Source organism: Sulfurimonas sp. NWX367 (assembly GCF_039667065.1).
Classification (GTDB): Bacteria; Campylobacterota; Campylobacteria; order Campylobacterales; family Sulfurimonadaceae; genus Sulfurimonas; species Sulfurimonas hydrogeniphila.
The window spans coordinates 1-115,343 of the sequence record NZ_JALCZM010000002.1 but is presented as its reverse complement, the minus strand read 5'-3'; the positions used below and the strand labels follow the sequence as shown (position 1 = coordinate 115,343).

At 38.7% G+C, this 115,343-nt stretch carries 107 protein-coding genes, 1 tRNA gene and 1 pseudogene (1 of these 109 running past the window's edge); 36 read left to right on the top strand and 73 right to left on the bottom strand.

Annotated elements, in window-relative coordinates:
* On the top strand, positions 1 to 8 hold the end of the coding sequence (locus MNY28_RS05110; protein ID WP_151901394.1) for a hypothetical protein. Its footprint begins 202 nt before the window's first position; 8 of the gene's 210 nt are visible here — the last part of the coding sequence; the start codon falls outside the window, past its left edge; it ends in the stop codon at positions 6 to 8.
* 54 nt (positions 9 to 62) lie between these two features.
* Here MNY28_RS05110 and MNY28_RS05105 read toward each other — a convergent pair whose 3' ends face one another.
* Positions 63 to 809 (bottom strand): complement resistance protein TraT, encoded by a 747-nt coding sequence (locus tag MNY28_RS05105; protein ID WP_346389110.1) that lies wholly within the window; start codon positions 807 to 809, stop codon positions 63 to 65.
* A gap of 125 nt (positions 810 to 934) precedes the next feature.
* On the opposite strand from MNY28_RS05105, the gene MNY28_RS05100 reads away from it, so the two are divergent.
* Together MNY28_RS05100 and MNY28_RS05095 are read left to right on the top strand one after the other, a co-directional pair.
* Positions 935 to 1,990 carry a nicotinate-nucleotide--dimethylbenzimidazole phosphoribosyltransferase gene (locus tag MNY28_RS05100; protein ID WP_346389109.1) on the top strand — a complete coding sequence of 352 codons (1,056 nt, stop codon included), beginning with the start codon at positions 935 to 937 and terminating at the stop codon, positions 1,988 to 1,990.
* A 58-nt stretch (positions 1,991 to 2,048) separates the two neighbouring features.
* A complete protein-coding gene (locus tag MNY28_RS05095; protein ID WP_346389108.1) occupies positions 2,049 to 3,638 on the top strand; it encodes a methyl-accepting chemotaxis protein in 1,590 nt (529 codons plus the stop codon).
* A 12-nt stretch (positions 3,639 to 3,650) separates the two neighbouring features.
* On the opposite strand, the gene MNY28_RS05090 is transcribed toward MNY28_RS05095, so the two are convergent.
* Positions 3,651 to 6,446, bottom strand: a complete 2,796-nt coding sequence (locus MNY28_RS05090) for an SUV3 C-terminal domain-containing protein (RefSeq protein WP_346389107.1) — start codon at positions 6,444 to 6,446, stop codon at positions 3,651 to 3,653.
* A gap of 335 nt (positions 6,447 to 6,781) precedes the next feature.
* On the opposite strand from MNY28_RS05090, the gene MNY28_RS05085 reads away from it, so the two are divergent.
* Entirely contained in the window at positions 6,782 to 7,102 is a 321-nt protein-coding gene (locus MNY28_RS05085) for a hypothetical protein (protein WP_151901398.1), read from the top strand.
* Positions 7,086 to 7,409, top strand: coding sequence for a DUF309 domain-containing protein (locus MNY28_RS05080; protein ID WP_346389106.1), 324 nt, complete (start codon positions 7,086 to 7,088; stop codon positions 7,407 to 7,409). Before MNY28_RS05085 ends, MNY28_RS05080 begins: the two co-directional genes overlap by 17 nt.
* A 208-nt stretch (positions 7,410 to 7,617) precedes the next feature.
* Here the strand turns inward: MNY28_RS05080 and MNY28_RS05075 are convergent, their stop codons facing one another.
* Positions 7,618 to 8,748, bottom strand: a complete 1,131-nt coding sequence (locus MNY28_RS05075; protein ID WP_346389105.1) for an MFS transporter — start codon at positions 8,746 to 8,748, stop codon at positions 7,618 to 7,620.
* 81 nt (positions 8,749 to 8,829) lie between these two features.
* On the opposite strand from MNY28_RS05075, the gene MNY28_RS05070 reads away from it, so the two are divergent.
* The 6 genes and pseudogenes from MNY28_RS05070 to MNY28_RS05045 all read left to right on the top strand — a co-directional run bounded on the left by MNY28_RS05070 (position 8,830) and on the right by MNY28_RS05045 (position 13,111).
* Positions 8,830 to 9,315: a PAS domain-containing protein gene (locus tag MNY28_RS05070; RefSeq protein WP_346389104.1), complete on the top strand. Its 486-nt coding sequence runs from the start codon at positions 8,830 to 8,832 to the stop codon at positions 9,313 to 9,315.
* A pseudogene (locus tag MNY28_RS05065) lies at positions 9,284 to 10,312 on the top strand (methyl-accepting chemotaxis protein); the annotation flags it as partial. The gene MNY28_RS05070 and the pseudogene MNY28_RS05065, both read left to right, overlap by 32 nt.
* Positions 10,313 to 10,339: 27 nt before the next feature.
* The gene (locus MNY28_RS05060) at positions 10,340 to 10,720 is read left to right on the top strand and encodes a CZB domain-containing protein (RefSeq protein WP_346389565.1); all 381 of its coding nucleotides are present in this window, start codon (positions 10,340 to 10,342) and stop codon (positions 10,718 to 10,720) included.
* Between the two features lie 176 nt (positions 10,721 to 10,896).
* Entirely contained in the window at positions 10,897 to 11,220 is a 324-nt protein-coding gene (locus MNY28_RS05055; protein ID WP_230973278.1) for a nucleotidyltransferase domain-containing protein, read from the top strand.
* Positions 11,210 to 11,596, top strand: a complete 387-nt coding sequence (locus tag MNY28_RS05050) for a HEPN domain-containing protein (protein WP_346389103.1) — start codon at positions 11,210 to 11,212, stop codon at positions 11,594 to 11,596. Before MNY28_RS05055 ends, MNY28_RS05050 begins: the two co-directional genes overlap by 11 nt.
* Before the next feature lie 3 nt (positions 11,597 to 11,599).
* Positions 11,600 to 13,111 (top strand): DUF4080 domain-containing protein, encoded by a 1,512-nt coding sequence (locus MNY28_RS05045; protein ID WP_346389102.1) that lies wholly within the window; start codon positions 11,600 to 11,602, stop codon positions 13,109 to 13,111.
* A 322-nt stretch (positions 13,112 to 13,433) separates the two neighbouring features.
* On the opposite strand, the gene MNY28_RS05040 is transcribed toward MNY28_RS05045, so the two are convergent.
* Complete coding sequence (locus MNY28_RS05040; RefSeq protein ID WP_346389101.1) at positions 13,434 to 14,930, bottom strand: HD domain-containing phosphohydrolase; 1,497 nt, start codon at positions 14,928 to 14,930, stop codon at positions 13,434 to 13,436.
* Between the two features lie 72 nt (positions 14,931 to 15,002).
* On the opposite strand from MNY28_RS05040, the gene MNY28_RS05035 reads away from it, so the two are divergent.
* Together MNY28_RS05035 and MNY28_RS05030 are read left to right on the top strand one after the other, a co-directional pair.
* Positions 15,003 to 19,328 (top strand): PAS domain S-box protein, encoded by a 4,326-nt coding sequence (locus MNY28_RS05035; RefSeq protein WP_346389100.1) that lies wholly within the window; start codon positions 15,003 to 15,005, stop codon positions 19,326 to 19,328.
* A gap of 74 nt (positions 19,329 to 19,402) precedes the next feature.
* Positions 19,403 to 20,482, top strand: coding sequence for a methyl-accepting chemotaxis protein (locus tag MNY28_RS05030; RefSeq protein ID WP_346389099.1), 1,080 nt, complete (start codon positions 19,403 to 19,405; stop codon positions 20,480 to 20,482).
* 3 nt (positions 20,483 to 20,485) lie between these two features.
* On the opposite strand, the gene MNY28_RS05025 is transcribed toward MNY28_RS05030, so the two are convergent.
* From MNY28_RS05025 to MNY28_RS04995, 7 genes are all read right to left on the bottom strand, one after another.
* The gene (locus tag MNY28_RS05025) at positions 20,486 to 20,929 is read right to left on the bottom strand and encodes a hypothetical protein (protein WP_346389098.1); all 444 of its coding nucleotides are present in this window, start codon (positions 20,927 to 20,929) and stop codon (positions 20,486 to 20,488) included.
* 14 nt (positions 20,930 to 20,943) lie between these two features.
* Positions 20,944 to 21,375, bottom strand: a complete 432-nt coding sequence (locus tag MNY28_RS05020) for a methyltransferase (protein ID WP_346389097.1) — start codon at positions 21,373 to 21,375, stop codon at positions 20,944 to 20,946.
* On the bottom strand, positions 21,365 to 22,135 hold the full coding sequence (locus MNY28_RS05015; protein WP_151901408.1) for a metal ABC transporter permease: 771 nt from the start codon (positions 22,133 to 22,135) through the stop codon (positions 21,365 to 21,367). The genes MNY28_RS05020 and MNY28_RS05015 overlap by 11 nt, the downstream gene beginning before the upstream one ends.
* Positions 22,126 to 23,010, bottom strand: a complete 885-nt coding sequence (locus MNY28_RS05010; RefSeq protein ID WP_346389096.1) for a zinc ABC transporter substrate-binding protein — start codon at positions 23,008 to 23,010, stop codon at positions 22,126 to 22,128. The genes MNY28_RS05015 and MNY28_RS05010 overlap by 10 nt, the downstream gene beginning before the upstream one ends.
* Before the next feature lie 9 nt (positions 23,011 to 23,019).
* Positions 23,020 to 24,264: a hypothetical protein gene (locus MNY28_RS05005; RefSeq protein WP_346389095.1), complete on the bottom strand. Its 1,245-nt coding sequence runs from the start codon at positions 24,262 to 24,264 to the stop codon at positions 23,020 to 23,022.
* Between the two features lie 86 nt (positions 24,265 to 24,350).
* The gene (locus MNY28_RS05000) at positions 24,351 to 24,542 is read right to left on the bottom strand and encodes a hypothetical protein (protein WP_346389094.1); all 192 of its coding nucleotides are present in this window, start codon (positions 24,540 to 24,542) and stop codon (positions 24,351 to 24,353) included.
* Positions 24,543 to 24,608: 66 nt separating this feature from the next.
* A complete protein-coding gene (locus tag MNY28_RS04995; RefSeq protein WP_151901411.1) occupies positions 24,609 to 24,884 on the bottom strand; it encodes a hypothetical protein in 276 nt (91 codons plus the stop codon).
* Between the two features lie 105 nt (positions 24,885 to 24,989).
* On the opposite strand from MNY28_RS04995, the gene MNY28_RS04990 reads away from it, so the two are divergent.
* A complete protein-coding gene (locus MNY28_RS04990) occupies positions 24,990 to 25,403 on the top strand; it encodes a winged helix-turn-helix domain-containing protein (protein WP_230973279.1) in 414 nt (137 codons plus the stop codon).
* Positions 25,404 to 25,422: 19 nt separating this feature from the next.
* On the opposite strand, the gene MNY28_RS04985 is transcribed toward MNY28_RS04990, so the two are convergent.
* The 4 genes from MNY28_RS04985 to cobU form a co-directional block, all read right to left on the bottom strand.
* Positions 25,423 to 25,510 (bottom strand) — tRNA-Ser (locus MNY28_RS04985).
* Positions 25,511 to 25,539: 29 nt separating this feature from the next.
* On the bottom strand, positions 25,540 to 26,103 hold the full coding sequence (locus MNY28_RS04980) for a histidine phosphatase family protein (RefSeq protein WP_151901413.1): 564 nt from the start codon (positions 26,101 to 26,103) through the stop codon (positions 25,540 to 25,542).
* The gene (gene cobS, locus MNY28_RS04975) at positions 26,100 to 26,825 is read right to left on the bottom strand and encodes an adenosylcobinamide-GDP ribazoletransferase (protein ID WP_151901414.1); all 726 of its coding nucleotides are present in this window, start codon (positions 26,823 to 26,825) and stop codon (positions 26,100 to 26,102) included. Before cobS ends, MNY28_RS04980 begins: the two co-directional genes overlap by 4 nt.
* Positions 26,822 to 27,316 (bottom strand): bifunctional adenosylcobinamide kinase/adenosylcobinamide-phosphate guanylyltransferase, encoded by a 495-nt coding sequence (gene cobU, locus MNY28_RS04970; protein ID WP_346389093.1) that lies wholly within the window; start codon positions 27,314 to 27,316, stop codon positions 26,822 to 26,824. The genes cobS and cobU overlap by 4 nt, the downstream gene beginning before the upstream one ends.
* 150 nt (positions 27,317 to 27,466) lie before the next feature.
* Here cobU and MNY28_RS04965 point away from each other — a divergent pair, with 150 nt between their 5' ends.
* On the top strand, positions 27,467 to 29,392 hold the full coding sequence (locus MNY28_RS04965; RefSeq protein WP_346389092.1) for a DUF1538 domain-containing protein: 1,926 nt from the start codon (positions 27,467 to 27,469) through the stop codon (positions 29,390 to 29,392).
* A 135-nt stretch (positions 29,393 to 29,527) separates the two neighbouring features.
* Here the strand turns inward: MNY28_RS04965 and MNY28_RS04960 are convergent, their stop codons facing one another.
* From MNY28_RS04960 to MNY28_RS04940, 5 genes are read right to left on the bottom strand one after another with little or no spacing between them, the layout of a single operon-like run.
* On the bottom strand, positions 29,528 to 30,901 hold the full coding sequence (locus MNY28_RS04960) for a chloride channel protein (RefSeq protein WP_188109999.1): 1,374 nt from the start codon (positions 30,899 to 30,901) through the stop codon (positions 29,528 to 29,530).
* 57 nt (positions 30,902 to 30,958) lie between these two features.
* Positions 30,959 to 32,401: a TrkH family potassium uptake protein gene (locus MNY28_RS04955; protein WP_346389091.1), complete on the bottom strand. Its 1,443-nt coding sequence runs from the start codon at positions 32,399 to 32,401 to the stop codon at positions 30,959 to 30,961.
* Positions 32,391 to 33,704 carry an NAD-binding protein gene (locus MNY28_RS04950; RefSeq protein ID WP_151901418.1) on the bottom strand — a complete coding sequence of 438 codons (1,314 nt, stop codon included), beginning with the start codon at positions 33,702 to 33,704 and terminating at the stop codon, positions 32,391 to 32,393. The genes MNY28_RS04955 and MNY28_RS04950 overlap by 11 nt, the downstream gene beginning before the upstream one ends.
* A gap of 19 nt (positions 33,705 to 33,723) precedes the next feature.
* A complete protein-coding gene (locus MNY28_RS04945) occupies positions 33,724 to 34,362 on the bottom strand; it encodes a DNA-binding protein (protein WP_151901419.1) in 639 nt (212 codons plus the stop codon).
* 13 nt (positions 34,363 to 34,375) lie between these two features.
* Complete coding sequence (locus MNY28_RS04940; protein WP_151901420.1) at positions 34,376 to 34,873, bottom strand: YajQ family cyclic di-GMP-binding protein; 498 nt, start codon at positions 34,871 to 34,873, stop codon at positions 34,376 to 34,378.
* 305 nt (positions 34,874 to 35,178) lie between these two features.
* Between MNY28_RS04940 and MNY28_RS04935 the strand changes: the two genes are divergently transcribed.
* Genes MNY28_RS04935 through MNY28_RS04925 form a run of 3 tightly spaced genes read left to right on the top strand, consistent with a single transcriptional unit; the run spans position 35,179 to position 41,815 of the window.
* Positions 35,179 to 36,891 carry a nitrite/sulfite reductase gene (locus MNY28_RS04935; RefSeq protein WP_346389090.1) on the top strand — a complete coding sequence of 571 codons (1,713 nt, stop codon included), beginning with the start codon at positions 35,179 to 35,181 and terminating at the stop codon, positions 36,889 to 36,891.
* Between the two features lie 48 nt (positions 36,892 to 36,939).
* Positions 36,940 to 40,785, top strand: a complete 3,846-nt coding sequence (locus tag MNY28_RS04930; RefSeq protein WP_346389089.1) for an FIST N-terminal domain-containing protein — start codon at positions 36,940 to 36,942, stop codon at positions 40,783 to 40,785.
* The gene (locus tag MNY28_RS04925; RefSeq protein WP_346389088.1) at positions 40,775 to 41,815 is read left to right on the top strand and encodes an HD domain-containing phosphohydrolase; all 1,041 of its coding nucleotides are present in this window, start codon (positions 40,775 to 40,777) and stop codon (positions 41,813 to 41,815) included. Before MNY28_RS04930 ends, MNY28_RS04925 begins: the two co-directional genes overlap by 11 nt.
* Here the strand turns inward: MNY28_RS04925 and MNY28_RS04920 are convergent.
* The 12 genes from MNY28_RS04920 to MNY28_RS04865 all read right to left on the bottom strand — a co-directional run bounded on the left by MNY28_RS04920 (position 41,812) and on the right by MNY28_RS04865 (position 56,613).
* The gene (locus MNY28_RS04920) at positions 41,812 to 42,930 is read right to left on the bottom strand and encodes a response regulator (RefSeq protein ID WP_346389087.1); all 1,119 of its coding nucleotides are present in this window, start codon (positions 42,928 to 42,930) and stop codon (positions 41,812 to 41,814) included. The genes MNY28_RS04925 and MNY28_RS04920 overlap by 4 nt on opposite strands.
* A gap of 78 nt (positions 42,931 to 43,008) precedes the next feature.
* On the bottom strand, positions 43,009 to 43,698 hold the full coding sequence (locus tag MNY28_RS04915; protein WP_346389086.1) for a 2Fe-2S iron-sulfur cluster-binding protein: 690 nt from the start codon (positions 43,696 to 43,698) through the stop codon (positions 43,009 to 43,011).
* A complete protein-coding gene (locus MNY28_RS04910; RefSeq protein ID WP_346389085.1) occupies positions 43,699 to 45,225 on the bottom strand; it encodes an FAD-binding protein in 1,527 nt (508 codons plus the stop codon).
* Positions 45,222 to 46,145 carry a D-2-hydroxyacid dehydrogenase gene (locus MNY28_RS04905; RefSeq protein WP_346389084.1) on the bottom strand — a complete coding sequence of 308 codons (924 nt, stop codon included), beginning with the start codon at positions 46,143 to 46,145 and terminating at the stop codon, positions 45,222 to 45,224. The genes MNY28_RS04910 and MNY28_RS04905 overlap by 4 nt, the downstream gene beginning before the upstream one ends.
* A complete protein-coding gene (gene purT / locus MNY28_RS04900) occupies positions 46,146 to 47,309 on the bottom strand; it encodes a formate-dependent phosphoribosylglycinamide formyltransferase (RefSeq protein ID WP_346389083.1) in 1,164 nt (387 codons plus the stop codon).
* A 52-nt stretch (positions 47,310 to 47,361) separates the two neighbouring features.
* Complete coding sequence (locus tag MNY28_RS04895) at positions 47,362 to 47,892, bottom strand: hypothetical protein (RefSeq protein ID WP_346389082.1); 531 nt, start codon at positions 47,890 to 47,892, stop codon at positions 47,362 to 47,364.
* Positions 47,889 to 49,859, bottom strand: coding sequence for a TonB-dependent receptor (locus MNY28_RS04890; protein WP_346389081.1), 1,971 nt, complete (start codon positions 49,857 to 49,859; stop codon positions 47,889 to 47,891). The genes MNY28_RS04895 and MNY28_RS04890 overlap by 4 nt, the downstream gene beginning before the upstream one ends.
* Positions 49,853 to 51,301, bottom strand: coding sequence for a HAMP domain-containing sensor histidine kinase (locus tag MNY28_RS04885; protein WP_346389080.1), 1,449 nt, complete (start codon positions 51,299 to 51,301; stop codon positions 49,853 to 49,855). Before MNY28_RS04885 ends, MNY28_RS04890 begins: the two co-directional genes overlap by 7 nt.
* A 62-nt stretch (positions 51,302 to 51,363) precedes the next feature.
* Complete coding sequence (locus MNY28_RS04880; protein ID WP_346389079.1) at positions 51,364 to 53,103, bottom strand: flagellar hook-basal body complex protein; 1,740 nt, start codon at positions 53,101 to 53,103, stop codon at positions 51,364 to 51,366.
* A gap of 78 nt (positions 53,104 to 53,181) precedes the next feature.
* Positions 53,182 to 54,453: a flagellar hook-basal body complex protein gene (locus MNY28_RS04875; RefSeq protein WP_346389078.1), complete on the bottom strand. Its 1,272-nt coding sequence runs from the start codon at positions 54,451 to 54,453 to the stop codon at positions 53,182 to 53,184.
* A gap of 14 nt (positions 54,454 to 54,467) precedes the next feature.
* Positions 54,468 to 55,124, bottom strand: a complete 657-nt coding sequence (locus tag MNY28_RS04870; RefSeq protein WP_346389077.1) for a FlgD immunoglobulin-like domain containing protein — start codon at positions 55,122 to 55,124, stop codon at positions 54,468 to 54,470.
* Positions 55,125 to 55,134: 10 nt separating this feature from the next.
* Entirely contained in the window at positions 55,135 to 56,613 is a 1,479-nt protein-coding gene (locus MNY28_RS04865) for a flagellar hook-length control protein FliK (protein WP_346389076.1), read from the bottom strand.
* A gap of 235 nt (positions 56,614 to 56,848) precedes the next feature.
* On the opposite strand from MNY28_RS04865, the gene MNY28_RS04860 reads away from it, so the two are divergent.
* Positions 56,849 to 57,067 carry a hypothetical protein gene (locus MNY28_RS04860; RefSeq protein ID WP_346389075.1) on the top strand — a complete coding sequence of 73 codons (219 nt, stop codon included), beginning with the start codon at positions 56,849 to 56,851 and terminating at the stop codon, positions 57,065 to 57,067.
* On the opposite strand, the gene MNY28_RS04855 is transcribed toward MNY28_RS04860, so the two are convergent.
* The 12 genes from MNY28_RS04855 to MNY28_RS04800 all read right to left on the bottom strand — a co-directional run bounded on the left by MNY28_RS04855 (position 57,064) and on the right by MNY28_RS04800 (position 69,736).
* Positions 57,064 to 57,483 (bottom strand): hypothetical protein, encoded by a 420-nt coding sequence (locus tag MNY28_RS04855; protein WP_151901434.1) that lies wholly within the window; start codon positions 57,481 to 57,483, stop codon positions 57,064 to 57,066. The genes MNY28_RS04860 and MNY28_RS04855 overlap by 4 nt on opposite strands.
* Positions 57,484 to 57,533: 50 nt before the next feature.
* The gene (dnaG, locus tag MNY28_RS04850) at positions 57,534 to 59,204 is read right to left on the bottom strand and encodes a DNA primase (RefSeq protein ID WP_346389074.1); all 1,671 of its coding nucleotides are present in this window, start codon (positions 59,202 to 59,204) and stop codon (positions 57,534 to 57,536) included.
* Between the two features lie 7 nt (positions 59,205 to 59,211).
* Positions 59,212 to 60,258 carry a HAMP domain-containing sensor histidine kinase gene (locus tag MNY28_RS04845; protein ID WP_346389073.1) on the bottom strand — a complete coding sequence of 349 codons (1,047 nt, stop codon included), beginning with the start codon at positions 60,256 to 60,258 and terminating at the stop codon, positions 59,212 to 59,214.
* Complete coding sequence (locus tag MNY28_RS04840) at positions 60,245 to 60,883, bottom strand: response regulator transcription factor (protein WP_151901437.1); 639 nt, start codon at positions 60,881 to 60,883, stop codon at positions 60,245 to 60,247. Before MNY28_RS04840 ends, MNY28_RS04845 begins: the two co-directional genes overlap by 14 nt.
* 9 nt (positions 60,884 to 60,892) lie before the next feature.
* A complete protein-coding gene (locus tag MNY28_RS04835) occupies positions 60,893 to 61,708 on the bottom strand; it encodes a DUF3187 domain-containing protein (RefSeq protein WP_346389072.1) in 816 nt (271 codons plus the stop codon).
* A 64-nt stretch (positions 61,709 to 61,772) separates the two neighbouring features.
* Positions 61,773 to 62,282, bottom strand: coding sequence for a hypothetical protein (locus MNY28_RS04830; RefSeq protein ID WP_346389071.1), 510 nt, complete (start codon positions 62,280 to 62,282; stop codon positions 61,773 to 61,775).
* Between the two features lie 104 nt (positions 62,283 to 62,386).
* Positions 62,387 to 65,443, bottom strand: a complete 3,057-nt coding sequence (locus MNY28_RS04825) for a CusA/CzcA family heavy metal efflux RND transporter (protein WP_346389070.1) — start codon at positions 65,441 to 65,443, stop codon at positions 62,387 to 62,389.
* 8 nt (positions 65,444 to 65,451) lie between these two features.
* The gene (locus MNY28_RS04820; RefSeq protein WP_346389069.1) at positions 65,452 to 66,501 is read right to left on the bottom strand and encodes an efflux RND transporter periplasmic adaptor subunit; all 1,050 of its coding nucleotides are present in this window, start codon (positions 66,499 to 66,501) and stop codon (positions 65,452 to 65,454) included.
* Entirely contained in the window at positions 66,494 to 67,678 is a 1,185-nt protein-coding gene (locus MNY28_RS04815; protein WP_346389068.1) for a TolC family protein, read from the bottom strand. Before MNY28_RS04815 ends, MNY28_RS04820 begins: the two co-directional genes overlap by 8 nt.
* 45 nt (positions 67,679 to 67,723) lie before the next feature.
* Positions 67,724 to 68,035: a hypothetical protein gene (locus MNY28_RS04810; protein ID WP_151901443.1), complete on the bottom strand. Its 312-nt coding sequence runs from the start codon at positions 68,033 to 68,035 to the stop codon at positions 67,724 to 67,726.
* A 14-nt stretch (positions 68,036 to 68,049) separates the two neighbouring features.
* The gene (locus MNY28_RS04805; protein WP_346389067.1) at positions 68,050 to 69,180 is read right to left on the bottom strand and encodes an SO_0444 family Cu/Zn efflux transporter; all 1,131 of its coding nucleotides are present in this window, start codon (positions 69,178 to 69,180) and stop codon (positions 68,050 to 68,052) included.
* Positions 69,181 to 69,184: 4 nt separating this feature from the next.
* Positions 69,185 to 69,736, bottom strand: coding sequence for a c-type cytochrome (locus MNY28_RS04800; protein WP_346389066.1), 552 nt, complete (start codon positions 69,734 to 69,736; stop codon positions 69,185 to 69,187).
* Between the two features lie 72 nt (positions 69,737 to 69,808).
* On the opposite strand from MNY28_RS04800, the gene MNY28_RS04795 reads away from it, so the two are divergent.
* On the top strand, positions 69,809 to 70,111 hold the full coding sequence (locus MNY28_RS04795) for a metalloregulator ArsR/SmtB family transcription factor (protein WP_346389065.1): 303 nt from the start codon (positions 69,809 to 69,811) through the stop codon (positions 70,109 to 70,111).
* Positions 70,112 to 70,192: 81 nt separating this feature from the next.
* On the top strand, positions 70,193 to 70,405 hold the full coding sequence (rpsU, locus tag MNY28_RS04790) for a 30S ribosomal protein S21 (RefSeq protein WP_151901446.1): 213 nt from the start codon (positions 70,193 to 70,195) through the stop codon (positions 70,403 to 70,405).
* Between the two features lie 42 nt (positions 70,406 to 70,447).
* Here rpsU and dgt read toward each other — a convergent pair whose 3' ends face one another.
* Genes dgt through MNY28_RS04755 form a run of 7 tightly spaced genes read right to left on the bottom strand, consistent with a single transcriptional unit; the run spans position 70,448 to position 75,599 of the window.
* Positions 70,448 to 71,518 (bottom strand): dGTP triphosphohydrolase, encoded by a 1,071-nt coding sequence (dgt, locus tag MNY28_RS04785; RefSeq protein ID WP_151901447.1) that lies wholly within the window; start codon positions 71,516 to 71,518, stop codon positions 70,448 to 70,450.
* An 11-nt stretch (positions 71,519 to 71,529) separates the two neighbouring features.
* Positions 71,530 to 72,060, bottom strand: a complete 531-nt coding sequence (locus MNY28_RS04780) for a PhnA domain-containing protein (protein ID WP_346389064.1) — start codon at positions 72,058 to 72,060, stop codon at positions 71,530 to 71,532.
* A gap of 35 nt (positions 72,061 to 72,095) precedes the next feature.
* Positions 72,096 to 72,314: a hypothetical protein gene (locus MNY28_RS04775; protein WP_151901449.1), complete on the bottom strand. Its 219-nt coding sequence runs from the start codon at positions 72,312 to 72,314 to the stop codon at positions 72,096 to 72,098.
* A gap of 8 nt (positions 72,315 to 72,322) precedes the next feature.
* Positions 72,323 to 73,156 (bottom strand): FAD-dependent thymidylate synthase, encoded by an 834-nt coding sequence (locus MNY28_RS04770; RefSeq protein ID WP_346389063.1) that lies wholly within the window; start codon positions 73,154 to 73,156, stop codon positions 72,323 to 72,325.
* Between the two features lie 53 nt (positions 73,157 to 73,209).
* Positions 73,210 to 73,848, bottom strand: coding sequence for a protein-L-isoaspartate(D-aspartate) O-methyltransferase (locus MNY28_RS04765; protein ID WP_151901451.1), 639 nt, complete (start codon positions 73,846 to 73,848; stop codon positions 73,210 to 73,212).
* Position 73,849: 1 nt separating this feature from the next.
* Complete coding sequence (locus MNY28_RS04760) at positions 73,850 to 74,590, bottom strand: carbon-nitrogen hydrolase family protein (protein ID WP_346389062.1); 741 nt, start codon at positions 74,588 to 74,590, stop codon at positions 73,850 to 73,852.
* Entirely contained in the window at positions 74,577 to 75,599 is a 1,023-nt protein-coding gene (locus MNY28_RS04755) for a ribonucleotide-diphosphate reductase subunit beta (RefSeq protein WP_151901453.1), read from the bottom strand. The genes MNY28_RS04760 and MNY28_RS04755 overlap by 14 nt, the downstream gene beginning before the upstream one ends.
* A 75-nt stretch (positions 75,600 to 75,674) precedes the next feature.
* On the opposite strand from MNY28_RS04755, the gene MNY28_RS04750 reads away from it, so the two are divergent.
* Entirely contained in the window at positions 75,675 to 76,667 is a 993-nt protein-coding gene (locus MNY28_RS04750) for a hydrolase (protein WP_346389061.1), read from the top strand.
* A gap of 12 nt (positions 76,668 to 76,679) precedes the next feature.
* On the opposite strand, the gene typA is transcribed toward MNY28_RS04750, so the two are convergent.
* Positions 76,680 to 78,482, bottom strand: coding sequence for a translational GTPase TypA (gene typA / locus MNY28_RS04745; protein ID WP_151901455.1), 1,803 nt, complete (start codon positions 78,480 to 78,482; stop codon positions 76,680 to 76,682).
* A 128-nt stretch (positions 78,483 to 78,610) separates the two neighbouring features.
* Here typA and MNY28_RS04740 point away from each other — a divergent pair, with 128 nt between their 5' ends.
* Positions 78,611 to 79,849 (top strand): CCA tRNA nucleotidyltransferase, encoded by a 1,239-nt coding sequence (locus tag MNY28_RS04740; RefSeq protein WP_346389060.1) that lies wholly within the window; start codon positions 78,611 to 78,613, stop codon positions 79,847 to 79,849.
* On the opposite strand, the gene MNY28_RS04735 is transcribed toward MNY28_RS04740, so the two are convergent.
* From MNY28_RS04735 to dnaA, 5 genes are all read right to left on the bottom strand, one after another.
* Positions 79,838 to 80,287, bottom strand: a complete 450-nt coding sequence (locus MNY28_RS04735; protein ID WP_346389059.1) for a hypothetical protein — start codon at positions 80,285 to 80,287, stop codon at positions 79,838 to 79,840. The two genes, MNY28_RS04740 and MNY28_RS04735, sit on opposite strands and share 12 nt — an antisense overlap.
* Positions 80,288 to 80,304: 17 nt before the next feature.
* Positions 80,305 to 81,645 carry a GGDEF domain-containing protein gene (locus MNY28_RS04730; protein WP_346389058.1) on the bottom strand — a complete coding sequence of 447 codons (1,341 nt, stop codon included), beginning with the start codon at positions 81,643 to 81,645 and terminating at the stop codon, positions 80,305 to 80,307.
* 54 nt (positions 81,646 to 81,699) lie between these two features.
* Positions 81,700 to 84,018 (bottom strand): DNA topoisomerase (ATP-hydrolyzing) subunit B, encoded by a 2,319-nt coding sequence (gyrB, locus tag MNY28_RS04725; RefSeq protein WP_151901459.1) that lies wholly within the window; start codon positions 84,016 to 84,018, stop codon positions 81,700 to 81,702.
* 101 nt (positions 84,019 to 84,119) lie between these two features.
* Positions 84,120 to 85,187, bottom strand: a complete 1,068-nt coding sequence (gene dnaN / locus MNY28_RS04720; protein WP_346389057.1) for a DNA polymerase III subunit beta — start codon at positions 85,185 to 85,187, stop codon at positions 84,120 to 84,122.
* Between the two features lie 182 nt (positions 85,188 to 85,369).
* The gene (gene dnaA, locus MNY28_RS04715) at positions 85,370 to 86,677 is read right to left on the bottom strand and encodes a chromosomal replication initiator protein DnaA (RefSeq protein ID WP_346389056.1); all 1,308 of its coding nucleotides are present in this window, start codon (positions 86,675 to 86,677) and stop codon (positions 85,370 to 85,372) included.
* Positions 86,678 to 86,824: 147 nt separating this feature from the next.
* Here dnaA and ruvC point away from each other — a divergent pair, with 147 nt between their 5' ends.
* Positions 86,825 to 87,304, top strand: a complete 480-nt coding sequence (gene ruvC, locus MNY28_RS04710) for a crossover junction endodeoxyribonuclease RuvC (protein ID WP_151899245.1) — start codon at positions 86,825 to 86,827, stop codon at positions 87,302 to 87,304.
* Between the two features lie 3 nt (positions 87,305 to 87,307).
* Positions 87,308 to 87,619, top strand: a complete 312-nt coding sequence (locus tag MNY28_RS04705; protein ID WP_151899246.1) for a pyrimidine/purine nucleoside phosphorylase — start codon at positions 87,308 to 87,310, stop codon at positions 87,617 to 87,619.
* 3 nt (positions 87,620 to 87,622) lie between these two features.
* Here the strand turns inward: MNY28_RS04705 and trxC are convergent, their stop codons facing one another.
* The 5 genes from trxC to purB form a co-directional block, all read right to left on the bottom strand.
* Positions 87,623 to 88,048 (bottom strand): thioredoxin TrxC, encoded by a 426-nt coding sequence (gene trxC / locus MNY28_RS04700; RefSeq protein WP_151899247.1) that lies wholly within the window; start codon positions 88,046 to 88,048, stop codon positions 87,623 to 87,625.
* A 92-nt stretch (positions 88,049 to 88,140) separates the two neighbouring features.
* On the bottom strand, positions 88,141 to 88,536 hold the full coding sequence (gene fliW / locus MNY28_RS04695) for a flagellar assembly protein FliW (RefSeq protein ID WP_346389055.1): 396 nt from the start codon (positions 88,534 to 88,536) through the stop codon (positions 88,141 to 88,143).
* A 9-nt stretch (positions 88,537 to 88,545) separates the two neighbouring features.
* Positions 88,546 to 88,896: a hypothetical protein gene (locus MNY28_RS04690; protein WP_346389054.1), complete on the bottom strand. Its 351-nt coding sequence runs from the start codon at positions 88,894 to 88,896 to the stop codon at positions 88,546 to 88,548.
* Positions 88,878 to 91,244 (bottom strand): ribonucleoside-diphosphate reductase subunit alpha, encoded by a 2,367-nt coding sequence (locus MNY28_RS04685; protein ID WP_151899250.1) that lies wholly within the window; start codon positions 91,242 to 91,244, stop codon positions 88,878 to 88,880. The genes MNY28_RS04690 and MNY28_RS04685 overlap by 19 nt, the downstream gene beginning before the upstream one ends.
* Positions 91,245 to 91,468: 224 nt before the next feature.
* A complete protein-coding gene (gene purB, locus MNY28_RS04680; protein WP_346389053.1) occupies positions 91,469 to 92,797 on the bottom strand; it encodes an adenylosuccinate lyase in 1,329 nt (442 codons plus the stop codon).
* A 92-nt stretch (positions 92,798 to 92,889) separates the two neighbouring features.
* On the opposite strand from purB, the gene MNY28_RS04675 reads away from it, so the two are divergent.
* Entirely contained in the window at positions 92,890 to 93,798 is a 909-nt protein-coding gene (locus MNY28_RS04675; RefSeq protein ID WP_346389052.1) for an RluA family pseudouridine synthase, read from the top strand.
* A gap of 526 nt (positions 93,799 to 94,324) precedes the next feature.
* Here MNY28_RS04675 and rlmN read toward each other — a convergent pair.
* From rlmN to hisF, 3 genes are read right to left on the bottom strand one after another with little or no spacing between them, the layout of a single operon-like run.
* A complete protein-coding gene (gene rlmN, locus MNY28_RS04670) occupies positions 94,325 to 95,398 on the bottom strand; it encodes a 23S rRNA (adenine(2503)-C(2))-methyltransferase RlmN (RefSeq protein ID WP_151899253.1) in 1,074 nt (357 codons plus the stop codon).
* Positions 95,395 to 95,937 (bottom strand): purine-nucleoside phosphorylase, encoded by a 543-nt coding sequence (locus tag MNY28_RS04665; RefSeq protein ID WP_346389051.1) that lies wholly within the window; start codon positions 95,935 to 95,937, stop codon positions 95,395 to 95,397. Before MNY28_RS04665 ends, rlmN begins: the two co-directional genes overlap by 4 nt.
* Before the next feature lie 2 nt (positions 95,938 to 95,939).
* On the bottom strand, positions 95,940 to 96,698 hold the full coding sequence (gene hisF, locus MNY28_RS04660; protein ID WP_346389050.1) for an imidazole glycerol phosphate synthase subunit HisF: 759 nt from the start codon (positions 96,696 to 96,698) through the stop codon (positions 95,940 to 95,942).
* 119 nt (positions 96,699 to 96,817) lie between these two features.
* Between hisF and MNY28_RS04655 the strand changes: the two genes are divergently transcribed.
* The 5 genes from MNY28_RS04655 (at position 96,818) to fliI (ending at position 102,081) form a co-directional block, all read left to right on the top strand.
* Complete coding sequence (locus tag MNY28_RS04655) at positions 96,818 to 97,288, top strand: CZB domain-containing protein (RefSeq protein ID WP_346389049.1); 471 nt, start codon at positions 96,818 to 96,820, stop codon at positions 97,286 to 97,288.
* Positions 97,289 to 97,358: 70 nt separating this feature from the next.
* On the top strand, positions 97,359 to 98,201 hold the full coding sequence (gene rsmA, locus MNY28_RS04650) for a 16S rRNA (adenine(1518)-N(6)/adenine(1519)-N(6))-dimethyltransferase RsmA (RefSeq protein ID WP_151899257.1): 843 nt from the start codon (positions 97,359 to 97,361) through the stop codon (positions 98,199 to 98,201).
* Entirely contained in the window at positions 98,140 to 100,086 is a 1,947-nt protein-coding gene (locus MNY28_RS04645) for a ribonuclease J (RefSeq protein ID WP_151899258.1), read from the top strand. The genes rsmA and MNY28_RS04645 overlap by 62 nt, the downstream gene beginning before the upstream one ends.
* Positions 100,087 to 100,185: 99 nt before the next feature.
* On the top strand, positions 100,186 to 100,770 hold the full coding sequence (folE, locus tag MNY28_RS04640; RefSeq protein WP_346389048.1) for a GTP cyclohydrolase I FolE: 585 nt from the start codon (positions 100,186 to 100,188) through the stop codon (positions 100,768 to 100,770).
* Positions 100,771 to 100,773: 3 nt separating this feature from the next.
* Positions 100,774 to 102,081: a flagellar protein export ATPase FliI gene (gene fliI, locus MNY28_RS04635; protein ID WP_346389047.1), complete on the top strand. Its 1,308-nt coding sequence runs from the start codon at positions 100,774 to 100,776 to the stop codon at positions 102,079 to 102,081.
* On the opposite strand, the gene MNY28_RS04630 is transcribed toward fliI, so the two are convergent.
* The 3 genes from MNY28_RS04630 to MNY28_RS04620 are packed head-to-tail and all read right to left on the bottom strand — an operon-like array spanning position 102,076 to position 107,374.
* The gene (locus MNY28_RS04630) at positions 102,076 to 104,166 is read right to left on the bottom strand and encodes a hypothetical protein (protein ID WP_346389046.1); all 2,091 of its coding nucleotides are present in this window, start codon (positions 104,164 to 104,166) and stop codon (positions 102,076 to 102,078) included. The genes fliI and MNY28_RS04630 overlap by 6 nt on opposite strands.
* Before the next feature lie 9 nt (positions 104,167 to 104,175).
* Positions 104,176 to 105,765: a single-stranded-DNA-specific exonuclease RecJ gene (recJ, locus tag MNY28_RS04625; protein ID WP_346389045.1), complete on the bottom strand. Its 1,590-nt coding sequence runs from the start codon at positions 105,763 to 105,765 to the stop codon at positions 104,176 to 104,178.
* Positions 105,755 to 107,374, bottom strand: a complete 1,620-nt coding sequence (locus MNY28_RS04620; RefSeq protein WP_151899263.1) for a CTP synthase — start codon at positions 107,372 to 107,374, stop codon at positions 105,755 to 105,757. Before MNY28_RS04620 ends, recJ begins: the two co-directional genes overlap by 11 nt.
* A gap of 76 nt (positions 107,375 to 107,450) precedes the next feature.
* Between MNY28_RS04620 and MNY28_RS04615 the strand changes: the two genes are divergently transcribed.
* Entirely contained in the window at positions 107,451 to 109,073 is a 1,623-nt protein-coding gene (locus MNY28_RS04615; RefSeq protein WP_151899264.1) for a cation:proton antiporter, read from the top strand.
* A 10-nt stretch (positions 109,074 to 109,083) separates the two neighbouring features.
* Here the strand turns inward: MNY28_RS04615 and pyrE are convergent, their stop codons facing one another.
* The 3 genes from pyrE to secG are packed head-to-tail and all read right to left on the bottom strand — an operon-like array spanning position 109,084 to position 110,605.
* Positions 109,084 to 109,692, bottom strand: coding sequence for an orotate phosphoribosyltransferase (pyrE, locus tag MNY28_RS04610; protein ID WP_188110002.1), 609 nt, complete (start codon positions 109,690 to 109,692; stop codon positions 109,084 to 109,086).
* A gap of 3 nt (positions 109,693 to 109,695) precedes the next feature.
* Positions 109,696 to 110,253 (bottom strand): ribosome recycling factor, encoded by a 558-nt coding sequence (gene frr / locus MNY28_RS04605; RefSeq protein WP_188110003.1) that lies wholly within the window; start codon positions 110,251 to 110,253, stop codon positions 109,696 to 109,698.
* Positions 110,254 to 110,275: 22 nt separating this feature from the next.
* A complete protein-coding gene (gene secG / locus MNY28_RS04600; protein ID WP_151899265.1) occupies positions 110,276 to 110,605 on the bottom strand; it encodes a preprotein translocase subunit SecG in 330 nt (109 codons plus the stop codon).
* 116 nt (positions 110,606 to 110,721) lie between these two features.
* Here secG and MNY28_RS04595 point away from each other — a divergent pair, with 116 nt between their 5' ends.
* From MNY28_RS04595 to MNY28_RS04580, 4 genes are read left to right on the top strand one after another with little or no spacing between them, the layout of a single operon-like run.
* Positions 110,722 to 111,657 carry a metal ABC transporter substrate-binding protein gene (locus MNY28_RS04595; protein ID WP_346389044.1) on the top strand — a complete coding sequence of 312 codons (936 nt, stop codon included), beginning with the start codon at positions 110,722 to 110,724 and terminating at the stop codon, positions 111,655 to 111,657.
* Positions 111,654 to 112,418: a metal ABC transporter ATP-binding protein gene (locus MNY28_RS04590; protein ID WP_346389043.1), complete on the top strand. Its 765-nt coding sequence runs from the start codon at positions 111,654 to 111,656 to the stop codon at positions 112,416 to 112,418. The genes MNY28_RS04595 and MNY28_RS04590 overlap by 4 nt, the downstream gene beginning before the upstream one ends.
* 8 nt (positions 112,419 to 112,426) lie before the next feature.
* Entirely contained in the window at positions 112,427 to 113,224 is a 798-nt protein-coding gene (locus MNY28_RS04585) for a metal ABC transporter permease (protein WP_151899268.1), read from the top strand.
* A 10-nt stretch (positions 113,225 to 113,234) separates the two neighbouring features.
* The gene (locus MNY28_RS04580) at positions 113,235 to 113,915 is read left to right on the top strand and encodes a methyltransferase domain-containing protein (protein ID WP_346389042.1); all 681 of its coding nucleotides are present in this window, start codon (positions 113,235 to 113,237) and stop codon (positions 113,913 to 113,915) included.
* Here MNY28_RS04580 and MNY28_RS04575 read toward each other — a convergent pair.
* On the bottom strand, positions 113,905 to 114,312 hold the full coding sequence (locus MNY28_RS04575) for a thiamine-phosphate pyrophosphorylase (RefSeq protein ID WP_188110004.1): 408 nt from the start codon (positions 114,310 to 114,312) through the stop codon (positions 113,905 to 113,907). The two genes, MNY28_RS04580 and MNY28_RS04575, sit on opposite strands and share 11 nt — an antisense overlap.
* Positions 114,302 to 115,000, bottom strand: coding sequence for a Bax inhibitor-1/YccA family protein (locus tag MNY28_RS04570; protein WP_346389041.1), 699 nt, complete (start codon positions 114,998 to 115,000; stop codon positions 114,302 to 114,304). Before MNY28_RS04570 ends, MNY28_RS04575 begins: the two co-directional genes overlap by 11 nt.
* Positions 115,001 to 115,343: the final 343 nt, after the last annotated feature.

Genomic DNA, 115,343 nt, shown 5'->3' with positions numbered 1-115,343 from the left:
TTGACTAGAGAGTTTATAAACGAGCAGAAAGAACAGTTTTTAAACTGCCCTTTCTCATTTTGTTAAAATACACCTGCGATTGAACGAGCAAGCGCTTTTTCAAGAACCGGACGTGCTTCGTCAAATTTTAAATTCATTTTGTTTGCAGTAGAGATGATACGTGTACGGTAAGTTTTCCATTTTACTTTTCCGCCTTTGATATCCTGTTGTACTTTTGTAGAACTTCCCTGTGCCAAAGATGCCTGTTGTGTCTGTGTGACAACTTCTCCGTCAAGCGGTCTCTCACGAATTTGTAAATCAGTGACCATAACATACACAGTATCTTCAACTAGAGCATCCCCAAGAAAACCAAGAGCAGCACCTGCCAAACCTACAGCAGCACTTGTACGTCCGCCGCCACCTAATGAGTATGATGTTGCAGCACCTAAAGCACCGCCGGTCAATGCAGCACCAAAACTAGAACCCATCATAGCTTTTGCTTCTCTCAAGTCACTTTTACCGACTTTTAAAATGTTTCCCTGAAGCATATATGTTGCTTTTTTAGGATCATTTGTTATTTTATAGCCTTTGGCTCTAAACTCGTTAGCGATTACATTCTTAACATCGACCTGTTTGTCAGAAGTATTTCTCATATCAAAATAAATAACCTTTTCTTCCGGGCTCACAGGCTCCAAAAACACAGTTTCAGACATTTTTGTTTGTACATCAAGATTTCTCTTCTTCACGGCAGTTTTCATCGCACTACAACCACTAAACCCAACTAAAACCAACGCCATCAACGACGCTATGATAACACTTTTTTTCAACATATAACTATGCTCCTGTCATTAAAATAAGTTTTATTCTAACACTAAAAACTTAAACTATCCAAAATATATTGAAACAAAAGAAAATATTTGTAATTTTTGTTACAATTAGAAAAAAGATTCTTATAATGCAAACATACAACATACTGACAAACACCATTGATACATTTCCTGAAGGAAAAGCCGATTTTTTACTTGCCGCAAGTGTCACAAAGACATGTGAGATAGACAACATTACCCAGGCCGGGATTCCGGGGATGATTCCGCTTACCCCTACACTTGACGCCGAATATATAAGTCATGAAAAAGTTTTCTCTTTGGGCGAACTTGCCGAAACACCGACAGGTGTCCCTACCCCTGCACTTATTACCCGTGCAGTTCACAATCTGACACCTTTTAGCACTATAGAGATTTTGGATTTGGGTCTTGTTTCCCAGCCTAAAAACTGTATCACACACCATTTTGGCATCCACCCCTCCGAGGCAATAGACAAAGGTGCCGGTATCAATGCAAAAGAGCTATTTGTAAAAGGGATGCAGTTTGGAAAGTCCTATGAGCTTAAAGGAAATTATCTTATTTTAGGAGAGAGTACACCCGCGGGAACAACCACAGCGACTGCTTCGGCTTTGGCACTCGGCTTTGACTGCGCCGATGATTTTTCCTCAAGTTTCCTACATGTACCCGATGATATTAAAACACAAACGATAAACAACGCCCTCTCTTTGCTTGACAATGATATGAGCAATTTTGAAAAGCTTGGCATCGTAAGTGACAATATGCTGCTTTTTTGTGCCGGATTTTTGCTTGAAGCCTCAAAAAGATTTCAAATCGTCTTAGCCGGCGGAACACAGATGGCAGCCTGTCTGTTAATCGCCGACAAACTCAGGGAAGATGTTTTGATGCGGGTAAAGCATGACAATATTACCCTTGCAACCACGCAGTGGGTCGCACAAGACAAAAATTCCGATATTGCCCATATTTTAGAGCAGTTAAGCTATGCACCACATGCCGTTTACACTACATTCAGTTTTGCAAATACCCAGATACCCATACTCAAAAAGTATGACGAGGGCGAAGCGAAAGAGGGCGTAGGTGCCGGGGCTTCTCTTGCGTACGCCGTGCAAAGCAACATACAAAATCAGGAACTTTTGGAGCAGATTGAGTATTTAATCTATAGTATGTAATTCTGCAAAGGTTTTATTACGTTATAATACTTAAATTTTTTACTCTTAGGATTTTTTCATGTTTGCATCAGTAAGGTCAAAAGTCATTGTCTCCATTGTTGCCTTAAGTGTTCTCGGGCTTATCGGAATGTCTTATTATCTCTCCTTTACACTGCACAGCCTTTCAGATACTACCGCAAAAAAATCTTTGAAAATGCTCAGTCAGTCCATCTTTCAGACGATGACAACAAGCATGATGATGGGAGACCCGGAAGTGGTTCAGACTGCTTTTGAGAGTGCAAAAGGCATTGACGGCATAGAGGACTTGAAAATTGCAAAGTCAAAAGCTGTTATGGAAGTTTATGCACCAGATGAAACATATACGGCCGACCCTCTTGTGCAAGATGTATTGCAAAACAAAGAGACAAAAATTATCGAAAAGAATGAAAACGGGCACCATATTATCCGCATGATTAAACCTATGATAGCCGAAAAAAGATGCCTGCAGTGCCACTATAATGCAGAAGTCGGTTATGCACTCGGTGCCATGGATTTGACGATATCACTGGATAAAAATGATGAAGATATTGCACAGACGAACACAACACTTGTCATCTCTTTGATTCTGGGCAGTATTGCATTTAGTATGGTTGCCCTGCTCTTTTTCAGCCGTGAAATTTTTACACCGCTGAACAACCTCAAAGAGAGAATTGCAGATCTTGTGCGCGGGAACAAAGATTTAACAAAACGTCTTGCCTACAAAAAAGGCAATGAATTCGGAGAGACAGCCAATGAAGTAAATCATTTTATAGAAATGATTCAATCTACAGTAAATGAGGTGAAATCACTCGGCGAACAAAACAATGAAATAGCCTCTGAAATTGAGATCTCCTCCCACGTCATACGAAAAGGCGTACAGCAGGAGAGAGAGATTGTTTCCAAAACAAGCAAAAAAACAGAAGATATCCAAACTATTTTAGATGAGACCATAGAGGCAGCCACTGTTACCCAGGAAACCATCCTCAATGCCGAAAAAGAACTCGAAGAGGCACACAGCTCTTTGGCAAAACTCAACAGTGAAGTAGAACATTTTGTAGAGAGTGAAAACGAACTCTCAAGCGAACTTTTAGTCCTTAAAAATGATGCCGACCAGGTCAAGGACGTCCTCAATGTCATCAAAGAGATAGCCGAGCAGACAAACCTTTTAGCTCTCAACGCTGCCATAGAAGCGGCACGCGCAGGAGAACACGGGCGAGGATTTGCCGTCGTTGCCGATGAAGTCAGAAAGCTTGCAGAACGGACACAAAAAAGTCTGGCGGAGATAGACATCAGCGTCAGTACCATTGTACAGGCTATCAATGACGTCAGTGACAAGATGACAATCAATGCACAAAACATTGAAGCCCTTGTCAATATATCTGATGATGTGGAACAAAAAATCACGACAACATCGCAAGCGATGCAAATCTCCACACAGATGGCAAACAAATCAAAAGAAGACAGTGAAAAAATGTCGCAGAATATTCAGGAGATCATCACCTACATAGAAAAAATCGAAACACTCTCAACAGCCAACGGCACCAGTGTTGTAAGCATTGAAAATGATTTGCAAAAACTTGTACAGGTTGCCTCTTCTTTACAAAAAACTATCGACGAATTTAAAAGCTAAGGACAGAACTCTCTAACGCGGCAAACGCCGGTGCCCTCTTTTGTGCACATAGTTCTTTTTAAAACACGACTGGCAGATACTGTACTTGGAATTTACCGGCAAAACCGTGCCACAGAGCTTGCAGCTTTGACTCAGCTGTGTCTGCCTGAGTGTCTCTTCTATATATTTGTTCAAAACACCCCTGTAGGCTCTTGCCTTGTTTTCATCTACAAAGTAGTCATTAAAACGGTAACTCAGCCACAGATACAGCGAAATCTCTTTGACCATATCTTCAGCGCGCAACAGCTCTTCGGAGGTTTGTGCATACGAACCTGTCAGTTTTGGCGCATGATAATAAACCGGCTCTTTTTTCTCCAAAGCATTGATGTAGCGCTCATAGGCACTGATGATATAGGCTGATTTTAGCGTCAGCGGCGCGCAGGCAAGATGGTACTTGGTGGCAATATCCAGATCATAACTGTCAACAATGCGGGAAGCCTCCAGCATATCATCAAGCGAAGCCGCATAAAAAGGTCCGTCAAAGACCATATTTTTGATAAAAAAGCGCAAAATTTCTTCCAAAGAGTTTTCTTCCAAAATCGTACTGACAAGTTTTATATGTTCCAAATTTGCCATTACTTTAAAGGGCACTTTTATCTCTTTTGCCGGCTTGGTGAAATTTTTCTTGACTACATGTAAAGCATCCCCGTGCAGAGCCCCGACATAGCCCTTTTCATGCAAACCGTAACGCCCTGCCCTTCCTGCAATCTGCTGTACCTCCGAAGGAAAGAGACTGCGTTGGATTATCCCGTCAAATTTTTCGGCTTTTGAAAAAAGCACCGTTTTTATGGGCAGATTCATCCCCATCGCTATGGCATCGGTGGCAACAAGTACCTGCGTTTCGCCTTCTCGAAAACGCCTTGCCTCTTCCCGTCTGACCTCAGGCGAAAGATTGCCGTAGACAACACTCACTTCAAAATCTTTGGAAAAATTCTGCTTCAGCCGCAGAACATCTTTACGACTAAAAGCGATAATCGCCGTGCCTGCCTCCACATCTTTTGGATGTGTCGGTTTTTCCAAAAGCTCCAAAGGATTTTTCCTCTCAAACTCCCGTATTTCCAGCTCTTCACCCAGATACTCTGCCAAAGCGACAATCGCTTCTTTGACATTTGGCGAACCTGTCATAATGACCTCTTTTGCAGGCGCACCTATAATGGCATTTGCCCATGCCCAGCCGCGGTCACGGTCATCTATCATCTGCACTTCATCTATGACACAGACATCCACATCCACATCATAATTCATCATCTCAATTGTAGAACTGATATGCGTCGCTTCATCATCCAGGATCTGCTCCTCACCGGTAATGAGGGAGCTTTCAATGCCCTGTACTTTGAGCGTTTCATAACCTTCGAGTGCCAGAAGCCGCAAAGGCGCCAGATAGTAGCCTGTATCTGCCTCTTTGAGATGCTCCATCGCCTCATAGGTTTTGCCGCTGTTTGTAGGACCGATGTGCAGTACAAGTTTTCTCTGCATACTGCGCGCAATGGGAAAGAGATTTTTAAAATCACGAATAGTCCGTGCAAGCAGTGCTTCACGCTGTTTTTTAATCAGTTCGTCATGGATAGAATGCAAAAAACGCCGTGTTATTTTTCTGTGAATTTTAGGCGTTATGTTCAAGGTCTGAGGAAGCAGTTCAAAAAGATACTCATAGACTCTCGCATGCAGCTCTTCTTGGCTAAAATGCAAAAGCTGGGCATACTCTTCACACTCTTTTACCAAAGCATCGAGGGTGAGTAAAAATTCATCTTCGTGCTCTTTTTTGACCTCTGCCAAAATAGCATCAAAATTAAACCTTTTCGCGTTCCATATCTCTTCTAAAAGTCCTTCAAGCTCTACATGTAACTCCAGTTTATAAGAGATTTTCTGCTCACTGTAGGGGAGGCAAAGCTGCTCATTGACACGAATCAGCACCTCTTCTTCATGAAGTTCCACTCCCTCTGCCTCTATTTTAGACTTGACAATTTTTTTTAAAAGTTTCTGTGATATCAGAGGATAGCTCACTTTTGATTTTGGAGGCGAAGCCCGCAGTGCATCTAAAATTTCCTTGGTACTCAAATAGGCATGCGGATATTTCAAATTGCTTAAAAAATTATTAATATTCTCCTGCTTTTGTTCCACAACCGCAACTTTGTCCTGCCCTATCTTTTGCACAATCGCATCAAAATCCGTTGTTTCAAGGTATTCATACGCATAGGGTTTTGTTTTGAGTGTCAAAATCTTGTGAAAATGCTGTTCGTAGAGTTCGTACTTCAGCGAGGCATTAAATTCAAAGCAGTCATCCAGATCAAAAAGTCCCTCAAGTTCACGTTCTAATCTCTCTTTTTTCATCTCAAAACGGATATGGCGCAGAGACGATTCCATTTTTTCTATGGTTATTTTTTTGCTTCTTACATGTAAATAGGCTTCTCGCAGACGCACGGCCTCTTCCTGGCTTACATCAAGTTCTTCCAAAAGTACGTTAATTTTGTCTTCTCTGTCAAAAACAACTTCTTTTTTTGGCTTCTCAGACTTGTACACCCGTCCGTCACTCTCAAAAAAGTTCAATATATCATGGCGCATACCGCTGTCTGCCTCGCTCCAAATCATTCGGAGTGTTTTTACCATCAGCGTTTTGTTATGCTCTATATCATATATGCCCAGTGTTGCAAAAAGCTCACTGAGGGTTTTACCCTCCACCCGTTCAATCCCCACATCAAAGGGGTCATCATCAAAATATTTTCTAATTCTCTGGTTAATTTTACTGTTTTTTTTATTTTTTCTTGCCATAAAAGAGATTATAACACAAGTTTAGCAGCTTTATGGCTCAAAAGCCTGACAGCCCGCACTGCTTCCTGAATTTTCGGAACCCGTACTTCAGTGCGGGCTGAGAGTGGCAGTGGTGTTGCAACAGTCGGCACTGAAGTACCGATTCCGAGAAAGCATTAATTTTTTTAATAGGTTTTAACGCTAAAGTGTACCTTAGGAAAACACAAAGCCCGCACTGCAGAAAAAAATTTAGTTTTTCTCACAAGTCATGCTTTAGCATAGAAAGTACGGGTTCCGAAAAAAGCCTAATCTTACTGCTTCAATAAAATATAAAAAATTTGTTATATAATGACCGCATGAATTATCCTGACGAATGGACGCAAAAAGAGTTTTTGCAAAATAAGAAAAAACTGGAACAAGAAGGTGTGGATGTCGTGCTTGTTGACACTGTTTTAGCACCCATAGAAAAAGCAGACACAGTAACCTACAATCCTTATGAACTTAAACAATACCCCAAAGGGAGTGTCTTTGTTTTTTACTGCGATTCCGGCAAGGCGACACTTGATCGGCTCAAAGAGTACAAAGAAAAATTTCCGAATCACCACTGTATTTCCCTTAAAGGCGGTCGAGGATACTGGAGAAAAAATATGATGCTACTGGATGAAAACGATGCATAAACATATCAACGAATTTATAAAATGCCTCGAAGAAGAGCGTTATTATGATGCTCATGAAGCATTGGAAGCAGCCTGGTTTCCCCGACGTTTCGAAAAAGACAAAGAGGTCAAACTGCTCAAAGGCTTCATCAATGCCGCTGTCAGTTTTGAGCTGGTAAAGCGAGGCAGGGAAAAACAGAGCAAAAAGGTCTGGGCAAATTACCTCAAATACAGACCTTTTCTTTTTGAAATAAACTCACAATATCAAAACAGTTATTATCAGCTTTCACGGCTTGTGGAAACTATAAAGCCTAAGAGTCGGCACTGAAGTACCGATTCCGGTATCTTCACAGATGAGCCTGTACAGCTTTTCGGAACCCGTACTTTCTATGCGAAAGCATGACTTGTGAGAAAAACTAAATTTTTTTCTGCGGTGCGGGCTGAGGGCGGCAGGAAAGTTGCAACAGTCGGCACTGAAGTACCGATTCCGGTATCTTCCAAAGATGAGCCTGTGCAGCTTTTTCGGAACCCGTACTTCAGTGCGGGCGAGCGTGGCGGGACAGCTGCTCCCCTTTGTGCTGCCTTACAGCCATAAACAGCAAAAATGCTCCAAATGCCATCAGACTTGAGGTTAAAAAGAGATATTTCGGATAATACTCATACACATATCCGGCAATAAGCGCTCCGCTGAGTCCTCCAAAACCGTAAGTTATTCCGGAAAAAAACTGCTGAGAGAGACTTTTGTGTCTGTAGCGCTGAAACAGATAGCTGATCGCGGCTGTATGAAAGAGTGCGAAACTCAGAGCATGCAGGGCCTGGGAGAAAAACAGTATCGCCAAATTTTCAGGAAATGCAAAAACTAAAAACCAACGCAGTACCGTTGCCAGTGCCGTAAAGCGTAACAGGTTGAGTAAATTTCCCTGCAACAGTCCCCCTTGAAAGAAAAACATCCCTACTTCAATAAGTACGCCAAAACTCCACAAATAGATTGTCATATCCAAACTGATACCGTGATCCGTTTCATAAATGGTAAAAAAGTTATAAAAGGAGCCAAAGCTCATCTGCACCAGAACAAGTCCGCCCCAGAGTTGCCAGTCTTTGAAGATATCTATATCATTAGAGATACTTTTCTCTTTTACATAACTGGTGTCAGGCGCGCGGCAAAGCACCAAATAGGCTACAAAAGCAGTCAAAAGGCTCAAAACAAACAAAAAATCCAAGGCAACATAGGCCGAACTTAAAAACCTGACCAGCACAAGCGCAACAACGATAAAGCCCACAGAACCAAAAAGCCGTACTTTTCCGTAACGCTCTTTGCCGATGGTATGCAAAGAGATAACCTCCACAAAAGGCAGCATCAGGCTCATACCCAATCCAAGAAATATGTTTGAAAGCAGCAAGGCATAAAAGTGTTCCAAGGAGAGATAAAAAGAGAGCGTACTTGCAATAACGGTCAATAATGAAAATTTAAAAACAGCAGCATTGAGCGTCAGTCCACGCAAAAACAAAAAAGGCAGAATAAAACGCACCAAAGGAGATGCCGCAAAAATAATCCCTATCTCACTTGCATCATAGCCGACACCGCTGAGAATTTTTGGCAAAAATATAATATATATTCCCACTATGGAAAAATAAAAATAGTAAAAAAGAGATAACAGAGCAAACATAAACTTCCTTATCACAAATTATAGCAATAATCCAATAAAGATATGCTACAATATTTTCAACAAATAAAGGAGAGAGCTAAAATGGAACGAACATTAGGCGAAAACGATTTTATTGTCTCTAAAACAGATACAAAAGGTCGACTGACCTATGTCAATAAGATCTTTATTGACTTAGCGGAATATAGAGAGGAAGAACTTCTCGGAAAACCTCATAACATTGTCCGTCATCCGGATATGCCAAAGGCAATATTTAAACTGCTTTGGGACAGAGTCCAGGCAAAAGAGGAAATTTTTGCCTATGTCATCAACAGTACAAAAAACAATAACTCCTACTGGGTCTACGCCAATGTCACACCCTCTTTGGATGAACGCGGCAATACCGTAGGATACTACTCTGTAAGAAGAAAGCCAAACCCTGAAGCACTTGAGATTATCAAACCGCTCTATGCACAGATGCTTCAGGCAGAAAGAAGCGGCGGTATGGACGCAAGTATGAAAATTTTAACAGATTTATTAAACCAGGAAGGAGTCAGCTATGATGAGTATATCATCTCTCTTCAAAAATAACCAGGCTTTATTGCTTTTTGTAACACTTTTAGGCGTTGGTATCTACAGCCTGCTGAGTGCAAGTTACATTGTAGGCGGGCTTGTTTTGCTTATAGCAATTGTGGCGCTCTTTATTCCGGGAGAAACAGCTTCAAAAAGTTCTACCGTTATGGACAAACTCGAAGAGATTTTAGTACAGGCTGCGCAGGGAAAACTCGAAGGACGCATTACACACATTCCAAATGACAACTCTCATGATGCTAAAATTGCCTGGGCGCTCAACGATATGCTTGACCAGGTAGAAGCATTTATGCGTGATATCGCAACAACGATAGAGTGCGCATCAGCCGGAAAAACCTACAGACACACCTATCCGCAAGGACTGCAGGGGCTGTTTCATACTACCGCCGCTCAAGTCAATACAGCCATAGAGGCAATCGCAAGCGGATACAGAAGAAAACTGCAGGCCGAACTCTCTTCTAAGTTTTCAACACTTGGCGGAGGTATCGGACAGGGGCTTTCTATCATCCAGACAGATTTGACTGTTTCATCCGGTGAAGCAGAAGACATTGTTCATGTTTCTGAACAAACGGCAGAAAAAGCTTCGGGAAGTCTTAACAGTGTTCTTGAAATAGGACAAAGACTGGGCTCTCTTGTGGAGCTTATATCTTCTTCGCATGAAGGTATTGTAAACCTTGAAGGGCGCTCACGGGATATTTCAGAGGTTGTAGGTCTCATCAAAGATATTGCAGACCAGACTAACCTGCTTGCACTCAATGCAGCCATAGAAGCAGCCCGTGCGGGTGAGCACGGACGCGGTTTTGCCGTAGTTGCCGATGAGGTCAGAAAACTTGCCGAACGCACCCAAAAAGCAACCACAGAGATAGAAATCAACATTTCCACTCTTCAGCAAGAGGCAAACGATATGCGAACAAATTCTGATGAGATTACAAACATAGCACAGGAGTCAAGCGACGTTATTCATGAATTTGAAAATACCTTTAGTGAACTCAACGAGCTTGCCAATGCAGCGCACACGACAGCTATCGGTATTCAAAACCGTCTCTTTACCACACTTGTCAAGGTTGACCATATTTTATTTAAATCAAATGCGTACTCAGCTGTACTCAACGAAGATGCAAGCAAAGAGTTTCCGGATCACAAACACTGTAGAATGGGGCAATGGTATTTCAGTACAGGCAAAGAGCGCTTTGGCAACACTTCTGCCTTTAAGAAAATGGATGCACCGCATGCGACTGTGCATGATGCAGTGGCCAAAAACATGGTTTTTGTCAAAGAACACAGTGTTCTCAAAGCAGATCATCCTAAGATAATAGTGGAAAATTTCAAAAAAATGGAAGACGCTTCACTGGAGCTTTTCAAAGACTTGGATCGCATGATAAAAGAATACGATGAAACAAGGTAATTTATCGCTATTTACCTAACATTTACTTATAATAAATATAATTCTATATCTCAATTATGTTTTTCCCCTTTCATAAGAGAGATATTTACTCCTATAAATTTTTAAAACAGCCGAGTTTTCCCCCTTTTTTACTCTCGGCTGTTTTTCCTCCCTTTAAGCCCATTCAAAAAAGAAATATGATATTATTCCTCATTATGTATTTAACGAAAAATAAAAAAGTAACTTTTATTCACACTATTACAAAGAAACTCTCCCAATTTTCAGAGATAAACAGTGTTGTGCTCTTTGGCTCTTTTTTATCTTCCCAAAATCCAAATGATATTGATATTGCGGTCATACAAAACTCAGATGACAACTTTTTAACGCTTTCTCTAAAATACAGAAAGGTATTGCGTGAAATTTCCAAAATCATTCCTATAGATATAATTCCCATTAAAGAGGATGCAAAAGGTGTCTTCTTGGATGAAATTTATAAAGGAAAAGTTGTTTATGAAAGATGAGACAAAGAAATGGCTTGTTTTTGCAGAAGAAAATTTTCAATCAGCTAAGATTTTATTAAAAAGTCATCTCTATAATCCATCCCTGCAAAACACACAGCAAGCAATAGAAAAATATATAAAAGCATATTTAATTGAATATGGAATAAAGTTACAAAAAACACATAGTATATTATCTCTCAATGAAAAACCTAAAAAAGAGAATGTATTATTAACTATTACAGAAGATGAGATTGACCTGATAGACACTATTTATCTTTCATCCAAATATCCTTTTGGTTCAGTACTGCCTGATTTTGAACCAAATGAAAAAATTACCCTACAGTGTATCCAAATAGCGCAACAGGTTCAAGTTGATATTAAGAAATATCTCTCTTAGCAAATGAAAATTATACTGACAACTTTAAATTCACGCTTTACACACAGTGCCATAGGGCTTCGCTATTTGTATGCAAATATGCAGGAACTCCAACAGGACACGACTATACTCGAATTCAGCATCAATGATGCCATCCAGACGATTGCAGAGAAACTCCTTTTCTCGCAGCCTGACATTATAGGCATAGGCGTGTATATCTGGAATGCCAAAGAGGTGCATGAACTTATTCACATCCTGAAAAAAGTTTCACCCCAGACACTTGTAATTCTCGGAGGTCCCGAAGTGAGCTACCTGCCTTTTCGTGTCAACTTTGATGATGCCGATTACATCATACAGGGCGAAGGTGATCTGGCTTTTTACCGGCTGTGCAAAAATATTCAGGAAGAGCGTCCTGCCGAGAAAATCATAAAAATGACCTTGCCCGATCTCAAAGCTATTCAGCTTCCTTACATGTACTACACAGACGAGGACATAAAGAACCGTTATATTTATGTGGAAATATCAAGAGGCTGTCCTTTTGAATGTGAATTTTGCCTCTCTTCCATGGATGAAAAAGTACGTGCCTTTGATCTTGATGCAGTCTTGACAGAATTTGAGAAGCTCTGGGAACGGGGAGCGAGAAATTTTAAATTTGTTGACAGAACCTTTAATCTCAACATGAAAGCGGCAAACAAAATCTTGGACTTTTTTTTAGAAAAAGAGCCGCCCTATTTTGCCCATTTTGAAGTTATTCCCGACCATTTTCCCCTCTCTTTGCGGGAAAAAATAAAACGTTTTCCTCACGGTGCGCTGCAGCTTGAAATCGGCATACAGACACTCAATCCAAAAATTGCAAACAATATCTCCAGACAACTCAAACTCGACAAAATAAAAGACAACATCCGCTTTTTGCAAAATGAGACAACGGCACATATTCATCTTGATCTGATAGTCGGATTACCGGGGGAGAGTTTGCAGAGCTTTGGACGCAACCTTGATGAGCTGATGCGCATCAGCAGCTGTGAAATCCAGATAGGCATCCTGAAAAAACTCTCCGGCACGCACATCAGCCGTCACGACAGGGAAGAGGGCATGGTTTACAGCGACATTCCGCCCTATGATATTTTAAAAAACAACAAACTCAGCTTCAACGATATACAGATTATGAAACGCTTTGCACGCTTTTGGGATTTGTATTACAACAGCGGAAATTTCAAAACAACGCTCCCGCTGTTATGGCAGGAAGAAAGTGTGTATGAAAACTTTTATGCTTTTGGACTCTGGATTTACGAACAGACAGATTCGACATGGAAAATCTCTCTGCAAAGACAGGGCGAACTGCTTTTTTCCTATTTACATGTAAAGAAAAAGATAACCGAAGAGGAAATCGCAGAGTATATGCTTCAGGATATGATGAAGTTAAAAGGCAGAGCAATCCCCGCATACCTCAAGCCCTATGCAAAAGAGTTTCACCCAGAGGCAAAAATGGGAACTTCCGGATTTAACAAAAGGCAGGTTCAGGCTTTTGCACCCTGACAGTCGGCACTAAAGTACCGATTCCAAAGAGCTAAGCAGAGTTTTAGAACCCATCCTTTAGGGTGGGCTGAGAGTGGCATGAAAGAAACAACAGTCGGCACTGCAGAAAAAAATTTAGTTTTTTTCACAAGTCACGCTTTAGCGTTAGAAAGTACCGATTCCCAGATTTTCGGAACCTAGGTTTTAACCTAGGCCTTAGTTTTGAAAGACACAAAGCCCGTACTGAAGTACGGGTTCCGAAAAAGCCGCTTAACTTAATGGCATTGGTACTTCAGTACCGGTTCCGAGAAAGCATTAATTTTCTTCACTTACCTGGAAGATATCAAAGTTTTTCCAAATCATCAACACTTATACTCTTTTGGGTGTCAAGAGTGAGATTCAGTATGTCTGATTCTATAATAGTGTTGTCTAAAATGGCATTGATTTTCTGCTCTATTTTTTTCATATTGCACTCTCCGTTATCAAGGAGGGCAAAATCATCGCCAAAAATTCTAAAAACCATAGAGAGGTCAAAACAGTTTTGTAAAGATTTGGCAATTTTCACCAAAACAGTGTCTCCCTCTTTCCATCCGGATTCTTTGTTGTAACGCGAAAAATTTTTCAATCGCAACAGATGCAGCTGTGTGTATTTTTTTTCATAAGAGTTTTGCAACAACATTACATCGAGATAGCTCTGATTGTACAGATCGGTCAGATTGTCCTTGTAAAAATAGGCAAATCGTTCCTTTTCTATATCTGTATGAGGCAACTGATTTATATTTTTGTCTACAACTACATCTTTAAGCGCCTCGAGTGTTGCTTTGACTGCATCCCTGTCGTACTGCACACCGCTGAGACGTTCTATCTCATCGAGTGCTTCTTTGGGTGTTTTTCTGCCTTTGTATATTCTGTTGGTTGTCATGGCATCAAAACAGTCGGCAATCATCATCACTTTTGCAAGAGTGTCAATTTCATTGGCGGCAATGCCTCTTGGGTATCCGCTGCCGTCACATCGCTCATGATGATCACGGACTATATCTGCCAGCTCCTCATACATAGGAATATTTGCCAAAAGTCTGTAGCCGACCTGAGGATGCTCTTGAATCAGTTTATACTCCAGATCATTGAGTTTTTTTGGCTTTAAGAGGACAACATCCGGTGTGACAATCTTGCCGATATCATGCAAAATCCCCGCCTGATAGACTTTTTCGCACTCTTCTTGGGAGAGTCCCATCTTTTGGGCTATCATTTTAGAGTATTTGGCAACTCTTTGGGAATGCCCCGCCGTATAGGTATCTCTCTCTTCTATAAGTTTGACCATTGCCAAAAGAGTTTTTTCATAATTGTCATGCTGAAACTGCATCATAGCACTCAGTTCGGCTGTTTTTTGCTCCACCATACGCTGCAGGGACTTTTTGTACGCTTCATTCTCCTGCATGACTTCGAGTTTTTCACTGACCTTGTAGAGTTCGTAATTCAGTTGTTCATAATCAAAAGGTTTGATTATATAGCCGTCAACCCCTATTTTAATAGCCTGAGACATATAGTCCGAACCGCTGTGTGCGGTTGTTATCAGTATAGCCTGATTCGGATTTATCTCTCTTATTTTTTTAAGCATCTCTATACCGTCCATTTTAGGCATGGACAGATCTGTAATCACGATGTCAAACTGCCCCTTCTTATAGAGCTGTAAACCCTCCAGCCCGTCTTTTGCAGTCGTCACATGTGTAAAAAAATTCTTCAAATACCCCGTGAGTGCAGTTTGCACAGCCATATCATCTTCTACATATAAAACTTTAAATTTTCTTGCCAATGATTGTAATGCTTTTAAATTTATCATACGCTAATCTTATCAAAATTATGCTAATATTAAGAAATAAAAGCTTTCGTTTCAGCTACAAGGCAGAGAAATATGAAAAATTCTGTATTTATCGGGATAGGTGCGAGTGCCGGAGGGTTGCAGGCTTTAAAAGAGCTGTTTCCTCTGCTGCCCACAGACCAGGAGTATGTCTATATAATTGCCCAGCATCTTGACCCGCATAAAAAAAGCGCCCTGGCCGAAATATTAACCGCATATACGGTTATGCCTGTCTCTCTCATCACAAAAGACCAGCAGTTTTTGCCAAACAATGTCTATGTTGTTCCTCCGGGATACAACCTCATCTACACACGCCACCGACTGCTCCTTGAAAAAGCACCCGATACTCCCCATATTCCGACGCCTTCTATCGATGTATTTTTCAAAGCGCTCAGCAGTTACAAAAAAGAAAACTGCCTCGGCATCGTCATCAGCGGGACAGGACATGACGGAACTGCGGGTGTGAGAACCATCAAAGAAAACGGCGGGATCACCGTCGCCCAGTCTCCAAAAGAAGCCCAGTACCAGGAGATGCCGCAATATGCGATTGCAAGCGGTTTCATTGACTATATATTTGAGGTAGAAGAGATCGCCCAAAATCTTGTAAACATCGTGCATACCGCACCCGGACCTTTCATGAAAATTGTAAAGCTTCTCAAAGAAAAAGAGTCCCTTGACATACAAAAGTATAAAAAAGAGACTATTATGAGACGGCTGAACAAACGCATGCTTCTGAATAAATGCGCAACGCTTGAAGAGTATATTGACTATATCAATGCCTATCCGGATGAGTTGCATCTGCTGTATCAAAACATCCTTATCGGGGTTACAGAGTTTTTCAGAGACGAAAAATCATTTGAGGCACTCAAGCAGCATCTTGAAGAGTACCTCTCTGACAAACCCGACAGCTATGATCTGAGAGTCTGGTCTGTTGCCTGCTCTACAGGAGAAGAGGCCTACTCTCTGGCTGTCACCATTGACCAAATCAAAAAAAAGCTCAAAAAAAATTTCGATGTTCATATTTTTGCCACAGACATTGACGAAAAAGCACTTGACATTGCAAAAAAGGGGATCTACTCCAAAAAAGCACTCCAAAAGACTCCAAAGAAAATACGCAAAGAGTATTTTGTTCCCTTGGACGGAGCCTACAAAGTCAAAGAGTCTATTCGTTCTCAGATTATTTTTACAAAACACAATGTTTTATGCGATCCGCCTTTTATCAATCAGGATATTATCAGCTGCAGAAATTTTCTTATCTATATTTTGCCTGAGGTCCAGGAGGATCTTTTTGTCCTCTTTCATTATGCGCTCAAAGAAAAAGGTCTCTTGTTTTTAGGCTCCTCGGAATCAACACTTATGAGCGTTGCCTATTTTAAAACGCTCAACCAGGAGCATAAGATTTACATCAAAGAGCAGCTTGAGAATCCTCCAAGAATCTCTTCGCACTACTTTTCAACACATACACATGCCAAACAGAACCTCTCGGAAGTAAAAACATTTACCCTCAAAGATATCAACATACAAGAAGAGATAACAAATACCATATTTGAACTTTTCTCTTCGGAGTGCATTATCGTCGATACAAATTTCACCATTGTCTACAAACAGGGAAACAACCCTTTTTTAGAGCTTAATGACGGTTTTGTGACTTTGAATATTGTCGAAAACCTGAAAAAAGAGCTGCAGTACAGCGTCAAAAAGATTCTTGATCAGACTGCAAAAAGCGCAAAAGTGCAGAGTACAAAATTTATCGAAGTCAAACTCGGCGAGGACAGGCAGAACTTTGTCAAAGTGATTGCCACTCCTTTTGCGAACAAACATGACGCTGTTTTTATTTTACTCTACTTTCAGGAACTCAATGCCAACAATCTGGAGTTCAACACCAGAGAAATAGTCCTGCCAAACGAATCGTATGTGATAGAAAACCTTACAAACCGGGTGCAGGAACTCCAGGAGGACAATCACGCTCTTTTGGATGAGCTGATGCTTTCCAAAGAGAATATGCAACTGCTCAATGAAGAGCTCCAAAGTGCCAACGAAGAGTTGCAAAGTGCCAACGAAGAGCTCGAAACTTCCAACGAAGAGCTGCAAAGCTCCAATGAAGAGCTGCAGGTATCCATCACAAATGAACAAAAAATGCAAAGGCAGCTCTCTTTGATTTTGAATTCCACGCATGACGGTATCATCGGGCTTGATCTGCAGGGGTGCCATACTTTTGTCAATGAAGCTGCCCTTACAATGCTGGGCTACACAGAGGACGAGCTGCTTGGAAAAAACGCCCACAGAATCTGGCACCATACAAAACCCGACGGCAGCCACTACCCTCTTGATGAGTGTACCCTGCATCTGCATCTCATCAAAGGTATTTCTATCCGTAAAGAGGAACTTTTTTTCAAAAAAGACGGCACTCCTTTTGATGTTGAAGTGCTGCAGAATCCTATTATAGAAGAGGGAAAAGTCAACGGGGCTGTGCTCTCTTTTCATGACATCACACAAAAGAAAAAACTGCTCCAAGAGGCTGAGTATGAGCACAAAATGAACGATTTGTATCTCAACTCAACAGAAACAATAGTGCTGATTTTGGATCTTCACGGAAGCGTGCAGATGATAAACAACAGTGGTGCAAAACTGCTCAGGCTGCCAAAAAAGAAGATACTCGGCAAAAACTTCATTCAGCATTTTGTACCAAAATCAATACAGCCGAAGATGCAGAATATTTTTGATGCCATTGTCTCTCAAAAAGCAAAAGCTGCCAAAGAGTACAAAAGCCAACTGGTAGATGCAGAGGGCAACGAGCACACTGTATCATGGCGAAATACCTGCATCAAAGACAAAGACGGCAATATCATCAACATAATAAGTTCCGGTGTAGACATAACCGACCAGGAAACGCTCACAGAAAAGCTTTACGAACAGGAGCATCTTTACAAACTGACTTTTGAAGAGGCAGACATAGGCATAGCGCATGTCTCCCTTGAGGGAAAATGGATAGATACCAATGAATACCTCACAAAACTCCTGGGATACACAAAGCAGGAGTTCAAAAACATGCATGTCTCCGACATCACTTTTGCCCAGGACAGAGATACAGACAGATACATGCTTGAACAACTGCAAAACAATGAAAAAAAATCATACCATATTGAGAAGCGTTATATCCATAAAAACGGCACTGTCATCTGGGTAAGTCTGGCAGTGGTGCTTTTAGTCGACGAACAGAAAAAACCGCTTTATCTGCTCAAAATAATTCGGGACATATCACAACTCAAGCTTTTAATGTACCAGCTGGAAGTCGAAAAGAACAGATTTGAAAAAATGATAGAGTTTACACCCATTCCTTTGATGCTCTACAATGCAAACGGGGAAATTTTAATGCTCAACAGAATTTTTCAAGAAACCACAGGCTATACCCTCAGCGAAATTCCGACAATCGAAAAAATGCTGAAAAAACTCTTTGTTCACGAAGAGGAAAAGAGTATGAAAAGCATTAGGCAATACTACAAAAACCCTCTAAAAGAGCCCAAACAACAACAGAGTATTACCACAAAATCAAAAGAGCAGAGAGTCGGAGTTTTGCATGCCGTCAAATTTGACGACCAGTACAACGGCAATGAAACCCTGTACCTCATAGCCATTGTTGATATCACCGATATACAGAGAAAAGACGAACTGATGATTTCACAGTCCCGTCAGGCAGCCATGGGCGACATGCTCTCCATGATAGCCCATCAGTGGAGACAGCCTTTGAGTGTGATTTCCATGGTCGCAAACAATATTCAGGTACAGCTTGATCTGCAGGGAAATGTTGATGCAAAATCTCTGCAGGAACTCATTCATACACTCAACGGACAGACGCAATACCTTTCGCACACCATTGATGACTTTAGAAACTTTTTCCAGCCTGACAAAAAGAAAGAGCTTGTCACGGCAGATACTGTTTTGAAAAAACTCACACATCTTGTTGAAAAATCTTTAGAGAACAATGCCATCACACTCTCCCTTCCGCAAAACAGCGATATTGAATTCTGTACCTATCAAAATCAGCTGCTGCAGGTCCTGATCAATATACTCAACAATGCCAAAGATGCCATTAAAGAGAACAGAAGGGAGGGAGGCCGCATCAGTATAAATGTGACAACATCAGAGCAGGAGATTCTCTTTGATATCTGTGACAACGGCGGAGGCATAAAACCGGAAATACTCAAAAAACTCGGAGAGCCCTATGTCACATCAAAATCCAAAAACGGCACAGGACTTGGCATATATATGTCCAAAATTATTGTAGAAAAACATCTTGGGGGAAAACTTTCATGGAAAAGTGATACCGAGGGGAGCTGTTTTTCAATTTTGCTGCCACTGGATACAGTGTGTGAGTCTTAATTTAGAGGTGCCCTTAAGTCATCATAAGTTATTTTTCTGCTAAAATAACAAAATATAAACAAAAGGAATCGAAAATGTTTGGATGCAGTGCAAAACTTGAAAAACTTGAAAATGAATATAAAGCAAAGATAGCAGAGATGGAGGCTGAAAACAACAGGCTTTATGATGAGATTCAACAACTGAAAAATCAGCAAAACACCCAAGAGAGTACTTCCGGGATGAAAGATGATGCTTTTGTCAAACTCATTATAGAGAGCTACAGCAGCGGCACACACTTTTTGCAGGGAACCATCGAAGACAATCTCGTTCAACTTGAAGAGATTAACGAGCTCAATGATAAAACAAACAACAGAATGCACAATATTGAAGAACAGACTGCTGAAATCATCTCTACAACAGAAACAATTCAAGAACATGCCAATACTTTGGGAGAAGACTCAAATGCACTCAATGACAGTGTTATGTCTATCTCAGAAATCATCAATCTCATTAAAGATATTTCGGATCAGACCAACCTGCTCGCACTCAACGCAGCCATAGAAGCTGCCCGTGCCGGTGAGCACGGACGCGGTTTTGCCGTTGTTGCCGATGAGGTAAGAAAACTGGCAGAACGTACACAAAAAGCAACCCAGGAAGTAGAAATCAACATCAACGGACTCAAACAAAATTCCAACTCTATTATAGAAATCGGCAACACTTTTATGAATGAAACATCCAAAGTGATGGAAATAGTCGATGTTTTTCATGAAAATATCCAAAAAGTTGTCGAAAACTCCAATGAGATTAAAAACAGAACACAACGCCTGACAAATGAATTCAATGTCAGTAACGGAAAAATTGACCATATTGCACTCAAAATCAAGGGATACAAAGCAATCCTTGATAAAACAACAACTGATATTCCGGATGAAAACAGCTGTCGGTTTGGCAAGTGGTTTTCAGAAGTGAGCCACACTCTGCTTAAAGGAAACACTCATCTTTCAAGTATTACACAACATCACAAAACAGTGCACCAGGGACTTAAACAAGCGATACAGGAAAATATGCAGGGGAATTTTGATACAGCACTTCAGGTATTGCAAGAGGTCGAGCATGCAAGTGAAGTCGGCTTTGAAGAGCTTCTCTCTGCCGTAAAAGAGTCAACAGGCAGATAAAGTCTAAAAGCCTCTTGTATCCAAACCCTTTGTCAAAGAGTCATCCAGTTCAAGGGCATATTCAGGGTTGCGTCTGTGCAGCTCTTTGTCAAGTTTTATGATGATGTCTTTGTTCACATTGGGATGATGACAGATTCTTAAAATCAGTTCCGAATATATTTCAAATTTCGGATGAGCACGCATACCCAGTTTCTGAGGAATTTTTCCGTAATACTTCAGTATCAGTTCAACTGCTTCTTTGAGCTCCTCTGTTGTTGATTTTTTATCTTTTATCACGTTCAAAAGCATCTCGAAGTCAGGCTTGACCTCCCTTATATGCATTGGCTTTTTGGCAGTGTTTCTCTTGTGCGGTTTTTTTGCATGTAAAAAATAAAAATACAAAAGGACCAAGATGCCAAGCGCTCCGCTCAAGGCAGCCAGAGATTTTATAAGAAGTGTTATATCCATTGCAGCAGCCTTTTTTAAAAGACAAAAGGTATTAAGCGTTTTGTCTTTTTCATATATGCAATATATGCCGGATTATGGCATTGCCACAAACTCTCTTCATAAAACAGTTTTGCCAAAAGCGTCAGCAGCAAAAAAAGGAAAAGCACAAACTCGTAATAGGTAAAATAGATCACGGCGACACCAAACATACTCACCAAGACCGAAAGATACATAGGATGCCTCACGTATGCATATATACCGCCTGTGACCAGTTCACAATTTTCTTTTATATCGGGGCGAATATTAAAGTTTCCTCTTTTATGTTCTCTTATCGCCAAAAGTCCGATGCCTATTCCAAGACCAAGAATCACCAAACCGCTATATAAATGCTGGGTTTTTGAGCCCAAAGGCAAAATCATCAAAAATATAATAAAAAACTGCAAACCGACCAATATCTTACTTTTCATTTACTCTCTTTTTAGAACTCATTATACTGGAAATAACAACAAAAACAAGTGAAAACAAAACTGTTACAAATATAATAGCATATCCCGTCGGCAAATCTAAATAGTATGAACCAAAAAGTGCTAACACAATACTCACAGAACCAAACAGACAGGCAAACACAAAGGGCTTTGTTTTTCTTTGGCTCAACCCTGCAAATGAAGGAGCGATAAGCAGAGCAAACACAACCAGCACACCGGCAGACTGCACAGAAGATGTCACGGTTAACGCAAGCATTGCAAAAAATAAAAACTCTTTTTTTGCACCGCTCATTCTTGGATAAAGCACAAACATAACAAAGGCAATGCCGCTGTATAACAGCAGACTTTTATACAGATCTTCACTTGAAGTAAAAAGAATATCTGCCGCACTGAGTTTGGAAAAAAGTTCGGTCCCCTCTGCACTTTGCGCAAGTATGAGCATTATAGAAGATATACCCAAAGCATATAACAATCCTATAAACGCTTCAATCTTTTGTACTTTTTTTGTAGCCCAGGTAATAATTACGGCAGCCAAAAGTGCAAAAAGCAGGGTCATGGCACTTTGATACTGCGAATCCATAAATGCAACACTCAGCGCCATGCCGACAGCGGCAATCTGCCCTATCGCCAGGTCGGTAAAAACAACACCTCTTTTAATAATCTCCAAACCAAATACAGAGTGGATAAACACTAAGGCAACAGCCAGCACAAAAGCCGGCCACAGTAACTCGACTACTGACATATTCTCTTAGCGATTCTGTTATAAAACTCTTGCAGTGTTTTACTGCCGTCAGCCCCTAAGTCATGGGGAATAATCAGAACTTTTGCTCCTGTCTTTCCTGCAATGAATTTTGCTGTTTTTTTCTCATGGTAAACATCCTGCAAAATCTTTTGCACACCCTTGTCTCTCATTATATTGATCAATTCCAAAGTGTGTTTTGAGCTCGGAGCAATCCCCGGAAGCGGTTCAATCGTTCCATATATTTTATAGTTGTATCGCTGTAAAAAATAGTTAAAAAGCGGATGATACTGTACGACCTTTTTATCTTTACATGTAAGCATTTTTGCATCAAACTTTTGTAAATAGTTTTGCCAATCATTTGTGAACTTTTTCAAATTTTTTTCATACTCCCCTGCATGCTGCGGGTCAATTTGCGAAAGTTTTTGTGCTATGGCTTTTGCCATCGGCAGGACAGCATAAGGATCTGTTGTATAGTGAGGATTGCCCTGTGCATGCACATCACCAAAAGCACGTGAAACGGTTGTCGGTACATTTATCAAGTGCACATAGTGAGACAGATCCAAAAAGCCTTTGGCTCCGTTTTGAATCTTGGCATTGTTTGCAGCACGTAAAAGCGGAGGCAGCCAGCCAAGCTCCAAACCTGCTCCGTTAATGATGAGCAAATCTGCACGACGGAGTTTTGCGATAAGCGAAGGCTTGGGTACAATAAAATGCGGGTCATACTTCGAACTTCCAAGAACCGTTACATGTACTAAATCTCCTCCTATTTTTTGCGCAATGGCACCGGCTGTTGTATATGTTGTATCTATTTTGACTGTAGCAAACAAAAAGTTTGTGAGTAAAACTGTTAGTAGTATAGTTTTAATGTTTATCATATGTTTCTCCTAATACGAGTGCGCGCCATGTGCACCTGCTGCAATGTTGAGTGAGAGCATTACTTCACTGATGTTTTTTCTCTCACCGGCTATGATTTTTGTTCTGTCGTAAGTATAAGAGAGACGCAGACGTGACATCGGAAATGGTTTATACTCCAGTTCGGCTGTGTACCTGTCCAAATTACCCGTGTCAATGCCCGCATAAGAAGACAGGTCTGTCTCATTTTTTGTAATTGCCCCATAACGCAAACCTGCTGAGTAGTTGTTGTTATACTGATAAATCAGTTCACTGTAAAGTCCTGCCTGTTTATCTGTTCCTGTGCCGACATCTTTGTTTCTGTAAAGATATTCGCTCTGCCAGACAACTGCGCTGTAGCTTCCTAACTGCTCACGCAGTGTCAAATCAAGGCCATAAACATTGGTAGTATTTGCTGTTGTATTTTTCCCGTGGGCAATACTTACACCGCCAAGAACTGACAAATCATCGCCAACATCGACACTTGATTTTATATAGCCGACATAGAGATTATTTGACTCGGTATCGCCAAAACTTTTGTCATTTGTTCCCTGCATCGCTTCTGCACCCGCCATAATGTATGTATCTGTCGGGACAACCCATTGGAATTGCACACCAGGATCACTGATGCCATCGGGACCAAAAAGTGTTTCATAAATAACAGGCTGTGCATCAAAATGCCAGGAGTGCTGGTGTTTTGCATTGATGCGTCCAAAATCACTTTTGAATTTTCCGGCTTTGACTCTTAGCCCATAAGGCAGAGATGTAGTCAGAATATATGCCTCACCTATTTCAAACTCATTTGGCTGCAGATGAAAATATGCATAGGCCTGAAAATAGGGATCAACTACAGAGTGCATGGCTATTTCTGCATAATTAAGATTAAATCCTCTGTTTTTGTTAAAGGGCAAAGGCGCCGGTGATATACCATCATCATTTATAAGACCCGGTATCTGAAAATTTTCATAATCACTGTTTTTCACATTCCGACTTACTGCCGACATATTTAAAATCAAAGCGATATCCGGCAAATAGGCATTTTGCGAAAAAGAGGCAGAGGTATTGACACTTTGTGTCACCTGCATCTGCGATTGTTTTGTACTCAAAGCCTCAAATTTCGCTTCTAGTTTTTGCATACTGATTTTTTGTTGTTCCAACTGCTGTTTGAGTGCATCCATATCTGCATCCGCAAATAAAGAGGAGCATACAAGCACAGAGAGACAGAGTCTTTTTTTCATTGTTTATTCTCCAATATTTTAGTAGTAATTTTTATGTTTTTTTTTGAAATCCAAGTTGCACTATTTTGAATCGGTACTTTCTCACGCTAAAGTGTGACTTGTGAAAAAAACCAAATTTTTTTCTGCAGTGCCGACTGTTGAAACGTTCCTGCCATTCTCGCCCGCACTGAAGTACGGGTTCCGAAAAAGCTGTCGGAATCGGTACTTTCTAACGCTAAAGCGTGACTTGTGAAAAAAACTAAATTTTTTTCCGTAGTGCCGACTGCTGTTTCTTTCATGCCACTCTCAACCCGCACTGTGAAGTACGGGTTCCGAAAAAGTTGCTTGGATTAAACGGTATTGAATTAGGAGATTTTTGGAGGGGCCCGTGCGTAAAGAGTGTTGTGAACCTGCTTTACATGTAACGAGACTAGAGGCGCAACAACAGATTCTTTCAGTATTTCCAGTGCTGTCAGATAATTTATGGCAACAGGGGTATCGGCATGTGACAGGCTTGACTGCACTGTACAGATTTTACAGTCGTTATGCTGTTTCAAATCATTATGATGATGAAAAACACCCATAAAAGTTGCAATAATAAAGATAATACTGAGATATTTTTTGAAAAACTGAGTTATCATAATGAAATTTTATCATAATTATCAGTTGATTAAAAGAAATATTTTACACAGCTTTTACACTTCATTGTTATACTATTGCTATTTTTAATATTAACGGAGGAGCTTGTGAGTAAAAATGTTGTACTGGTATTCGAAGCAAATGATACAGATATAGTAGATATAGAAAACTATATAGCTTCCCGTGGCTATGAAATAAAAAAAATAGATAAAAAAACAAAAAAAGCAGATAAAAATATTATTGAATTTGCAACAGGCTACCATTTCAATCTCAAAACAAAAGAAACTTTTTATCAAAACCAAAAGCTCAAACTGACTAAAAAAGAGAGCCTTTTTTTGAAACTTCTTCTCCTGAACATGGGGCAGGTAGTCACCTTTGAACAGGCCACAAACTATATATGGAACAAAGAAGAGCTGATAACCGAAAACAATTTGCGAACCTTGGTATGGCGGCTCAGAAACAAACTAAAAACTGACATTATCAAAAATAATCAGGGGATTGGTTATTTTATAGAAGCTTAATGATTTTACTATAAACAGATGGTGGACAGCTAGGGATTCGAACCCTAGGTAGATTGCTCTACACCCGCGTTCCAGGCGAGCGCCTTCGACCACTCGGCCAGCTGTCCTTTGTTGTAAGAGCGGTATTATAGCAGAGCTAAGTTTTAATAGTGCTAAAAGTTTGTAATTTTGTATCATAAACAGTATATGACGCATAAGGAAGCGCAATGCCAAAAGCATCTTCGAGTGACAGATTTTGCACAACTGCCATAAAAGTTCTAATAACGCCTGCATGTGTTACAACCAAAATATTTTCAGCTTTTTGTTGCAACACTGTTTCAAAGAAAAATTCTTTTATTCTTTGTATATAAACTCCATAAGGCTCGCCGTCAAGGGCTTTTATCCACTGTGCAAAGTTTTCATATTCTATGCCTTGCGCCCTAATCTCTTCATATCCGAGTCCTTCATGTCTTCCCCATGATTTTTCCCGCAATTTTGATGTATATACTGCTTTTTTTGCCTGAGAGAAGGGTTGTATTGTCTCTTTTGCCCGTCTGAGATCTGAACAGTAGACCAAATCAAATGCTTTACATGTAAAAGCTTTTGCCAGCTTTTTGGCATCCTCATGCCCTTTTTTTGAAAGGCCTATGTCATTATGTCCGTTATATTTGCCGATATATGCCTTTTGCACTTCACTATGGCGGATAAGTGTTATTTTCATACCAAACCGACTATAAGAACATTTAACAGTACAAGTTCTGTCACTTCTATGCAAAAACCGTAAATATCACCCGTAAACCCGCCGTATCGCTTCATAAAAAAATGTTTGCATACAAACAGCACCAACAAAGCAACAAACAGCAAAACAAAACTGTGAAAGAGTATGCTGATTGCTGTAACATATACCACACTTATCAAAAACTGTTTTTGCGAAAACTCTTTTTTTGCCAAGGCACCCATTCCGTTTGCAGAGAGATATGGATAGAGACAGATTGCAGCAACTGCCGTAAAACGTGAAAGCATAAGCACGACAGGTAAAAGATACATCGCATCCAAAGCCGCTACAGAAGATGCCTTGAGCAATAAAAACACTACCGTAAAAATCATACCCATCCCGCCGTTATAGGGGTCTTTCATTACATGTAAAGCTTTTTCTTTGGGAACAAACAAGCCGTCTACAGTGTCTGCGAAACCATCAAGATGCAAGGCACCTGTCACTAAAACCCACAAGGAAAAGACAATGAGGCTACCATGTAAAGGCGGAAAAAAAAGAGTAAGCAACAAAAAAGTACCATACAAAAGCAAACCGAGCAAAAAACCGACAAACGGATAAAACATCACCGCATAGCCGTTTATGCCTTTATAAAAATCATGCACTTTAAAAAAAGGAAGAATGCTGAGCATTGAAACAGCCAGAGTAAAACCTTTGAAGAGTTTGCTCATTTTATCTGTGTACTGATTCCGGCCACAACATGATAGACCTCATCACATTTTTGTGCAAGCATTTGGGAGAGCTTTCCGCTGATATCCACAAACTGACGGGCAAGTTTATTCTCAGGGATAATGCCACAACTCACATCATTCATAACAAACACAATGTCTTGTTTTAATGCTATAACATTCGCCAATTCCGCTTCCATTTCCGTATAACTTTTTTCACGATAGAGCATATTATTGATCCACATACTTACACATTCAACAAGTACCGCACCCTCCTGTAAAGCTATTTTTTCTCTGAGATTTATCGCCTCTTCGACTGTGATGAAATCACTCTTGCGTTGCTGCTGGTGCTGTGCTATACGTTCTTGCATTTCATCATCTATAAATTCTGTTGTTGCAAGATAGACAGGTTTTTTGTCTGAGAGTTGTTTAATGTAATTTTCGGCACTACGGGATTTTCCACTCTTAATGCCGCCTATAAATAATGTTTTCATTTTAAAATTATAGCAGTTTTATAATATTTTTCGATATTATTGCATAAAATAATTTCCGGAAGCGATGCTTTAGCTTCGTCTTTTAGTCTTCAAAACACAAAGCCCGTACTAAAGTACGGGTTCCGAAAAATTAATGAGGGGAGATATAACGTGCTGAGCATTTCAACTTTTTTGCAACTTCTAAAAGAGTCATTCCGTGACCTTTTGCCAATCATACTTGTGATTATGTTTTTCCAGCTTGCCATCATCCAGAGTGTCCCGCCAAACTGGCTGAGTACGGCCATAGGTTTAGGCATCGTCGGTGTGGGGCTTGCCGTATTTTTACTTGGTCTTGAAGTCGGGATTTTTCCTGTAGGAGAAGGGCTTGCGAGTGAATTTGCCCACAAAGGCTCAACCTTTTGGATTTTGATTTTCGGCTTCATGATAGGTTTTGGAACCACCATTGCCGAACCTGCGCTTATCGTCATCGCAGACAAGGCTGCAAGTATCAGTGCAGGACGGATTGACGCTACAGTGCTAAGAACTGTTGTTGCCTTTTCTGTCGGTTTTGCCATTGTTTTAGGGGTATGGCGCATCATTAAAGGGCATCCTATCCACTACTACATTATTGCAGGGTATATCCTGGTTGTCAGCGCAACGGCTTTTGCTCCCCAGGAGATAGTGGGCCTTGCCTATGATTTGGGCGGAGTTACCACATCCACTGTCACCGTTCCGCTTGTTGCCGCCCTTGGTATAGGACTGGCTTCTACCATTAAAGGGCGCAATCCTGTACTTGACGGCTTTGGTCTCATCGCCTTTGCTTCGCTCACACCTATGATATTTGTACAGTTTTACGGTATCGTTGTGTACCAGTTCATAGATGCCTCTGCAACTGTTGTTCCTGCTGTTATCAAAGAGATTGAGACAGTCAACCTGGACTTTAGCGCCATGACAATCTTAAAAGGACTGCTGGGTGTCATCACAGATGTCCTGCCTATTTTGGTGATTATTCTCTTTTTTCAGTACATCATTCTAAAAAAACCCATAGAAAATCTCAAGAACGTGATGATAGGTTTCGGGCTGGTTATTCTGGGGCTTGATGCCTTTATAGTCGGTTTGGAGATGGGACTTTTTTCTGTCGGTGAGACTATGGCATTTGAGCTTACCCGTTATGACAACAACCTTATCATCTACTCTTTTGGTTTTTTTATCGGTTTTTCAACCACCATGGCAGAACCGGCGCTTACAGCAATCGCTAGAAAAGCAAAAGAGGTCAGTGACGGTAAAATCAATGACTTTGTTCTTCGTCTTTTTGTAGCGCTGGGCGTTGCTATAGGAATTGCACTCGGAGCCTACAGAATCGTTACCGGCGGTGAAATAGTCTACTACATCATAAGCGGATATATTTTTGTCATCATTCTCACCTTCTTGGCACCAAAATACATTATTCCCATAGCCTATGACAGCGGCGGAGTCACAACCTCAACCGTTACAGTTCCTCTTGTTGCTGCTCTTGGACTTGGACTGGCAACAAACATAGACGGCAGAGACCCGCTCATAGACGGTTTCGGGCTCATTGCCTTTGCTTCTTTGTTTCCAATGCTTACCGTTATGCTCTATGGTATTATTACAGAAAAAATGGGCGTTAAAGGAGAGCGGGAAAAAGAAGAAATCCATATGGAAGAGTTGCGACATGCACTCGAAGATGTACAGAATATGGAACTCTCAACTATAAGAGTGGACGGTGCAGACGCACTACACCACTCTCCGCATATGAGCTTTTCTGCAGTACATGTAATCGTTCCAAAAGACAAACAGGAAGAGGCAATTATTGCAGCAAGAGATGCGGGTGCAAGAGGGGTAACTATCATGAGTGCACACGGTATGGGGCTTGAACATATGGAAAATTTTTATGACAGACTCCATGCGGGCGCGACTGATGCAAACCTGATGTTTATCACCCAGACAAAAAATGTTGACAAAATTATAAGAGAAATAATAACAAAACTCGACATCACAGGAAACGGCAGAGGGCTTACCTTCGCCTACCCTGTTTCTCACATCAAAGGCCTGCGTCTGAAACTCACTGATTTATAATGCTTTCTCGGAACCGGTACTTTCTATGCTGAAGCATGACTTGTGAAAAAAACTAAGTTTTTTTCTGCAGTGCCGGCTGTTGCAATAGTTTTGCCGCTCTCAGCCCGGACTGAAGTCCGCGTTCCAAAGAAATGCTTACTTCTTTTTGTTTTTTTTATGAAGTCTTCTTCGAAATTTTTCTATTTTATCTATCTCGTGTTTTTCCAGCGAAATACTTATATTTTCTACCTCTTCACCTATTTTTACACTCAGCATTTCGGATTTTCTCATGGCCAGAATCTGTGAAGAGAAGATACTTCTGTGCCCTGAAATCAAGAAGCTTATAACTGCTGCAAGTGCTGCATAGTGTGCGATATCTATCCCGAAGAGTTCTACTGCCATAATCGTTGAGGCAATAGGTGTATTTGTGGTGGCCGAAACAACACTTACAAAGCCGAGGGCTGCAAAAAGCGTAATATGTTCGGGAGAGATGATGGAGCCAAAAAAATGCCCGCTTGTTGCCCCGATGTAAAAGATCGGCGTAATGACACCCCCGCTTCCTCCTGCGGCAAGAGAAAGAGAAGTAAATACTGTTTTTAAAAGAAATGTATACCAGTGAATGTCCTGAGATGCAGCGGTATGGGGATTGAGAGCATCTGCAATTGTACTCATTCCCAAACCTATATACTGCTCACCGAAGACCAAGGTCAGTGCGACTATCAAAATACCGCCCACAAAAGCTTTGATGTATGTATTTATTTTGATGCTTTTTACATATGTATGGCTGTAGGAGATTGTTGTTATCACTATATCAGAGACAAAACCGAAAAAGAGTCCGGCAATGACCACTTTGGCTATCAGCCAGATATCCAAAGAGATATCCTGAAAAAAATGCAGGTCATAATAGGTATACTCTATCCCCAGAAACTGGGCTGTTGTAAAAGCGGCAAAACCTGCAATAAAAGACGGCAGAAGCACATCATACATAATCACACCGATAATTAACACCTCAACACCGAAGATTGCTCCGGCTATCGGGGTACCGAAAACTGTGGCAAAACCGGCACTGATCCCGCATACAACAAGCTTTTTTCTGTCTTGTTTGTGAAACTTCAAAAGCGTAGAAATAAAAGAGGCAACACCTGCCCCGATCTGCGCGCCAGGGCCCTCTTTTCCGACAGAAGCACCTGCAAAAATACTTAAAACGGTCGCAAGTGTTTTTACGGGAATGACCGAAACATCTATTTTCCCGTTATCTTTATGAATTGCGGAAATAACTTTTTCCGTTCCGTGCCCTTCTGCACTCGGGGCAAAGGTTTTCACCAGCCATACAGTCAGAACAAGGGCAAAAGGAAGCGTATAGTAGTATTCAAACGGTAAAAAAGAACGGCTTGTTTCACTATAGGCTAAAATTTTTAAAAAGCCTGTAACTGTTGCACCAATCATTATGCCGATAATTGATGAAAGAAAAACCCATTTTGTAACACTGAAAAAAATAGCTGTCTGTTCTGTTATATGATTTTGTATCATCTCATTTTCTACTTTAAAGTCTTTAAAAAGATTATAACACTTTTTATTAAGATTGTATTAGAACTTTTTCCAAAAAGAACTGCTGAGCAGGACAAAAACAGTATAACACTCCAATCTGCCTATAATCATAGCCACGGAGAGAAAGATTTTGTCAAAATCAGAGAAAAAAGAAAAGTTGTCTGCAGGGCCTACCATAGAGAATCCTGGACCGATATTGCCCACTATGGCAAATGCACCCGAAACTGCAGTCATCGCATCATACCCCCGGGCATAAATATAGACGGTTACTATGGCTACAGTAATCATAAAAAGCGTAAAAAAACCAAACGTTGAAGACAAAATCCGCTCTTTTTGCTTGAGCCCGTCGATAAAAACAGAAATAATCATATTTGGATGCAGTATTCTTTTAAGCTCCGCAGAGAGTGTTTTAAAAATAATTACATGGCGGATGATTTTAATGCCGCCTGCCGTTGAACCGGCATTGCCCCCCATCAAAAGCCCCAAAAATATAATTGCTATAGCCAAATGCGACCAGGAGCCGTAATCTATAGTTGCAAATCCTGTTGTTGTCATGACAGAAGCAATCGTAAAAGATGAGTGTTTGAGGGCATCATAAAAAGAATCTCCGCTGATATCTACATGTACAAGACTCAAAGCAAGACTCAGCAGTAAAAAAACTGTAAAATACCATCTGACCTCTTCTGTTTTGTACCCGCTGACATCCCTGAAATAAAGCTTTAAATGGGCTAAAAAATTTATCCCTGCCAGCATCATAAAAATTGTCGTTGTCCAAATAATGCCGTCATTGCCAAAAGAGCCCAGAGAATCATTTTTTGTAGAGAACCCTCCCGTGGAAACTGTCGAAAAGGCATGGTTGAGCGCATCAAACCAACTCATACCGAAAAACTTCAAAAGCAGCATGTCAACCAGTGTCAGCAAGGCATATACTATCCACAGACGCAAGGCGGTATCTTTTATTTTTGGTGTCAGTTTTTCAAGAGAAATTCCTGTTGATTCGGCTTTAAAAAGAGAGAGGCTTCCCGTAGGATTGATGACTGACAAAAGCCCAACGCCCAAGACAATAACGCCAAGCCCTCCAAGCCAGTGCATCAGACTTCTGTGAAAAAGTATCAAATGGGGCAGAGCTTCTATATCGCTGTAAACTGTTGCTCCCGTTGTTGTAAATCCGCTGACGGCTTCAAAAAACGAAGAGGCAAGAGACACATTTGTATAAAGAAACAGCGGTATGGCTCCGGCAACGCCAAGCAACACCCAGAGCAGATTAACCACCAGGATACTCTCTTTTATTTTCAAATCCAGTTCATGCTTTCTCAGCCACAGCCATACGCCAAGATTGATCAAAAAAAACACCCCGTCATAAAGCAAAAATTTTCCATACGCTTCTTTGTATATAACGCCTATCAAGACATCAAACAAAAAAAGTGCAGAAACAGTAATGCCTATAAGAGAGAGAATCTTCAGCACATTTTTATAGTTCATAAATCCATTCTTTTACTTTTGCACTTGTTTTTACTGCACAAAAGGCTACAATCAAATCATTTTCCTGCAGTCTCACTTTTTCACTGAGACTCCGTATCACATTTTCTCTTATATAAAAGAGGCTGGATTCTTTTACATGTAAAGGTTTTATCACTTTGTCAATAAGCCTCGAGGCGGGAAAAACTTTACGCATAAAAACCACTGCCTTTGCCCCGCAGTAACTTTTTTGAATAACAACACCTGTAGAACTGATCTCTTCCATGATTGCATTGTAGGCACTCATTTTTGGACCTCTGACAACGACTATCCCCAAAGAGTGCATCAGGTTGTAATATTCCATTTCATTGTTAATCGCAACCACTTTTTTTATGCCGCTCTCTTTTGCTTCGAGACATTTTATGATGTTATACTCATCATTGTTGGTCGCTGCTATAAAAATATCGGCACTCTCCAGTCCTTCATCTTCAAAAATATCATGCGAACCGTATTTATAGTTAATGATGGAGACCCTGCCTTTGAGCTCTTCGTCCGCTGTTTCACAAAGTTTTAAATCTTTTTCTACCAGTTTGACCTCTTTGTCTGCTTTTAGAAGTTCCTGCGAAATGGCAATCCCGAGTTCACCACCGCCAAATACAACACATCTTTGAATATCCAGAGTGTTGTCCACATCCAATTTCTGGCACACCTGCTTGATTTCATTTTCATCACCAAAAAAATAGACAAGATCATTGGGAAGAATTTCCACATCTGCATCAGGAATGCAAAAATCCTTCTTGCGTTCAATGCCGACTATTTTAAAATGCTCAGAACTGATGCTTTGCGGAAGTGTTTTGCTTGAAACCATAACAGAAATAAGTTTGCAGGGTGTGTATTTAAAAAATTTTACATTATTTGCTTTTGGGTACAAAAGAAGTGAAGAAACGGCCCCCGAGGTAAGCTTTAAAGGGAAAATAACTTTTTCAACAGCAAGTCTCTTTTGGATAACCTGCTCTTGAAAAAAATATTTTTGCACCCGTACAAACTTTCTCTTTACATGTAAAGCCGCATCTACTGTCATTGCAGCAATAAGATTTACATTGTCAATATTTGTCACTGCTATAAACAGGTCGATTTCCTGACCGATAAAACGCTTATATGTGTGTATGTCTTCGACATCCCCCTGAAGCGGTAAAATATCCAGACTCTCCTGTATCCTGTCCAAAGCCTGTGAATTTTTATCAATGACAGTAACGTTGTGTCCCACACTCAGTGTTTTGGCAAGGTTAAAACCAACCTTTCCGGCACCCGCAATAATTATATGCATATACCACCCTTAAAAAAGATTAGCCAATTATATCACTATAGTCATATTTTTTTGTATCTATGTAATATTTTTTCCCTACAATAATAATTCTTTCATCTTTTTTTGCACTCTTTTTAAATCTTGCTTTGATTTTTTTAATTTTTTTTGCTGAAAAACCACGTTTTTTAAGATGCCTGTTTAAAGAGACAACCTTGCTCTCTTGGGCAACCTCGGATTCTATTACTGCCTCAAGCATCTCCTCCTCGGCTACTGCTTCTTGCGGAGCATTGAGCATAAACTGTGACGAAATACTGCTGAGAATATTTTTGAGCTGTTCATCTTTTTCTTTATAGATTCTTTCTATTTTTTCACGCTCGGCTATAAGCATCTGCTCTTTTTGGTCTCTAAGGCTCCGCGTTTCATTCTCCAGAGTATCCACACGCGACTGCAGTTTTTGATTTTGTTCTTCAAGAAGTTTGTAATATCTGTCATTGCTGAGTGTGGTGCGTCTTGGCTGCACAGTTTTTCGCCCTGTTTTTGCCTGTGTCTCATCCAGCAGCACCATTTTGACACCGTTCTCTACAACACTTTGCAAAGAACCCCGTCGGACCCGGTTGTGTATAGCCTCTTTTGAAACACCAAAATACTCAGCCGCATCATTTATGCTCATCTTTTTCATCTTTTTTCCCCTGCTAACGCATGTTTTCAAAAACCAAAGGAGCTTCCCACTCGCCTTCACGCACCATTTTCATCACCTTTTGCAGATCATCAAGCTTTGCACCTTTTACACGGATAGAATCCCCTTCTATCTGGGCGTTGACTTTGAGTTTCATCTTTTTAATTTCTGCAGTAATTTTTTTCGCCTCTTTGGATTCTATATAATCCACAATTTTAAAAGTCGCCTTGCGTGTGCCTCCACTGGCATCTTCCACACGAAGTTCATCCAGCACTTTTGAGGAAAGCCCCTGTTTTAGCAGTTTTGCTATAACAATGTCTTTGAGTGCATCCAGTTTGTTATCACTCGAAGCAACAAGTACCAGTACTTTGTCTTTCTCTTTCAGATTCACTTCATACGGTGTTCCCTTGAAATCATAACGATTGGAGACTTCTCTGTCTACCAGGTTAATAGCATTTTTCAAATTCTGCATATCTATTTTTGCCGTTATATCAAATGAGTGTTCTTTTGCCATAGGTGTTATCCTTTTTTTGTTTTAATTATAACATAGTTTGTTTGTTATCAATAACAGTCGGTACTACAGAAAAAAATTTAGTTTTAAAAATGCAAGGTCGGCACTGAAGTACCGATTCCGAAGAAATATAAACCTCCTCTTAGGAACTCGTACTTCAGTGCGGGCTTTACGGCTTGAAAGCACAAGGTCGGCACTAAAGTACCGATTCCAAACAGTATAAATCTAACTAAAATTGACTTATATCATCTCCATGTAAAGAAAAAATAGCTATTATCACTCTAATTATTTTACATCTAGGTACTTATATGCAAGAAGAGTTAGAAAAAAAACTCAACAAACGTGAACGCTACAAAGCCAGACTCAAACCCTATGACTATTTTGTCAAAGAGTTCGATACCATTGATTTTGAGAGTCTGGGTGAAGGTGACAGGTACTATCTTCAAGATTTTGGCATTTTCAATACCGATTTTTTGGAAGATGAATTCACCATTCGTATTCGCGTAGCCGGAGGCAGAATCAGTACACAACAGTTTAATTTTTTGGCAGATATTGTCAACAAATATGATTTGACCCTTGTAGTCACGGCACGTGCAGGCTTTCAACTCCATGATGTCGAAGCCGACGATGTCCATGAACTTTTTAGACTCTTGAATGAAAACGGACTCATTACCTGGCAAAGTTTTGGCGACAACATCAGAAATATAGTCACTGATGTCTATGACGGCGTCAACAAACACGCAAAAATTGAAGTCTATCCGCTGATACAACAGATGCAGGACTACATCATCAAAAACCCGAAATATGTCGGCATGCTGCCCCGCCGTGTCAGTATCGGTATCTCGGGTAACGAGGCAAATGTCAACTCCTTTTTTGCAAATGACCTCTACTTTGCACTTGCCAAAAAAGAAAACACTTACGGTTTTAATGTCTATATGGGCGGCAAAAATACGGAAATAGCACAGGATGCAGATGTATTTTTGCTTTATGAGGAAGTTTTTGATTTTTTTACGGCTTTTGTAGAGACATTTTATACGCACGGCTCACGCTTTTCACGTTCTAAAACCAGACTCTTTTACATGATAGAAGAGTTGGGGCTGGACAGACTCAAAGCACTTATCGAAGATGTCTATGGAAAAAAATTCAATGCTGCCGGCAAACTGCAGCTTTTTCATGGCGAATTTAATGAATTTGAACTTTTAAACAACAACAAATATGCCTTTTGTTATCAAACAGACTTCGCCCGTCTCTCGCCAAAAGAGATGCGCCAAATCAGCGACTATGCGAACAAACACGATGCCCATATTCGTTTGGGGATTGACCAAAACATCTATATTGTCGGCATAAACGAAAAAACAGCGCCTTTTGATTCGCCCGCGCTCAGCTCTACAGTAGTATCCTGTGCCGGCAATCTTTGTCCCTACGCAGTTTGGAGCATTAAGGATGAAAGTGCCAAATACCTGCCCCTGGAAAAAATCTACGAACATAAAATAAAAGTCGGGTTTTCAGGCTGTGCCAAAGGGTGTGGACGCCATCGCCATACCGACATCGGGCTCATAGGCTTGAAAACCAACAACTTCGGAGATACCGACGGAGGCGCAAGAGTTTTTATAGGTGCCGAACACGACAGCGGAAAAAGTGTGGCAAGACAGCTCTTTTCCATGGTGCCTTTTGTGCACCTAAAAGAGACAATAACACTGATTGTAAATCTTTTTGAAAAAAGTGGACATAAAAATTTTCAGCTTTATGCACATCATCTTTTGAATAAATATTCCGAAGATTTCTTAAGTCTTTGGCATCTGTACAATCTCAAAAACAAAACAGCACTCACACTTCCAAAACAAAATAATATACTTACATGTAAAGAAGAAGAAAAATTGCTTTTTGAAAGTTTTTCAGATGTAATACTTATAGAAAATGACTTTAAAAAGAGTGTAAGTGCTTTGGCAAAAGAGTTATGGACGGTAGAGGGCAAAGACCCGCACTACAAACCGCCTATGAAAAGGGTAAATGTCAGATAAAGTTTAAATTTGCTAGAATAAATAAAAAAAGATTATACAGTATCCTTTATGAAACAACTAAACTATAACTACACATCAAAAAAAGAGTTCATCAAGTATTTACATGTAAACGATGTGCCTCTTTTTGATGACAAAATTTTAATCCAAATGTTCACCTCTTTACAAAATAAAGAAGAGATAGAACGCATTGCAAATGATGTCTGTGCAATCCTGCCTCATGCAAAACTCATCGGCTGTTCAAGTGCGGGAGAGATTCTTGAAGAAAAAATGCTTGAGAGAAGTGTTGTTTTAAGTATCTCTGTTTTTGAAAATACAACCCTCCATACATTATACATGGATGATGAAAATTCCCATCGGCTTGGTGTCAAAGTTGCCAATGCTCTCTTGCAGGAGGAGACAAAATGTGTCATCTCGTTTGTAGATGGATTATCACACATTGGAGAAGAGTATCTTAACGGCTTTAACTCCTGCAATAAAACAGGCGTTCTTGTAGCCGGCGGTATGTCTGCAGACCTTTTTAGCTTTGATGATACTTTTGTCATTTATCAAAACAAAATTTACAAAAAAGGTGCTGTTGGAGTTGCGCTCAGAGGAGAAGATCTTGAAGTCACAAGTGATTACAACCTGGGCTGGAGAGCTGTCGGTCCGACTTTTACAGTGACAAAAGCAGAGGGCAACAGAGTTTATGAAATAGACAACAAACCCGTAAAAACACTCTATGCAGAAGTTTTAGGCGAAGACGTTGTGACAAATCTTCCCGCCTCGGCAGTCGAATTTCCTCTGTTAAAGCAAAAGAACGGTGTTTTGGTTGCGCGTGCAATGGTGAGTATTCTCGAAGATGAAAGTATCCTCTATGCAGGACTTTTTGAAGAAGGAGACAAAGTCAGTTTCGGTTTGGGAAGTGCCACACAGGTGAATGCACATCACCCTGAAGAAATACTCAAAGAAGAAAACAAAGAAATTCAGGCTGCCTTTATCTACTCCTGCGCCGCACGCAAGCAGTTTTTGTCCTTTGAGTTGGAAAAAGCATTCTCCCGCATAGCACAACTTGCCCCTACAGCAGGCTTTTTTACCTATGGCGAATTTTATACAGACACGCAACAGGCAAATCTGCTCAATATTACAAATACTCTGCTGTTTCTTAATGAAAAAAATACACAACATATAAAAAAAGAAGCACCAAAACAAACAGACGCACCTGTGCAAACAGGTAAATTGACAGAGAGTGCCACCCTGCACCTCATCGACTATGTCTCCAAAAACCTTCAACTCCAACAAAAAGAGTTTGATGCAACAAAATTCAAACTTAACGAATTTTTAGAAGCCATCAACAGTGTTGTCATTATTTCAAAAACTGACTTACAGGGAAAAATCACCTATGTCAATGAACAGTTTGAAAAAATCAGCGGCTACAAAAAAAGTGAACTGCTGGGAAAATCGCATAATATAGTACGCAGTCCTCTGATTGAAGCAGATGTATTTAAAGATTTATGGCAAACCATACAAAAAGGCAATATCTGGCACGGAACACTTTCAAACCGCAAAAAGGACGGCTCTCTCTACTATATAAAAACACATATCTTTCCAATTTTTGATCAAAACCATACTATCATAGAGTATTTGGCTATCCGCGAAGATATAACAGATGTTATCGAGAGTAAAAAAGCCTATGAAAATCAACTCAAATTTACAAATATGCTCCTTGACAATGAAGAAAACATAGTCATTGTCACAAAAAACAATAAAATAGACAAAGTCAATCAAGCATTTTACAGGCGCTTCGGATATAAAACTTTAGAAGATTTTACAAGCTGGCATGAGTGTATCTGTGATCTTTTTATAGAAAAAGAGGGCTATCTGAAAAAAGAAAAAAGACCGAAGGTCTGGTATGACCCGGTTTTAAAAGAGCCTCATAAAATTCATCTGGCATTGATGCTTGATGCAAACAACCAGGAACGGATTTATCATGTACGATCCCGCCAGGTTGTTTATGATGATGAAACCATCTATGTCATCCATACCTTCAATGACATTACCGAACTCGAACAGGCAAAAGAAAAAGCACAACGGGCAGAAGCGGCACAGGCAATGTTTTTGGCAAATATGAGCCATGAGATACGAACACCGATGAACGGAATTTTGGGCTTTGGGGAACTTTTGCAAAACACCCAGCTCTCAGATACACAAAAAAAATATGTAGATATCATCAACAGTTCAACCCAGACACTTTTAAACATTATTAATGATATTCTTGACTCTTCAAAAATTGCCAACAATAAAATAACACTTGAACATATAGAAATAAATCCTTATGTTGAGTTCAATACAACTTATGAACTTCTTAAATCATTGGCAGAAAAAAAATCATTGCTCTATCTGCATAAGTTTGATACAAAAATGTTTGAGTGCATTATCAGTGATCCGACAAGACTGCGCCAAATCATTACAAACCTTCTCTCAAATGCCATTAAATTCACTCCTGAAAATGGAGAGGTTCTCTTTCAGACGGAGGTTATAAAAACAAATAACGATTTTCAAACTATCCGTTTTAGTGTTCATGATACAGGTATAGGCATACCAAAAGAAAAACTGCAAACTATATTTAAACCTTTTTCTCAAGCCGATGACTCTACCACACGTAAATTCGGCGGCACAGGACTCGGTCTCACCATTAGTGCAGATTTGGTAAAACTCTTTGGAGGCAAACTGGAAGTAGAGTCGCAAGAAGGAAAAGGCACAACATTTTTCTTTGATTTGGAATTTAAAAAGTGTACAGGCATGCCTACATTGAAGAAGCTTTTAGCAGACTATGAACTGATACTCATAGAAGACAATCATGAATTTGTTATACAAAAGATAGCCCAAACATTAGACTCTTTTCATCTGAACTATACACGTTTGCCCAAAGAGGATGATTTTACAAAGAAACTTTCTCAAAACACTATTTTATTAACCCTGGATACCACTGTTGGTATGCAGGCAAGAGATCTTCTCCCGCGGGAACAAATCATCTGTATCAGCGATACATGCAATAATGAGCATCTTGATTGTGTTGATTTGACTTTTGATGAATCTTTTAGTTCGAATTTATATAATTTTCTTCTCTCCAAAATGCAAAATCATGCTGCAATGCACAAAGAAAACGAACAGACTATAACACAGACATTAAAAATTCTTGTTGCCGAAGATTATGACATTAACCGCATGCTTATAGAATCTCTTCTGAACAAACATCCAAACATCAGTTATGAATTTGCAAATGACGGAGAAGAAGCTGTTCAAAAAGCAACGGCTTCCCCGTATGATATGATATTTATGGATGTCAATATGCCGAAAATGAACGGTATCGATGCAACAAAGAAAATACGACAAAAACTAAAGCATCATATTCCCATAATAGCGCTCACAGCCAATGCACTTGACGGAGACAAAGAGCGCTTTCTCGCTGCAGGAATGGATGACTATATAGCCAAACCTATCCAAATCAAGGAACTCCAAAGAGTCATCACAAGATATGCTCCCGCACAGAGTATTCACACAGATGACAAACCCGGTGACTTTAATTTTAATGCTCTGCTCAAAGAGATAAAAGAACGCTTGGAGCTCGATGATGCCATCATCATAAAACTTCTGAGTGCTTTTACAAAAAACTTTCGCAGCGCACTTGAAGAACTTGAAACTGCATTTGAAACAAATGATACACAAACCATACTGCACCTGGCTCACAAACTCAAAGGTTCCTCAGCAACACTTGCCCTGGATGAAATAGCTGATATGATGGGAGAGATAGAAAAAGATATAGCCAATAATATTTCAATTAGCTATAATGACAAAATTAAAACACTCAACACCTATACAAATCTACTGGAGGATGGTTTAAAAGATGCAACATAAACTACATATTGTCATAGTCGATGACGAAATAGTTAATCTGCTTTTACTCGAAAGTATTGTAAATGCAGAAGGCTACGAGCATATCAAGACTTTTGAAAATGCTCACGAAGCATTAAGCTATATGCAATCAAACACTGTTGATGCACTCATTACCGACTTCAATATGCCTGAAATGGACGGGATAGAACTTCTCAAGCAGACAAAAGCACTCTACCCTGACCTGGTGAGCATTATGATCACAGCCAACAATGACAATGAAATGATGCACCGTGCCCTTGAAAGCGGTGTAACAGACTTTTTGACAAAACCTATCTCTCCACTTGTTTTTAAACTGCGTTTAAATAATATTTTGAAACTGAAAAATTCTCTCAATATCACACAGCATTTCAATGAACTTTTAACAACAAAGGTAGAAAAAGCAACAGCCGCATTGCAAAAGAGCGAATATGAAGCCCTTGAGGTACTCTCAAAAGCAGCAGAGTACAAAGATCCCGAAACAGCAAGCCATATCAGCAGAGTCTCTCACTATTCTAAACTTTTGGCAAAAGCAGCCGGACTCTCTGAAGAAGAACAAAAAATTATTTACTATGCCGCTCCTCTGCATGACATAGGAAAAATCGGCATTAATGACGCCATTTTACTCAAACCGGAAAAACTGACAAAAGATGAATTTGAAAAAATGAAAGAGCACTCCATAATTGGTGCGAAAATATTGCAAGGTAAAGAGAATATTTTTCTCAAGGCAGGAGCAGTCATAGCCCAGTCACATCATGAAAAATACAACGGCAAAGGGTATCCAAAAGGACTCAGTGGCAAAGAGATTCCTTTATATGCCCGAATTGTAGCTGTTGCTGATGTATTTGATGCACTGACATCAAACCGGCCGTATAAAAAAGCATGGGACTTTGACAAAGCCTTACAGCTGTTAATCACCGAAAAGGGAGAGCATTTTGACCCACAGATTGTCGAATATTTTATCCAAAACATAGATGAAATAAAAACCATCTATGCCAAATTTCAGGATGATTAACTACAGTTTACTTTTTCAAAAGAGATTAAATATTCATCCCTTTGTATCGGGAATACCTTCACAAGATAGTGCTGGCCTTGCTTATCTGTCACCTGTTTGCTGTATGTCTGATAATTTTTCATCGTTATAATGATATCTTCAATAAATTTTGCGTCAAACTTTTCAAAAGCCTGTGCCATATTTAAAGAAAACTCTCCAAACTCATTTTTAAATTTTTCGTTTGCATATTTCAGTTTTGTATCTGTATAAAAGATTGCCGTCGCATAAAACTCATTTAAATAACTTTTGCAAAGTGTACTGACTCTCATGCTGCATTGCAGTTCAGTTTCAATCTGTTTTTGACGAATAACCTGCTCTACTTTTAATTTGAGCTCTTCAGGAGAAAACGGTTTTTTGAAATAATCCAGCACCCCCGCTTTATACGCATCTCGCATCACTTCTATATCTAGGGTACTCGAAATCATAAACACCGGTAAATGGAAATTTTTTTCATCTTCTTTGATTTGCTTCAAAGCCTCTAACCCGCTCATATCCGGCATCTGCATATCCAACAGCATTAAATCAATCTTGGACTGTGCGACTTTTTGAATCGCTTCTGTACCATTGTGTGCCTCAAGAATCGTATACCCGCAAGAAGATAAAATATTTTTCATCATTCTTCTGATAACACGGGAGTCATCGACTATCAGCAGTGTATAATTTGGATTTATTTGCATACTTTCTATAATGGACAAAATCTCTTTGACTGTTAAATTTGCATTTTTTCCTTTGAGCAGATAGTCCAGTATCCCGAGTCTGAACAACTCGTCTCTTCGCAAAAGATCATTTTCTGAAGTAAATATAACAATTTTAGTCTCTTTGTTGGCTTCTTTAATCTCATCAATTAAATCTTCACCTTCTCCATCGGGAAGATGCAAATCAAGAATAACAAGAGAAATTTCATTTTCTTGCAAAATCTCTCGTGCCTTTGCCAAATCATAACTCTGCAAACAGCGAAAACCCTGTTCTTTTAATCTTGCTGTTAATGTATTGTTAATGACTCTTGAATCTTCAACAATAAGAACAGTAAAATTTTCATTTTTAATTCTTTGTTTTTCCTGTATACAGCTAAACATATCTACTTCCATTAATTTTTTCTGAATTTTTATTATTATATCTTATTTGCGTAAAACAATCAAGAAAATTATTTTTTGTTAAAATGAAAGTCCTCCACCAAAATTTTGCGCAAAACTCGGGTCACTGTACCCTGCCATTGTAGACTTCATGCGAAGTTTTTCTATGTCTGCTTTTGAAGATATTCCCTGAGGGCAGACTAAAGTACATTCATTGCACAAAGTACAATCCCAGACACCGTTTGTCTGCACGGTGTCTATCTTCTCTTTGGGCTCTGCCTCGCGTTTGTCACTGACATATTTCCAGACACCTGTCAACGCGAAAGGTCCTAAAAACTCTTCATTTACACTGTAAACCGGACAGGCAGAATAACACGAACCGCATAAGATACAGTCACTCTGCAAAGCATTTGTTTTTTCATCTTCATGCGTGAGCTTTGCTGCTTTGTTATATGTCTGCAGCCATGTTTTGGCACGTTTGTTCGTCTCAAGGGCTTTGTCCATATTGACAACCAAATCACGTATAACTGCTACATTTTTGAGCGGTTCTATCACATCCCCGTCTTGCACTTTATAGGCACAGGCAAGCACCTCTTTTTCATTTACACGCATCGAACAGCTGCCGCAGACACTGCTTCTGCATCCGCTGCTGTATGCCAAAGAACTGTCCTGCTCTGTTTTTATACTGTTTAACACTTCTAAAAGCGTAGCATCGTTTAAATCTACTTCATACATCACAAAGCCTGATGCTCTTTTTATGCTTACTTTCATCTATTGCTCCTCTTGTACAAAATGAGCGCCACAGCTCTCTTTTCGCTCTAACGCAGCACGCACTACCGCTTCACAGACATCAAGCATATTTCTAAATTCTATGAACTCTACAAGATTGGTATTATAAACTTTGCCGGTGTCTTTGACACCCATAAGGGGCAGTTGTTCTTTTAAGAGTTGTATCTCTTTTCGTGCTTGGAGCAGTGCACTCTCTTTTCTTATAATGCCCACTTTTTTATAAAAAAGTTCCCCTACATACGAACGTTTTTCATAAAAATCAATTTCATTGCTAAAGCTTTTGAGCTTATCAAGAAAATTTGTCTCTTTTTTACATGTATGCTCATTTTTGCTTTTATCATCGCAAAAAGTATAATGCGCTGCACTTTTACCGGCTTCACGACCAAAAACTATAATCTCAAGCAAAGAGTTGCCACCCAAACGGTTTGCGCCATGTACTTTGTGGTTTGCACACTCACCACAGGCAAACAAACCGCTTACGCTTGTTTGCGATTTGTTATCAACTTCTATTCCGCCCATGGTATAGTGTGCAACTGCTTTGATGGGAATCAGATCTTTTACAGGGTCCACCTTTTCATACAAAAGCGCCAGTTTTCTCTCCTGTGGCAGATTCTCGTCTATAAACTCTTCTCCTAGATGCCGAATATCCAAATAGACCTCTTCACCTGCTAAGATTTGTTCATTGATTGCACGACTTACTTCATCTCTTGGTGCAAGTTCGTTTATAAAACGCTCTCCCCTGGAATTAAGCAGATACCCGCCTTCTCCTCTGGCACTTTCACTGATAAGGATAGAAGAATTTTTCAATCCTGTCGGATGAAACTGTACGAACTCCATACCCAAAAGTTTTGCACCGATTCTAGCAGCTGCCGCGATACCGTCTCCTGTAGAAGCTGTTGAGTTTGTAGAGTATTTGTCATATATGCGTGAGTACCCTCCTGATGCCAAAACAACACTTTTTGCAAAGTGATGTTCCAATTCTCCGCTTCTTATATTCAAAATTAATGCACCACAGATACTCCCGTCTTCTTTTGTGAGCAAATCAAGCAAATAGCGTTCATTATGTATTTCAATATCTTCTTTCAAACAACGCTCATAAAGTGTATGCAGTATTTTTAATCCTGTATAATCCTGTGCATAGCAGGCCCTTGGAGCGGATGCCCCTCCAAGCTTTCTTTGGGCAATTTTTCCATCAGCTGTACGGGAAAAACAGACACCGATTTCATCAAGCCACTGTATGGCATTCGGTGCTTCACTGCACATGTAACGCACAGCTTCTTCGTCTGCCTGTCCGTGTGCAGATTTCAGCGTGTTTTGAATATGCTCTTCTACAGAGTCCGGACTCACATTTCCTAGTGCAGCATTCATCCCGCCCTGTGCCATACAGGTCTGACTTCTTGTCGGGTACTCTTTTGTAAGTACACGTACACTTGCACCGGCATCCTTGGCAGCAAGAGCCGCTGTAAGTCCTGCCCCGCCTGCTCCTATAATCAATACATCTGTAATCATTGTATATTCTCACATACACTCTGAATGAGCTTTTCTCTGGCTTCAACCGATGTCCAGGCAATATGCGGTGTCATATAGAGCCTCTCTTTGTTCTTTACATGTAACAGGGGACTCTCTTGCGGCAAGGGCTCTTTTTCAAACACATCCAGCCCGAAAGAGATGTTTTTTTCATCCACAAGTCTGGCAACTGCCGACTCGTTAATGATTCCGCCACGCCCGAGGTTCAGTACCACTGCACCCTCTTTACATGTAAAGAGCTTTTCATAGTCTAAAAGGTTTTTTGTTTTTTCGTTAAGCGGTGCGTGCACAGTAATAATATCGCAACTCTTTAAAAGCTCGCCAAGGTCTGCTCTTTGAAAATCTTGACTGCGATTTACCCCGCTTGTCGAGTAGTAACAGACATCCGCACCGAAACATTTGGCAATATTAGCAACACCTCTGCCTATTTCACCCAAACCGATGATGCCCCATTTTTTTCCTTTTATCTCAAAAAACGGATGACTTACATCGGTAAACAGGGCACTCTTGGAGTAGGCACCGCTTTTGACAACTTCATCATAGTAGCGTGAATGGCCTATGAGATAAAAAAGCATAGAAAATGTGTGCTGGATAACAGAGTCGGTAGAATATCCGGCCACATTTTTTACTGCAATGCCAAACTCTTTTGCAGCCTCAAGGTCAACATTGTTCATTCCTGTTGCCGCAACACAGATCAGTTTGAGGTTTTTTGCATGCTGCATATGCTCTTTTGTTATCACAACTTTGTTTGTTACTATAACTTCCGCATCTGTTATACGTTTGAGTGTCTCCTGCGGTAATGTTGTTTTGTATGCTGTTACGCTTCCTAACTTGTCAAAACAGGACAGGTCTGTATCGCCAAAGGTCAATGTATCGAGTAAAACTATTGTACGGCTTTGCATTTACATGTCTCTGATTTTTGTTATAAGTTCACGCGCTTTTTCAAGTGCGGTATCTACTTTATCAAAAACAAGTGCCACAGCCAAGCGGCGTCCTTTATGTGCTTCGGGTTTTCCAAATACTCTGACATAGGAATTGTCACTAAAGAGGCTCTCATCCACATCAACAACAGGAGCAAAGCTCTCTTTTTCGCTTTTGAATGCGGCAGATGCGCCTTCACCGTAAAAAGTAAATCCGAGTGGCAGTCCCAACACAGCACGCAGATGCAAGGCAAACTCACTCTGGCTTTGTGTTATAAGCGTTACCATTCCCGTATCATGCGGACGCGGGGAGACTTCAGAAAAATAAACCTCATCCCCTTTGATAAAAAGTTCAACACCAAAAAGCCCCTGTCCTCCAAGTCCGTCTGTTATCTCTTTTGCCATTTTCTGTGCTTTTTCTTTGGCTATCTCGCTCATCTGCATCGGCTGCCATGAAAAGACATAATCTCCGTCGCGTTGTTCATGTCCGATAGGTTCACAAAAAACTGTCTCTTTGCCGTTACGAGCCGTAAGCATTGTAATCTCATAATCAAAATCTACAAATGCTTCGACTATCAGCTCACTTGCATCTCCGCGTGCTTCTTTTGCCGCTTCCCATGAAGCAGGAATATCTGCTTCACTTTTGGCAATACTCTGCCCATGTCCGCTTGAACTCATAACCGGTTTAATCACACAGGGAAAGCCAAGCTCACATGCTGCTTCAAGCATACCTTCTTGTGTTGTAACAAATTTATATGGTCCGGTTTTGAGTCCCAAAACCTCTGCCGCAAAGGTACGGATATTTTTTCTGTTCATCGTTTTGCTGACTGCATTGGCATTTGGAATAACATTGTAGCCTCGATCTTCTGCCGCAAAAAGCGCATCAATGTTGATAGCTTCGATTTCCGGTAAAATATAATCAGGTTTTTCACGATAGATGATTTCCAAAAGGGCATCTTTGTCAAGCATATTCACAACATGGGAACGATGCGCCACCTGATGAGCAGGAGCATTTTCGTATCTGTCAACGGCTATGGTTTCAAGTCCCAGGCGCTGTGCTTCTATGATGACTTCTTTACCAAGTTCACCGGAACCGAGCAACATGATTTTTTTTGAATTTGATTTAAGAGGGGCAGAAAAGTGCATAACTATACTTCCTTATTTATATATAGCAGAATTATACAATGCTTAAGATAATTCAGAACTTACTTAACTGTAATAGATAAGGAGTCAAAACAAATCCAAATTCTTTTATCGTTTTCTTGTTGAGATAAGGCTTCACACAAAGCCCAATATAAACGGAGCCCAAAAAACCGTATTGCAAATCTTTTGGTTCATACACAAAACTGACTATTTTATTTTCATTCGCCCATTTTGCAATATCTTTCATCTCTTTTGAATCATATGAAAGCACAATAAGAGCATCCGGAAGATTTTGCATCTTATTATATTGACTCATTAAAACAGTATCAACCGTTATTTTTTTGCCAAGCAGAGGCATCTTGTAGAGCATTTCAATTTTAAATTTAAATTTTTTGGCCATCTTGGTGTCTATTTTTTTATAAACAATCCAAATATTCAAACGCTTTGAAGGGGATTTTTGCACACTTTTTTCCATTAATGCAATTTTTGGGAACAACTTTGCTTCTATATCTATAATAACAGTATCATACTGATATCCGAATAGAGTTGTATAAGCGACTACAAAGAAGAGTAAGAGTTTTTTCAAGGCAGATTCCATTCGACATTCAACCAAAATGTCCGCCCATCTCTTTGAAAATCTTCAAGATATGTCCCTGTCGTCACTCCGTCTCCAAGCTTTGAAGGGTAGACGGGAGTTGTATTAAAAATATTTTTCACAGATGCCGTCAATGTCAACATTTTATACCAGTATGTAAAAGTCTGGTCAACAAAAACTTTTGCTTTTATTTTCTCCCGTGTATCGGCAGATTCTCTCTGTTTTGCACCGACATAGCGTATGCGGGTTCCGCTCTCAAGATCAGCTGTAAAATGTTTCAACAGCATAATATTTGCCAGATGACTGGAAATAAAAGGCATCTTCGTATTATTAACAAAAGAGTAGTTTGCCTGCACATTCATTGTTGCATCCAATGAGTATTTTATCTCAAACTCTGCTCCGTATGAACTTATATCTTCAGCATTATAAAAATAAAAGCTGTTGTTTCTATCTATAAAATTTGACATATTTGAATAATACAGATTAATATTTATCCAGTTATTAAAACTGTTTTGACGATGATACACTAATTCTACAGTATCAATTGTCTCAGATTTAAGATCTTTATTTCCAAAATATGGACTTGCAGAACTGTAAAGCTCCAAAAAAGAGGGCACACGAAAAGAACGATGAAAAAGCAGTTTGTAGTTTTGTACTTCATCATACGCATACAATAATGCCAACTTGGCAGAAAATCCTGCATCACTGTCGCTGTAATAATCATATCTTGCACCTGCATCGAGTGTAATATGCGGCATTAACGGATAAATATCATTAAAATAAAGGGCATACTGTTTTCTTTTAATATCTTTATCAATATTATTTACTTCTATATTGATATTTTCTGAAAGGGTTGGATCATTCACTCTGTAATCGGTAGTAATTTCATCACTTTTTGCAATATATATCCCAAGTAGAAATTCATTCAACTGTGTTTTATATAAAAGGGTGTCTTCACTGTAGAGTGTACGCTCTTTATAGTTGCCTTCTCCCAACAAATCATACTCGGGAGAGGGGGGTGTTGTCATAATCGAGTATGGAATATAGCGAGAAACACCGCCAAACTGGTACAATTTCAGACCGGCTTTTAGATTAAAAGACAAATTATTATTTATTTTTGGAGCATACACGAGCTCACTGAAAAAAGATTTTGTTTTAATTTTTTTAGGATCATGACTAATCGGCCAATCCCCGTAACCATAATAGTTTTGTGTATTGTGTTCAAGCCATCGTGATTTAAATGACAAAGCATTATACGCTATATTTAAACCGAATGATTTGTCTGTGTAATTTTCATAAGAGACAAACGTGTTTTGTGTTGTAATTAAAGAATAGTTTTTATATATACGACTGTTTTCATTGTTATTAAAGTAACCGTCCAGGGCAATATGCATATTGTTCTGTTTTACAGACTGGGAAAATGTCAGATTTTGAAAGTTTTTAGAAGAACGGGTATAAGAGAGAATATGCGCTGACGGATGTAAACTTTTCGTAATAACATTGATAACGCCGACATGTGCCAAAGAACCATATAACGCAGAGGCAGGTCCGCGAATAATCTCTATCTGTTCTATGAGGTCTATCGGCATATCAAGGTAAAAATATCCCCCTCCTGCCAACTCGCTGTTAATGCCCACCCCATCAATCATCAGTTTGATTTTATCACGGATAAATGATTTGTTTCCCCTCATATTTATCTGCTTTGCTCCGGCTGTTCCCATTGAAAGCTCAATACCGGGTACCGTAGAGAGAGCCTCATACAGAGTCCTAATTCCAAGTTTTTTTAACTCTTTTGGATGTAAAACCGAAACAACGGAAGGTGTTTGACTGATGTTAAGTTTACTTTTTGTTGCAATTTGTGAAACATCCTGAAGATCCTGTGTCAAATTAAAATCATCAAATGTGGCATTTGCATTAACAAAAACTGCATACAGCAGTAAAAAAACCATTTTTACCATTCGTCACTCTCTTTATAATTTTTTAACTTGATGGTAAAACAGCTCCCATCATCTCTATTTTCAGCCATTATCAAACCTTTCATCCTCGATTCTATAATATTTTTTGCAATATGCAGTCCAATTCCTGTTCCTGAAATTTTAGATTTTGTTGTAAAATAAGGCTCAAATATATTTGCTATAATTTTTGGAGGAATGCCTCCGCCATTATCACAAATTTCTAAAACAGTATCTTTATCTGTACCTTTGAGCACCATAGAAATCATGCCATCTTTAAGCTCATTCCGTTCTTGTCTGCTCCTAATGGCATCTTTTGCATTATTCAGTATTATGAGCACGACCTGTTTGAATTCGTTTTCAACACCATAAAAAAGTGCTTTAGTTTGCACATCAAAATTACAGCAGATTGCATTATTCCTAAACTGTGCATCCAAAATCTTTATAACGTCTTTCAGTAAAGGAACAGGATTAAAATAACTGTTTTTTCTTGAAGGATTTAAAAAATTGCGAAAATCATCAATAGTATCAGACATATACTGAATATTATGAGAAATCTCTTCCATTCTCTTGTGAAACTCTTGTGCATGTAATGTATCAAGATCATACTTAATCAGCAAATCACTGCTAGCCAGTCCAATATTATTCAAAGGCTGACGCCATTGATGTGCAATAGACTCAATCATCTCCCCCATAGCAGCTTGTCTTGATTGATGCAGCATAAGCTTTTCCTGTTGATGCTGCTTTGCCACTTCTTCTTGTACCTTCTCCTTGAGTTCTTTGTTAAATAATTGTAATTGATGCAAATAGTCTGTAATCGTGTACATCATTTCATTTGATGTTTTGGCAATAATTTGAATTTCCTGCGTTGCATTATCAACTTTCACATCAACCGGTTCTTTTGTATGTGAATATTTTAAAAAAGCTTTAGATATGACGTTGAGCAGATGCAAATCACGCCGCAATAAAAAGAGACTTATTAAAAAGATTCCCAAAGTAAGCAACAGTGTCAAACCCAGCATATAGAGTATATTTACGGAAAGTTTTTTCAAATTTTTATTGGAATATTCTGCTTTGATTGAAGCTATGCTTTTATTATTAAAAGGATCTTTTATAACACCTTCATAATAAAAAGCCTGTTGGGGTAATATTTTCTTTTTCTTTTCATATATTATTTTTCCGTCTGCATCTTTTAGACGTATTTCAGCAATATCATACTGTTTTAATATTTTATTTAGCAAAAATTTTACATTATTTTTTTGCTCAAAAGAGATGTGAAAAGCAAGCAAAGGTTCTATTCCGCGAAATAAGAATGTAATCTTTTGTCCCTCTTCTTTAATGAGTATCTCTTTAAAATAGGAAAATGAAATAATATATACAGGGATGATGATAGAGAAAAATACAAGCCAAAATAAGAAAGTAAATTTACCAATTAATGTTTTAAACATAAAAATAATTATACATTCTCAGAGCCAATAAAGCCCTGAAAACAGAGTGCTGCACTAAAAGCTTACTGTTTTAAACCAATAAGTGTTTGCAGAAGCTGGTCAGACGTTGTAATTGTCTTTCCGTTTGCCTGGAAACCACGCTGAATGATAATAAGCTGTGTAAGCGCACGTGAAAGGTCAACATTTGAAGCTTCCAGCGCAGAACTTTGGATAAATCCGCGTCCGGCAGTCGCAGCAGTTCCTATGATAGGGTCTCCTGAGTTGGCTGTCTGGTTATACACATTTCCGCCCTCGGTTGCCAGACCTTCGTTATTTGTAAATTTCGCCATAGCAATTTGTGCCAAACCAAAAGAACGTCCGTTTGAAAATGAACCAATCAGAGTACCGCTTTGATCAATTCTGATTCCAATCAAATCCCCTCCTGTAAAACCGTCTTGGGAAATCCCGGAAGTAGCACTTTTACTGTCAAATGATGTCATCCCGTCAAAGTTGTTAGGCGTACCAAAAGAAAGATTAACAGTCTGATTTGGAGCAGAACCGTTGTTTCCGGTAAAGGAAACACTTGTCGGATCATAGGTACTCAGAGAGCCGTCTGTATTGAATGTTATCGAACCATTGACCTGGTTTGTAGGGGCTGCTGTACTGATTGTTGCAGGTTCAGGAACGGTAATCCTCATATCCCATTTACTTGCAGAAACCTTTCTAAATTCAGTTCGAAGCGTATGTTTAGTACCCAGTGAATCAAATATATCTATAGAACTTGAATGCGTAGCGGCATTAAAATCCTGAGAAAAAGCAACGGCTCCTGTAACATTTGGCAAACTGCCTTCTAGGGCACTCATTGTTGTCAAAAAGCGTGTATTTTCAGTCACCCCACCAGCTAACAGTGGTTCTACTATAATATTTAAAGCAGCACCACCGGCAGCTGAGTTGTCAATTTTTATTTTCCCCTGTTCATCTACAACAACTGTTGCAGTAGATGACACAAGATTCACATCTGCTTTTATCTTGTCTCTAAGGTCTTTTAATGTCTGAAAGTCTCCTGTACCGTCTGACTGATACTCATATGTCTGTACAGTTCCATTACCATAGTCAATTGTTATACCCTGTCCGTCCTGCAAAGAAAAAGCCTCTCCGTTACTGTTAAACATAGAACCGACATCACCGGAATTTACACCAGCGGTATTACCGTTATAATCGCTCACAACTCCGGCATCATCAATTTGATAAGCACGAGAGTAACTCTCAACCAAAGGTCCCGAATTGAGATTTGCTTTTAAAACAACTTCTGAAGTTGGACTTGCAGGAGTTGTCAATCCTGGCGGAATATTGATATTTTCAATCGGTGCAGTAGAATCCACTTTTCCGGTAACCGGATCACGCAGCCATCCCTGTGTTATAAAGCCGTTATTGTCAACAAAGTTTCCGCCTGCATCAAACTTAAAATCACCTGCACGTGTATATTTATATGTGTTCCCCCCATCAGGCGATATAATGAAAAACCCATCTCCCTGAATCGCGACATCCGTATTTTTATCGGAGTTTTGGATAGATCCCTGTGAAAAAATACGCGTCATGGAGCTGACCGTTGAACCAAGCCCCACCTGTACAGGATTTTTTCCGCCGAGCTGTCCCTGAGGAGCAGTAGCAATTGCCTTTGTTTGTGCCAAAAGATCTGAGAAATTTGCTCTGGAATATTTAAAGCCAATTGTATTGACATTGGCAATATTGTTTGATTCTACATCCATCGCAACCTGATGGGACTGCAGTCCGGATACCCCGGAGAAAAGTGATTTTAACATATTAAATCCTTTAAAAACTATCGCAAAAAGATAGTGTTAGTATGATTTTTAAAGCATAAAGTGTTCCAGTTTTATACTTTATGCATCCATATTGAGTGCTTTTTGCATCATTTGATCCGCTGTAGTAATTGATTTTGAGTTGGCATCATATGCCCGCTGCAGAATGATCAGTTCGGTAAGTCCGGCACTCATTGCAACATTGGAGCCTTCCAATCTAAAATTTGTAATTTCTGTTCCAATTATATTTTGCCCGTTGGTATCTTGAAAAAAAATTGGTTCACCACTGTTGGAACTTACTCCAAATCGAGTACCGGTAATCCTCTCCAAGCCCTGATCATTGACAAAATGGTATACGGCTATGCGTCCGACACTACTCTGTCTTCCATTTGTAAACGTTGCAATTACCTCACCGTTTTTATTGATTGCATATCCCTCAAGTTCTCCCCCTATTGTTCCATCGGCTACAGAAGAGCCAGGTACTACAGGTATGTCGATTGAAACAACCCCATCATATGCTGTACCAAGATCAATGGTGACAGGTGTGCCATTATTGTCTATAGTTGTTAATGTCGATGAGACAAGGGCGCCTGTTTCATCAAATGCAACTGTTCCGGTTTGCGTATCATAAATTATTTGCCCATCAAGTGATTGTGTTGTTGCTGTAACATCCCATTGTGTTCCCGGCGGGGTTTGCACTGCTGATTTGGTAAATTCTAAACGCAACTCATTACGATTATTTTGAGGGTCAATAACACTTGCACCCATTGTAACCACTTCTGAACCTTCTGCACCCACACCTACATTTCCTAAGAATTTCACTTGTGTTGTTGGTTCAGGAGGGTATGTGAGGGTTTTTGGAAAACGTAGTTTTTCCTGCTCATTTACACCACCTAACGGAACTTCACTAAGTGTTTGTGTAAGTATGTTGTCTTCACTGATATTATTTCCAATTGTTCCAAGAACATAGTATCCATCAGTAGTGACAAGATCACTGTTTGCATCAAAAGTAAAGTCTCCCGCTCTGGTATAGAGTGGTGCACCGCCTTGCTCAATTCCAAACCAGCCATCACCCAAAATAGCCAAATCTGTACTTCTGTCAGAAAGTGACAAAGTTCCCTGTGCCAGGGAGAGAGAAGTTGACTGCATCTGCACACCAGTACCTATACTGTTATTCAAGGCAAGATTATTTGATGCGCTGGCTAAGCTGTCTTCAAAAAGTGTTGAATATTCAGCATTATATGCACGAAATCCGACAGTAGAAATATTTGCAAGATTATCTGAAACAACATCAATACCACCAGAAGATGTTTTTAAGCCGGATATTCCCGTATAAAATGCTTGCGTCATCATAGCAAATCCTTCTTTTAGTAAACTTCTTTTATGTTGTCTAACGGCACATAATTTGAACCGACTTTGACAAGTGTATTTCCGTTGTCAAATCGTACAGACTCTATAGGATAAGCTCCCAAGCGTGTTTGTTGTGTGTCACCATTTGCATCTACATACTGTGCATTTACATGATAAATGGCACTCTCAGCCTGATTGCCCGAGGTGTCTGTACCATCCCATGTAAACTGATACACACCTGAAGGGTTTGTTCCTACATCCAAAGTCTGTACAGTATTTCCGTCTGCATCTGTAATAGAAACCGTACCCTGTTCGACTGCATTTGGAAAATAAACTTCAAAGGTTGTATCTGTCCCCTTGTCGTGAGCAATAGCATCACTGCCAAGGTCAGCAGTTTTTCCTATCGCTGCAATAGTCGAAAACTGTTGCGAACTTCCCAAAGAAGCTGTCAATTTTTCCAAGGCTGCATTTGTATTATCTGCCGACTCAAGACTGGCCAATTGGGAAGTCTGTGTCAATATTGTTTCTGTATCCGTCGGTTCCGTGGGATCCTGATATTGAAGCTGTACCAAAAGCAGCTTCATGAAATCATCTTTCCCGAGTGTTCCTTTTGGATTGTCAGACGATGTAGTTGCGGAGAGTGCCGAATTATTTGCTGTTGTATCTATTGTCATAATATGTCCTTTATGCGTAGTATGGAACTACAATTTCCAATGAGCTTAAAACTTCTTCATTGCTCTGCAGCGTTTCAAAATAGTTGTACTCGTCATCAGCCTTTTGCTGGTTTTGTCTCTGCTGTTCCTGCTGTCCGGCTTGAGAGTTTTCGCTTTGAGCATTACTGTTAAAATTTAAAGAAGCATTTTGTATTCCATTATTTTGTAACTGCACTTTTAAGTCCTGCGCATTCACAGCCAGAGTATTGATGGCAGTATTGTTTGAACTGATATTTATATGAAGATTTTTTCCGCGTTGTACTATCGTCAGATCAACCTCACCCAGTCTTTGTGGATTTAGCTGAACTTTGATACGTGTAAATGGCGACTTATACTCTTCAATTGCAGATTTTACATCATGAGAGAGATATTTAACCATCTGTTTTGCTTCATTGAGTTTTACCTCAAAACTGTCTGCCTTTGCAATATTCAATCCATCTGTCTTTGCCTGTACAGCGCCCTCTTCACTCTTGTCATTTTGCAAAAGAGACGCTAATGATTTTTCTGCCTCTCTTGAAGTATGTGGTGCTACCATTACCTTTGCTGTTGCCACTGAAAAATCTGCTGTAAGACCTGATTCATTCTTTGTGATTTTTTCTCCACGCAGAAGAAGCTTCAATGTGTCATCAGCTTTTTGTTTTGGAGTTTTGTCTATTGTCAGTGTATTTACTTTTGTATCTACAATTTGCTGTGTCGTAATTTCAGCAACGCTGCTCTGCGCTTTAAACAAGGGGGTCTGTTTCTGCTCTTGTTTAACCTGCTGTGTATTTTTAACAATCTCTTTTTTTACCAGTTCCAAACTTTCGTCTGCCACCCCTGTCTCTTGAACTTTTGCAACATCTGCTTTTGTTTTTTTTACTTTGACACGAACCGGTATCTCTTCATTTGAAACGTCTGCTTCTTCTTTTGCTTCTTGTTTTATCTGGGAAAAAGAAGTTTGTTCTGACTTTTGTACTGCTTCTTGTTTTATCTGCAAAGAAGGAGATTTCTGCTCTGCTATTGTTTTTGCATTCGTCTGTGCAAAGTCTTTCACCTCTTCCAATGTGATTTTTGAAAGTTCAATCCCTGTTTTCTTTGCAAGCTGTACAAGACCGTTCAGTGTTTTTGGCAAGGCATCAATCTCGGCTTTCTTGTACCCTTCACTCTGCACAATTTTGTTTTTCAGAAACTCTTTTGCCTCTTTTATCAAAACTTTAACATCCTCTTGTGACATTTTGGCTGTTATTTGCGAAGCAAGTTCGGAACTTTCTACTTCTGTGGCAGATCCAACAGAAACTTTTTCATCATTTAATGCAAGAATCAATGAACCGTTTTGCATAATTTTACTGTTTGATTCTTTTGTTCCTTTAAGCAAGGATGCAAAAGAGATCGTTGGCTCTTCCTCTTCCGGAAGTGCTGTATTTAAAGGAGATAAGGAAGAAATCTCTTTTTTTATATCTACTGAAATCACACTTTGCTCCTCTGCTTTTCAAAAGAATTTTAAAATACAAAGCATTTAGTGTTCCATTAAGTTAAGCAGATTTTTCGGAACGCGGACTTCAGTCCGGGCTGAGGGGGGCAAGACTATTGCAACAGCAGGCACTGCAGAAAAAAATTTAGTTTTTTTCCAAGTCACGCTTTAGCGTTAGAAAGTACCGGTTCCAAGAAAGCATTAATATTTTTAAAGAAGTGTCGATATTAAAAATATGAAAATTATATTTTTTATACTTTTGCCGTTATTGGTACTTGCAGAGACCATATATGCCACAAAAGTTTCCAAGTCAAATATTGAAGCGATGCACAACCCAAAAATAAAATGCAGATGGGTGTGCGATAAAAAAATATACAAAGAGCAAAAAATATCCGAAGCAATCTCTTTTTACAAAAACTCCAAATATTATAAATTTACAAAAAAAGACTTCTAATAGTCTCTTGTAATCCTGTCCAGACAGTGCAACTCTTTTTTAAAAAATCTACTGACACTGTTTTGCATATTTTCAAGAATATCTTTTGTTGTTTCACCGTCCACGGGATAGCTCAGTAAAAAAGAGTCCAGATACTTTGCAAAAAACTCATCAAACATCTTTTTGACAATCTCAGCTCCGTATTTGTCAGTGTAAGGAAGAACAAAAAAATAATCCGCGCCGTCATTTGCTATCGAATCTGATGAACGCAGTATTTCCGTTAAAGAAGCATCCACCACACTCTGCTCAATCCCCGAAAAATCGCAATAGAGCAGAGTAAAACTCTCAGCACGGTTTTCATCCAGTCTGTCCGATATACCGATGTTTAAATCCAGTAAATTTTTAAAATTGTCAAATGAGAAATGTACGCCTGCCATCTTGGGTTCCTTCTGTTTTCTTTAGTATAACAAAAAATCTTTAATCCGACTCAATCATTCGGTGTGACCAGTTCCCCTCTTTTGAGTTTTGCAATTTTCCCCCGGAATTTCCGGATATAAAAAGCTTTCTCTTCAAAACTGATATTTGAAGCAATATTGACCTTTTTCAACTCTCTTTCATAGTATCTTGTCAAAAAAGTAATCAGTTCCGCATTCAAAGCCTCTTCATCTTGAAGCGGTGTGATAGTCTCATCTACCCGAATAGCCATTATCTCGGGAGTATCTTGTTTTCCCTGCAGGACCAGTGAAAATTCATAAGAGTGAAACTGCAAAAAACTCGGGTCAATCACATCCAAAATCTGTTCAATATACTCAGGTTTGTCCAAAATAGTTTTAATCAAAGAGAGTTCCCACATATCTCTGTGCGCACTGTTTCTTTGCTGTGGCATGTTCTGCCTGTTTGTGTCTGTCTGGGTATTGAATCGCAAAAGCGAGGGAGAGACACCCAATCCGCCCAGACGTGAAGCAAGGTAGGTTTTATACTCCTCCTGCAGTATGGGAGAGAGTGTTTTTAGATAGGCAATGCCCTCTTGCATACAGGATTCTTTGGCTTTTGGGTCTTTGAGATTATACAGAGAAAGAATTTCATCAAGGACAAACTCTATAAAAGGTTTTGCTTTGCGAAACATACTGCTCAACTCTTCAACGCGCCCCTCTTTGACCATATCGGCAGGGTCAAGTCCTCCGTCAAACACCACAACACCGCCGTTAAAACCAGAAGCACTTAAAAGTTTTGAAGCCTTGAGTGCCGCTGCACGCCCTGCTTTATCTCCGTCATATGCCATGACAATACGAGGAGAACCTTTTCGAAGCAACGGCAGATGTTCATGTGTCAACGCCGTTCCCAGCGTTGCCACAGCATTGTCAAATCCGGCCTGATGCAGCATTATAACATCAAGATAACCCTCTGTGATAATGATTTCGCCTTTTTTATGCAGGCTTTGTTTTGCCAGATGATAGGCATACAAAAGACGTGATTTGTTAAAAAAGGCTGTCTCGGGAGAGTTGACATATTTTGCCTGATGTCCGGTTATGGTTCTACCGCCAAAGCCGACAATACTGCCGTTGGCGGAGAAAATCGGAAAGGTTATTCGCTCTATAAAACGGGCATAGGTATGGTTGCGTTCCTGATTGTAACCGACAACACCCATATCCACTGCTTCTTTGATACTGAACTGCTGTGAGCGGATAAAGTTCAGCGTTGCATTCGAATCAGGTGCATAGCCGATACCAAATTTTTCTATACTGTTTTCATAAATGCCCCGCTCTTGAAGATACGAAAAGGCTGTTTGGTTTTTCGTTAAAAGTGATTGATACCACTCATTGAGCTTCTCCATAACCTGTGAACGCGGTTTGTTATGTTTGTTATCGGTGTAAGCAAGTGTAAAGTTATAGGAATCCGCCAGTTTTTCCAAAGCTTCGGGATAGTTCAGCTTTTCATACTCCATCACAAACTTCACTGCATCCCCGCCGGCTCCACATCCAAAACAGTGAAAGATCTGTTTTTGCGGACTCACTACAAAAGAGGGGGATTTTTCCTCATGAAAAGGACAAGGTGCTTTAAAATTACCCCCTGCTTTTTTCAGTTCTATATAGCTGCCGACAACATCAACAATATCAAGTCTGGCTTTGAGGGCTTCTATGGAATCTTGGGAAATCATAAAGAAATTATACTATGATATTTTTAAGATTAAGCGTGAAAACTGTCCCCTTGCCGACTTCGCTTTGTACAGAAACAGCAATATCTAATTCTTCACACAGTTTTTTAACGATATGCAGTCCTATGCCTATACCTCTCTCCTGCTCTTTGTAAAATCTCTCAAAGACACGCTTGGGATTTTGTATGCCTTTGCCTGTATCTTCAATGCTTAAAATATTATCGCTAAATCGGATAAAAACCTTTCCCTCTTTTTGATTGTATTTGGCAGCGTTTGAGATCAGATTATCTATGATTCTCGTAAAAGAATCTTTGTTTACATGTAACACAACAGCCGGAATTTCTGTATGAAAGCTGATATCTCTGTAATTACTTTCTATAAGATTTATACGCTCTTTCAAAAATTCTTTTAACACAAGCTGCTCTTTTTGCGTTACATGTGAATGCAGATAAGCTCGCAAATTTGCCTGCAGATTCAAAATATTCTGCACAGCATTTTCTATTCTCTCAATTTTAGTATTTTCTCCCGTTTCACTTTTGAGCATGGAAACATTGAGGCGCAAGGTAGACAAAGGCGTATTAAAATCATGTAAAATATCTTTTATAAACTCCTCGGTTACATGTAACGCCTTTCTTAACGGAGAGAGTGCATACAGAGCAAAGAAAAAAGACAATATTGCGATGACAAATACAACAATAAAAAAATTCCATAAAAGTTCTTTTTGCAGAGTGCGTACCTCCTGCATATACTTCTCTTTTGGAAGATAAATTTTCAGGGCATTTTTTGTAGAATTCGGAATGGAAAAATAAGCACTTAATTCGCTTTCATTTTTATACAGTCTGTAGAGTTCATACTCTTTTTTGGGGACAAAATCGTATTGAAACTCTTTACACTGCAGAGAAAAACTGCAAAGTCTCATTTTTGAAAAAACAGTCTCATCAAGGCTTTGCAGCTCTTTTTGATAGTTGAGCAGAAAAAGAGCCCCTGCCAAGAGTGTCTGTGATAAGAAGAAGAGAAAAAAACTCTTCAGCAGGGACTCTTTTTCAACTTTTTTCAAGCATATATCCTATTGCGCGAATATTTTTTATATCCAGACCTGTGATATGTTTAAATTTATTGAGTGCAACCCGTAAAGCCGCATCTGATGGGCTGACAAGACAGTCCATCAGAACAGTTTTGTCCAAAACCTTGCCGATATTATGCATAAACAGATCACAAAGGCACTCTTGCACTTCTCCCAAAGAGACTATTTTGCCATCTTTATAAAGCTCTTTTTTTTCTGCTGAATATCTCAGATTTTTATAAACAATGTCTTTGTTTGTCTGAGACAATTTGGCATTGACACGGATAAGCAACTCTTCCGGGAAAAAAGGCTTTTTGAGATAATCATCCGCACCAATGGAAAACGCCTTGGATATAGAATTCAAATCTATTAAAGCACTGATAAAAACTGCCGGTGTAGTATCATCGGCATTTCGCAGGCTCTCCAAAAGTTCCAGTCCGTTCATATCCGGAACATTAATATCAAAAACATACAAATCATACCTGTTCTCATAAGAAGCGTCAATAGCATCATTTCCGTTGTGTACCGTATCGACACTGTATCCGGCCCCTTCCAAGAGCTCTGCCAAAGTCAGGGCGAGGGGTACATCATCTTCAAGTAAAAGTATATGTTTTTGCATCATCTTTCTTTAAAAATAATAGCCCAGTTTTACGGAAGCGGCTTGGTCACTTGCACTGTCACTCAGTCCGTACGCATAAGAGAAGGTAGTGAACCAGTGCATGTTGATACTGTAGTATCCGTACGCCGAAACTGTTCTGATTTTTTCAACACCTGCATAAATACTGTCTGAAGTATTATATGCCCCGCTTAGGTACAGTTTGTTTGTAACGTAATACCCTAAACCGCCACTAAATGCATTTGTGTTTTGATAGGCAACCGTTCCTGCTATATCATCATCATTAATCATCGTGTAAATATAACCACCGAATATATTGACTTTTCCTAAAGCATAACTTGCATTCAGTGAAGCTGTATAGTCAGTGTTGTTGTTATTTAACGCTGTATCATATGTAGGCAGAAGAACGCCCGCCCCTACACGAAAAGAGAAAGATTTCAGTGGTTTAAACTGATACGATGCTCCTAAAAATGAGTCATTTAAACCATTTTCACTATAGCCGTCTCCATTGGTAGTATAATAGGATGTAGACGCCTGAAGTGAAAAGTTTTTATAGTAATAGTCAATTTGAAGGGAACTGGAATAGGTATCTGTCTGATTTAAAGAGGCATAATTGGATCCGGCATAATTTGCACCGATTATAATATCAAAATGATGGGAGGAGACAAGACTTTTTTTAGTGCACCCGTTTATATCAACCAAATCGGTCAAAGGGGTATTGGGACATTTGTCTCTACTGTCATCCACACCGTCCATATCTGAATCAGAGTAGGCAAAAAGGCTGGCAGAGAACATGCCCAGCATCATTAAAATAAACATTTTTTTCATAGGTATCTCCTTTATAAACCAATCACCTCGTTAAGCTCTGGAGATGATTGATTGTTTAATTTTTCTATCTGCGGTGTATCATGTCAATATTCATATTTTGTTCGACTGCTCCGCCACTTCTTTCAACAGTTTGCATATACTGACTGCCAGCCTGCTGCTGTGTCATATTCTGTACCTGGTTCATATGCTCATTTGTCTGCATCTGCATCTCCTGTACATGGTCCTGAGCTCTTGTCTGCGTCATATCACCAAGGTTATGCTCTTCATCAGGCATCATATCTCTTGCCATTGCTGCAGTACCTGTACCAAGTTCGTGTCCGGCACCTGCTTCTGTCTGCATTTTACTCTGCATCTCTTGTATTGCAGCCATTCGCTCTTCCTGATTCATCTGCATAAGTCTTTGTTTAAACTCATTCATCAACTGCACTCTTTCTTGTTCAGGTGCGCTTTGAATGGCTTCTATCTGTGCATCAACGCTCACTGTTGCTGTATCTGTCGCAGCACTCTCATCTGCCGAAGCTATGCTTAAAAGACCAAGCAAAGCAACTGATAATGTAATGTTAACTAATTTCATCTGAAATCCTTTGTGTTTAATTTTCAAACCCGGGAATTCTTTGATTCCCTTGTTTTGATGTTGGTATTATCACACAACATAGTTAGCAAAGTGTTAGCACTTCACTAATTTTTCTTTTTATCATAAAAAAGCAGATATGTTGATGGCAATATCAGTAAAGTAAGCAGTGTCGAGCTTATAATCCCTCCTGTTATAACCACCGCCAAAGGGTACTGTATCTCACTCCCTACACCTGTCGCATAAAGAAGCGGCAGAATTCCGAAAAGTGTTGTAAAAGCTGTCATCAGTACCGGTCGCAGACGCAGCAGTGTTGCATCTTTTAAAAGTATCTTCAAATCCACATCAGGATATTTGGTTCGCAGTTCATCTATAAAACTCACCAATACAATCCCGTTGAGTATCGCGATGGCAAAAATAGCCAAAAAGCCCACTATCGCCGAAACAGACAAATATATACCGCCGACAAGCAGAGCAATGATACCGCCGATAAACCCAAAAGGAACATTCAGCAAAATAATCATCGACTTTTTCAGAGAATTAAATGCCGTATAAAGCAGTAAAATAACCAAAAGAAGTGTTACGGGAATAATAATAATCAGCTTTTGTGTCGCTTCTTTCATATTTTTAAAGTCACCCGCCCAGCCTATATAGTATCCTGCGGGCATTTTCACTTTTTCTTTTATCAACGCATCCGCTTCTTTTACAAAAGAGGCGGTATCTCGTCCTTCTACATCCATTGAGACGACCATATAACGGCTCAGGTTCTCTCTTTTGATAAAAGAGGCGCCTTGGACTATTTCAATGGCACAGACATCTTTGAGCCTGACAATATTTCCGTTTTGTGAACGGAGTGTTACATTTTTTATAGATGCAATATCTTCTTTTGCGCCTTTTATCTTGGCAACAATGGCAAATCTTTTAATCCCCTCTATTTTCTGGGTGACACCCTCTTCTCCTATACCGTTACGAATAACCTGCATCACATCTTCTACACTTATACCGTACCGTGCAAGAGCGAGATAGTCCGGAGTTATTTTAATCTGTGCCTGACCAAGCTGTGATTCTACTTCCATTCGCTCCAGTCCGTCCACGCCTTTAATGGTGTTTTGAATATCTTTGGCAATTCTGTCAAGCTCTTTTTGATTCTCTCCGTAAATTTTAATAGCCAGTTCTGCTTTTACGCCTTCAAGTAATTCTTCTATACGCATTGCAATAGGCTGCGTAGGAATAAACTGTACAAAAGCAAAATGATGTTCCAAATCTTCACTCATCTTTTTCGTCAAAGCAGGCAAATTTTCAATATTGGGTTTGAGCGTCAAAAGCACTTCCATGTAGTTTGCCTGCGCCGTTTCTCCTTTTTCGCTTCGTCCTATCATTGTCAGCACAGACTCTACATCTTTAGGGTAATGTTTTCGTATATACTTTTCTATATCTTCAGAAACTTCTATGGACTGGGTAAGCGCTGTTCCCGGAATTGCAATAACCCTGTACATAATAGACTCTTCATTGAGTGTTGGCAAAAATTCCCGTCCCTGCTGAGAAAGCATATAGGCAAGAACAATAAACACAACAGTGACAATTGCCAAAATCTTTTTTGCATTTTCCAGTGCAAACAGCAGTACAGGCGTATAGACTTTTTTAATAGCTCTCATCACGATATTTTCAGGAGAGTTTGTCGGTTTTAAAAGCATCAAAATAAGTACCGGAACCAGTACAAGTGCTACAAGCAGCGAGCCGAGCATGACAAACACAATATTGAGTGCCATCGGCGTATAGAGTTTTCCGGCTAAACCGTCAAGTGAGAGCAGAGGAATAAAGACCGCCGCAATGATTAAAACAGCAAAAGTCACAGGGGTTGCCACCTCTTTTGCCGCCTCGGTGACTACTTGCAATTTGGGCTCATAAGGATTGTCATGCAGTTTTCTAAAACTGTTCTCTACAATTACAATGGTTCCGTCAACTATCATACCTACCGCAATTGCCAGACCGCTCAAACTCATAAGATTGGCTGAAAGATTGTAATAATCCATCAGCAAAAACGCACTCAATAAAGACAGGGGCAAAGAGAGGATAACAATAAAAGCGCTGCGCAGTTCAAACAGAAATAAAAACAGTACAATGGCAACCAAAACTACACCGCTTAAAAGTGCCGAGGTCATTGTATTTACCGCTTTGTGTGTAATGTCTGTTCTGTCATACAGAGTAGTAATTTTCACACCCTCCGGCAGAGCACTGTTGACTGTCTTGATCTTTTCTTTTAAACGTTCGACGACCTTTGCCGCATTGGTAGCTGTCCGTTGCAGCACCATTCCCATAACAGCTTCATTCCCGTCTATCGTCACGGCTCCAAATCTTGGGCTCACACCAGGCATTACACTGGCAACATCACCAATGGTAATAGCCTGCCCCTGACTGGGTTTTATGACACTGTTTCTTATATCATCAAGCGTTTTATACAAACCTGCTCCGCGAATCAGATACTGTTCCCGGTTAAACTCCAAATACTGCCCGCCTGCTGCCTGATTTGATTTTTGCAGTGCCTCAATGATATCGCCATAGGTAATCCCAAAGTCCTGCAGTTTTTTTGTATCTATCAAAACATTATACTGTTTCTCATAACCGCCCCAGCCGATGACCTCTTCGACACCGCTGACACTTTTAAAAAGAGGGGTAACAATGTACTTTTGCATCTCTTTGAGTTCCTGCAGGGAGTATTTTCCTGTTGTATCTTCTACCTGATACCAGAAAACCTGTCCCAAACCGGTTGTATTTGGTCCCAAAACAGGTTTTCCCCAGCCTTTTGGAATATCCACACTTGCAAGTCGTTCTGAAACGAGTTGGCGTAAAAAATATATGTCCATATCGTCTTCAAAAAAGACAGAAACATAAGAGAGTCCAAAAATGGAGTTTGACATAATAAGTTTCACCCCTGCCATCCCCGAGACAACTGATTCTATAGGGTAGGTGATGAGCTTTTCTATGTCTTCGGCAGAATTTCCCGGACTCTCTGTATAAATGACAACCTGTTTCGGCGTAATATCAGGAAAGGCATCAATGGGAATATCCCGGTATGCCCTGTAACCAAAAGCAATAATTCCGAGAAAAAAGACAAGCACTAAAATTTTGTATTTGAGCGAAAGCTCTATAAGTTTATCTAACATACCAGCCCCTAATCCCCATCGCCAAGAGATGATTTGAGCAATGCCGATTTCACATAATAACTCTCACCGCTCACATAGGTTTCTCCCAACTCCAAACCTTTTACTCCGACATATTCATCATCTTCTGCAACTATTGCCACAACCTGCGGCACATATTCCGGAGACTCTTCCTTGCTGGGAACAAAAACCACCCATTCGTTGTTAAAAAAAGAAAGTGCCGATTTTTTCACAGCAACATAGCTTTTTGCATCAGCAAAATATATTGTTGCCTTTACATAGACATCAATAAAAAGATCATCCACTTTTTGATCCACACTTGAAAGAACCACGACTCTTTGTGTTGTTTCATCCACCTTGGGCATTATTTGCGTGGCATGTGTAATAATCTCTTCTCCTGCATAGTCAACCACTACTGTATCCCCAATACGCGCTTTTGTCGCATATTCAAGAGGCAGATAGGTTTTCACATAATAGGCTTGATTCTTTACTATTGAAACAATCGGTTCATTTGGTGATACAGAAGAGTGCAATGGTTTTAAAAGAGCTGAAACACGTCCGCAGCTGTGTGCATATAAAATAAAGTCAGCGGTTGCTTTTTTGAGATTTTTCACATCTATATTCAATGTTTCAAGTTGCGACTGCAAGGCTGTAAGATTGGCCGCAATTTCACTTGTCTTAATCGCTTCAGAGTTAAGACTCTGCATTGACGTCATTCCCTTTTTGTAAAGTTTTTCAACAGCTTCATAATTTTTTTGTGCTGACTTATACTGTTTCTTCAGTGCAATATAATCTGCGCTCATTTTTGAAACTTTAATAGACTTGATAAGAGCAATTTTATCCCCTTCACTTACATCCTGTGCGGGTTTGACAAAATATTTTTCCAAATGCCCGCCCACTAACGAGGTGATAGACTGCTGCGCGTTTGAAAGCTGTATGATCTTGGCATTGAGTGCTACCGATTTTTTAAAACTGTGCATTTGTGTCTTTGCCAGTGGAACTTCAGCAGCCAGTACAACAGCCCCGATTCCCAGCAACAGTGATAGTAATAACTTATTCATTATATTCTCCTACTTCATAGTTATACAGAACTATATTTCTGTTTATTTTATTTTCAAGTATTATCTTTTTTTCTTTTGTCTGTATCATTTGGTTCTTGATATTTTGCAGTTCCAAAAGGTTGATGTTTGCTATTTTGTAACCGTCTTCATACATTTTTAACAGCTCTTTTTGCGCATTGTAAAGATCCTGTGTAGAGCCTACAACAGCACGTAGAATATTTAACTCTTTTTTTAACCGCTCGATATTGCGCGAAAGCGCTGTTTTTTGATTCTGCAGCAGAAATTCACTCTGTTTTGCCTGTAATACGGCGATACGCTGCTCTTCTTTTTTTGTGTTAAACAGAGCAAGAGGAATATTCATACCGACTCTGGCAATGCTTTGGTCCGGTTCAGCTTCGTAGGCTGCATAAACGTTCATCCACTGAATTTTGTTTGCATTGAGTCTTGCTTTTGCGTTTGCGGTATTTTGCTGTGTTTTGAGGTAGTACAGCTCTGCCGAACTGTTTTGTATCTCTTCTTTTTGCATTTTGTCTGAAAGCCTAAACACATAGTTGTCATCGAGTTCTTTCTCGTTTTGCAGACCCGCAAATGCCAACAGTTTATAATAACTTGCAAGCCGCATTGCTTTTTTCTCATTCAGCAGGTTTTTACTGCTTGTCAAATCCACTTTTGCCCGAAGATATTTCACTTTTGCGATTGTTCCCGCTTCATATCGCTCTCTTGAAATATTTGCAATATTTTTAGAAATTAAAAACTCCTCCCGGGCCAATCGGAGCAATGCAGACTCGGTCATATACTCAACATAAAGCAAAGAGAGCACTTTCACAAATTCTGCATGCTGAAGAGTCACCAGTCCTTTTGCCTCTTCTCTTGTTGCTGCTGCCAAATTTGTTCTGTCTTTGCCGACACCCCACAAACGGACAGGCTGCATCAGGGCAACCCTGTAGCCTGCTTCACTCTTTCCAAGATCAGGAGTAAACTTTGATGCCTCAAGGGAGAGTTTCGGGTTTTTATATCTCTGTATCACGTTTGACTGCTCATCCGCACGCTCTATCTCCAAAGCATTCGCTTTAAGATAGGGAGATGCCTGCAAAGCCTCATATAAAAATGTATCAAAATCCTGTGCGGACAGAACTGCACAAAATCCAAATACTGCAAATATGCTTTTTTTAAACATAGTTATCCTTTTGTTTGTTATTAATTTATAAATATTAGATTAGAACTATGCGCTGATAGGAGGTTTTAGAAAGTTATCGTATGAGTTAAACTCATATATCTTGATATTTGAATAGGGTTTTTGAGAAAAATTTTCACGTGCAAAAGGGATATTTATTTCAGGAAGAATAAAAGCAATGTGAAAACAGTGGTGCAACTGACAAATGCAGTTATCCGCTGTCTCACTGTTATTGCTGAATTCATGGACATACTCACTCACCTGACACGGGTCTGTCTCAAGAACCTCTATTGCGTACGCATGGAGTATGTTAAAACTCATTGACAACAATAAAACAAATGTGAGCAGTCTCTTTTTCATAATCGTATTATACCCTAAGCACTGCAACAACTGCCGTCATTACACTCTTTATTCTTGAAAAAATATGGTTTTATTACATAGTACAGCACAAATCCCCAAAGAACAAGGCTTGCAATCCAGGCGATAAAACCGGCATCCTCATCCATATGCACAAGTTCTTTGACATTCACATCGCGAAAAAGATAGTCAAGTCCCAGTCCGAAAAGAAGGGAGCCGGCTATGATGGTCCCAAGATAGATATAAAGCGTTCTTGTTCCCAACATCTTTTTTACAACGCCTATTGTTACAGTATTTGTCGCAGGACCTGCACTTAAAAAAACAAAAGCCGCTCCGGGACTCACACCAGCCAGCATCAGACCTGCGGCAATCGGCAAAGAAGCGGTTGCACATACATACATAGGCACGGCAATGGCTATCACTATGATATACGAGAGCCAGTTGTATTTTATAAGTATTTCACTCAGATTGTCAGGAACCGCCACAGTTATTAAAGCACCCAGAAGAAGACCTACGAGCAATGGTGACGCAATGTCTTTTAAAAGTGTTCCAAAAGCATAGGTGAAGGCATTTTTAACAATATTGTTTTTTTTCTCGCCACTGCTTGCCTGCGTGCTGCAACAGCTTGCATCATCAGATGTTTTTACTGCCGAGAAAGTCATTACCGAGGGCTGGTTTGTCGGAGCCTTCATACTAAATACTGCGGCAGGTTTTTGCTCTTTTTTGTTCTCCTTTTCAGGGTAAAAATTGGATAAAATTCCGGCAATAACAGAAATAATCATCGAAGTCACAACCCTGTAAATAGTAAAAGCCCAGCCAAACATTCCATAGGTCGCAAGTATGGAATCAACTCCTGTAATCGGTGTAGAGATCAAAAAAGAGAGTGTGGCACCGTTACTTGCACCGCTTTTTTTGATACCCGTTGCCAAAGGAATTACCCCGCAAGAACATACAGGAAGAGGAATACCGAAAACTGTCGCTTTGATTACCGACATAACAGAATCTTTTCCAAGATGGTTTTTTACAATACTCTCAGGAACAAGTTCGTGCAAAAACCCGGCAAAAACAAGTCCGAACAAAATATAAGGGGCCATGGCGTTGCTTAAATCAACCAGGGCAGAGAAAAAAAGCATAACAGTTTCCATCATAAACCTAATGTGTTTGGATTTTTACGGCACCGCATTTTCCTGCGCCGCATTTCATATTTTTGTTTTTCATTTCACACATTTTACCGCCCATAGATTTGCCCCATGACTCTTTAAAATTATCATACAGCCAGGAAGCAACAGCCGCTCTCTCTTCTTTGCTTAGCGTTTTTCCTATCGGAGGCATTGTGCCAAAACGTTTATATGCCATCGGCATACAGAAACCTTTCTTTTTTGAAGGGTTTTGTATATAATCTGCTACAAAAGCAATAAAATCTTCACGGGTTTTGAGCATCATTTTCAAACGTTTTGATACCATAGGCATCGGCGGCGCTTTCATTTTGCTTTTTTGCATTTTACGCATCATTTTTTCACGCATTGCCATTTTTTCTTCCTGTGTGGCATTTTGCATTTTCTGACGCATTGCCTGCATCTGTGTCTGATCCATCATCCCTTTCATAGCATGACATGAGGCACATTTTGCTTTGTATATATCTTCTCCCGAATTTGCTCCAAGAGAAACAAATCCTAAAATTAAAACTAATAATAATTTTTTCATAACTAAAATTCCTTTTTATGATATAATTCATATAACGATATTGTTATATAATAAAACTTCGAAAGAGATTAGATGGAAAAATTAGTTCAGCTTGCAAAAATACTGTCAGACAGTAACAGAATAAAAATAATAGCACTGCTTTACAGAGAAAAAGCGCTCTGTGTATGTGAAATCTGTGACACCTTAGAGCTCTCACAGCCATTGGTTTCACGCCATCTGAAACAGATGCGCGAAGCCCAACTTGTACAAACAAAACAAAGCGGAAAGTGGATCATTTATTCTCTTGGCAAAAATAAAATTCTGTACTGCTTTTTAGACACAATACAGGAAGACATAGCAACTTTACCAAAAATTATTTCATGTACCACACGATAAAAAAACAATATCAACTTTGAAAGAAAAATTTATTATGCTATACTTCCATTTCAAATTTAAACAGAAAGTGGGTGATGTGATATGCCTGGTATTGTACTACGTCCGGATGACAACTTTGATGCTGCTTACAGACGTTTCAAAAAACAAGTTGACCGTAACTTAATCGTTACAGAAGCTCGTGCTCGCCGTTTCCATGAAACAGAGACTGAAAAACGTAAAAAGTTCAAAATTGCTTCTCGTAAGAAAATGCTTAAACGTCTTTATATGATGAGACGTTACGAATCACGCCTGTAAACGCTTCTCCTTTGGGAGAACGTTTCTTCTTCTCTTAATCCTTTAATTTATTTTTCCATACATTTCATTATGAAAATTAAGTGCATACCTGTCACTCATGCTTGCAATATAATCTGCAATAACCCTGTGTTTGCTTCTTATATCCAATTGCTTATAATAAAACTGCGGAAGCATTTTCTCTTCTTCCATCAGACCTTTATAGAGTCCTTTGACTGCCTGTTTCCCGGCATACATTTTTCGAACTATATTTTTATGCTGATACATCTTGACAAAAAGAAGTTTCTTCAGTTTTTTTATTTTTGTTTCAAGCTCTTTTTCAAAACCTATAGGCGTTTCTTCACAATGCGCAACTTTTTGCTTTGAGTATTCAAGGAGAGAATAGACCAGATGGTTTATAAGATGTGAACTGAATCTGTAGCGGAACATTTCATCATTCTCTTCTCCTACACCTTCCAAAGCAACCTTTTCAAGAATTTCACAGGCAAGTTCACTCTCTTTGAGATCCTCAAAAGTAAGCAGTCCGGAGTTCACCCCGTCATCTATGTCATGGCTCATATACGCAATTTCATCGGCACGGTCTACAACCATAGCCTCATAGGTAGGATGTTTGTTTAAATCAAACTGTTTGTCTATTATCTCTGGAAGAAAGGGCTTTTTATAGGGATAAGAGTGCTTCAAAATTCCTTCAAGTGTTGCAAAAGTAAGATTGAGTCCGTCAAAATTTTTATACCGTTTTTCAAGTTTGGTCACAACCCGAAATGATTGAAAATTATGCTCAAATCCGTTAGAAAATCCGTCAGCCTTCAAGCACTCATCCAGAGTATCTCCCCCTACATGTCCAAAAGGCGTATGTCCGAGATCATGTGCAAGAGCAATTGATTCAGAGAGTGATTCATTAAGTTCAAGCTGTGATGCTATGGAACGTGCAATCTGAGATACTTCTATAGAGTGTGTTAAACGTGTGCGAAAAAAATCACCCTCGTGGTTTAGAAAAACCTGTGTTTTATACTCAAGTTTTCTAAATGACCCAGAGTGAATGATTCTGTCTCTGTCACGGGCATAAGGATTGCGAAAATCTTTTTCTATTTTATAAAATCGTTCATAAGGTTTCAATATTGTTCTTCTTAGGCTTTTTTAATAAATTCGGTTTTTAGATAGATTTTTGTTCCGTTGACCCGACCTTCAACATGGTCATCCATATCATGCGGCAATGCAATTCTTGTCACAGTTGTTCCGCGTTTTGCAGTAAATCCCGCACCCTTGACATCTAAATCTTTTAATATAACGATGGAGTCACCGGCCTTGAGTTCAACGCCGTTTGCATCTCGAAAAACTACCTTGTTTGCTTCTGCATTGATAGCCGCATCTGCAAGTTTTTTCTCTTCTTCTTCAAGATACATCATATCTGTCATATCCCCGCGACCAAGCCTGTTCCATAATATATACGAAAGTACTTTTACAGCCGGCACTTCACTCCACATAGCATCATTGAGACAGTTAAAATGTGTTTCATCAAGCTCATCATTTTCTATCTGCTCTTTACATGTAACACAAACATAAACGCTTTGTTCTTCACTGCCATCACTTACAGGCAGTTCTAAAAGAGTCACATCTTCACTGCTGGCACATAATTCACATACTTCATTTCTTGGCATATTTTATTCCTTCATTGTTTTTTTTTGGAATTATACTACTTTTCTTTATGAAACTCTAAATCTGAATCAGATACTTTTTTCTCATTCACAACTTTGTTAAATGCTTTATCTGCCTCTTTTTCACTATAGTCTCGGCACTCTTGCGGAATTGTGGCAGTGGGATCACCTTGAATTTTGTCACACATGGCCGCTGTTATAGTAATATTGGAACATCCTGTCAAAAAAAGTATTGTAAGCATTGAAATCTTAATCATAAAAAATCCTATTTTTTCTTGATAATCAAATCAAGATATTTTTTTGGAGTGACTTTCATCATCTCCTGAGCCAGCCAGCGTATTTGAAAATAGGCAGCACCGCTGTCGCGTAATGTAAGATAGTTTTTCAAACTTCTGAGATTAAATGTCACTACCATGTCAACTTTGACATTGTCTGTAATGATGTGTTTAAAAGCATCGCCTACATTTCTCTTCTTTTTTCCGGTCTGCAGAGCATCATAAAGTTTTTGGGGCTTGCCTTGAAATTCTTTCAAAAGAGGAAGAGAACTTTTTGCAACAGCAAGTTCATAAAAATTGTCTACTTTTTTTGACTGAAAATCAAGCTTATCATACATTGCGCTGATTTCAAGTCTGTTATAGGCTTCATCGGCAGTGACAAACATATCAAAACCCAAAACCTTTTCTATAAAAAATTCTTTCTCTCCTGAGTGTTTTGCAGCAACAAAAGCATTGATAAGCGAGCTCATTGTATATCGTGTACTTCTTACACTGATTGCCTGTATGCGGTGTCTTGCATGTTCTTGTAAAACACCCCGACTCGTTCCCCGAATAAGATAACTCAAATTGGCATGTTCCAAAATAGAGTGGTGAAAATAGGTCCATGCCAAATCATCAAGCAGCTGTGACTCTTCTATATTGTTCAAAGATTCACACATTTTCGTATCAGGAAGCACCTTTTCAATTTCTTGAACAATCTCATTTTCACTGTTGCCAAAACTGTCATAACATGTGCGTGCAGCTGTTTCTGCTACGCCAATACCGGTATCTTGCAGCAAAACAACTTCTGGCTTCGTATACTTTATGCCATACATCTCTTCCATGATTATGCCCTCAATTAAATTACTACTATTCTACTATAAAAAGCTTTAAAAAGCTACTTGAGCACCCCGTCAAGTATCGGAACAAAATCACACTCTTCAAGCTCTTCTTCTTCAATATACTCCCCGTTTTTTATAAAACGGGTAATAACCTGTTTGTTTCCTTTTTGCAAAGGGGCAACAAGAATTCCCCCCTCAGCCAACTGTTCAAAAAGTTTTTTTGGAATCTCTTTCGCTGTTGCAGAAAAAAGAATTCTGTCATAAGGCGCATACTGAATCCAGCCGTTTTGTCCGTCATCTGTACGGGCATGGACATTATTTATACCAAGTTCTCGAAACCTTTTTTTTGCTTCAAGTATCAAAGATTCTATGCGCTCTATGGTAAAAACCCCGCGAAACAGATGGGAAAGAACGGCTGCCTGATATCCACTTCCGCAGCCTATCTCCAAAACCCTGTCTGCTCCACGCGGAAAAAGGTATTCCGTCATTTTTGCAACAGTCAAAGGAGAACTGATATACTGATTAGCCCCTATAGGCAAAGCATCGAGTTTATAGGCATTGTGTCTAAATCCTGCCGGCACAAATGCTTCTCTGTTTGTAGCAGCAATCGCTTTTTTTACTTCTTCACTTAAAGGAAACTGTGTACTACACTCTTCTGCCAGACGGGCTGTTTTTGTCGCTGTTATTCTGTCCAAGTTATTCTATCCCCACATCCATATATCTTCTCATTAGTTTTATCTCTTTTTTCCTGTACTGCATTTTCAAACAAGACTTGTTTGTGTTTCTGAAGGCTTCACCCTGCGGGGTGATAATACCGCTCATTGCTGTGCACTCTTTATTTGCACTGTCACTTGCCACAACATAGCACTGATTCATCAAGGCCAGTGCCTGTGTCAAAATTTTAAAATGCTCTGTACGCAATTCTCCCCACCATGAAGGCACGGCAATAACATCGGCTCCTTCTGATTTTTGCCAAAGTTCTTTAAAACGCAGTTCAAAACAAACAAACACGGCTAACTTAATACCGGCAACTTCCACTATTTTAAAATCTTCTTCACTGCCTGCGTGCATGTATTTGTCTTCATCACCAAATTTAAAAAGTTTGGCTTTTGCTCTTTGAAACACCACTTCTCCGTTATAAAAAACTTTGGCAAAGTTATAGACTTTCCCCTCTTTTTCTTCTAACATTGTCAAAACAATGATTTTGTCATGAGAAACTTTTTTCAGTGCCTCAGTAGCCCCTGGCGCAAAAGCAAGCATTGCATCCATACGCTCATAGTCATAAGAAGTCAAACACACTTCAGGTGCAACTATAATGGTATTTTTTTCTGTTTGTGTAATAAGTGCCAAAAGTGTCTGTAAATTATTTTCATAACTCTGTGTTGTTTCAAACAACAAAGAGCATAAAGAGTATTCGGCAGTGTTAGAAGTCATCATCAAATGAAAGGCTGCCTTTTGAGTAGTTTGTTACAGTGCCTTCAAAGAAGTTTGTTTTCTGGTCATTGAATTTTGCAAAGTCATCTACCCATTTAATAGGGTTGGAGACATTGTACAGCTTGTCAAAACCGACAGAGTTTAATCTGTCATCGGCGAGATACTGAATATACTGCTCAACAATCCCATCTGTCAAACCTAAAATCTGTCCCTGCGTGATATATTTGCCCCACTCGGTCTCAAGCTTGACAGCCTCTTTAAACATCTCAATTACATCGGCTCTGAGTTCATCAGTAAAAAGATCCGGTCGCTCTTTTCTTAAGGTATTGATTAAATTTTGAAACAGTACCAGGTGTGTCACTTCATCACGCTGAATGAAACGAATCATCTGTGCGGAACCGAGCATTTTTCCCGAACGTGCCAGTGTATAGATGTAGGTAAAACCACTGTAAAAATAGATGCCTTCAAGTATCTGATTTGCAAAACATGCTTTGACAAAATTTGTATCTGTCGGATTTTTTGCCAGCTCCTGATAGACAGCGGCAATCGTATCATTTTTGTGTTTGAGCATCATATCTCTGCGCCACAGATCATATATCTCTTCCGAGTTTGTAGAGATGCTGTCAACCATCACAGCATAACTTTGTGAGTGCAAAGCCTCTTCAAAAGACTGGCGCACCAAAATAAGATTTATCTCAGGGGCAGTCACATAAGGATTTACGTTATCTATTAAATTGTTTGTTTGGAGTGAATCCATAAAAATAAGTTGCGAAAGCGCTTTGTCATAAGCCGTTTTTTCAGCATCCGTGAGTTGTTTGTAATCATTGACATCCCGTGTCATATCAACTTCTTTTGGAAACCATGTGTTGTTAAGCATCATCTCCCACAGATTATATGCCCATTGGTATTTAATGTTGTTGAGTTCAAAAATACCTGTCGGATTTCCGCCAAAGACTTTTCTGTCATTAACATTTTCAGTTGAGTCAGGGTTATATATCTGTTTTCTGTTCATGGAATTCCCTTGTAAGTGATTATTTGAGTGTATGATTATATCCATCTGTAGATAAATTTTTGATAAGATATGAGAATGAATTTCAAACCATCTATTTTATTAAAAAACAGACATGTACAAACTGTCTATGCCAGCCTCTTTCGAAGGGTTCTTGTCAAAAATTTTGAGATAGAAACATTCACCCTCAGCGACGGAGATTTTCTCGAATGCTACTGGAAAAAAATTGATAATCATACAAAAATGTCTCCTGTTGTCATACTTTTTCACGGATTGGCAGGTTCTTATAAGTCTCCCTATATTCAAGGAACAGTAAAAGAACTCAAAGAAGCGGGATTCAGCAGTGTAGTCATGCATTTCAGAGGCTGTTCGGGCAAGCAGAATCTCAAACCAAGATCATACCACAGCGGTGATACACAGGATGCTTTTGAATTTATACAGGCTGTTTCAAAAAGATATCCCCGGGCAAAGATATTTGCGGTCGGATTTTCACTCGGTGCAAATATGCTCCTGAAACTTTTAGGAGAGAAACGCTCTACATGTAAACTTACTGCCGCTGTTGCTGTATCTGCACCGATGCTTTTAGACAAATGTGCCACACACATAAATAAAGGCTTTGCAAAATTTTATCAAAAGATTTTATTAAAAGATTTAAAAAGAGACTTGGAAAAGAAATATGAATCTTTTAATATGCAACAGATTATTTCTTTGCAGCAAAATGAGATAAAAAAATTAAAAAATTTTTGGGAATTTGACAATGTCTACACAGCCCCTGTTCATGGATTTTGCTCTGCACAGGAGTATTATACGAAATCCAGCAGCAGACAGTTTTTAAAATTCATATCAGTTCCAACACTTGTTATTCATGCGAAAGACGACCCTTTCATGCCTCCTGATATATTACCGACAAATGATGAAATATCATCTGCCGTTGAATTGGAAGTCAGTGAATTTGGAGGACATGTGGGATTTGTATCAGGAAGTATTTTCCACCCTCAATATTGGGCGGAAAAAAGAATTGTCAGTTTTTTTAAAACATTTTTACAGCAAGAGGTTCAAAAAGATATTTGAAACTCTCTATTTTTATTTGCGTGCGTGACGTTTTCTTTCACTCTCTGTTAAAAATTTCTTACGGATACGAATATTTTTAGGTGTCACTTCAAGAAGTTCGTCATCTTCTATCCACTCTAATGCACGCTCTAAACTCATATCACGAGGCGGAACAAGTTTAATCGCCTCATCTGCACCGCTTGAACGGACATTTGACTGTGCTTTTCCTTTAATAGGATTTACCACAAGGTCATTTGAACGTGAATGCTCACCGATAATCATACCCTCATACACTTCTGTCTGCACACCGATAAAAAGAACACCGCGGTCTTGAATACCAAAAAGCGAGAAAGCCAGTGTAGAACCGGATGTCATGGAAACAAGTGCACCGTATGAACGTGATTCAACTTCACCTGAAAACGGACGGAATTCCAAGAAAGAGTGATTCATTACACCCTCACCTTTTGTATCTGTCAAAAACTGCCCTCTAAAACCGATAAGTGCACGCGCAGGAATTTCAAACTCTATACGTTGGAAACCCTGTCCCATTGGCAGCATTGATTTCATTTCCGCTTTTCTTTTTCCCAAACGCTCAATAACCGTACCGCTTAAATCTTCCGGAACATCAATCACCAAATGCTCAAAAGGTTCACATTTCACACCGTTAATCTCTTTGGTAATAACTTCCGGACGCGAAATTGAAAATTCAAAGTTTTCGCGACGCATATTTTCGGCAAGTACTGTAATTTGAAGTTCACCACGGCCGGAAACTTTGAATTTACCCTCGCCGACAACTTCAAGACGCATGGCAACATTTGTGTTCATCTCAAACTCAAGTCTTTCACGAAGCTTGTTTGATGTAACGTGTTTGCCTTCTTTACCGGCCAAAGGAGAATCATTTACGGCAAAAACAACAGTCAGTGTCGGCTCTTCAACATGCATAGGATCAAGTGCAACAGGATTTACAGGATCGGCAATCGTGTCTCCGACATCAACAGTTTCCATTCCTGCAAATGCAACAATATCTCCTGCTTCCGCTTCCTCGATTTCCATACGGTTCAGTCCGTGAAAACCTATAAGTTTGGAGATTTTTCCTTTGACCATTTCGCCGTCAGCTTTTGCAAGCATAACATTGTCACCTTTATGTACAGTACCGTTAAAGATACGGCTGATACCGATTTTACCGACATAGTTGTCATAATCAAGTGTAAATACCTGTGCCTGCAGAGGATTTTGTGCATCACCTTCCGGTTCAGGAATTTTATTGATGATTGTTTCAAAAATACACTCAAAATCTCCGTCAGGATCATCCATATCCATTTTTGCCATACCATCACGTGCAGCAGCATAGATAATAGGAAAATCCTGCTGTTCATCTGTTGCACCCATATCTGCAAAAAGGTCAAACATTTCATCTACAACACGCTCAGGATCTGCTGAAGGTTTGTCAATTTTATTGATAACGACAATCGGCATTTTACCAAGTGCCAGCATTTTTTTCACAACAAATTTTGTTTGAGGCATAACACCTTCATAGGCATCAACAAGTACCAAAACACCATCTACCATTTTTAAAACACGTTCAACTTCCCCACCAAAATCGGCGTGGCCCGGAGTATCTATAATATTGATTTTATAATCTTTGTAACGAATAGCCGTATTTTTTGAAAGAATCGTAATACCACGCTCTTTTTCGATGTCATTGCTATCCATCGCTCTTTCATCATGTTGTTCGTGAGAACCGAATGTACCGGATTGCTCCAAGAGCCCATCAACCAGTGTAGTTTTACCGTGGTCAACGTGAGCGATAACGGCTATATTTCTAATTTTTTGCATTAGGGGTTTCCTTTATTTGGAAAATTTGCTGAAGAAAATTCTGCATTTCAGAGTACTTTCAGCTATTTTTCGCGAATTATACCCAAATAATTATTATATCCTTGTAAAATTAGTGATATACTTAGAGTATGATTAACTATCCGAAGAGTCTCGATACTATTTTTCACAAATTATACACACACAATATACTCCCTGTCATTGTAGGCGGTTATATTCGCGATGCACTTTTAGGAATTCCTTCAAATGATATTGATATTGAGCTCTACGGAGTCAGTTCTCTTGATAAAGTTGAAGAAATTTTACAGGAATTTGGAAAGGTGAACAGTGTTGGAAAGAGCTTTGGTGTCTGCAAGATGTACTATAAAAATTTGGATTTGGATTTTTCTCTGCCAAGAGAAGATAACAAAATTGCTTCGGGACATCAGGGTTTTGCAATCAAAATCTATAAAAATCTGGATTTTAAAACAGCTGCACTCAGAAGGGATTTTACCATCAATGCCATAGGTTATGATGTTGTCGGTAAAAAAATATTAGATCCTTATCACGGCAGAGAAGATTTAGATAAAAAAATATTACGCTCTGTGGATAAACAAAAATTTAAAGAGGATCCTTTGCGGGTTCTTCGTGCCGTTGTCTTTGCATCCCGCTTCCGTATGAAGCTTGATAAAATTCTTGTACTTACATGTAAAGAGATGATAAAAGAAAAACTTCTTGAAGAACTTCCCAAAGAAAGAGTTTTTCAAGAATTACAAAAACTTCTTCTAAAATCAGACAAACCCTCTCTCGGATTTAATCTTCTTAAAGAGTTAGGAGCATTTTCATTTTTTAGAGAACTTGCATTTCTAAACGGACAAGAGTATAAAGAAATTTTCAACTCTTTGGATATGTTAAAACAACTGTCAATAACAAATGATAAAGAGTTTGTTATACTTGCTTTGACTGTTATAACATCGAAGTTTTCAACAATACAGACACAGACATTTTTACAGAGAGTAACAAATGAAAAAACACTAATCAAAAAAGTTTTGCAACTTCATACAATTGATTTTGATTTAGATGATTTTAATGATTATGATATATACAAACTTGCTCAAAAAACAGATATTGCATTTTATGCACACTACTTACATGTAACGCAGAAGAAAAAAAAAGATACAGAGTATTTACTCAAAAAAGCGAAAAAACTCAATGTACTTCATAAACCAATTCCTCCTCTCGTCAGTGGAAAAGATTTAATTGAACTGGGTCTACAGCCATCAAAAGAATTTTCAAAAATACTTCAATCAACATATCAGGCACAAATTCAAAATATTTTTAACACTAAATCTGATGCTCTCATCTGGCTCCAAAAAAATCTACTTTCCTAAAATATTCATTTTATTTTGTAGTTTTGAATATTGATTTATAGTGTTTATTGCTGATTTTAAAGTCTCAACGAGTTTTGAACTGTATATTTGTTTATTTCGTGTGTCATAATCATTGATAAGTTCTTTATAAATTTCTAAAAATTTTTGAGCTGATTCGATAGTTTCCATATTAATATGTTTGTTCGTCAAAACAGCAATAAAAAGCTCAAAAGCTTTTTTCTTTTTTATATCCATATCATCGTTTTTAATAAAATATGCTTGTGTTTTTTCATCAAACGAAATAAGTTTTTTCATAACTTCATTTGCGCCTTCAACACTTAGTGCAAGATCTTTCATATTATTTTTTATATAAGAGCGCATTTCGGTAAGATTCATTTTTGCTATTTTTTCAATTAATTGCGAATTTGCCAATTTATCTTGATTTTTTTTACCAAACATTATCTACTCCTTATATTTTAGTTTACAACAGTTTCAATTTCTGAGAGATATTTTCCTTCCAGATAATCAATTTTCATCTCTTTGGCAACCGTGTAAACTTCTTTATCTTCTATATTTTTTATCCAGGTTTTTACACCTTTTTCATGAGCCATAACAGTAAAACCATCAATTATATTACGATTGTGAAATAGTTTTTCTTTATTTGAATAATAAGTATCAAATCGGACTACATCAATATTTAATTCTCTTAAATATAAAAAACTTGTATGCAGTGAACCTAATCTGTCTATGGCTATAAGGACACCAAAAGCTTTTAACGATTTTATTATACTATTATATCTGCTTATATAAGAATAATACTGCATTTCACTTAAAACAAACATTATTTTCTTGTCAGAATATTCTTTTAAAAGTTCTTTTGTTTTTGAAAGGAATTTGTCATTTCTCAATGATGTAGGCAAAACATTGATTGCGTAAATATTTTCTCTGTATTGGCAGTTTTTTAAAATTTCTTCTAAGACCATCAAATCAAAACTCACACCGAGTCCCAGTTTATTGATAACTTTTAAATATGTTTTTGGATGAATTATTTTTTTGTTTTGTCCTTTGAGTTTTATATAACATTCTCTAAAGACTGCATCATTTTTATTGTTGTAAACTGCCTGTGACATAATAAGAAGATTTTTATTTTCAATAGCATCAATGACCAATAATTCCAATTCATTTGGATTGATACTCTCTTCTTCTTTGTATTTCATATTTTTGTTTTTATTTTGAAGATCAAAAAGGTTTTCTATGAGGTAATTTAAATCTTTTGAATAACTCGTATCTGTCATGGCTCCTGATATTTTTATCTCTATATCATCCACATTCAAATCATTGGATTTTAAACATATAAGTTCTAGCAAAGTGCTGTATCTGTCTTTTGCTCCATCAAGTCCTATGATAAAATCACCGCCTTTAATATGACCAATAGGAAAATTTTCAATCCCTTCTTTTTTTAAATACTCTGTTATCCAATCAACAACATACTTTAAAACTTTATCTCCGTTTTTTAATCCGTAAAGAGTATTTATATCATTTAAATTATCTATACTGATAAGAATCAGCGTATACTCTTTTTTTTGTTTTATCTCTTTTTGCAAATATTGATACAGGTATTCTCTGCTGAATGTTTTTGTTACACTGTCTGTTATTTTTACATCAAATCCTTTGTATATAAGAAAAAAAATAAAGTAGATACTGACAAGTAAAAGTAAAACAGCTTCTATATAAAATGATATTTCAAGTGTAGTGTAATTACTGATAAGTGTATGAAAAATAAAGGCAAGTATAAGAGCAAAGATAGGTAAAGCCATTCTAAGTGCAAGCTTAAAACGGTATTCCCTCTCTTTTGTTTGGGACAATAACATTTATACGTCTAAATGCTTCACATCTTTTGCATGTGTTTCGATATAGTTACGACGAGGTTCAACTTCATCACCCATAAACAATGTAAATGCATCTGATGCAACAGTTGCATCTTCTATGGAAATTTGTAAAAGGACACGGTTTTCAGGTGTCATGGTTGTTTCCCATAACTGATCAGGATTCATTTCACCCAGACCTTTGTAGCGTTGAATATACGCACCTTTTCTTGCATAGTCTTTGATATTTTCCAGTACTTCTATGATATCTTTGTCAAAATGAATATCCCATTCTGTTATCTTTTTATAAACAAAACTTGCTTCATTGAAATGCGGAGCAGAAAAAAGATCATCATTTATAAGAAGCTCTTCCATTCCTGTTTCTGTCTGTACAAAAAGATGAATTTCATTTGTTTCTTCATTAATGGTATAGGTTAAAATATTGTTGTTTATTGAAGTTAAAAATTTCTCTATTTCAACAAACATCTCTTTTGCAGGCAGGGCAATCAGGTCAGGGTTTTCAATAAAATGACGGATAAGTTTTACAAGAGCATAACGACGATTGAGTGCTTCAAGTGAAGAAGCATAATGATCAACCATTTTAAAATAGGCTATTAAATCATTATTTCCCACTCCGTCAACTTCCAAAGATTCTATACCGTTGCTGATAAGATATTCATTCATAGCAGCATCATCTTTAAAATAGATCTCTTTTTTGCCTTTTTTGTAACGATACAGTGGCGGTTGTGCAAGGTACAAATAGCCTTTATCTATAATGTCACGAAAATACCTGAAAAAGAAAGTAAGCAGAAGTGTCTGAATATGAGAACCATCAACATCAGCATCTGTCATGATGATAATTTTATGGTAACGGAGTTTTTCTTCTTTATACTCTTCTCCGATTCCACAACCCATAGCTGTTATCATATTTGTAATTTCATCTGATTTTAAAATCTTGTCAAGCCGTGCTTTTTCAACATTTAGAATTTTACCTTTAAGTGGTAAAATTGCCTGAAAAACACGGTCACGCCCCATTTTTGCAGAACCACCCGCAGAATCCCCTTCCACCAGATAGAGTTCGCAGATACTTGCATCTTTGCTTTGACAATCAGCCAACTTTCCTGGAAGGGTGCCAACACTCATAGAATCTTTTCTTCGTGTTAATTCTCTTGCTTTTTTGGCAGCTTCACGACCGCGTGCTGCCATTAAAGCTTTGCTGACAATGGCTTTGGCCTCTATAGGATTTTCTTCAAAATATTTGTTAAGAGCTTCACCTGTTGCTTTTTGAATAAGCGGACGTACATAAGTGTTTCCGAGTTTTCCTTTTGTCTGTCCTTCAAACTGAGGTTCCGGAACACGGACTGAAACAATTGTAATCAGTCCTTCTTTTACGTCATCTCCGGAAATTTTGACATCTTTTTCTTTTGCGGCACCGTTTTTGGCATTATAGTTTGATATGACACGTGTAAGTCCTGCACGAAAACCTGCTTCATGTGTTCCCCCGTTTGGCGTGCGGATATTGTTGACAAATGAGGCAAGTTTTTCTTCATAGGAGTCATTATACATCAGGGCAATGTCAAACTCTATATCTTCGGCTTTTCCGCTGAAACTGTAGACATTGGCAACAATTTCTTTTTTATTCATATCAGTCACATACTGGGCTATACCGCCTTCAAAATGATAGACTTCTTTTGTACCGTTTCTTTCATCATTGAATTTTATGGTGATAAAAGGATTCAGATAGGCAAGTTCTTTGAATCTTTTTGCCAGGTATTCGTATTCAAAGGTTATTGTTTCTGTAAAGATACTCGGATCTGCTGCAAATTCAATAGTTGTACCGGTTTTACGGGTTGTTCCTGTAACTTCAAGAGGTCCCTGGGGAATCCCCATTTTAAAATCCTGTTCATGGATTTTCCCGTCACGGTAAATTGTCATGTGTAAATCAGAAGAGAGGGCATTTACAACAGAAACACCGACTCCGTGCAGTCCTCCGGAAACTTTGTAGGTATCTTTGTCGAATTTACCTCCGGCATGCAGTACTGTTAAAACAACAGTAGCGGCGCTCATATTTTCGGTAGGGTGCATCTCTGTCGGAATTCCGCGACCGTTGTCACTGACTTTACATGTACCGTTTTTAGTGAGTGTTACTGTTATAGTGTCACAATACCCTGCCATTGCTTCATCAATAGAGTTATCAATAACTTCATAGACCAAGTGATGCAGACCGCGGTGTCCGGTATCTCCGATATACATACCGGGACGTTTACGAACAGCTTCCAAGCCTTTAAGAACTTTAATATTACTAGCGCCATATTCTTGTTGCATTTAATACTCCATTGCCGTTTTCGGCATAATTAAAGACATTTTATCTAAAATAATCTTATGATAAGTTTTATAGCTGTGCAGAGGAAGGGAGAACCTACAGTTTAAATAACTATAGGCATAACAACTGTAATAAAATTTTCATCTTTTAAAATAAAAGGAAGGTTTCCTTCATTGAGTCCGATTGTAAATTCTGAAGAGTTTATAGAATTTAAAAAATCAAGTAAATATTTTGAATTGATTGCTATTGAAAAAGGTTCATCAAAACCTGTGTTGTAACTAATTTCTGTTTTTGCTTCGATGTTGTCTTCGCTTAAACTTTCAAAACTGATGGTATCATTGAAAAAAGTGAGTTTTACATCTGTAGATATAGTTGTAATTTGTTTGATAGAATTAATCATAATGGCTTTAGGTAAAACCAGATTATAGTTTGTTTCTTTGGGAATGATTCTTGAATATTCAGGGAATTTTCCGTTAATGAGTTTTGTAAAAAAAGTATATTGTTCTGAATGGATAATAAGATTTGTTTCGTCGTAATAGAGCTCGATATTATCAAAAAAGAGTTTTTGGATTTCAACAATTGCTTTTTTGGGAATTATTATAGATAATTCGTTCTCACTTTGGTTGTTAAGAGTAACAACTGCCAATCTTCGTGTATCTGTGGCTGCAAAGTTAATAGAATCTTTTTTTATATCTATGAGAGCACCGTTAAGTTCAAATTTGGGATTGTTGGTATCTATGGCAGGTGTTATTTTTTTTAAAGATTCGATGAGAGTGTGTGATTCGATGGAAATTCTTGGTTTTCCTTCGTAAGAAGGAAATTCCGGAAACTCATTATATGAAAAAGTAGGCAGTTTGAAATTAGAGTGTCCCTGTGATATAAGAAGAGTGTCATTTTTTGCTTCCAAATTAATATCATCATCTTTTAATATTCTGACAATATCGAGAAATTTTTTACCGTTAGCGGTAATACTGCCTTCGTTTTCAATTTTTAGATTATCAGTTGATACTAAAAAACCTATTTCATAATCAGTTGCCTTCAGTGTTAGTTTTGAGCCGGAAACATTTATATAGACATGTGAAGTTATCTGTGATGTATCTTTTTTTTCCAAAAAAGGTGCAGCATGAATGAGTATATTTTCCAATATAGATTTTGAGATGGTAATTTTCATTTTTTAAATCCCTATATATTTATATAATTTTAGTAAGTAGTAGTAGTATGGAGTGAATATGTGACAAATCAACTCAAACACCTACAGGCTTACTTTTTGAGATGTGAATACACCTTAAGGCTTCTTTCACATCTATTCACTTTTACAATTATATCTTTTTTTTTAATGCTTTTAAAATAAAATCAGGAGATAGATGTTATTTTGTTTGTAAGTTCATCAATTTTTACTTTAAAATCTTCATCATCTTTAAGCAGATTGTTTATTTTTTTAATGGTATGGCTGATGGCGGTATGGTCTTTCATTCCAAAATACTGTGCAAGTTGAGGCATTGTGTTTTGTGTGAGTTCGCGGCAGATATATATGGCAATTCTACGGGCATATACAATATTTTTGCTTCTGCCTTTTGAACGTATTTCACTTGGTTTGATGTTGAGATCTTTGGCTACAACTTCGGTAATGGTTTCCATTGTAAGGTTTGCTCTGTTCTCGTTCATCTGGTCTTTGAGCACATTTTTTGTAAAATCCAGATCAATATCAACATGCATCAGTTGTGAATAGGCATGGAGTTTGGAAAGTATTCCTTCAATTTCTCTAACATTGCTGTCAATGACGGTTGCTATGTAGTTGACTATATCTTCGGAGAGTTTTACCTTGTTTATTTCACATTTTTTCTTGATGATGGCTATTTTTGTTTCTAATTCCGGTGGCTGTATATCGGCAACGAGTCCCCATTCAAATCTGCTTTGCAGACGCGCTTCAAGACCGCCGATTTTTTTAGGATGTTTGTCAGCCGTGAGAATAATTTGCTTTCCGGCACCTTTTAAAGCTTCAAAAGTGTGAAAAAATTCTTCTTGAATACCTTCTTTATTACTTAAAAACTGAATATCATCAATAAGCAGTACATCACATTTACGGTATTTTTCCTGAAAACGTTCCATTGTTTTGTTCCGTACATGTCGGATAAAATCATTTAAAAATTGCTCAACTGTCGTATATATAACAATTTTTCCCTCATTTTGAAAAACATTGCCGGCTGCCTGCATGAGGTGGGTTTTTCCAAGACCGACACCACCGTAGATAAACAAAGGATTGTAAACTTTTCCTGCATTTTCGCTGACACTTTTTACAGCAGCATAGGCAAACTGGTTGGAACCTCCGACCATAAAGTTGTCAAAAGAGTGTGAAGGATTTAACAAAGAGCTGCTTTGTTTTACTTCTACGGCTTTTTTTGTCTTTCTTTTTTCTATACTGTTTTTAAGCGTTATTTCTACATTTACTTTGGAACCGTTTTTTACTTCAAAAAGATGTGCTATTTTTTCTCTGTATTTATTTTTAATCCAATTGACAACCAGTGCATTGGGAGCATAAAATATAGCCAAATCAGCAGTAGATTTTTTTATATCATAAGAGAGATGTCTTATATATCTGTTATATTCGAGTTCACTTATTTCATCTTTGAGTGCCTGTAATACTTCTTGACCTATATTCACATAAAACCTTGTTTCTTTTTTTATATGTGAATAATACTTTTTTTATCCATAAAACAGGGTTAAATAGATGTGAATAGCCCAAATTCTCTTATGTGAATATTTATATTGTTTTCTATATAATGGTGAAAAATGTTTTAAAGGCCTTAAATGACTATACTTGGTATAGATCCCGGAACCAGAAATATGGGGTATGCACTTATTTCGTTACAAAATTCCAAAATATCGCTTATCGAAGCGGGACTTATAAAAATGAAGGCAGAAGATTTGCAGTTTCAAATACCGCAAATGGTTGAAGGATTGAGCAGTATATTTGAAAATCATGTTATTGACGAAGTAGCCATGGAAGATATATTTTATGCCCACAATCCCGCAACAACAATTAAGCTGGCACAGTTTCGCGGAGCAATAATGCTAAAACTTTTACAGGAGTTTGGACAGTTTCATGAATATACGGCGTTGCAGGTAAAAAGAGCGCTTACAGGCAAGGCAAAAGCACAAAAAGAACAGGTGGCATTTATGGTTCAGCGCCTGTTAAACATAAAAAAAGAGATCAAACCTCTTGATATATCAGATGCCATGGCTGTAGCCATAACACACTCTCAGAGAGTCAAACTAAAAAAAGGATAAAAAATGTCAAAATTTGAAAATGTGAATATTGTAAAAGAGGCAAATATTTATTATGACGGAAAAGTAACGAGCAGAACAGTTGAATTTCCTGACGGAAGTATAAAGTCTTTGGGAATTATGCTGCCGGGCGAATATACTTTTAATACGGCAGAGAAAGAGATTATGGAGATCATGAGCGGTGATGTGGAAGTAAAACTGCCAGGCGAAGAGTGGCGCACACTTCTTGTGCCTGAAATTTTTACAGTACCGGCCGACTCTTCATTTGAAATAAAAATAAAGAGTGTAACCGATTACTGCTGTTCGTATATAAAATAAAATTTAGTTACTGTGTTTTGAAGCGAGAGAAACAAGTGCATTTACATCAAGCGCACCGCTGACTCTTTCGACTTCACGGCCATTTTTAAAGACTATAATTGTCGGAATAGAACGTATACCAAAACGTGCACCCAGATTCTGCTCATTTTCGGTATTTACTTTTGCAAAAAGTGCTTTGAGCGGAAATTGAGTGGCAGCACGTTCAAAATTTGGAGCCATCATTTTACATGGACCGCACCATGGTGCCCAAAAGTCAACTATTACCGGAATATCACTGTTGACAATTACTTCATCAAAATTTGCATTTGTAAGTTCTACAGGTTTTGTGTCTAAAAGTGATTGTTTACACTTCCCGCAGTTTGCTTTTTTATAACTCTCTTTTTTTGGAACATTGTTTACAGTAAAACAGTGTGGACATACAATTTTCATAGAATTCTCCTTTTTGAAGTGTATTTTACACTCAATTTGGCAATTGTAATGCTACCTAAGTTCCATATTATAGTCTAATTTCAAAATATATTTTATGAAGATGTCTCTTTTTTAAATGATTCTATACTTTCTGCCATGCCATAATCCGGATTTTGTTTTGGTTCTAAAACAATTTGGGCCAATGTATTGTTGTCATGGTTAATAATAATGGGTGCTAAAAAATTAATTGTTGATTTTTCCAAAGGTTTCTGAATAAGTAAAATATTGAAAACACTTATTTCTGAATTGTCAGTAATTTTGAGTAACTCTTTTGTTTTTTCAGGAATTTCAAAAGGGTATTCGCGTAACATATAAGGATTGACCAGAGTAAAAGATATGCCCGGATTTTGGCTGTCTTTCATAATGGAAAAAAGTTCATCTATTTCATTTATATCTACCTGCCTGGTATTTACAAATCCAAGTATTTCGCCTTTTACCTCATATGCCATTGTCATCCTTTAAAATTGTCCCTCTTTATATTTCAGATCCTTAGAAATGATATAGAGCGTCGAGTTTTTAATTGCTTGGATATTATAGCACTCTCCTATGCCAAATGCAAATTCTTTGTTTACATGTAAAAGACTTGCTCCGTCACTCATATTTATAAACTGTAACTTGCTTTGTTCAAGCAGTCTTGCATCTGTTACCTCTGTAAAATCAAGTGTTAGGGTTATCCAGTCATAATCACGTGCGGCATCTTGAACTGCAAGAACTAATTTCAGATGAGTGGGTGAAATGACTTCGAGGGAACGCAAGTCGGCATTTTTAAAGCTGTCAAACCGCTCAAGGTCTATTGGCAACCGACACACTCCATACTTCTGTCTTCGACATCGCTTGCCATTTCCGGTGACTGTGAACGCAGATAATAGGTAGATTTGAGTCCCAGTTTCCATGCCAGCATATAAATTTCATTAAGATAGCGTCCGCTTGCTTTGTCAAGTGTTATAAAAATGTTGAGAGACTGCCCCTGATCTATCCATTTTTGTCTGATAGCGGCTGCTTTTATAAGAACGGTCTGGTTTAAATCATATGCCGGAGTATAATAACTCCATGTCTCAGGTGAAAGATTAGGAACAACAACAGGAATCAGTCCGCTGAGATTTTCTTCTGACCATTTGCGTTTAAAGACAGGCTCAATAGCCTGTGTAGTACCTGTTAAAATAGATATGGATGATGTAGGGGCTACAGCCATCAGATAACCGTTTCGCATTCCCTGTTTTTTTACTTTGGCCCGGAGTTCATCCCATTCGTATTTTGAAGCAAAGAGTCCGCCACGGTCAACCAGGTTTACCACCTCGGCATTTGCATGGTCTTGAGGCATTATTCCTCTGCTCCACTTGCTTCCTTCAAATTCGGGATAGCTTCCTTTTTCAACAGCCAGATCAGAAGAGGCGGAAACTGCATTATAACAAACAGCTTCCATAATTTCGTCTATTTTGTCAAAATGTTCCTGACTTCCCCACATAATTCCGGCTTCTGCAAGCATCTGTGCTTCGCCCATAACACCCAAACCGATAGAGCGGCTTCGCATGTTAGTCCGTTTTACTTTTTCAACCGGATAAAAATTCAAATCTATAACATTGTCCAAACATCTGATAGCTGTGGGGACAATTCTGTCTATATCTTCTTTTGTATTTATGCGTGAGAGATTTATAGAAGCAAGGTTACAAACAGCCGTAGCGCCGTCAATTTTTTCTTTTTCCACAGCAAAAATAGGAAGTCCTCCCAATGAATCCAAAGCAGTGACTTTTTTGGCGGGTTTTGTTATACCACTGTCTACAGTTACCAACTCCTCTTCTTCATAACTGATGCTGTCACCGTTTTCAAAAATAAATTTTATTTTATAATGGTTAGGCTGAGTGTTTTGAAAAATTTCTGTACAGAGATTGGAACTTCTGATAATTCCGTAATGATCATTCGGATTTGCACGGTTAGCATTGTCTTTAAAACAAAGAAACGGTGAACCTGTCTCAAAATAAGAAGTCAAAATCTTTTTCCATAAATCTTTTGCCTTTACTTTTTCTTTGATGATACTCTCATCCTGTTCAAATTTGAGATAAAGTTTATTAAATTCTTCGCCGTAGACATTCGTGAGTTCTCTGGTATCATATGGGTCGAAAAGTGTCCAGATTGCATCTTCTTCCACACGTTTCATAAACATATCGTTTAGCCATAGAGACGGAAACAAATCGTGAGCGCGACGACGCTCTTCACCAGAGTTTTTCTTCAGGTCTAAAAAGTCGTTGATATCTATATGCCATGGTTCAAGATAAACAGCAATAGCACCTTTTCTTGTACCGAGTTGGTCTACGGCGATGGCAATATCATTTGTTATCTTTAAAAAGGGGATAGTACCACCTGCTGCATTTTTGTGGCCGTCTATAAAAGAACCCATTGAACGAACCTGGGTCCAGTCCCACCCGATTCCTCCGCCAAATTTTGAAAGCATTGCCATCTCTTTGTATGTGTCAAATATACCTTCGATATTATCAGGAGTCGAGCCTATATAACATGAACTTAACTGGTGTCTTGGTGTTCTTGCATTGGAGAGTGTGGGAGTGGCTAACATAACTTCGAATTTACTAATCATGTTATAAAATTTGATGGCCCACTCTTGACGGTTTTCCTCACGCTGTGCCAAAAACATTGCGATGGCCATAAACATATGTTGCGGAAGCTCTATCGGGTTTGCATCTCTGTCTTTAATCAGATATCTGTCATAGAGTGTTTTAATGCCCAGATAATTAAACTGCAGATCTCTTTCCGGTTTAATATGTTTTTCCAGTTCGTCAAGATCATACATCTCTTTTAGGCCCAGAAGAATTCGTCCCTCTTTTTCTCCTTTTTCAAAATACTTTTCCAATTTGCAATAACCGGTAAAACCGTTTACCTGATGGTAAAGATTAAAAAGAAACAGACGTGAAGCCACAAATGTCCAGTTGGGTGCATCAATATCTATTTTATCTACCGCGGTTTTAATTAAAGTTTCTTGTATCTCTTTTGATGTTATACCGTCACGAAAGTGAATTTGGGCATCAACTTCCAGTTCACTTTGGCTGACATTGGCCAAACCTTTTACAGCAGCAGAAGTATATTTTTGGATTTTGGATATGTCAAGAGGTTCTGTTCGTCCGTTTCGTTTTATAACTGTTATCATAAATTTATTCCCTGATTAAGAATTTTTTATATAATTATGTATGCAATAATCATATAAAAAACTATAAGATATTGTTAATTAGCATAGTTAGTATTCTAGCGAAAACTCTCTCTTAAAAATATTAAAGCAGTAAAATTTTTACAAGTTTTATATATTTGTTATATCTAAGGAGATAGAAGAAAAAGTTATATTCAGCATAGCTGTAATTGCTATGCTGAAGTTGTTTATTTGAAAACTCTTGCAAATATTTTATCTACATTTTTTGTATAGTAGTCGTAATTAAAACATTCTCTGATAACTTCTTCACTGAGTGAATTTCTCAACTCTTCGTCTGCAAGCAGATGATTAAGATAGAGGCTCTCTCCTTTTTCATTAACAGTAGGTTTGCCCTGTTGAATCTCTTCCCAGACTTTCATGGCATTTCTCTGTACGATTCTGTAGGCATCTTCACGACTCACACCCTGCAGCGGAAGTTCAAGTAAAACACGTTGAGAAAATACAAGTCCGCCTGTCAGGTTGAGATTTCTCATCATGTTTTCAGGATATACAGTCAGGTTTGCAATAACGTTATTCATGCGGTGCAGCATAAAATCACTTGTAATAAATGCATCAGGGAGCCAAAAACGTTCTGTGGATGAGTGGGAGATGTCACGTTCATGCCAAAGAGCTACATTTTCCATAGCAGGGTTTGCATAGGCACGTATCATGCGAGCCAAACCTGTTATGTTTTCTGTGAGGATAGGATTGCGTTTATGAGGCATTGCGGATGAGCCTTTTTGGCCTTTTGCAAAATACTCTTCGCACTCATATACTTCCGTTCTTTGCCAGTGACGAACCTGTACGGCAAATTTTTCTATGGAACTTGCCATTAATGCCAAAGCTGTTGCCAGTCTCGCATAACGGTCACGCTGAATAACCTGGTTTGAAACAGGTGCCGGCTTTAAACCAAGCTCTTCACAGGTATACTCTTCAAGTTCCAAAGGAGCATGCGCAAAATTTCCCATTGCTCCACTTACCTGTCCGACTGCTATAACATCCATAGTCTGTTCAAGGTTTTCGAGATGACGAGCCATTTCATCATACCAGACAGCTAACACGAGACCAAATGTTATAGGTTCTCCGTGAATTCCGTGAGAACGTCCGACCATTAAAGTCATTTTGTGTTCCATGGCACGTTTTTTAATAGACTCCATAATCATCTTTACATCTTCTATTATAAGCGAAAGGGAATCTTTCATCTGAAGCGCAACGGCTGTATCAATAGTATCTGAAGATGTCATACCATAATGAAACCATCTGCTCTCTTCACCGAGAGATTCTGATACCGAAGTTGTAAAGGCAATCAGGTCATGGCGTGTTACCGCTTCTATTTCATCTATGCGTTTAATGTCAAACTTTGCGTTCTTAACAATTTTGTCCGCATCTTCCTGAGGGATTTTTCCCAGTTTTGCCCAAGCTTTTACTACAGCAATTTCAACATCAAGCCACGCCTGGTATTTTGCCTGGTATGTCCATTTTGATGCCATCTCTTCCCGTGAATATCTATCTACCATTATATAGGTTCCTTATGATTGTTTTTATGCTAGAATTCGCATAGATTAAAGTAGTTTATTTTACTCAAATATTCATTAAAGAGGATTGAAATTTGCCATTCGTAAGAAAGAGAATGTTTGCACCAAAAAAACAAAAAGCATTTTTATATTTAATTCAAGAACTTGGGTATACCCAAAAAGAAGCACAGCGTCTTATTGCCAAGGGAAGGCTTTTTGTTAACGGAGAACCGATGACGAGGACTGCAGGTGAAATTGAAGGTGAATTTGAATTTATCTACTTTGAACCTATTACAAAAGGTCTGGAACCTACATACGAAGAAGAAGAGTTTGTTGTTTTTGACAAGCCGAGTGGTGTGCTTATTCATCCTCAAAACAGATACACGCCCTACTCTCTTATAGATGAATTAAAATACCAATACGGCAGAGATGCCAATATTACACACAGAATCGATCAGGAGACAAGTGGTCTGGTCTTGTGTGCAAAGAACAAGCAGAGTGAACGTGATATTAAAATGATGTTTGAGCAAAGAGATATGCAAAAAAAATATTTGGCATTTGTACACGGAGATTTTAAAAAAGAGCTTACTGTGGTGGAGCCGCTGTTAAGAGCAGAAGATGAAAGTGCTATTGTTCGTATGGTAGTAAAAGTTGATACAAAAGGGAAAGCTTCAAAAACTTTTTTTAGACCATTGGAATATTTTGAAAAACTAAATATGACACTTGTGGAATGTGTGCCGTATACAGGAAGACAGCATCAAATCAGAGTGCATTTGTTTCACGTGAAACATCCGATAGTCGGTGATCCGATTTATGGACAGAGCGAAGAGAATATCGTTAAATTTTTAGAGAGAGAACTATCTGCTGAACAAAGAATAAAAAACAGCGGAGCCCAACGTTTATTGTTACATGCAAGTGAATTGGCATTTGATTTATATGGGGATTCTTATACTATAAAAAGCAAGGTAGACTTTTTAAAAACATGTTTATTGCATGTAATGTGAATAACTTTTTTTTAAGAAGATAAAAATAATTTTTATTTATGTGAATAATTTTTTTAAATCTCTTTATAGCCCTGTAAATAGGGCTTTTGGAAGATTTGTAAACTATTTTAAGGTAAAATTTACATAAAATATTTCTTAAAAAATAAGAAAATTTACAAATTTTTTATCCATGAAATTATGTGATATTCACACTTTAGAACAATGTGTGAATACTACACATTTAGAGAAAATTGACAGATTTTATTATGATTAAAATTTATTTTAAGATGAAATTTATTTTTAAGATTAGTAGGGTATTATTACACTCATAGACGACCTCCCTGGTGTGTTGGTCGTCTGCTTTATTTTGATCCAGCTTTATATAACTTTAATTAAAACTTTACTCTTTCTCTTCTTTTGTTGCTGCCCATATAAAACCGCCAACGCCAATGGCAAAAACTATCACTAACAAAACTACTTCACTGATATCAACACTACTCATAACTATCCTTGATTTTTATTATAATTATACTCTTAGATTTGTTATCTAACTGTTTATCTCATCTTGATTTTTTTCTTTTAACTGTCCACAAGCGGCACTGATATCTATTCCTTTAGAATCGCGTATGGTAGAGAGTAAACCGTGGTTTATAAGGTATTCCTGAAATTTGATCATATCTTCGCGTGATGGACGTTCGTAAGGTGTACCAGGATAGGGATTAAAATAGATAAGGTTTACTTTTGCTTTAATTCCGCTAAGGAGTTTTACAAGTTTTTTTGCAGAACCCAAATCATCATTTTTATTTTTAATGACAAGGTATTCAAACATAACACGCTTGCGTGTATCAATTGGAAAACGTTTTACCGCTTCTATAATTGAGTTGATGTTATGTGCTTTATTCATCGGAATAAGCTCTGTGCGCAGTTCATCATCAACCGCATGGAGTGATATGGCTATATGCACACCCAGATCCATTTGACCGAGTTTGTCTATTTTGTTACTGAGACCACTTGTGCTTACTGTTTGTCTTTTTGCAGAAATGGCAAGTCCCTCTTCTTCTTTAAAAATTTCTATAGCCTGTGCAAGATTTTCAAGATTGTCGAGAGGTTCCCCCATTCCCATGTACACTATATTTATCTTTCTGTTATGTTTGTGTTTGTTGTCACGTTTGAGTGTTACTACCTGTGCAACAATTTCTCCGGCAGTCAAATCACGGGTAAAACCGCCTTTGGCCGTCAAACAAAAACTACAGCCGACTTTGCAGCCAACCTGTGTGGAAACACAGACTGTATATTTTGCCTCTTGTGTTATTTCACCATTTTCATCAACTTGCTCATCTTTCATTTTAAGCCAGACTGCTTCAACGGTCTTGCCGTCCTGTAGCTGCAAAAGATATTTTATTGTACCGTCGCTTGACTCTTCTTTTCGTACGATTTCCATGGGATTGATGGTATATTTTTCGCTCAGTTCTTCTTTTAATGCTTTTGGGATGTTTTTCATTGCATCAAAATCCTGTGCATACTGATGATACAGCCAACCATAAATCTGTTTGGCACGAAAAGATGGTTTGACTAACTGTGTCAGTTCTTTTTGTGTGAAGTCATATAAAGAAGGTTTCATTTTGCTGTTAGCTCTGCTATACGCTTTTTTACATGCTCTTCAAGGAGTTCTTTTGCTTTGGATTGATTCTTGAGAAAATCTTCATGAGCCTGTTTGTTAGTATAGTTTGTTATACAAAACACACCGCCGGCAGGAATATTAAACTCCTGGGCAATGCGCAACACTGAAAAAAATTCCATATTTTCTATGCCGACGCCAAATTTTAAAAAGTTTTTTGTCAATGTTTCGTTTGTAGATATATAATTTGATGAGTTGACAACAATGTCTTTTTTATTGGTAGTGTTTGTTGTGACAACATTATCAAGCGGTGTATAGGCATCATTACTTAAAAATGCCAGTTCTATATTTGCAGCGGTTTTTGATTCTATGATATCAAATATTTTTTTTTCTCCATAGCTTCCTGCAGTTCCTACAAAGAGTAAAAATTCCGGTTTGTCAAATAGACAAAGCCGTGTAAGATTCATAGCTGTTTCAATGAGCCCTACTCCCATTGGAGTTGCAAAAGAAAATGTTTCATTGTTTCCTGCACATATAATCATTGTTATAGCCTTACCGGAATATTTTGTTCATGTAAATAATGTTTTAGATCCATTATATCTATCTCTTTGTAGTGAAATATGGAAGCAGCCAATGCAGCATCTGCTCCGTGTTCAAATGCTTCTTTTATATGTTGCATTGTACCTGCACCGCCACTGGCTATGACCGGTACATGTACTGCACGGCTTATCTGTTCTGTTATATTGAGCTCAAAACCTGCTTTGGTTCCATCCGCATCCATAGATGTCAAAAGAATTTCTCCGCTTCCTCTGTCTACAACCTCTTTTGCCCACTCTACGGCGTCTATACCTGTATCTACGCGTCCGCCGTTTAGGTAAACATTGTATTTGTCACCTGTTTTTTTCACATCAATTGCTGTGACAATACACTGTGATCCAAAGCGTTTGGCACCTTCGTCTATGAGTTGGGGTCTTTTTATGGCTGCGGAATTAACGCTGACTTTATCACAGCCGACATTTAAAAGTTTGTATATATCATCTAGTTTGCGAATGCCTCCGCCTACAGTTAGCGGTATAAAAATTTCTCGTGCTACCTGGGCAACTATATCTACTATTGTGTCTCTGTTGTCAGAAGAAGCTGTAATATCCAAAAATGTAATTTCATCTGCACCCTCTTCATTGTATCTGCGGGCTACTTCAACAGGGTCACCGGCATCTTTGAGTCCTACAAAATTGACGCCTTTGACAACACGTCCGTCTTTTACATCCAGGCATGGGATGATTCTCTTTGCAAAATAATTCATAGCGCAATTATACACTTTTAGGCTTAATGATTGATTTTGTTTCACGTGAAACAAAAGTTTTATATTGCTTTAATATAGTTAGGACTATAATCGTTCATTATATTTGGATAGGAATGTAGATGAAGAAGGATGAAACATTAAAAAGTTTAGAAAATGCAGAAGTAGAATTGACAAGGTTTGTAGAAACAGCAAAATCTTTAATAGACGGGATAGATCCGGAAGATAGAATTTTACCAACTTCATCCAGAGAAACAAAATTTGGTCAATGGTTTTATACCGATGGACAGAAGTTGAAGATACTCTCAAACAATCCGCTGGAGTGTATGAGCAATATTGAAGAGCTTCATGACAAACTTCATGAAAGATATCGTGAAATTTTCGACTTGTATTTTGCTGAAGAAAAAAAAGGCGGATTTTTATCAAGAATATTTAAACCAAAGCAAAAGGTATTGACTGAGTCGGAGTTGAAGCTTGTAAACGAAAAGTATCTTGCAATGGAACAAATAGCCGAAGAACTTTTGGCAGAAATAGCAAGACTGCAAAGACGACTAGTGGCCGTTTCAGAAGAAAAAATCAATGCTTTAGTATAAAAAAAGAGAAAAAAATTGATTTTTTCAGTCTGTTACCTTTTTGTAAGTAAAAAAAAGATATCATAGTGCTATGAATAGAGAAAGTATTGTAGCAAAGAAGAAGTTTGGACAAAACTTTCTGAAAGACCAGTCAGTTTTAAGACAAATCGTCGAAGCGATGCCCAAAAACGAGAATAAAATCGTAGAAATTGGGCCTGGCTTAGGTGATTTAACTAAATTTTTAGTTGATGTCAAAAGTGTAGAAGCTTTTGAGGTAGATACCGATTTATGTAAACTGTTACAAAGTACATTTAAAGAAGAGATTGCTACCAAGCGACTCCATATAAACTGTGGAGATGTTTTAAATGCTTGGCAGAGTGAACTTGTGCGTGAGCCTTATGATTTGGTGGCAAATTTGCCCTATTATATTGCTACGAACATACTATTGAAAGCACTCGCAGATCCTATGTGTAAAAATATACTTGTAATGGTTCAACTTGAAGTAGCAGAAAAGTTTTGTGCAACTGCAGGTGAAAAAGTTTTTGGTTCTTTGAGCGTAATAGCCCAAAGTATAGGAACAGCACAGATTGTTGTGAAAGTTCCCCCGACTGCATTTGATCCTCAGCCCAAAGTGGATTCTGCTGTTTTTCTGATAGAGAAAAATGCTGATAGAAATGACAAAGAGTTCGAGGATATGCTTAGAGTTGCATTTTCGCAGCCTCGAAAAACTTTGGTGAAAAATCTATCTTCAAAATATGACAGGAAAAAACTTCAGGAAGTTCTGGAAAAACTGGAACTTGCATTAACGGTTCGGCCTCATCAGGTAAGCACTAACGACTATCACCAACTCTATAAATTAACAAGGAGTTTGGATGGCAGAAGAGACACAAGAGGCAGCACAAAGCAAACCTCAGGAACAACGCAAACCAAATAACAACCGCAAACCAAATAACAATCGTAGACCAAACGGCAATCAGAAGAAGCCAAACGGTGAAAAAAATGCAAATGCAAAACCAAGAACAAACAACAATAAAAACAAAAGTCGCGGCCGTCACAAAAGAGGAGCTTCTCCTATTGATGACAAGCTTAAAGCATTTGTTGTAAAAAATCAGGAAGCACACAAGCAAAGACTGAATCCTCACTATAAACTTGATTTGGAATCAAAAGCGAGAGTCCGTGTCACACCACTTGGAGGGCTTGGAGAAATCGGCGGAAATATTGCTGTATTTGAAACTGACAATGAAGCGATTCTTGTCGATGTAGGGATGAGTTTTCCGGATGAAGAGATGCACGGGGTTGATATACTGATTCCCGATTTTACCTATCTGCATGAAATCAAGCATAAAATTGTCGGTATTATCATTACGCATGCGCATGAAGATCATATCGGTGCAGTACCGTATCTTTTTAGAGAATTGCAGTTTCCTATATACGGAACACCGTTGCCTTTGGCAATGATTGGAAACAAATTTGATGAGCATCATTTAAAAGAGGCTAGAAAATATTTTAATCCTATTGAAAAAAGAAAAGTCTATAAAATAGGAAATGATTTTGAAGTTGAGTGGATGCATATGACCCACTCTATTTTAGACTCTTCTTCTGTGGCGATTACAACAGCAGCCGGAACTGTGATACATACAGGTGATTTCAAGATTGACTATACACCGATAGACGGGTATCCCGCAGACTTACACCGTTTGGCACATTATGGCGAAAAAGGGGTGTTGTGTTTAATGAGTGATTCGACAAATTCACATAATCCTAATCCTACACCGTCTGAGTTAAGCGTTGCACCGGCACTTGACCGTGTATTCAGCAAGGCAGAGGGAAGAGTGGTTCTTTCAACGTTCAGCTCAAATATTCATCGTGTTTATCAGGCAATTCAGTATGCTGTGAAATATGGTCGTAAAATTTGTGTTATCGGACGTTCTATGGAGCGTAATCTTGAAGTGGCTATGCAATATGACTATATTAAATTACCAAAAAATATCTTTGTGGAACCGGATGAAGTGGCACACATGAGTGATAAAGATGTTTTAATCGTGACAACAGGTTCTCAGGGTGAAGGCAATTCGGCACTGTTTAGAATGTCAATAGGTGAGCACAGACATATTAAAATTAAACCGACTGATTTGATTGTTCTCTCTTCCCGTGCTATTCCTGGTAATGAGGGTTCTATTTCCCAAATGCTTAATCACCTGCAAAAATGTGGAGCTAAAATTGCCTATGACAAAGATTTACATGTTTCAGGACATGCATCTTTAGAAGAGCAAAAATTGATGCTTCGTCTCGTTAATCCTAAGTTCTTTTTACCGATTCACGGTGAATACAATCATGTAATGAAACATAAAGAGACTGCAATGCTGTGTGGTGTTCCTGAGAGAAATATTTTACTTATGACAGATGGAGAACAGATAGAGATTGCACCAAAATATATGAGAAAAGTCAAAACTGTAAAAACCGGCAAGACATATATTGATAATCAAAACAATTATGAAATCGAAGATGACATAGTTATGGATCGCCAAAAACTTGCGACAGACGGTGTTGTTATGATAGTGGCTCAGGTGAGTGAACAAACCGGAAAAATGATGGATAAACCAAAAGTGACATCATTTGGTCTGGTCGCTGACAAAAGAGACAGGGCTTTTGCAAAAGAGATAGAAGAAATACTGGAAAACTTCCTGTTGAACATGAAGCCCGGACTTATTGGTAATCCTAAAACTTTAGAAGGTGATTTGCGTCAGGTTATCAGAAAACATATTTTCAGAAAAATGAAAAAATACCCGCTGATTGTTCCAAATATCTTTATTCACTAAAAAAATACCTCAAGTTTAGTCTTGAGGTATTTTTATTACATCATCTTTTCAGCAAATTCTTGCTACTCTATCATACTAAAAACTTTAAAAGGCATAACTTTGTCAGAGAATAAAAACAGTGAATTTGAAAATGCAGTCAAAATAATGATGCATCATGTCGGAGAAGATCCAAGTCGTGAAGGGCTGTTGGATACACCTGCACGCGTGCGAAAAGCCTATGAGTTTATTTACGGCGGATACAAAGAAGATCCTGCGGAAATTTTAAAAAAAGCGCTTTTTACGACCTCCAATGATGAAATGGTTTTGGTAAAAGACATAGAGTTCTATTCTACATGTGAACATCATCTTCTGCCTATTATCGGTCGGGTACATGTAGCCTATATTCCAGACGGAAAAGTGGTCGGACTTTCAAAAATTCCCCGAGTTGTCAATGTGTTTGCCCGCCGTATGCAGATTCAAGAACAGCTGACGGAACAGATTGCTGATGCCATTATGGATACGATTGCGCCAAAGGGTGTTGGTGTTGTCATTCAGGCGCGTCATATGTGTATGGAGATGCGCGGTGTTGAAAAGATAAACTCAACGACAACATCATCAGCGCTTCGCGGACTTTTCAAAAAAGATGAAAAAACACGCAGTGAATTCTTTTCTCTCATTAATTCTCCTACGGGAAACAGATACTAAAATATGCCATTATCATCACTGAAAGAGAAACTTGCAAATAAAAACTATTCGGTCTCTTTTGGCGAGGTTGTGAAAATAAACGCAACGATTATCACGGCAAAAGGTTTACATGTAAGCATCAGCGATATGGTAAAGATTGTCTCAGATACTACAGGACAGGAGACTGTTGGGATGGTAACGGAGATTGATGCAGATCTCTTTTTCATTACACCTTTTTCATTTGTAGAGGGATTTCGTTCGGGAGATAAAGTATTTTTAGATTCCACAGGGTTGAATATTCCTGTAGGCCCTGCTCTTTTGGGACGTGTAGTAGATCCGTTTATGCGCCCTGTTGACGGCAAAGGCAGTATAAAAGAGGGAAAGCTTACTCCTATCATAAAAGCACCAATAGCGGCAATGAAAAGAGGCATGATAGATGAAGTTTTTTCTGTGGGGGTCAAATCAATTGACGGACTGCTTACCTGCGGAAAAGGACAGAAACTCGGAATATTTGCAGGAAGCGGTGTCGGAAAATCAACCTTGATGGGTATGATTGTCCGCGGAGCAGATGCCCCTATCAAGGTCGTAGCGCTCATCGGTGAACGCGGTCGTGAAGTTCCTGAGTTTATAGAAAAAAATCTCGGTGGTGATTTGACAAATACTGTTATAGTCGTGGCAACATCAGATGATTCTCCTTTGATGCGAAAATACGGTGCTTTTGCAGCAATGAGTGTTGCCGAACATTTTAAGGATCAGGGCAGAGATGTGCTCTTTATTATGGATTCTGTCACACGTTTTGCTATGGCACAGCGTGAAATAGGACTGGCACTTGGAGAACCGCCGACTTCAAAAGGCTACCCTCCCTCCTCTCTCACTCTTTTGCCCCAGTTAATGGAACGTGCCGGAAAAGAAGAAGGCAAAGGAAGCATTACGGCCTTTTTTACTGTTTTGATAGAGGGGGATGATATGGGTGATCCTATCGCTGATCAGTCCCGTTCCATTTTAGACGGACATATTGTACTCTCACGGGAAATGACAGATTTTGGCATCTATCCGCCTGTGCATATTTTAAATTCGGCTTCAAGGGTTATGAGTGATATCATTACACCGGAGCATCTCAAGGCAGTGATGAAATTTAGGCGACTGTATACATTGCTCAAAGAGAATGAAACGCTCATAAGAATAGGTGCCTATACAAAAGGCAGTGATGCTGAACTTGACGAGGCTATTGATAAAAAAGAGGATATGGAAAAATTCATAACGCAAGATTCGACAATACAGATACCGTTTAGTGAGACTGTCGAGGTGTTAACTGCTCTTATGAATTCATAATATTTGTGAATCAAACCAGCTGTCCCGTGAACGTTTTTCCCCCTGTTCGTGAGTAATGGCAAGTTTTTTGGTGCTATATGTTTCATAGCCGTTCATGATAATTCTAATCTCTTTGTCTATACCGAAAATATCAATATAGGAATAAATGATATTTTCGGCACTGTTGAATCTATTTGTATTGATGAGTTGTTTTATCTGTGTGTAGAAACTGAGTCGAAGAAGATTCCCTGTTCTTTGTCTTCTTGAAGGTGTATATATCAGTTCCCCCAGTGTCTTTTTTATGTGTTGTATATCACCGTTAAGCGCATGTTTTTCACACTCATTCATAAGCTTCTGCCAGTGTTTTTCAAGAAGTTTTGTAATTTCAAGATTTTGCAGTCTTGTATCGCTGTCTATAAGTTCATAGCATTTTTTAAAATCATTATTTGTATAGTATGAGAGAAATTTTTGTACAGATTGCGCATATTCATATAACTCTTGCAGTATATTCCTGTTACATGTAAAGAGCTGTGCAGATTTTATTTGCTGTAGTGCTTTTTCAACATTGGCGCTGTCAATTGTATTTTTTATATTTTGCAAAAGCATTTCTTGTGATTTTTGCAGTTCATAATATCCGGGAATATCCTTAAAAACCTCATATTTTGATATAAGTCTGTCAATTGTCCTGTATTCTTTATATTGCAGTGCTTTTAAAAATACTAAAAATTCTTCATTTTGTCTGAGCAAAAGGTTTATAAGCGGGCGTTTTGGCAAAATTGTTATGTATGGAAGCAAAAGTTCTTTTGCTCTGTCTAAATTGCCAATGAGGATCTGTTTTTGGGCAAAAATATATGATTTTTTAAAATCAGCTTCCATTTTTTTATAGACAGAGGTATGTTGCAAGGGTGCAAACTTTTCACTGAGTTTGTAGGCAAGAGCATATTTTTTGTCTCTGTAAAAGTGTTGAAAGGCTGCATAATTTTTATGCGCTTTGAACAAAAGCTTAATATCATCTGTTTTACTGTTTATCTGCTGTAGGATATTGAGAATTTTTTTTAGTTCATTTTTATTGGAGTTTATAAGATGAACAAAAGCTTTTGCATAAAGTTTTTGATAAAGGGTTTCAACTTTTTTATGCTCTTTTGTACCTTGAAGTCGCGGATCTGCATCAATTATGTCAAAAGCTTTGACAATATCTTTGCGAAGTATACACATTTTCAGATCATCAGCATCGGCAAATGTAATAGTGTAGAGTTGTTGGTTTTTTAGAGCAACAACAAGCTTTTTCTTATGCGTCAAAATCATAGTATCGACTTCATGCCCGAAGCTGAGATATTTTGGGCTTACAAGCTTTTTGCTTCTAATATTTACAAGCGAAATACTCTTTGATCTTCCGCTTATAAGTGCAAAATCAGTCCGGGGAAAATATATAATATTTTTTATTGCACCAAAAGGCATATGTAAAGAGAAGTTTTCTTCATCTTTGTGAAGTTTTTGTATATAGAGTGTGCCATCATGACTGCCAAGCATAAGCGTCTGCTCGTTTATGAAGCATAAAGCCTCAATAGCTACTTTGGAAACACAAAGTTTTTTTATCTGCTGGTGTGACTGCAGATGAATTATACTGACATAACCTCCATAGCCGCTGCATGCCATATAGTTTCTATGAAAAGCAAAAGCATTGATATTTTGGTGTTTAAACGAGATAAGACGGGCTATTTCTCTTTGAGTATCATGCCGGTAGAGCATAACTCTACCCTCGTTCGTAGCACTGACAATATAAGGCATATCCGGTATAAAATGAAGTGCGGTAACAGTACCATTGTCGGTATAAATAGTTTGCAAAAGACTTTTGTTTGTTAAAGAAACTATATATATTTGGATACCATTGGCTATGGCGCAAATATTTTCGCTTGGATGAACAGCAACGGCAGTTGTTTTATAATTTAACTGTGCGATGGAGAGGATTTTTTTATTTTGACAATCATCAGCATCAAAAATTCGCATACCATGGAGTTTGGTACTGAGTGCTACGGTGTTATTGTCCAAAGCCTGTAAGACAGTGATTTGAGAGCGGACTTTTAGACACTCATAAATCTTTGGCATGCAAGGCTTCTAAAAGATTTTATTCACTAAAAGCTGGGCAGAGACCCTGCCGTTAAATTCATTTTTGGTTACGGAGTAACTGCATGTAATCTTTTTATTCTCTGGCATTTCATAAACACGCCGAAAAGCAATAAGCTCTATAGTCTCTCTTTGATGCGGGTATTGTCTGATTTCAATGCGCGAATGTGATTTGTCGGCACCCATCAGTTTTATACTGACAACTTCTGCATCTTTTATAAGAAAAGTCGGCCGGAGATTCGCTTCTCCATAGGGTTCAAACTGTTCAAGCAAATCCAACAGTTCTGTATCTATATCTTCGCTTGCCAAGATTCCGCTTATCTGTTCTTTTGGTATAAAATCATCATCAGGAATTCTTTGTGCACTTCTATTGACAGCTTCTCTAAAGGCTGCTATATCCTTTACATGTAAACCCAGTCCTGCTGCCATTTTATGCCCGCCAAATTTAGTTAACAGATGTTCATTTTCTTTTATGAGTTCATATATATTGACCTCACCGATACTTCTGGCACTCCCTTTGGCTTCTTCATCTTTTATACTCAAAACTATCGCAGGAGATCCAAACTTATCAACCAAACGGGCGGCTACAATGCCTACAACACCTTCATGCCAGTTTTTACCTGCCACAACAATAATTCTATCGTTTTTATTGACAGAGTTCAGTGCCTCTTGCGTTGTTTGTGCTTCAGTCTCTTTTCGTAGATTATTGAGCTGTCCCAAGAGTTCAAACTGTTTATAAGCCGTATGTGTATCGGATGCAGTATAAAAATCAAGGGCAATAGAAGCATCTTCAAGGCGTCCGGCAGAGTTGATACGCGGTGCTATGTTAAATGCGATATCTTCACTTGTGATGTTTGACTTGTTTAAAAAGTCCCTGATAATAACACTGGCAGGCCTGTTGGAGTGCATAAGGAGATTAAGCCCTTCTTTGACAAGTGTTCTGTTTATATTGACAAGAGGCATAATGTCCGCAATAATTGCAATCGCCAAAATATCTAAAAATTGCTTCATATCTATACTGAGTGCAAGCTCTTTTTTAACAAGTCCAAGTAAAAGCCATGCAACCTGTGCGCCACATATCTCTTTAAAAGGATAGTTACATGCAGAGAGCTTTGGATCAACAATAGCATAGGCATCTGGTAAAACATCGCCTGGAGTATGATGATCAGTAATAATTAGGTCTATTTTGCGTTGTTTGCATATATCGGCTGCTTCTATTGCAGATATTCCGTTATCAACAGTTATAATCAAGTCCGTATCCACTCTTTGCAAAACAGTAGGATTTACCCCATAACCATCATGAAAACGATTGGGAATAATAGCTTCAAGAGGATAGGGAATCTGCTTGAAAAAATCAACAACTATAGCAGTAGAGCTGACACCGTCTACATCATAATCACCTACTAACGTTATACGTTTGTTAGCGCGTATAGCTTCTGCAATTTTTTTTGCGGCTTTATCCGCATCATGAAGCAATTGTGGATTTGGAATTTGGGAAAGTTTTTTGTCTTCCTTGTCAAACCTTTGTGCAAGCAGAGCAAAAAGGTCTGATTTGTTTAAGTGGGGTATATTACTCAGCATTTAAACTGGCATTGACAAATGCTAGTATAGATGGATTTGGAGTTTGGAGGCGTGATGTGAATTCAGGGTGAAACTGCACCCCTAAAAACCATGGATGGCCTTGAATCTCTACTGTTTCTATCAACCCGTCAGACTCACCTGTGACTATCATGCCGGCATCCTCAAGCTGTTGTCTGTAGGCAGGATTTGCTTCATATCGGTGACGGTGTCTTTCATAAATTGTTTTTTGTCCGTTATAGGCTTCACGGAGCAAAGAACCCTCTTTTGTGTCACACGGGTACTCTCCAAGACGAAGGGTCCCGCCCATCGGCGACTGATGTGTCCGAAGCTGCATACCGCCGCTTTGGTCCAAAAAGTTGTCTATAAGATAAATCATAGGGTGCGGTGTGTTTTCATCAAATTCAACGGAGTTCGCACCCTCCAGTCCAAGCACATTTCTTGCATATTCTACAAGCGTAAGCTGCATGCCCAGACAGATGCCGAGATAAGGTATCTTGTTGACACGGGCATACTCAATTGCCTGTATTTTTCCTTCAATTCCCCGGTTTCCAAAACCGCCTGCTACCAATATGCCGTCACAGTCACTCAGAAGTGTCTGTGCATCTCTTTCTTCTATCTCTTCAGAATCAACCCAGCAGATTTCAACTCTGCTGTCAAGATGAGCTCCGGCATGAATAAGAGCCTCTGTTAGTGATTTGTAGGACTCTTTGAGGGCAAGATATTTTCCGACAAATCCTATAACTACTTTTCCTTTTGGCTGTACGATTTTTTTGACAAGAGTATCCCACTCCTGCATATCAGGTTCTATCTCGCCAAGATCAAGTTCTTTTGCTATAGGTTTTAAAATATTTTGTCTTAAAAATGACATAGGAACATCATATATGCTTGCAGCATCAAGTGCTTCTATAACACTGTCCGGTGCAACATCACAGCTCATTGCAAGCTTTTTCTTGAATGTTTTGGGCAGAGCATTTTCGCTTCTTGCTATAATCATCTGCGGTGTGATACCGATACGGCGAAGTTCCTGAACCGAGTGCTGTGTCGGCTTTGATTTCATCTCACCGGCTGCTTTAATGTAGGGAATAAGGGTTACATGGACAAAAAATGTACCGGCAACTTCATCATCATGTTTCATTTGGCGAATCGCTTCCATAAATGGCAGCCCTTCAATATCACCAACCGTTCCTCCAAGTTCCACTACAAGAATATCATGCCCTTCCCCGGCTGCTTTTATACGCTTGACAATTTCACCGACAATATGCGGAACAACCTGAATGGTCTGTCCGAGATACCCGCCTGCGCGTTCACGCTCAATTACACTTGAGTAAACCTGCCCTGTTGTAAAGTTGGATGTTTTTAAAAAAGACTTGTCCAGGAAACGTTCATAGTTTCCAATATCAAGATCAGTTTCTGCGCCGTCTTTTGTAACAAAAACTTCTCCATGCTCCAGCGGACTCATCGTACCCGGGTCAACATTGATATACGGATCAATTTTAAGCATGCCTATATTCTTACCGGCATGTTTGAGTAAAGTACCTATACTGGCAGCTGTAATCCCTTTTCCAAGAGAGCTTAATACTCCACCGGTAACAAAAATGAATTTAGTCATTAAAAAATCTCCATATATATTAAGTATAAGCGCGATTATAGTATATAATGTCTTATTAAATTATGAAAGTAACTGTATGCAAAATGTTTTAGTCTATATAATCATCGCTCTTGGGGTTTCCATAGTTATTAATATCTTTTTGAAAAAAATAGGCATATCGCAGATTATAGGCTATATTCTGACCGGAACACTTATTGCCTATGGTTTTGATCTGCATAAAGCCAGTCATTCGCATGCTTTGGAGATGGCAGGGGAATTCGGTATTGTATTTTTGATGTTTACCATAGGGCTTGAAATATCTTTGGCAAAAATGGGTTCGATGAAAAGAGAGATTTTTGCCAACGGATTTTTACAGGTCGGACTGACTACGGTTGTCACCTATCTGCTAGCCCATTATATTTTTGCTCTGGGACCAAAATCATCCATAATTATAGCACTCGCGTTTTCGCTTTCATCAACAGCAATCGTACTGACATATTTAAAAAGTTCTAAAGAGATTTATACTCCGTACGGGCAGAATGCAACAGGAATTCTGATTTTTCAGGATATTGCAGTGATTCCTATTTTAATTCTGATAAGCTTTTTAACCAAAGAGGGAGATCAGGAGATCTTTGTCATTTTATGGCATACACTTTTAAGTGTTTCTGTTGTTATCGCTGTGATGTTTACATTCGGCAAGAGAGTTGTTGCCTGGCTGCTGCATTTTTCATCCTCGTCAGAGGTAGACGAACTCTTTATGGGTTCTGTACTCTTTATCGTCATGGCATCTTCTCTTTTTGCCTACTATATGGGTTTTACCTACTCTTTAGGCGCATTTGTAGCCGGTATGATTATCGCGGAAACGAAATACCATCATAAAGTAGAATCAGATATCGCACCGTTTAAAGATATTCTTTTGGGAACATTCTTTGTTGTTGTGGGTATGAAAATTGACATCTTCTTGTTCGTTGACAATATCGGACTTATTATCGGTCTGTTTTTACTGATTTTTATTATAAAATCGCTCCTTATGTTTTTGGTCTTGCGGTTAAGCTCAAGCAGTGCAGTTTCCTTGAAAACGGCACTCTTCCTTTCTCAGGTAGGCGAATTTTCATTTGTAATTTTTGCACTCGCGGCATCAGGGCATATTATTGATGAGCAGTTGGCTTCTTTGTTGGTACTGATAGTGATTTTTTCCATGATAGTGACACCGTTTTTTGTTCCCTTTATCAATGCTGTAACCACCAGGCTGATAAAAGAAAAAGATATTGTTACAGATATGTCTGCACTTAAGGGCAGAGAAAATCATGTGGTTGTGTGCGGATACAGCGTGGTCGGTAAATTTGTGACACAGTATCTTGAAGAACTTGATGTTCCCTATGTTATCATTGACAATTCAAACAAACATGTACAGGAAGCACTGGAAGAAGGAAGAGAAGCCTATCTCGGAGATGCTTCCAAAACAGCTATTTTGCAAGCGCTCCATATTGAAAAAGCTGCTGCAATAATTGTAACACTTGACAATATTGCGAAGAAGCGCCTTATTTGCGAAGCAGTGCTGAATCATTCAAGAAATGCAAATTTGATTGTAAAAGTGGTCTCACTGGAAGAAAAAGAGAAGCTTTCGGACCTGGCTATAACGAATATTGTGGACGGAAAAGTAGAGGTGGCACGTGTTTTGGTTGAGAGAATGTTAACCTGCCAGCTAAAATATCGCTAGCGGTTGTATACTAGTTTCCGCGTGAGCCCGGCTTAATGGCCTGGCTGCCGTCTTTGCAAAGCGGACATGTCTCAGGCGGATACATTTCAAAGGTGAAGTCTGCAAGTGCAAAAAACGGAATATCCTGAGGAAGTTTGCAGTTTGGCTTTGTCTCTATGTTGCTGCCCTCTCTGTGGCAAAATCCGCGGTTCGCCAATGCGGCAATGCCGACTATTTCACCACCCAGTTCTTTGACAACTGCAGCAGCTTCCATAGCGCTTCCTCCGGTTGTAATGATATCTTCGCACATCAAAACCTTTTCACCCGGTTTGATTTCAAAACCGCGGCGAACAGTCATCTTTCCGTCAACCCGCTCAGCAAATATACTTCTTGCATCAAGTGCCGTAGCAAGCGCAAAACCTGCAATCAAACCGCCAAGCGCCGGAGCACAGACGGTATCAATCTCAAGGCCGCTTGCCTTGATCTGCTTGGCAAGTTCCTCTGCTAAAAGTTTCGCTGTTTTGGGATCTTCCAAAACTTTTGCAGATTGAAGATAAAACTGTGAATGGTTGCCTGAACTCAATTTGAAATGCCCTTCCAAAAGTGCTTCGGCATCCATATATATTTGCTTTATGTCCACGAATCAAACCTTTAGAATTTCAGCTTCTTTGTCTTTTAAGATGCTGTCAACTTTAGAGATATATTTGTCTGTTATTTTTTGTATATTGTCCTGAGCGGATTTAGACTCATCCTGCGTAATCTCTTTTTCTTTTTCAAGTTTTTTGATTTTGTCGTTGGCGTCGCGTCTGTCATTTCTAATGGATACTTTGGCATTCTCACCCATAGTTTTCATTTTTTTTACAGATTCCTGACGCTGTTCCACTGTCATGGCAGGAAAGAAAAGTTTAATCTGCTCTCCGTCATTATTAGGGTTTACGCCGATATTTGCCGCATTGATAGCAGACTCGATATCAGACAAAAGGTTCTTTTCCCAGGGATTGATGACAATAGTTGTCGCATCGGTTGCCAAAACAGAACCCACCTGATCAAGAGGAGTAGGCGTGCCGTAATAGTCAATTTTTACATTATCAAGTACAGCAGTTGTGACCTTCCCTGTTCTGAGTGTTTTGAAATCTCTTTGCATATGTTCAATGCTGCCTTGCATTTTCGTTTCACATTCATTAAATATTTCGTTTAACATTCTGTTTTTCTCCTTAAAAAGATTATTTTTTTGGTGTTTCTGGTTTTGCAGTCGAAGCAGTCGGCACTGCAGGAGCAGCTACATTTGTTGTCGGAACCATTTCATCTATCACAGAAGACTGTGCAGACTGAGAATACATGTATCCCAGTGTGATCGTATTGACAACGAACAAAAAGCCGATGGTAAATGTCGTTTTTGCCAAGAAACTGCTTGGCCCTTTTGCACCAAAAACCGATTCATTTGAACCACTGTAAGCACCAAGGCCTATGCTTGAGCTTTTTTGTAAGAGCACAGCGATAACCAAGATGATAACTAAGACGATTTGAATTATAAGTAAAAGACTGGTTGTCATATATTTTCCTAAATTATAAAGTGGAGAATTATATCTAAAAAACCTTATATTATCAAACTCTAAAAAAGAGGGTATAATTACAATTATTAAATAAAAATTATTTCGAAGGGTGGGCAGTGAAAAATATAAAAATTATTGCATTGATTCTTATTCTGTTTATGGCAAGCCTGTTTCTTGTTATAGAAAATGAAAAAAAACCTCAAACAAATACAAAACCGATAGTCGGGGTAACCACATTTGCTCTTTATGACATTACAAAGCATATTGCAGGCGATACTCTTGATGTCGTTAATATTTTGCCTTTTGGTGTTGACCCTCACAGTTTTGAACCAACTCCAAAGCTTATGGGCAACATAGAAAAAAGTGCCCTGGTTTTTTACAGCGGCGCAGGATTGGAACCATGGGTACACGGATTTGCATTTAAACAAAAGGCTGTAAATATCAGTAAGTATGTAAAATTACGAGAACTTGCAGATACGGATGAAAACGAAGAAGAGGAACATATCGGGCATCACCATCATGAAGGAGTAGACCCTCACTACTGGCTTGATTTTGACAATATGAAAAAAGCTGCACAAGTGATAACAAATGAACTTATTGCACTGCAGCCTCAATATAAAGAACTTTACATTAAAAACAGAGACAGATATGTAAAAATGCTCAATGCGCTTGACCAGGAATACAAACAGAAACTTGCAAACTGTAAACAAAAAAGTGTTGTTGTTACACATAATGCTCTTGGCTATATTGCAGACAGGTACGGATTTGGAGTAGAATCATTGACGGGACTCTCTCCCGAAGCTGAACCGAGTGCCAAAGCAATGAAAAGAGTTTTTCAGGATATTCGCAAAAAAGGCATACAGACAATTTTTTATGAAAATTTTGTAAATGACAAGGTAACCAAAACAATAGCAAAGGATGCAAATATCACTGTTGATGTTTTTCAGCCTTTGGGCAATATTACAGCAGATGAGGCAAAGGCGGGTATGACATACCAGGCAATTATGCAAAAAAATCTTAAAAAACTCTCAAAGGCGCTTATGTGCAGATGAAATTCAAAGTTCCCATCTTTGATGTAAAAAAGCTTAGCTTTATTGTTCGCGGACAGAAAATTCTTCAGGATATTTCATTTGAAATTTTTGAAGGAGAATACATTGCCATTATCGGACCAAACGGTGGCGGGAAAACAACGCTCATCCGTATGCTTCTCGGATTGGAACAGCCTACATCCGGGGAAATCAGAATATTTGGCAAAAAGTTAAAAGAGTTTAAAGAGTGGTACAAAATAGGCTATGTGCCACAGCGCGCAACGCTCGTAGACGAAAACTTTCCGGCGACTGTTGAAGATATTGTAAAAATGGGGCGTATAGCAAAAAGAGGAATACTGGCCGGTATAAGTAAAGAAGACAAAGAAATGGTAGAAGATGCCATGATAAAAATGGATATTCTTAATTTAAGAGATAAAATGGTTGGTACCCTCTCAGGCGGTCAGCGTCAAAGGGTCATGATAGCAAGAGCTCTGGCCTCTTGCCCAAAAATTCTGATTCTTGACGAACCCAATACCGGTGTAGATATGGTGTCTCAGCAAAGATTTTACACATTGCTGGCGAAGCTGAATAAAGAAGAAAAGATAACCATTTTGTTTATTACGCATGATATCGGTGTTATAGCTGATGATATCGGACGTTTATTTACAATAAATCAAAAAGCGACAATTTGTAATGACCCAAAAAAGATGCTTTCTTGTGAAGAAGTAAGTGATTTGTATGGCATAGATGCTCATGCACTTCATCACCACAAGCATGAGCATTAAGGATTCCTATGTTTGAAATGTTTGAATATGATTTTATGCAAAGAGCCTTTGTTGCAGGACTTTTTATAGCCGTGCTGGCTTCTGTAAGCGGAAATTTTGTAGTACTTCGCCGTTACTCTCTTATGAGTGAGACTCTGGCACATTCGGCGCTTGTCGGAGTTGCTGTAGGACTTGTGGCAGGATATAATCCTTTGTGGGTTGCTGTTGGTGTTGCGATTGCTTCTGCATGGTTGATAGAATATCTGCGAAGTGCATTTTCACTCTACAGCGATGCTATATTGGCTATAATCCTTTCAGGTTCACTGGCAATTGCTGTGATTATTGTCTCTTTGGGCGGTGCTTTTAACAATTCTCTTTTTTCTTATCTGTTTGGTTCTATTTTATCGGTGACAGATGAAGATGTAATGACAATAGTCACAGTAGGGAGTCTCTCTTTACTCTTTTTGCTGCTTTTCTCAAAAGAACTTTATTTTATTGCTTATGACGAAGAAGTAGCTCAAACAAGCGGTATCAAAGTAAAGTTTTTAAACTTTTTACTTGTTACCGTAGTGGCTGTTATTATTGCACTCTCGATTCGGGTTGTGGGGAGTCTGCTTATCGGAGCTTTGATGGTGATTCCGACTGTCGCTGCCTTGCAGTACCGAGTGGGCTTTAGAAGCACAATGCTTATTTCACTCTTTTTTGCCCTTTTCAGTGTTGTATTCGGCATGAGCCTTTCTTACTACTATTCTTTACCTTCCGGGGCTACTATAGTGCTTTCAATCATAGTTATTTTTATTGTTTCACTGATAATAAACAAGAAATGATAGAGAAGAGATGAAAATAAGTTCTGAATTTTCCAAGTATGCAATGCATTACGGTTCTTATAATGTTATTCAGCAAAAAGTGGCCGATAAACTTCTCTCTCTGATTACCTCGCAGCCAAAAAATATTTTGGACCTTGGTTGCGGAAGCGGTACTTTGGCAAGAAAAATAAATTGGCAGTATGATAAACTGATGGCAGTTGATTTTGCTCCGGGAATGTTGGAGTTGCATCCAAAGTCTCAAAAGATAGAGTGCATTTACGGAAATTTTAATGATGTAAATCTTTTTGATCTTCTGAGAGAATACAGTTTTGATTATATTCTTTCCTCTTCTGCTTTACAATGGGCGGATGATATGGAAAAAACATTCCAGCAGTTGCAAGCTTTTCATACCCCTGTTGCGCTCGCAGTTTTTACCTCAAATACATTTAAAACATTACATGTAACAGCAGGATTGGAACCACTGCTTATAGATACATGTAAACTTGAAAAACTGCAAAAAAAATATTTAAATGCGAACTTTGAAGTAGTACGGTATAAGCTGGACTTTGATAATGTGAGAGATATGTTTCGTTATATAAAAAAGAGCGGAGTGAGTGCCTCCCGCAATGTTTTAAGCTACAAAGAGATGAAAAAACTGATGCAGGAGTATCCCTTGAGCTATTTGGAGTTTGAAGTCGCCTTTATCTATTGAGCATGACTTCTTTTTCTAAATTATACAGCTCATAACGCAGAGTTTTAAAGTTTTCGCTGTAGTCTATGTTGTCTAGCTTATACAACTCCTCTAAAACCCTGGCAGATTCCTGCGCGCGTTTAAAATTGGCAGTCAGGATATCTTCAAGTGTAGAACGGTTTTGTTCACTTTTTGTAGAGGGTCGCAAGACATCATTTATACTGTCTCTGTTCTTGAGAAGCTCTTTTGTTTCTTGAATCTGTGCTTTGTGTCGGAGTGATTTGAGTCTGGAGGAGAGTTCTTTGTTGTTGTCTTTATATCGAAGTATATCTTCAACAACGCGTATGCCTTCTTTGAGACGGTTTATGTTGGCATCAATCACCCGAAAAAGCTCGGGTGAGAGAGTACTACTCTTCATTTCCAAAGATACCAAAAAGCTGCAGCAGTGCTATAAAGATGTTTAAAAAGTCCAAATAAAGCGCAATGGCACCGTCAATAGGCGTTTGATACGCTCCTTTCATGATATTTTGCGTATCATAAATTACCAGGATGCTAAAAAGTATGACTACTGCTCCGGCAATGATAATTTGGAACATCGGATTTCCAAGAAATATGTTTATTATTGAAAATCCGATGATTACAAAAAGAGCAATCATTAAAGGTTTTCCGTATCCTGTAAAATCCTTTGTGCTTTTTATAGCAAAAAAGCTCATTGCACCGAATACTACAGCTGTCATTGCAAAAGCATTGCCTACTATCGCACCGCCGCCGTTCATTCCAAGTGTATAAGCCAATAACGGCGCTGTTGTCAGTCCTGTCACAAAAACAAAAGCAAACATTACCAGCAAGTTTATACCTGGTTTGTTTTTTACAAACTGCAAACCGATTAAAAGACCGATTTCCAAAAAGAACAGGGGCCAGATCAAACCTGAAATACTGGCAGCCAAAGGCACACCAACATAAGCACCGGCAGCTCCTGCAAGCATTGATGCAGCGAAAAGCTTATATGTCTCTTTTACAAAAGAGACTATCTGCGCTTCGCTGCGACTCTCTACATGTGAAGCATAAGTATTACCTCTTGCATAATCACGATCATATAGTCCCATAGTTTTTTCCTTTTTCAATATCTATCCATAAGATATTTTTTTATTTAGTGAATTCTATAGATAAAAAGTTAATGGAAGGCAACATAAGAGAAGAAGAATGCTTACACTATAATATATATTAGTGAACAAGCTATGCTAAAATAAGCAAAACTAATTCTAAATGAAACAGACCAAAAAGAAATTTAAAATTTCTCTCAAATACTATTGACATTAAAGTCGAAATCCCCTATAATTCCCATCCACAAACAGAGAGACCTTGTTTAAAAGGCCTGAAGAGACTTCGAGTAGAAGCTTTTAAAAATGTTTGAGATCATTGAAAACTAAGCAAGTAAGAGACTTTTTA

Coding starts and splice junctions, on each gene's coding strand:
- MNY28_RS04930 (WP_346389089.1), top strand. CDS start 36,940: ATGAAACAACTAAACTATAACTACACATCAAAAAAAGAGTTCATCAAG.
- MNY28_RS04800 (WP_346389066.1), bottom strand. CDS start 69,736: ATGAAAAAATTATTATTAGTTTTAATTTTAGGATTTGTTTCTCTTGGA.
- MNY28_RS04805 (WP_346389067.1), bottom strand. CDS start 69,180: ATGATGGAAACTGTTATGCTTTTTTTCTCTGCCCTGGTTGATTTAAGC.
- MNY28_RS05040 (WP_346389101.1), bottom strand. CDS start 14,930: ATGATAAATTTAAAAGCATTACAATCATTGGCAAGAAAATTTAAAGTT.
- MNY28_RS04885 (WP_346389080.1), bottom strand. CDS start 51,301: ATGTTTAAAACATTAATTGGTAAATTTACTTTCTTATTTTGGCTTGTA.
- MNY28_RS04925 (WP_346389088.1), top strand. CDS start 40,775: ATGCAACATAAACTACATATTGTCATAGTCGATGACGAAATAGTTAAT.
- MNY28_RS04740 (WP_346389060.1), top strand. CDS start 78,611: ATGATTAACTATCCGAAGAGTCTCGATACTATTTTTCACAAATTATAC.
- MNY28_RS05070 (WP_346389104.1), top strand. CDS start 8,830: ATGGAACGAACATTAGGCGAAAACGATTTTATTGTCTCTAAAACAGAT.
- rpsU (WP_151901446.1), top strand. CDS start 70,193: ATGCCTGGTATTGTACTACGTCCGGATGACAACTTTGATGCTGCTTAC.
- MNY28_RS04810 (WP_151901443.1), bottom strand. CDS start 68,035: ATGAAAAAGAGACTGCTCACATTTGTTTTATTGTTGTCAATGAGTTTT.
- MNY28_RS04955 (WP_346389091.1), bottom strand. CDS start 32,401: ATGAACTATAAAAATGTGCTGAAGATTCTCTCTCTTATAGGCATTACT.
- recJ (WP_346389045.1), bottom strand. CDS start 105,765: ATGCTGAGTAATATACCCCACTTAAACAAATCAGACCTTTTTGCTCTG.
- MNY28_RS05020 (WP_346389097.1), bottom strand. CDS start 21,375: ATGAAAAGTAAGATATTGGTCGGTTTGCAGTTTTTTATTATATTTTTG.
- MNY28_RS04830 (WP_346389071.1), bottom strand. CDS start 62,282: ATGAAATTAGTTAACATTACATTATCAGTTGCTTTGCTTGGTCTTTTA.
- MNY28_RS04910 (WP_346389085.1), bottom strand. CDS start 45,225: ATGATTACAGATGTATTGATTATAGGAGCAGGCGGGGCAGGACTTACA.
- fliI (WP_346389047.1), top strand. CDS start 100,774: ATGCCATTATCATCACTGAAAGAGAAACTTGCAAATAAAAACTATTCG.
- MNY28_RS04875 (WP_346389078.1), bottom strand. CDS start 54,453: ATGATGACGCAAGCATTTTATACGGGAATATCCGGCTTAAAAACATCT.
- MNY28_RS04685 (WP_151899250.1), bottom strand. CDS start 91,244: ATGATAACAGTTATAAAACGAAACGGACGAACAGAACCTCTTGACATA.
- MNY28_RS05055 (WP_230973278.1), top strand. CDS start 10,897: ATGATATTATTCCTCATTATGTATTTAACGAAAAATAAAAAAGTAACT.
- MNY28_RS04995 (WP_151901411.1), bottom strand. CDS start 24,884: ATGATAACTCAGTTTTTCAAAAAATATCTCAGTATTATCTTTATTATT.
- MNY28_RS05080 (WP_346389106.1), top strand. CDS start 7,086: ATGAAAACGATGCATAAACATATCAACGAATTTATAAAATGCCTCGAA.
- MNY28_RS05095 (WP_346389108.1), top strand. CDS start 2,049: ATGTTTGCATCAGTAAGGTCAAAAGTCATTGTCTCCATTGTTGCCTTA.
- MNY28_RS05085 (WP_151901398.1), top strand. CDS start 6,782: ATGAATTATCCTGACGAATGGACGCAAAAAGAGTTTTTGCAAAATAAG.
- MNY28_RS04770 (WP_346389063.1), bottom strand. CDS start 73,156: ATGGAAGAGATGTATGGCATAAAGTATACGAAGCCAGAAGTTGTTTTG.
- MNY28_RS04705 (WP_151899246.1), top strand. CDS start 87,308: ATGTCAAAATTTGAAAATGTGAATATTGTAAAAGAGGCAAATATTTAT.
- MNY28_RS04735 (WP_346389059.1), bottom strand. CDS start 80,287: ATGTTTGGTAAAAAAAATCAAGATAAATTGGCAAATTCGCAATTAATT.
- MNY28_RS04780 (WP_346389064.1), bottom strand. CDS start 72,060: ATGCCAAGAAATGAAGTATGTGAATTATGTGCCAGCAGTGAAGATGTG.
- MNY28_RS04880 (WP_346389079.1), bottom strand. CDS start 53,103: ATGTTAAAATCACTTTTCTCCGGGGTATCCGGACTGCAGTCCCATCAG.
- MNY28_RS04775 (WP_151901449.1), bottom strand. CDS start 72,314: ATGATTAAGATTTCAATGCTTACAATACTTTTTTTGACAGGATGTTCC.
- cobU (WP_346389093.1), bottom strand. CDS start 27,316: ATGAAAACATTATTTATAGGCGGCATTAAGAGTGGAAAATCCCGTAGT.
- MNY28_RS04905 (WP_346389084.1), bottom strand. CDS start 46,145: ATGCAAAGCCGTACAATAGTTTTACTCGATACATTGACCTTTGGCGAT.
- MNY28_RS04890 (WP_346389081.1), bottom strand. CDS start 49,859: ATGGTAAAAATGGTTTTTTTACTGCTGTATGCAGTTTTTGTTAATGCA.
- MNY28_RS04860 (WP_346389075.1), top strand. CDS start 56,849: ATGAAAATTATATTTTTTATACTTTTGCCGTTATTGGTACTTGCAGAG.
- MNY28_RS04760 (WP_346389062.1), bottom strand. CDS start 74,590: ATGATGACTTCTAACACTGCCGAATACTCTTTATGCTCTTTGTTGTTT.
- MNY28_RS05045 (WP_346389102.1), top strand. CDS start 11,600: ATGAAAATTATACTGACAACTTTAAATTCACGCTTTACACACAGTGCC.
- MNY28_RS04730 (WP_346389058.1), bottom strand. CDS start 81,645: ATGGCTTTACCTATCTTTGCTCTTATACTTGCCTTTATTTTTCATACA.
- MNY28_RS05090 (WP_346389107.1), bottom strand. CDS start 6,446: ATGGCAAGAAAAAATAAAAAAAACAGTAAAATTAACCAGAGAATTAGA.
- MNY28_RS04750 (WP_346389061.1), top strand. CDS start 75,675: ATGAATTTCAAACCATCTATTTTATTAAAAAACAGACATGTACAAACT.
- MNY28_RS05005 (WP_346389095.1), bottom strand. CDS start 24,264: ATGAAAAAAAGACTCTGTCTCTCTGTGCTTGTATGCTCCTCTTTATTT.
- MNY28_RS04645 (WP_151899258.1), top strand. CDS start 98,140: ATGGCAGAAGAGACACAAGAGGCAGCACAAAGCAAACCTCAGGAACAA.
- rsmA (WP_151899257.1), top strand. CDS start 97,359: ATGAATAGAGAAAGTATTGTAGCAAAGAAGAAGTTTGGACAAAACTTT.
- MNY28_RS04655 (WP_346389049.1), top strand. CDS start 96,818: ATGAAGAAGGATGAAACATTAAAAAGTTTAGAAAATGCAGAAGTAGAA.
- MNY28_RS05000 (WP_346389094.1), bottom strand. CDS start 24,542: ATGAAAGAAACAGCAGTCGGCACTACGGAAAAAAATTTAGTTTTTTTC.
- MNY28_RS05035 (WP_346389100.1), top strand. CDS start 15,003: ATGAAAAATTCTGTATTTATCGGGATAGGTGCGAGTGCCGGAGGGTTG.
- MNY28_RS04755 (WP_151901453.1), bottom strand. CDS start 75,599: ATGAACAGAAAACAGATATATAACCCTGACTCAACTGAAAATGTTAAT.
- rlmN (WP_151899253.1), bottom strand. CDS start 95,398: ATGAAACCTTCTTTATATGACTTCACACAAAAAGAACTGACACAGTTA.
- MNY28_RS04920 (WP_346389087.1), bottom strand. CDS start 42,930: ATGTTTAGCTGTATACAGGAAAAACAAAGAATTAAAAATGAAAATTTT.
- MNY28_RS04935 (WP_346389090.1), top strand. CDS start 35,179: ATGCAAGAAGAGTTAGAAAAAAAACTCAACAAACGTGAACGCTACAAA.
- MNY28_RS04665 (WP_346389051.1), bottom strand. CDS start 95,937: ATGATTATATGTGCAGGAAACAATGAAACATTTTCTTTTGCAACTCCA.
- MNY28_RS04855 (WP_151901434.1), bottom strand. CDS start 57,483: ATGGCAGGCGTACATTTCTCATTTGACAATTTTAAAAATTTACTGGAT.
- MNY28_RS04795 (WP_346389065.1), top strand. CDS start 69,809: ATGGAAAAATTAGTTCAGCTTGCAAAAATACTGTCAGACAGTAACAGA.
- typA (WP_151901455.1), bottom strand. CDS start 78,482: ATGCAAAAAATTAGAAATATAGCCGTTATCGCTCACGTTGACCACGGT.
- MNY28_RS04820 (WP_346389069.1), bottom strand. CDS start 66,501: ATGAATAAGTTATTACTATCACTGTTGCTGGGAATCGGGGCTGTTGTA.
- MNY28_RS05100 (WP_346389109.1), top strand. CDS start 935: ATGCAAACATACAACATACTGACAAACACCATTGATACATTTCCTGAA.
- MNY28_RS04825 (WP_346389070.1), bottom strand. CDS start 65,443: ATGTTAGATAAACTTATAGAGCTTTCGCTCAAATACAAAATTTTAGTG.
- MNY28_RS04630 (WP_346389046.1), bottom strand. CDS start 104,166: ATGCCAAAGATTTATGAGTGTCTAAAAGTCCGCTCTCAAATCACTGTC.
- MNY28_RS04575 (WP_188110004.1), bottom strand. CDS start 114,312: ATGAAGAGTAGTACTCTCTCACCCGAGCTTTTTCGGGTGATTGATGCC.
- MNY28_RS04570 (WP_346389041.1), bottom strand. CDS start 115,000: ATGGGACTATATGATCGTGATTATGCAAGAGGTAATACTTATGCTTCA.
- dnaN (WP_346389057.1), bottom strand. CDS start 85,187: ATGAAAATTACCATCTCAAAATCTATATTGGAAAATATACTCATTCAT.
- purT (WP_346389083.1), bottom strand. CDS start 47,309: ATGCACTTTTCTGCCCCTCTTAAATCAAATTCAAAAAAAATCATGTTG.
- MNY28_RS04915 (WP_346389086.1), bottom strand. CDS start 43,698: ATGAAAGTAAGCATAAAAAGAGCATCAGGCTTTGTGATGTATGAAGTA.
- MNY28_RS04815 (WP_346389068.1), bottom strand. CDS start 67,678: ATGTTTAAAAAAAGCATATTTGCAGTATTTGGATTTTGTGCAGTTCTG.
- MNY28_RS04590 (WP_346389043.1), top strand. CDS start 111,654: ATGAAATTCAAAGTTCCCATCTTTGATGTAAAAAAGCTTAGCTTTATT.
- MNY28_RS05025 (WP_346389098.1), bottom strand. CDS start 20,929: ATGGATATAACACTTCTTATAAAATCTCTGGCTGCCTTGAGCGGAGCG.
- dnaG (WP_346389074.1), bottom strand. CDS start 59,204: ATGATTTCCCAAGATTCCATAGAAGCCCTCAAAGCCAGACTTGATATT.
- MNY28_RS04580 (WP_346389042.1), top strand. CDS start 113,235: ATGAAAATAAGTTCTGAATTTTCCAAGTATGCAATGCATTACGGTTCT.
- trxC (WP_151899247.1), bottom strand. CDS start 88,048: ATGAAAATTGTATGTCCACACTGTTTTACTGTAAACAATGTTCCAAAA.
- secG (WP_151899265.1), bottom strand. CDS start 110,605: ATGACAACCAGTCTTTTACTTATAATTCAAATCGTCTTAGTTATCATC.
- MNY28_RS04870 (WP_346389077.1), bottom strand. CDS start 55,124: ATGACAATAGATACAACAGCAAATAATTCGGCACTCTCCGCAACTACA.
- MNY28_RS04620 (WP_151899263.1), bottom strand. CDS start 107,374: ATGACTAAATTCATTTTTGTTACCGGTGGAGTATTAAGCTCTCTTGGA.
- MNY28_RS05105 (WP_346389110.1), bottom strand. CDS start 809: ATGTTGAAAAAAAGTGTTATCATAGCGTCGTTGATGGCGTTGGTTTTA.
- MNY28_RS04945 (WP_151901419.1), bottom strand. CDS start 34,362: ATGAAAAAGATGAGCATAAATGATGCGGCTGAGTATTTTGGTGTTTCA.
- MNY28_RS04585 (WP_151899268.1), top strand. CDS start 112,427: ATGTTTGAAATGTTTGAATATGATTTTATGCAAAGAGCCTTTGTTGCA.
- MNY28_RS05030 (WP_346389099.1), top strand. CDS start 19,403: ATGTTTGGATGCAGTGCAAAACTTGAAAAACTTGAAAATGAATATAAA.
- MNY28_RS04840 (WP_151901437.1), bottom strand. CDS start 60,883: ATGCAAAAACATATACTTTTACTTGAAGATGATGTACCCCTCGCCCTG.
- MNY28_RS04950 (WP_151901418.1), bottom strand. CDS start 33,704: ATGCATATAATTATTGCGGGTGCCGGAAAGGTTGGTTTTAACCTTGCC.
- MNY28_RS04940 (WP_151901420.1), bottom strand. CDS start 34,873: ATGGCAAAAGAACACTCATTTGATATAACGGCAAAAATAGATATGCAG.
- MNY28_RS05010 (WP_346389096.1), bottom strand. CDS start 23,010: ATGATAAACATTAAAACTATACTACTAACAGTTTTACTCACAAACTTT.
- MNY28_RS04980 (WP_151901413.1), bottom strand. CDS start 26,103: ATGAAAATAACACTTATCCGCCATAGTGAAGTGCAAAAGGCATATATC.
- MNY28_RS05075 (WP_346389105.1), bottom strand. CDS start 8,748: ATGTTTGCTCTGTTATCTCTTTTTTACTATTTTTATTTTTCCATAGTG.
- MNY28_RS04835 (WP_346389072.1), bottom strand. CDS start 61,708: ATGAAAAAAATGTTTATTTTAATGATGCTGGGCATGTTCTCTGCCAGC.
- fliW (WP_346389055.1), bottom strand. CDS start 88,536: ATGGCATATGAGGTAAAAGGCGAAATACTTGGATTTGTAAATACCAGG.
- cobS (WP_151901414.1), bottom strand. CDS start 26,825: ATGAGCAAACTCTTCAAAGGTTTTACTCTGGCTGTTTCAATGCTCAGC.
- frr (WP_188110003.1), bottom strand. CDS start 110,253: ATGTTAAACGAAATATTTAATGAATGTGAAACGAAAATGCAAGGCAGC.
- MNY28_RS04615 (WP_151899264.1), top strand. CDS start 107,451: ATGCAAAATGTTTTAGTCTATATAATCATCGCTCTTGGGGTTTCCATA.
- MNY28_RS05015 (WP_151901408.1), bottom strand. CDS start 22,135: ATGTCAGTAGTCGAGTTACTGTGGCCGGCTTTTGTGCTGGCTGTTGCC.
- MNY28_RS05050 (WP_346389103.1), top strand. CDS start 11,210: ATGAAAGATGAGACAAAGAAATGGCTTGTTTTTGCAGAAGAAAATTTT.
- gyrB (WP_151901459.1), bottom strand. CDS start 84,018: ATGCAACAAGAATATGGCGCTAGTAATATTAAAGTTCTTAAAGGCTTG.
- purB (WP_346389053.1), bottom strand. CDS start 92,797: ATGGTAGATAGATATTCACGGGAAGAGATGGCATCAAAATGGACATAC.
- MNY28_RS04960 (WP_188109999.1), bottom strand. CDS start 30,901: ATGATACAAAATCATATAACAGAACAGACAGCTATTTTTTTCAGTGTT.
- ruvC (WP_151899245.1), top strand. CDS start 86,825: ATGACTATACTTGGTATAGATCCCGGAACCAGAAATATGGGGTATGCA.
- hisF (WP_346389050.1), bottom strand. CDS start 96,698: ATGAATTATTTTGCAAAGAGAATCATCCCATGCCTGGATGTAAAAGAC.